Source organism: Achromobacter spanius (genome assembly GCF_002812705.1).
Taxonomy (GTDB): Bacteria; Pseudomonadota; Gammaproteobacteria; order Burkholderiales; family Burkholderiaceae_B; genus Achromobacter; species Achromobacter spanius.
In genome coordinates, this window is record NZ_CP025030.1 from 3932060 (window position 1) to 4047402 (window position 115343).

General features: G+C 65.8%; 98 protein-coding genes and 1 pseudogene (2 of these 99 running past the window's edge). 49 read left to right on the plus strand and 50 right to left on the minus strand.

The window, feature by feature from the left end:
• On the plus strand, window positions 1-81 hold the final stretch of the coding sequence (locus CVS48_RS17780; RefSeq protein WP_100855583.1) for a LysR family transcriptional regulator. Its footprint begins 819 nt before the window's first position; 81 of the gene's 900 nt are visible here — the last part of the coding sequence; its start codon lies off the left edge, out of view; the stop codon is at window positions 79-81.
• A gap of 6 nt (window positions 82-87) precedes the next feature.
• On the opposite strand, the gene CVS48_RS17785 is transcribed toward CVS48_RS17780, so the two are convergent.
• The 6 genes from CVS48_RS17785 to CVS48_RS17810 all read right to left on the minus strand — a co-directional run bounded on the left by CVS48_RS17785 (window position 88) and on the right by CVS48_RS17810 (window position 6910).
• Complete coding sequence (locus tag CVS48_RS17785; RefSeq protein ID WP_100855584.1) at window positions 88-1056, minus strand: hypothetical protein; 969 nt, start codon at window positions 1054-1056, stop codon at window positions 88-90.
• The gene (locus CVS48_RS17790) at window positions 1053-1841 is read right to left on the minus strand and encodes a bestrophin-like domain (protein ID WP_100855585.1); all 789 of its coding nucleotides are present in this window, start codon (window positions 1839-1841) and stop codon (window positions 1053-1055) included. Before CVS48_RS17790 ends, CVS48_RS17785 begins: the two co-directional genes overlap by 4 nt.
• Window positions 1838-3400 (minus strand): GGDEF domain-containing protein, encoded by a 1563-nt coding sequence (locus CVS48_RS17795; RefSeq protein WP_242001241.1) that lies wholly within the window; start codon window positions 3398-3400, stop codon window positions 1838-1840. Before CVS48_RS17795 ends, CVS48_RS17790 begins: the two co-directional genes overlap by 4 nt.
• 220 nt (window positions 3401-3620) lie before the next feature.
• Window positions 3621-4811 carry a hypothetical protein gene (locus tag CVS48_RS17800; RefSeq protein WP_100855587.1) on the minus strand — a complete coding sequence of 397 codons (1191 nt, stop codon included), beginning with the start codon at window positions 4809-4811 and terminating at the stop codon, window positions 3621-3623.
• 145 nt (window positions 4812-4956) lie between these two features.
• Window positions 4957-5910, minus strand: coding sequence for a hypothetical protein (locus CVS48_RS17805; RefSeq protein WP_172616230.1), 954 nt, complete (start codon window positions 5908-5910; stop codon window positions 4957-4959).
• A gap of 109 nt (window positions 5911-6019) precedes the next feature.
• Window positions 6020-6910 carry a LysR family transcriptional regulator gene (locus CVS48_RS17810; RefSeq protein ID WP_100855588.1) on the minus strand — a complete coding sequence of 297 codons (891 nt, stop codon included), beginning with the start codon at window positions 6908-6910 and terminating at the stop codon, window positions 6020-6022.
• Between the two features lie 97 nt (window positions 6911-7007).
• Here CVS48_RS17810 and CVS48_RS17815 point away from each other — a divergent pair, with 97 nt between their 5' ends.
• Together CVS48_RS17815 and CVS48_RS17820 are read left to right on the plus strand one after the other, a co-directional pair.
• Window positions 7008-8339 carry an arylsulfatase gene (locus CVS48_RS17815; protein ID WP_100855589.1) on the plus strand — a complete coding sequence of 444 codons (1332 nt, stop codon included), beginning with the start codon at window positions 7008-7010 and terminating at the stop codon, window positions 8337-8339.
• A 38-nt stretch (window positions 8340-8377) separates the two neighbouring features.
• On the plus strand, window positions 8378-9352 hold the full coding sequence (locus tag CVS48_RS17820) for a Bug family tripartite tricarboxylate transporter substrate binding protein (protein ID WP_100855590.1): 975 nt from the start codon (window positions 8378-8380) through the stop codon (window positions 9350-9352).
• Window positions 9353-9377: 25 nt separating this feature from the next.
• On the opposite strand, the gene CVS48_RS17825 is transcribed toward CVS48_RS17820, so the two are convergent.
• Window positions 9378-10313: a LysR family transcriptional regulator gene (locus CVS48_RS17825; RefSeq protein ID WP_100855591.1), complete on the minus strand. Its 936-nt coding sequence runs from the start codon at window positions 10311-10313 to the stop codon at window positions 9378-9380.
• 154 nt (window positions 10314-10467) lie between these two features.
• Here CVS48_RS17825 and CVS48_RS17830 point away from each other — a divergent pair, with 154 nt between their 5' ends.
• Complete coding sequence (locus CVS48_RS17830) at window positions 10468-10866, plus strand: RidA family protein (RefSeq protein ID WP_100855592.1); 399 nt, start codon at window positions 10468-10470, stop codon at window positions 10864-10866.
• A gap of 48 nt (window positions 10867-10914) precedes the next feature.
• Here CVS48_RS17830 and CVS48_RS17835 read toward each other — a convergent pair whose 3' ends face one another.
• Complete coding sequence (locus CVS48_RS17835; RefSeq protein ID WP_100855593.1) at window positions 10915-11484, minus strand: hypothetical protein; 570 nt, start codon at window positions 11482-11484, stop codon at window positions 10915-10917.
• Window positions 11485-11882: 398 nt separating this feature from the next.
• Here CVS48_RS17835 and CVS48_RS17840 point away from each other — a divergent pair, with 398 nt between their 5' ends.
• Complete coding sequence (locus CVS48_RS17840) at window positions 11883-12716, plus strand: DUF4189 domain-containing protein (protein WP_100855594.1); 834 nt, start codon at window positions 11883-11885, stop codon at window positions 12714-12716.
• 69 nt (window positions 12717-12785) lie between these two features.
• Here CVS48_RS17840 and CVS48_RS17845 read toward each other — a convergent pair whose 3' ends face one another.
• The 3 genes from CVS48_RS17845 to CVS48_RS17855 all read right to left on the minus strand — a co-directional run bounded on the left by CVS48_RS17845 (window position 12786) and on the right by CVS48_RS17855 (window position 15937).
• The gene (locus tag CVS48_RS17845; protein WP_100855595.1) at window positions 12786-13787 is read right to left on the minus strand and encodes a Bug family tripartite tricarboxylate transporter substrate binding protein; all 1002 of its coding nucleotides are present in this window, start codon (window positions 13785-13787) and stop codon (window positions 12786-12788) included.
• A gap of 76 nt (window positions 13788-13863) precedes the next feature.
• The gene (locus CVS48_RS17850; protein ID WP_100855596.1) at window positions 13864-14916 is read right to left on the minus strand and encodes a hydroxyacid dehydrogenase; all 1053 of its coding nucleotides are present in this window, start codon (window positions 14914-14916) and stop codon (window positions 13864-13866) included.
• Between the two features lie 121 nt (window positions 14917-15037).
• Complete coding sequence (locus CVS48_RS17855) at window positions 15038-15937, minus strand: LysR family transcriptional regulator (RefSeq protein WP_100855597.1); 900 nt, start codon at window positions 15935-15937, stop codon at window positions 15038-15040.
• A gap of 152 nt (window positions 15938-16089) precedes the next feature.
• Here CVS48_RS17855 and CVS48_RS17860 point away from each other — a divergent pair, with 152 nt between their 5' ends.
• From CVS48_RS17860 to CVS48_RS17925, 14 genes are all read left to right on the plus strand, one after another.
• The gene (locus CVS48_RS17860) at window positions 16090-17274 is read left to right on the plus strand and encodes an alpha-hydroxy acid oxidase (RefSeq protein ID WP_100855598.1); all 1185 of its coding nucleotides are present in this window, start codon (window positions 16090-16092) and stop codon (window positions 17272-17274) included.
• A gap of 37 nt (window positions 17275-17311) precedes the next feature.
• A complete protein-coding gene (locus CVS48_RS17865) occupies window positions 17312-18232 on the plus strand; it encodes a hypothetical protein (protein WP_242001240.1) in 921 nt (306 codons plus the stop codon).
• Window positions 18233-18281: 49 nt separating this feature from the next.
• Window positions 18282-18959, plus strand: coding sequence for a hypothetical protein (locus CVS48_RS17870; RefSeq protein WP_167401016.1), 678 nt, complete (start codon window positions 18282-18284; stop codon window positions 18957-18959).
• Window positions 18960-19116: 157 nt separating this feature from the next.
• Window positions 19117-20139: a Bug family tripartite tricarboxylate transporter substrate binding protein gene (locus CVS48_RS17875; protein ID WP_100857722.1), complete on the plus strand. Its 1023-nt coding sequence runs from the start codon at window positions 19117-19119 to the stop codon at window positions 20137-20139.
• 105 nt (window positions 20140-20244) lie between these two features.
• The gene (locus CVS48_RS17880) at window positions 20245-21081 is read left to right on the plus strand and encodes a transporter substrate-binding domain-containing protein (protein WP_100857723.1); all 837 of its coding nucleotides are present in this window, start codon (window positions 20245-20247) and stop codon (window positions 21079-21081) included.
• A gap of 30 nt (window positions 21082-21111) precedes the next feature.
• Window positions 21112-21987: a transporter substrate-binding domain-containing protein gene (locus CVS48_RS17885; RefSeq protein WP_197723149.1), complete on the plus strand. Its 876-nt coding sequence runs from the start codon at window positions 21112-21114 to the stop codon at window positions 21985-21987.
• A complete protein-coding gene (locus CVS48_RS17890) occupies window positions 21984-23234 on the plus strand; it encodes an aminotransferase class I/II-fold pyridoxal phosphate-dependent enzyme (RefSeq protein ID WP_100855599.1) in 1251 nt (416 codons plus the stop codon). Before CVS48_RS17885 ends, CVS48_RS17890 begins: the two co-directional genes overlap by 4 nt.
• Window positions 23231-23968, plus strand: coding sequence for an amino acid ABC transporter permease (locus tag CVS48_RS17895; RefSeq protein ID WP_100855600.1), 738 nt, complete (start codon window positions 23231-23233; stop codon window positions 23966-23968). The genes CVS48_RS17890 and CVS48_RS17895 overlap by 4 nt, the downstream gene beginning before the upstream one ends.
• Window positions 23958-24776: an amino acid ABC transporter permease gene (locus CVS48_RS17900; protein WP_100855601.1), complete on the plus strand. Its 819-nt coding sequence runs from the start codon at window positions 23958-23960 to the stop codon at window positions 24774-24776. Before CVS48_RS17895 ends, CVS48_RS17900 begins: the two co-directional genes overlap by 11 nt.
• Window positions 24763-25599, plus strand: a complete 837-nt coding sequence (locus tag CVS48_RS17905; protein ID WP_100855602.1) for an amino acid ABC transporter ATP-binding protein — start codon at window positions 24763-24765, stop codon at window positions 25597-25599. Before CVS48_RS17900 ends, CVS48_RS17905 begins: the two co-directional genes overlap by 14 nt.
• Window positions 25596-26810: a cystathionine beta-lyase gene (metC, locus tag CVS48_RS17910; RefSeq protein ID WP_100855603.1), complete on the plus strand. Its 1215-nt coding sequence runs from the start codon at window positions 25596-25598 to the stop codon at window positions 26808-26810. Before CVS48_RS17905 ends, metC begins: the two co-directional genes overlap by 4 nt.
• Window positions 26811-26931: 121 nt before the next feature.
• The gene (locus tag CVS48_RS17915; protein ID WP_100855604.1) at window positions 26932-27282 is read left to right on the plus strand and encodes a VOC family protein; all 351 of its coding nucleotides are present in this window, start codon (window positions 26932-26934) and stop codon (window positions 27280-27282) included.
• Window positions 27283-27291: 9 nt separating this feature from the next.
• Window positions 27292-28221 (plus strand): CysB family HTH-type transcriptional regulator, encoded by a 930-nt coding sequence (locus tag CVS48_RS17920; RefSeq protein ID WP_100855605.1) that lies wholly within the window; start codon window positions 27292-27294, stop codon window positions 28219-28221.
• 141 nt (window positions 28222-28362) lie between these two features.
• Entirely contained in the window at window positions 28363-30618 is a 2256-nt protein-coding gene (locus CVS48_RS17925; protein ID WP_100855606.1) for a rhodanese-like domain-containing protein, read from the plus strand.
• A 96-nt stretch (window positions 30619-30714) separates the two neighbouring features.
• Here the strand turns inward: CVS48_RS17925 and CVS48_RS17930 are convergent, their stop codons facing one another.
• The 8 genes from CVS48_RS17930 to CVS48_RS17965 form a co-directional block, all read right to left on the minus strand.
• Entirely contained in the window at window positions 30715-31863 is a 1149-nt protein-coding gene (locus CVS48_RS17930) for a GGDEF domain-containing protein (RefSeq protein ID WP_100855607.1), read from the minus strand.
• Window positions 31864-31938: 75 nt separating this feature from the next.
• A complete protein-coding gene (locus tag CVS48_RS17935; RefSeq protein WP_100855608.1) occupies window positions 31939-33387 on the minus strand; it encodes an MltG/YceG/YrrL family protein in 1449 nt (482 codons plus the stop codon).
• Window positions 33388-33485: 98 nt separating this feature from the next.
• Window positions 33486-33986 carry a GlcG/HbpS family heme-binding protein gene (locus CVS48_RS17940; RefSeq protein ID WP_172616229.1) on the minus strand — a complete coding sequence of 167 codons (501 nt, stop codon included), beginning with the start codon at window positions 33984-33986 and terminating at the stop codon, window positions 33486-33488.
• Window positions 33987-34106: 120 nt separating this feature from the next.
• Complete coding sequence (locus CVS48_RS17945) at window positions 34107-34736, minus strand: response regulator transcription factor (RefSeq protein ID WP_100855609.1); 630 nt, start codon at window positions 34734-34736, stop codon at window positions 34107-34109.
• Entirely contained in the window at window positions 34733-36169 is a 1437-nt protein-coding gene (locus CVS48_RS17950; RefSeq protein ID WP_100855610.1) for a sensor histidine kinase, read from the minus strand. The genes CVS48_RS17945 and CVS48_RS17950 overlap by 4 nt, the downstream gene beginning before the upstream one ends.
• Window positions 36170-36226: 57 nt before the next feature.
• The gene (locus CVS48_RS17955; RefSeq protein ID WP_100855611.1) at window positions 36227-37390 is read right to left on the minus strand and encodes an HPP family protein; all 1164 of its coding nucleotides are present in this window, start codon (window positions 37388-37390) and stop codon (window positions 36227-36229) included.
• 93 nt (window positions 37391-37483) lie between these two features.
• Window positions 37484-37930 (minus strand): MarR family winged helix-turn-helix transcriptional regulator, encoded by a 447-nt coding sequence (locus CVS48_RS17960; RefSeq protein WP_100855612.1) that lies wholly within the window; start codon window positions 37928-37930, stop codon window positions 37484-37486.
• A 160-nt stretch (window positions 37931-38090) separates the two neighbouring features.
• Window positions 38091-38984: a LysR family transcriptional regulator gene (locus CVS48_RS17965; RefSeq protein WP_100855613.1), complete on the minus strand. Its 894-nt coding sequence runs from the start codon at window positions 38982-38984 to the stop codon at window positions 38091-38093.
• Between the two features lie 130 nt (window positions 38985-39114).
• On the opposite strand from CVS48_RS17965, the gene argC reads away from it, so the two are divergent.
• Window positions 39115-40047: an N-acetyl-gamma-glutamyl-phosphate reductase gene (argC, locus tag CVS48_RS17970; RefSeq protein ID WP_100857726.1), complete on the plus strand. Its 933-nt coding sequence runs from the start codon at window positions 39115-39117 to the stop codon at window positions 40045-40047.
• 103 nt (window positions 40048-40150) lie between these two features.
• Here argC and CVS48_RS17975 read toward each other — a convergent pair whose 3' ends face one another.
• Together CVS48_RS17975 and CVS48_RS17980 are read right to left on the minus strand one after the other, a co-directional pair.
• A complete protein-coding gene (locus tag CVS48_RS17975) occupies window positions 40151-41044 on the minus strand; it encodes an MBL fold metallo-hydrolase (RefSeq protein WP_100855614.1) in 894 nt (297 codons plus the stop codon).
• A 103-nt stretch (window positions 41045-41147) separates the two neighbouring features.
• Entirely contained in the window at window positions 41148-42053 is a 906-nt protein-coding gene (locus CVS48_RS17980; RefSeq protein WP_242001239.1) for a LysR family transcriptional regulator, read from the minus strand.
• Between the two features lie 126 nt (window positions 42054-42179).
• Between CVS48_RS17980 and CVS48_RS17985 the strand changes: the two are divergent.
• The 4 genes and pseudogenes from CVS48_RS17985 to CVS48_RS18000 form a co-directional block, all read left to right on the plus strand.
• Window positions 42180-43781, plus strand: a pseudogene (locus CVS48_RS17985) (ATP-dependent acyl-CoA ligase); the annotation flags it as partial.
• A gap of 36 nt (window positions 43782-43817) precedes the next feature.
• Complete coding sequence (locus tag CVS48_RS17990) at window positions 43818-45131, plus strand: MFS transporter (protein WP_100855616.1); 1314 nt, start codon at window positions 43818-43820, stop codon at window positions 45129-45131.
• Complete coding sequence (locus tag CVS48_RS17995; RefSeq protein ID WP_100855617.1) at window positions 45128-46300, plus strand: thiolase family protein; 1173 nt, start codon at window positions 45128-45130, stop codon at window positions 46298-46300. The genes CVS48_RS17990 and CVS48_RS17995 overlap by 4 nt, the downstream gene beginning before the upstream one ends.
• Window positions 46297-46713 carry a Zn-ribbon domain-containing OB-fold protein gene (locus CVS48_RS18000; RefSeq protein WP_100855618.1) on the plus strand — a complete coding sequence of 139 codons (417 nt, stop codon included), beginning with the start codon at window positions 46297-46299 and terminating at the stop codon, window positions 46711-46713. Before CVS48_RS17995 ends, CVS48_RS18000 begins: the two co-directional genes overlap by 4 nt.
• A gap of 40 nt (window positions 46714-46753) precedes the next feature.
• Here the strand turns inward: CVS48_RS18000 and CVS48_RS18005 are convergent, their stop codons facing one another.
• Entirely contained in the window at window positions 46754-47575 is an 822-nt protein-coding gene (locus CVS48_RS18005; RefSeq protein ID WP_100855619.1) for a TlpA disulfide reductase family protein, read from the minus strand.
• A gap of 256 nt (window positions 47576-47831) precedes the next feature.
• Here CVS48_RS18005 and CVS48_RS18010 point away from each other — a divergent pair, with 256 nt between their 5' ends.
• The 4 genes from CVS48_RS18010 to CVS48_RS18025 all read left to right on the plus strand — a co-directional run bounded on the left by CVS48_RS18010 (window position 47832) and on the right by CVS48_RS18025 (window position 51792).
• A complete protein-coding gene (locus CVS48_RS18010) occupies window positions 47832-48626 on the plus strand; it encodes an amino acid ABC transporter substrate-binding protein (protein WP_100855620.1) in 795 nt (264 codons plus the stop codon).
• 21 nt (window positions 48627-48647) lie between these two features.
• Entirely contained in the window at window positions 48648-49301 is a 654-nt protein-coding gene (locus CVS48_RS18015) for an amino acid ABC transporter permease (RefSeq protein ID WP_006219374.1), read from the plus strand.
• A gap of 40 nt (window positions 49302-49341) precedes the next feature.
• Window positions 49342-50094 (plus strand): amino acid ABC transporter ATP-binding protein, encoded by a 753-nt coding sequence (locus CVS48_RS18020; protein WP_100857728.1) that lies wholly within the window; start codon window positions 49342-49344, stop codon window positions 50092-50094.
• Between the two features lie 138 nt (window positions 50095-50232).
• Complete coding sequence (locus tag CVS48_RS18025) at window positions 50233-51792, plus strand: ArnT family glycosyltransferase (RefSeq protein ID WP_100855621.1); 1560 nt, start codon at window positions 50233-50235, stop codon at window positions 51790-51792.
• Between the two features lie 152 nt (window positions 51793-51944).
• Here the strand turns inward: CVS48_RS18025 and CVS48_RS18030 are convergent, their stop codons facing one another.
• Entirely contained in the window at window positions 51945-54173 is a 2229-nt protein-coding gene (locus CVS48_RS18030; protein ID WP_100855622.1) for an NADP-dependent isocitrate dehydrogenase, read from the minus strand.
• A 313-nt stretch (window positions 54174-54486) separates the two neighbouring features.
• On the opposite strand from CVS48_RS18030, the gene CVS48_RS29785 reads away from it, so the two are divergent.
• Window positions 54487-54621, plus strand: a complete 135-nt coding sequence (locus CVS48_RS29785; RefSeq protein WP_272868275.1) for a hypothetical protein — start codon at window positions 54487-54489, stop codon at window positions 54619-54621.
• A gap of 96 nt (window positions 54622-54717) precedes the next feature.
• Window positions 54718-56283, plus strand: a complete 1566-nt coding sequence (ilvA, locus tag CVS48_RS18035; RefSeq protein ID WP_100855623.1) for a threonine ammonia-lyase, biosynthetic — start codon at window positions 54718-54720, stop codon at window positions 56281-56283.
• Window positions 56284-56296: 13 nt separating this feature from the next.
• Here ilvA and CVS48_RS18040 read toward each other — a convergent pair whose 3' ends face one another.
• A complete protein-coding gene (locus CVS48_RS18040; protein ID WP_100855624.1) occupies window positions 56297-57229 on the minus strand; it encodes a hypothetical protein in 933 nt (310 codons plus the stop codon).
• Between the two features lie 260 nt (window positions 57230-57489).
• Here CVS48_RS18040 and CVS48_RS18045 point away from each other — a divergent pair, with 260 nt between their 5' ends.
• Together CVS48_RS18045 and CVS48_RS18050 are read left to right on the plus strand one after the other, a co-directional pair.
• A complete protein-coding gene (locus CVS48_RS18045) occupies window positions 57490-58659 on the plus strand; it encodes an acetyltransferase domain-containing protein (RefSeq protein WP_100855625.1) in 1170 nt (389 codons plus the stop codon).
• A gap of 8 nt (window positions 58660-58667) precedes the next feature.
• Window positions 58668-59756, plus strand: a complete 1089-nt coding sequence (locus CVS48_RS18050) for a porin (RefSeq protein ID WP_100855626.1) — start codon at window positions 58668-58670, stop codon at window positions 59754-59756.
• A gap of 11 nt (window positions 59757-59767) precedes the next feature.
• Here the strand turns inward: CVS48_RS18050 and CVS48_RS18055 are convergent, their stop codons facing one another.
• From CVS48_RS18055 to kdgD, 7 genes are all read right to left on the minus strand, one after another.
• Window positions 59768-60508: an amino acid ABC transporter ATP-binding protein gene (locus CVS48_RS18055; protein ID WP_050444906.1), complete on the minus strand. Its 741-nt coding sequence runs from the start codon at window positions 60506-60508 to the stop codon at window positions 59768-59770.
• Window positions 60509-60549: 41 nt separating this feature from the next.
• Window positions 60550-61653, minus strand: a complete 1104-nt coding sequence (locus tag CVS48_RS18060) for an amino acid ABC transporter permease (protein WP_100855627.1) — start codon at window positions 61651-61653, stop codon at window positions 60550-60552.
• Between the two features lies 1 nt (window position 61654).
• Complete coding sequence (locus tag CVS48_RS18065) at window positions 61655-62818, minus strand: amino acid ABC transporter permease (RefSeq protein ID WP_172616250.1); 1164 nt, start codon at window positions 62816-62818, stop codon at window positions 61655-61657.
• Between the two features lie 30 nt (window positions 62819-62848).
• On the minus strand, window positions 62849-64057 hold the full coding sequence (locus tag CVS48_RS18070) for an aminotransferase class I/II-fold pyridoxal phosphate-dependent enzyme (RefSeq protein WP_100855629.1): 1209 nt from the start codon (window positions 64055-64057) through the stop codon (window positions 62849-62851).
• A 106-nt stretch (window positions 64058-64163) separates the two neighbouring features.
• Complete coding sequence (locus tag CVS48_RS18075; protein ID WP_100855630.1) at window positions 64164-65180, minus strand: amino acid ABC transporter substrate-binding protein; 1017 nt, start codon at window positions 65178-65180, stop codon at window positions 64164-64166.
• A gap of 440 nt (window positions 65181-65620) precedes the next feature.
• Window positions 65621-66349: a FadR/GntR family transcriptional regulator gene (locus tag CVS48_RS18080; RefSeq protein ID WP_100855631.1), complete on the minus strand. Its 729-nt coding sequence runs from the start codon at window positions 66347-66349 to the stop codon at window positions 65621-65623.
• Between the two features lie 298 nt (window positions 66350-66647).
• A complete protein-coding gene (gene kdgD, locus CVS48_RS18085; protein ID WP_100855632.1) occupies window positions 66648-67562 on the minus strand; it encodes a 5-dehydro-4-deoxyglucarate dehydratase in 915 nt (304 codons plus the stop codon).
• A 290-nt stretch (window positions 67563-67852) separates the two neighbouring features.
• Here kdgD and CVS48_RS18090 point away from each other — a divergent pair, with 290 nt between their 5' ends.
• The 5 genes from CVS48_RS18090 (at window position 67853) to CVS48_RS18110 (ending at window position 75142) form a co-directional block, all read left to right on the plus strand.
• The gene (locus CVS48_RS18090; RefSeq protein WP_100855633.1) at window positions 67853-68836 is read left to right on the plus strand and encodes a Bug family tripartite tricarboxylate transporter substrate binding protein; all 984 of its coding nucleotides are present in this window, start codon (window positions 67853-67855) and stop codon (window positions 68834-68836) included.
• Between the two features lie 200 nt (window positions 68837-69036).
• Window positions 69037-72492, plus strand: a complete 3456-nt coding sequence (locus CVS48_RS18095; protein ID WP_100855634.1) for a response regulator — start codon at window positions 69037-69039, stop codon at window positions 72490-72492.
• A gap of 36 nt (window positions 72493-72528) precedes the next feature.
• Complete coding sequence (locus CVS48_RS18100; RefSeq protein WP_100855635.1) at window positions 72529-73368, plus strand: CheR family methyltransferase; 840 nt, start codon at window positions 72529-72531, stop codon at window positions 73366-73368.
• Window positions 73365-73994: a chemotaxis protein CheB gene (locus CVS48_RS18105; RefSeq protein ID WP_100855636.1), complete on the plus strand. Its 630-nt coding sequence runs from the start codon at window positions 73365-73367 to the stop codon at window positions 73992-73994. Before CVS48_RS18100 ends, CVS48_RS18105 begins: the two co-directional genes overlap by 4 nt.
• A gap of 20 nt (window positions 73995-74014) precedes the next feature.
• Entirely contained in the window at window positions 74015-75142 is a 1128-nt protein-coding gene (locus tag CVS48_RS18110) for a hybrid sensor histidine kinase/response regulator (RefSeq protein WP_100855637.1), read from the plus strand.
• Window positions 75143-75193: 51 nt separating this feature from the next.
• Here the strand turns inward: CVS48_RS18110 and CVS48_RS18115 are convergent, their stop codons facing one another.
• The 4 genes from CVS48_RS18115 to CVS48_RS18130 all read right to left on the minus strand — a co-directional run bounded on the left by CVS48_RS18115 (window position 75194) and on the right by CVS48_RS18130 (window position 81069).
• Window positions 75194-77596, minus strand: coding sequence for a TonB-dependent receptor (locus CVS48_RS18115; RefSeq protein ID WP_100855638.1), 2403 nt, complete (start codon window positions 77594-77596; stop codon window positions 75194-75196).
• Between the two features lie 156 nt (window positions 77597-77752).
• Window positions 77753-78745, minus strand: coding sequence for a FecR family protein (locus CVS48_RS18120; RefSeq protein ID WP_100855639.1), 993 nt, complete (start codon window positions 78743-78745; stop codon window positions 77753-77755).
• Window positions 78742-79320 carry a sigma-70 family RNA polymerase sigma factor gene (locus CVS48_RS18125; protein ID WP_100855640.1) on the minus strand — a complete coding sequence of 193 codons (579 nt, stop codon included), beginning with the start codon at window positions 79318-79320 and terminating at the stop codon, window positions 78742-78744. The genes CVS48_RS18120 and CVS48_RS18125 overlap by 4 nt, the downstream gene beginning before the upstream one ends.
• 165 nt (window positions 79321-79485) lie before the next feature.
• Window positions 79486-81069, minus strand: coding sequence for an aldehyde dehydrogenase (NADP(+)) (locus CVS48_RS18130; RefSeq protein ID WP_100855641.1), 1584 nt, complete (start codon window positions 81067-81069; stop codon window positions 79486-79488).
• Window positions 81070-81329: 260 nt separating this feature from the next.
• On the opposite strand from CVS48_RS18130, the gene garD reads away from it, so the two are divergent.
• The 5 genes from garD to CVS48_RS18160 all read left to right on the plus strand — a co-directional run bounded on the left by garD (window position 81330) and on the right by CVS48_RS18160 (window position 88213).
• Window positions 81330-82904, plus strand: coding sequence for a galactarate dehydratase (gene garD, locus CVS48_RS18135; RefSeq protein WP_100855642.1), 1575 nt, complete (start codon window positions 81330-81332; stop codon window positions 82902-82904).
• A 112-nt stretch (window positions 82905-83016) separates the two neighbouring features.
• Complete coding sequence (locus CVS48_RS18140) at window positions 83017-84066, plus strand: SMP-30/gluconolactonase/LRE family protein (protein ID WP_100855643.1); 1050 nt, start codon at window positions 83017-83019, stop codon at window positions 84064-84066.
• A gap of 76 nt (window positions 84067-84142) precedes the next feature.
• Window positions 84143-85147 carry a Bug family tripartite tricarboxylate transporter substrate binding protein gene (locus CVS48_RS18145; RefSeq protein WP_100855644.1) on the plus strand — a complete coding sequence of 335 codons (1005 nt, stop codon included), beginning with the start codon at window positions 84143-84145 and terminating at the stop codon, window positions 85145-85147.
• Between the two features lie 902 nt (window positions 85148-86049).
• Window positions 86050-86889: a helix-turn-helix transcriptional regulator gene (locus tag CVS48_RS18155; RefSeq protein WP_242001238.1), complete on the plus strand. Its 840-nt coding sequence runs from the start codon at window positions 86050-86052 to the stop codon at window positions 86887-86889.
• 193 nt (window positions 86890-87082) lie between these two features.
• Complete coding sequence (locus CVS48_RS18160; protein ID WP_100855646.1) at window positions 87083-88213, plus strand: cyclic nucleotide-binding domain-containing protein; 1131 nt, start codon at window positions 87083-87085, stop codon at window positions 88211-88213.
• A 113-nt stretch (window positions 88214-88326) separates the two neighbouring features.
• Here the strand turns inward: CVS48_RS18160 and CVS48_RS18165 are convergent, their stop codons facing one another.
• The 5 genes from CVS48_RS18165 to CVS48_RS18185 are packed head-to-tail and all read right to left on the minus strand — an operon-like array spanning window position 88327 to window position 93224.
• The gene (locus CVS48_RS18165; protein ID WP_419191437.1) at window positions 88327-89958 is read right to left on the minus strand and encodes an MFS transporter; all 1632 of its coding nucleotides are present in this window, start codon (window positions 89956-89958) and stop codon (window positions 88327-88329) included.
• Entirely contained in the window at window positions 89945-90385 is a 441-nt protein-coding gene (locus CVS48_RS18170) for a DoxX family protein (protein ID WP_172616228.1), read from the minus strand. The genes CVS48_RS18165 and CVS48_RS18170 overlap by 14 nt, the downstream gene beginning before the upstream one ends.
• On the minus strand, window positions 90382-92271 hold the full coding sequence (locus CVS48_RS18175; protein ID WP_100855647.1) for an amidohydrolase: 1890 nt from the start codon (window positions 92269-92271) through the stop codon (window positions 90382-90384). Before CVS48_RS18175 ends, CVS48_RS18170 begins: the two co-directional genes overlap by 4 nt.
• Window positions 92264-92557, minus strand: a complete 294-nt coding sequence (locus CVS48_RS18180) for a XapX domain-containing protein (protein WP_100855648.1) — start codon at window positions 92555-92557, stop codon at window positions 92264-92266. The genes CVS48_RS18175 and CVS48_RS18180 overlap by 8 nt, the downstream gene beginning before the upstream one ends.
• Window positions 92558-92570: 13 nt before the next feature.
• The gene (locus tag CVS48_RS18185) at window positions 92571-93224 is read right to left on the minus strand and encodes a hydrolase (RefSeq protein ID WP_100855649.1); all 654 of its coding nucleotides are present in this window, start codon (window positions 93222-93224) and stop codon (window positions 92571-92573) included.
• A gap of 353 nt (window positions 93225-93577) precedes the next feature.
• On the opposite strand from CVS48_RS18185, the gene CVS48_RS18190 reads away from it, so the two are divergent.
• The 7 genes from CVS48_RS18190 to CVS48_RS18220 all read left to right on the plus strand — a co-directional run bounded on the left by CVS48_RS18190 (window position 93578) and on the right by CVS48_RS18220 (window position 104351).
• Entirely contained in the window at window positions 93578-94375 is a 798-nt protein-coding gene (locus tag CVS48_RS18190) for a transglutaminase family protein (protein WP_100855650.1), read from the plus strand.
• Window positions 94376-94467: 92 nt separating this feature from the next.
• Complete coding sequence (locus CVS48_RS18195) at window positions 94468-97872, plus strand: transglutaminase family protein (RefSeq protein ID WP_100855651.1); 3405 nt, start codon at window positions 94468-94470, stop codon at window positions 97870-97872.
• Window positions 97873-97932: 60 nt separating this feature from the next.
• Window positions 97933-100740 carry a circularly permuted type 2 ATP-grasp protein gene (locus tag CVS48_RS18200; protein ID WP_100855652.1) on the plus strand — a complete coding sequence of 936 codons (2808 nt, stop codon included), beginning with the start codon at window positions 97933-97935 and terminating at the stop codon, window positions 100738-100740.
• Between the two features lie 18 nt (window positions 100741-100758).
• A complete protein-coding gene (locus CVS48_RS18205; protein WP_100855653.1) occupies window positions 100759-101715 on the plus strand; it encodes a transglutaminase family protein in 957 nt (318 codons plus the stop codon).
• Complete coding sequence (locus CVS48_RS18210) at window positions 101712-102848, plus strand: zinc-binding metallopeptidase family protein (protein WP_100855654.1); 1137 nt, start codon at window positions 101712-101714, stop codon at window positions 102846-102848. The genes CVS48_RS18205 and CVS48_RS18210 overlap by 4 nt, the downstream gene beginning before the upstream one ends.
• Window positions 102849-103030: 182 nt before the next feature.
• Window positions 103031-104176 (plus strand): Fic family protein, encoded by a 1146-nt coding sequence (locus CVS48_RS18215; RefSeq protein WP_242001237.1) that lies wholly within the window; start codon window positions 103031-103033, stop codon window positions 104174-104176.
• A 7-nt stretch (window positions 104177-104183) separates the two neighbouring features.
• Window positions 104184-104351: a hypothetical protein gene (locus tag CVS48_RS18220; RefSeq protein WP_164741255.1), complete on the plus strand. Its 168-nt coding sequence runs from the start codon at window positions 104184-104186 to the stop codon at window positions 104349-104351.
• 159 nt (window positions 104352-104510) lie between these two features.
• Here CVS48_RS18220 and CVS48_RS18225 read toward each other — a convergent pair whose 3' ends face one another.
• The 10 genes from CVS48_RS18225 to CVS48_RS18270 form a co-directional block, all read right to left on the minus strand.
• Window positions 104511-106010, minus strand: coding sequence for an aldehyde dehydrogenase (locus tag CVS48_RS18225; protein WP_100855657.1), 1500 nt, complete (start codon window positions 106008-106010; stop codon window positions 104511-104513).
• Window positions 106007-107257: a Zn-dependent hydrolase gene (locus CVS48_RS18230; RefSeq protein ID WP_100855658.1), complete on the minus strand. Its 1251-nt coding sequence runs from the start codon at window positions 107255-107257 to the stop codon at window positions 106007-106009. Before CVS48_RS18230 ends, CVS48_RS18225 begins: the two co-directional genes overlap by 4 nt.
• Before the next feature lie 14 nt (window positions 107258-107271).
• The gene (locus CVS48_RS18235) at window positions 107272-109032 is read right to left on the minus strand and encodes a thiamine pyrophosphate-binding protein (RefSeq protein ID WP_100855659.1); all 1761 of its coding nucleotides are present in this window, start codon (window positions 109030-109032) and stop codon (window positions 107272-107274) included.
• Entirely contained in the window at window positions 109029-109958 is a 930-nt protein-coding gene (locus CVS48_RS18240) for an HpcH/HpaI aldolase/citrate lyase family protein (RefSeq protein WP_100855660.1), read from the minus strand. Before CVS48_RS18240 ends, CVS48_RS18235 begins: the two co-directional genes overlap by 4 nt.
• Window positions 109955-111238 carry a TRAP transporter large permease gene (locus CVS48_RS18245; protein ID WP_100855661.1) on the minus strand — a complete coding sequence of 428 codons (1284 nt, stop codon included), beginning with the start codon at window positions 111236-111238 and terminating at the stop codon, window positions 109955-109957. Before CVS48_RS18245 ends, CVS48_RS18240 begins: the two co-directional genes overlap by 4 nt.
• Window positions 111239-111242: 4 nt before the next feature.
• Window positions 111243-111722: a TRAP transporter small permease gene (locus tag CVS48_RS18250; RefSeq protein ID WP_100855662.1), complete on the minus strand. Its 480-nt coding sequence runs from the start codon at window positions 111720-111722 to the stop codon at window positions 111243-111245.
• Window positions 111722-112663: a TRAP transporter substrate-binding protein gene (locus tag CVS48_RS18255; protein ID WP_419191476.1), complete on the minus strand. Its 942-nt coding sequence runs from the start codon at window positions 112661-112663 to the stop codon at window positions 111722-111724. Before CVS48_RS18255 ends, CVS48_RS18250 begins: the two co-directional genes overlap by 1 nt.
• A 123-nt stretch (window positions 112664-112786) precedes the next feature.
• Window positions 112787-113917, minus strand: coding sequence for a lactonase family protein (locus CVS48_RS18260; protein ID WP_100855664.1), 1131 nt, complete (start codon window positions 113915-113917; stop codon window positions 112787-112789).
• Entirely contained in the window at window positions 113914-114783 is an 870-nt protein-coding gene (locus tag CVS48_RS18265) for an ATP-binding cassette domain-containing protein (RefSeq protein ID WP_242001236.1), read from the minus strand. The genes CVS48_RS18260 and CVS48_RS18265 overlap by 4 nt, the downstream gene beginning before the upstream one ends.
• Window positions 114780-115343, minus strand: the 3' portion of a protein-coding gene (locus tag CVS48_RS18270; RefSeq protein WP_100855665.1) for an ABC transporter ATP-binding protein. It continues 447 nt past the right edge of the window; only the last 564 of its 1011 coding nucleotides appear in the window; the start codon falls outside the window, past its right edge; its stop codon occupies window positions 114780-114782. Before CVS48_RS18270 ends, CVS48_RS18265 begins: the two co-directional genes overlap by 4 nt.

Sequence of the window (115343 nt, forward strand, 5' to 3'; positions counted from 1 at the left end):
AAGGACGACGGATCGGAATTTTTGGCCCGCGCGTTGGGCCTGGCGCAAGCCTTGGCATCACGCAGTGCAACGCCCGGCTGAACCCCGTCAGAAGCTGACCGCCAGCCCCACCGAAAACCCCGACACATTGGTGCCGAAGACATACCGGCCCACCAGCCGCGTGCGCGTGATGATGACGTCGTAGGCGCTGGAGTCCAGTTCCAGGCCCGCGCCCACGGACGTCAGGCGGTCAAAGCCCAGCACGCCACGCTGGTCGCCCAGGAATTCCGAATGCGTCAGTTCCAACACATAGCGCAGTGGCCGTTGCAGCAGCACGATCCCCGTGGGCGCCCGGTAGCGCGCCCACAGGTTGGCCGATTGCGCGGTGGCGTTGCCCTGCACGGCGGCCGAGCTGGAGAAGCTTTTCAGGCGGATATCCGAATAGCGCAGCTCCACGTCCACTTCGTAGCCGGGTCGGTAGTGCTCGTAGTCCAGCATCAACGAGCCGCCCAGGCCGTAGGCATTCAAGGACCCGCGGTCCAGGAAGTCGACGTCGGTGCCGGTTTGCCGCCCCACATACCAGCTTGCGGCGCGCAGGTCGCTGGTGACGTTGCCCAGCGCCACGTTGAAGATGGGGCGCAGCTTCAGCTCGTCGGTCAGCTTGAAGTCCCAGCCGATGCCGCCGGTGGCCGACAGGCTGTTCCATTTTGTCGGGATGCTGCGGTTTTCGGCGCCCTGGGTCGCCACGAAGGTAGGGTCGTACCGGCTGCCGGCCAGCACGCCTTCCAGGTAGATGGGCACCGAGTCCGAGATGGTGTCGCCGCCGCCCAACTGCGTCATGAAGAATTCGGTGGACCCCGAGGTGGAACCGCCGCCGCTACCGATGGAAAGCGAACTGGTCGTGATGTCCGGCACGATGGAAAACGACATCAGCGCCAACACCCCGTTCGCGCGCTTTTGCAAATCGTCCTTGCTGAGTCGCAGCGTTTGCGCGCTGGCGTCCGCCCCAACGGCGCACGCCAGCGCGGCGACGACATAGGCCGACACCCAGGCTGTCGCGCGCCGGGCCAGTGTCATTTAAGGGCTCCGGACAGTGTGCCCATCGTTTCCCGCTGCGCCATCAGCAGCGTGTCGCTCTGGTCGATGCGGATGGCGCCGATACGCGGAAACTCGAAGTCGATGATGATGTACAGCGCTGCCGTCATGACCAACGCATAGATGATCTGGTGGAACAGGGTGTCGCGCTGCGCGGTGGCCAGGTTCAGGCCGATCAGGCAGGCGCATACCAGCGCCAGAAAGCACAGGAACACGTAGGTCATGGCCGGGGGGTGCACCTTTTGCGCGACCGTCTGTGCGGTGGACACGTCGAACATATCGTTCACGGCGCCGATGTACGACGCCGCGAACGGCGGCACGGCATTCCTGGCCGCCAGCATCGAGCCCTTCCAGATCTGGTTTTGCAGGGCGGAGGCTTTGGCCGCGATGGCATCGCGATGGTCCAGGTCGGCCACGTGCCGGTAGTAATTGATGCGTTCGTCCACGTACAGCCGGAACTGGTCGCGCAGCGCGGGTTGGTCGGCCGCATTCAGCATATCGATGCGCAGCCAGGCGGTGCCGATGGAATTCACTTCCTGCACCAGCAGGTTGCGCCGCTCGGCCATGCGCTGCGCGGCCCCGGAAAACGTAAAGGCGATCAGCAATCCCAGCAGGGCGAATACCGACGCCTCGATGGCGGCCGAGCCCGCGCGGCCATTTTCGTCCGCCTGATGGCGGTTGCCCAGATAGCGTCCGAATCGGATCGCACCCAGCAACAGCAAAAAGAACGCGGCGGCGCACAGCGCCAGAATCCATGAGTAATTCACGTTGCCACCTTGCCTTCGGGCATGGTTGATAGGACCTGCTTGTTCCAGCGCGTGACGCGGTTGCGTCCGTTTTGTTTGGAGGCGTAGAGCGCCAGATCGGCGCCTTTGACCACGGCCTGCGGCAACGCGGCGTCTTGCGGCCACAGCGCCACCCCGACCGACACCGTGACCTGGCCCACGCCGGGCGGCATGGCGGTTTGCGACACGCCCGCGCGGATACGTTCGGCCGTGGCAAGCGCCGCGTCATCGGAGGCGGCCGGCACGATCACCACGAATTCCTCGCCGCCCACGCGAAAGGGTTGGTCCTGCTGACGCACGCTGCGGCTTAGCGTATCGGCCAGGGCGATCAGCACCTTGTCGCCCACCGGATGCCCATGGGTGTCGTTGATGTGCTTGAAATGGTCCACGTCCAGCGCGATGACGGCGAACGCCGTGTGGGTGGCCACCAGCTCATCCAGCCGCTGTCGCATGGCGCGGCGGTTCATCAGCCCGGTCATCGGGTCCGTCATGGATTCCACATTCAACCGGCCCACCTCGTGGCGGTGCCGCGCCAGCCTGCTTGCCAAGGCCTCGCGCAGTTCGTCGGCTTCCACGTACCAGGTGCGCAGCCCGCTGGCCTGTTGGTCTTGGGGGCCTGCCGCGTCCGCGTTGGCCAAGGCGTGCGTCAGGCGGGCAAGCGGGCGGGCGATGGCGTAGGCCAGGGCGCTGACGAGCAGCAAGGTCAACAGCACGGCGGGGATGGCGAATAGCAATGCCTCGCGCAGCAGCGCGTTCAACGGAGATAGCGCATGGTCCAGCGGACGCTGGACGACAACCGCCCAGTTGCCCTTGCCCAGGGGGGCGTAGCCGGTCAGCATGGTGTGGCCCGCCGCGTCTTGCAGCTGGGCAGAGCCGGGCGTGGCCATCGCCGGCGAGCCGTCCGATATCAGGTCGGGCAGCGCGGCGGACGTGCCGCTGGCGCCGTGCCGGTACAGCGCCTGGCCGTCTCGGTTCACCAGGTAGACGGCGGTGCCGTCGGCATAGGGATGTTCGCCGATCAGCTTGTCTATCTGGCTGCCGCGTTCCAGCACCACCACGGCGGCGAGCGCGCCGTTGGGCAGGGGATTTACCAGCGTCAATGTGGCGGGCGAGCCTTCGGGCTGGCAGCAGGGGCGGACCCATTCGCCGATCCGGCGTTCGGCCACGCGCAATGCAGTCAGGGTAGGAATGGCGCCCAGCCAATGGGGGGCATCAGACGCTCGCGCCGTGATGGCGCCTTCGCGGTCGGCCAGCAGCACGGCGGATACGCCCTCGATTCTTGCCGCCAGGCGCGACAGTTCGGAAGCCAGCTCCGCTTCTGGAAGTGGAGCACCGGAAAATTGTGCCGCGCTGGCATCAAGCTGGCGATGCACCGCCGAGATATACAGCGTGATGACTTCGGAAAGCTTCTGGGCGTAGGCCCGATTGGCTTCCAGCGTATTGCGCACCGCCTGGGCCTTTTGCACCTGGTAGCCCGCGTACAGCGCATTAGCGAACCCGATCGCCACGCTAAGCACGGCCAGCGTGATCAGCACGGCCACCAAGCTCACTTTCCTTTTTGTCGCCATGTCGATGAGCCGTCTTGACCAATAGTCGCAACGCCGGATGGCGCGGGCATGCCTGGACCGGGTGAGCGCATCGTGAATGAATGCGCTTGCCTGTCCAGGCTGGTGTTGAGGCGTGCGGCCAAGCGAGCGCCGCGAAATGAGAATACAGAAGTCTTTTTGTTTTATCCAGACTTTCAGTCGGAACGGCCATGGCTCACGCGGCCGCGGCCCATGGCGTACCGGGCTCGGCGCATTCAGGCAGCGCCATGTCCGAGTGCCCGGGGCATACCCAACGCACCCGTTCGCGCGTTGCATCGATGCAACCGCCTTCTGCATATATGCCTTGCGGATCCCGGATGCACGCCATGCGCGCCAGCACGGCGGCGGTAGCGGTTGGGTCCGCCAAGGTTTGGCGGACGCGATCGCGGACGATGTGTTCGTCCATATAGCGCTTGCCGGTTGCGTCGGTGCGCACGCCATGTCGCCAATGGAATATCTCCACGCATTTTGAGGTCAACGTATACGGTTCGCCGTGTTCCCAAAAATTATTGAACTGGCCGTTGCCCAGGTAGAACACCCATGAGCCCTCATAGCCTTCCACGTCGGAAGACACGGCGTCCGGGTTGCGGAACCACAGCCGGTCACCCGGCACGTAAAAGCGTTGAGGCAGGGGCGCGTCCAGGGAACCGTATTCGTGCAGGAAGGCTTCGTGAAAGCGGCCGGACATGACCGCGCGGGTTTCCCATTGGCGTTGCAGGCGCCGCCCCAGGTCCGGGTTGGCGTGTTGCAGTTCCTGCGCGATGCCCAGCACCGTCACGTACTCCGTCGCGCGATAGCACGAGAACGCATACAACTGTCCCGACGCCTCGGGTTGCGTCGCCTTGCGCAAGCCTTCGATCAGCGAGCGGCCGGGCAGGATGGTGAAGCCGCGCGCTTCGTCGTAAGTCCAGTATTCCTCGGGCCGTTCGGCATGCTCGGTGTCAAAGGCCAGCGCCGTCTTGCGGGCGGCCTGCACGATATAGCGCCGGATGCGCACCGCCGATGCCAGCTCGGCCACATTGGGAAACGTGAACGCCACCGGGCTGGCCAGCATCGCCAGCAGGATTTCGCGGTCCAGGTCGGCGGTGTGGGTCTCGGTTCGCAAGCCGAGCTGTTGCGCAAGCCCGGTGGTGTCATGTTGCGGTAAGAATGCCTGGGCAAACGCGGCCTGCAACCAGGCGTGCGCCCCGGCCGTGGCGCCGGTCAGGCCGCAGCAGATGGCCGCCTGGCGCAGCCCTGCCTGCGCCAGGAACTCGTCCAGCGCTGGCAGTGCTTTGCTTGAATAGTGGGAGTGGGGTGAGTCGGAAGACTCGATGCGTATCCCGCCCCGAGGCGGGGGAACCAAAGTTTGCTCAAAAAGCCGCATGAAAGTCCAAGCCGAAGAGTGGAACAACATCCATGCGGAAATTGTAGGCAGACGGGCTTAATAGCACCTGTACGCAAGCGGTTTGGTCGCGTCCATTTTGCGCCGTCGTGATGCGGACAGGCGGTCGGCCCGTTTTTGTTATTGCTTACTTGGCGACGTAGGCCTTGGCGGCGGCATCAAAGGCATAGGCGGTGACGTCGGCGGCGCCTAGCTGGCGCGTCTTGTTCGGCCCGGAAATCGTGGTGCCGCTGGGTTTGACGGTCACGGTGGGCATGTCTTGCCTGCCGTCCTGGGAAAAGACCAGTTCGCCCTTGCTGGACGTGCACGGCATGACGTCGCCGTCGGCGCAGGCCGCGCTGTTGTCTTCGCCGGTCAGCAAGCCGCCCACATAGGTCCAGACGTGGCCGTCGATGTCGTTCTTCAAGCGTTCGGGGTTGAAGACCAGCAGGGTGTAGCCGTCGCTGGTGATGCCGTTGTCAAAGCTGGTGGTGGGCACGGCCAGCAACAGCTTGCCGGCCGGGGTGCGGTGTTCCAGCGGCTTGCGGCGGGTGTCGACGTCCTCACCGCGCTCGTAGGCGCCGAATTCCCCGATGGTGGGCTCCATGCCGCGGAATTTCCAAGGCTTGTCGGAGGCGGGGTCGGTCAGGACGAAAGTGGCTTCGGCCAGGTTGACCCGCGTGCCGGGTCCGGGCTCTTCTTCGGTTGCAGCTTGGGTGTCGGTTGGACTTCCGGCCGGCTTGGCGTACCGGGGCGCGGTTTCCCACGCGAAGCCGGTGTAATAGTGCGTGCCTTCGGACTCGAAGGCATGGCCGAACCAGTACGTGGCGATGCGGCCATTGTCGACTTCGTATGTCGTCTCGCCCTTGCCGTCGATATCAAAGATGGTGGCCATTACCGTGGGCGCATCGGGCGGCTCGACGGCCGACGCGGCTTGTCGGGAGATCGTGCCGGGCGCGTCGGACGCGGAGGCAGACGCGGCGGCAGTAGTGGCGTCAGAAGCGGCGGCGGCGGGTGGCGTGGCCAGGGTGGCAAACGCTACGGCAAGCAGGCCGGCCAAGGTGGCGCGAAGGGTTGGGGAAGCCTTCTGGGAGGAGGTCATAGAGGTCGCGTTGTTCTGTGGTTTCTGTGCGGTCGCGAGTATAAAGGCGCGTGTGTACCAAGGGGCTTCACAATATTTCATGGGTTACAGGGGCGTTACCAAGGGCCCGCTACGCACCCGCCAACACCGCTTCGCGGAATTCCTTCATCAACGGCGACCAGAGTGTGCCGCGCCGCGAAATCAGCGCGATGTTGCGGCGTAATGGCGGCCCCAACGCCACCGGCAGCGCTATTACGTCCGCGTTGGCGGTCAGCGCGCTTTGGGGCAATACCGCCAGCATGTCGGAGCCGGCCAGTAGCCGCAGCGAGCCTTCGGAAAAATGCTCGACCTCAAGCGCCGCCATCGGCAGGCCCAGGCCCGCTTCCGCGAAGCGTGCGTCCAGCAGCAGGCGGGCCACGGAGGTAGGGCGCGGCAGAATCCAGCGTTGGCCGCTTAGGTCTCGCAGGGCCACGCGCGCCTTCGCGGCCAGCGGATGGCGCCGGCTGGCCGCCACGCACAGCGCATCATCGAACATGATTTCGTGGCGCAGGGTGGCGGGGCCATCGGCATAGACGGGCGTGACGGCAAGGTCGAGCTTGCCGCTTTCCACCTGCGCATTCAGATCGTCGGACAGCCCTTGGGTCAGCTGGATGCGCAACGCGGGGCGGCGGGGCAGCAAGCGGTCCAACACGGGCATCACCACGCTGTCCACCGTGGCGCCGGTGGCGCCGACCCGCAACAGGCCGGCTTCGCCCACCCGCAGTTCCATTGCATGGCGGACCGCGTCTCGGTATTCCGCCCACAGCCGCTTGGCGTGCTGCAAGAACACCATGCCTTCGGAACTGAGCGTCAAGCCGCGTCCGTGGCGCAGCATCAGGGCCAGCCCGGTGTCGGCTTCCAGCCGCCGCAGGGATTTGGACAGCGCGGGCTGGCTCACGCCGCAGGCCGCCGCTGCCCGTTCCAGATGGCCGTGCTCGACGGCCGCCAAGAAATACTCGATGTCACGCAGGGATAGATTCATGAACGACAGGAATTCCGAATAGCACTTTTGGGAATATTACGCTGCGGGCGCGCGCCTAGAATTCGGACATTCCCCATGCTCATAGAGGCCAGCGCAGATGTCGAATCGCCCCAATATCGTCTTGATCGTTGCCGACAACCTGGGTTGGGGCGAACTCGGCTGCTATGGCGGCGGGGCGCTGCGCGGCGCGCCCACGCCCAATATCGACCGGCTTGCCGGCGAAGGCCTGCTGCTGCAGAACTTCAATGTGGAAAGCGACTGCGTGCCGACCCGCTCGGCGCTCATGAGCGGCCGGCATCCGATCCGCACCGGCTGCCTGCAATCGGTGCCGCCGGGCCTGCCGCAAGGGCTGACGCGCGACGAGATCACGCTGGCGCAGCAACTGTCAGGGCAGGGCTATGCCACGGCGCATTACGGCAAATGGCATTTGGGCGATATCCCCGGACGCTATCCGTCCGATCGCGGCTTTGACCATTGGTACGGCATTCCGCGCACCACCGACGAAAGCCAGTTCACGTCGTCGATCGGCTTTGATCCCAGCGTGGCGGACATGCCTTACATCATGGAAGGCCGGGCGGGGCAGCCGTCGAACAACGTGAAGGTGTACGACCTGGATAGCCGGCGCGGCATCGACGCCGAACTGGTGCAGCACGCGCAGACCTTCATGCGCGAACAGGCGCGCGGCGGGCGGCCCTTTTTCTTGTATCTGCCGTTGGTGCACCTGCACTTTCCCACGCTGCCGCACCCGGATTTCGCCGGGCGCACCGGCGCGGGCGACTTCGCGGATTCCATGGTGGAAATGGATCACCGCGTGGGCCAGATCGTGGCCGAAGTTGACGAACTTGGCCTGCGCGACAACACCGTATTCATCTTCTGCAGCGACAACGGCCCGGAATTCCGCAAGCCCTATCGCGGCACGGCAGGCCCCTGGAGCGGCACGTATCACACGGCCATGGAAGGCAGCCTGCGCGTGCCCTTCATCATTCGTTGGCCGGGCAAGGTCAAGCCGGGCCAGGTGTCCAACGAGATCGTCCACGTGACGGATCTGTACACCACGCTGTCACGCATCGGCGGGGCTAGCGTGCCGCAAGACCGGCCGATCGATGGCATCGACCAGACCGATTTCTTTACCGGCGACCGTCCGGATTCGGCGCGCGAGGGTTTTCTGTTCTACATCAAGAACGAACTGCGCGCCCTTAAATGGCGCGACTGGAAGCTGCATTTCTACTGGGAACCCGAGGTGAACGAGGGCAAGGGCAAGCTGGAATCGCCGTACCTCTTCAACTTGAAGCAGGACCCCAAGGAAGAAAGCGATATCTTGATTTTCAATACCTGGGTGCTCGGCCCCATGCTGAAGATGGTGCAAGCCTTCAATCAGTCTTGCGCCGAGCACCCGAACACCACGCCCGGTCGGCCTGACCGGGATTGAACGGCCCGCGCAGACGGCGCCAAGCACAAGGGGAAATCATGAAAACCGTTGTTCGTCGCAGTATTGCGGGGCTGGGCCTGGGCGTTGCGCTTGCCCTGCCTGTTGGGTCCCAGGCCGAGCCGCCGCTGGCCTGGCCAGGCAAGCAAATCAACTGGATCGTGGGCTTCGTGCCCGGCGGTTCCGCCGATGTGCTGACGCGGGTGGCGGCGCAGGACCTGGCGCAACGCACGGGCTTGAACGTGGTGGTCGAGAACAAGCCGGGCGCGTCGGGCGCGATCGCGCTGCAGATGGTGGCGCGCAGCAAGGCCAGCGATGGCTACCTGATCACGGTGCCGGGTCCGCTGATCTATCCGACGCCGCAACCGGCCATCGGCAAGGAACTGGCGCCGGTCATGCTGATGGCGCAGGGGCCGATGGTGATCGTGGGCCCGGCCAAACAGGCCTTGCCGAAGTTGGCGGACGTGCTGGCGGACGCGCGCAAGCATCCGGATACCTGGAGCTATGGCAGCTCCGGCAACGGCACATCGCAACATCTGGCGGGCGAACTGCTGAACCAGGTTGCCGGCACGCGCATTGTGCACGTGCCTTACAAGGGGGGCGGGCAGGCGGTGTCGGACGTGGCGGGCGGCCAGATTCCCTTGGCCATCCTGGGGTCGTCACCTGTGTTGCCGCAGATCAAGGCCGGCACGCTCAAGGCGTATGCGGTCACCACCAAGAAGCGGCTGGATGCCTTGCCCGACGTGCCCACCGTGGCCGAATCCGGCTTTCCCGACTACGACGCCAGCCAGTGGTTTTCAGTGGCGGCTTCGCCCGGTATTGATACCGCCGTGCTTGAACAGTTGAACGCGGCTTTGCAGAAAACCGTGCAGTCGCCCGCGTTTCAAGCAGCGGTTGACAACGCGGGCATGGTCGCGGCGGGCGGTTCGCGTTCCGACCTGCAGCATTTCATTGCGGACGACAGCGCCAAATGGCAGAAGCTGCTGGATAGCGGCGCCATCAAACTGGCGAACTGAAAAAGCGGTGGCTCAGGAGGGGCGCTCAGGTTGAGCGGGTCGGCGGCTGCGCGGCAAGCGGGGCGTACTGCCCCATCAGCGCCACCACCCAATCGATGAACACCCGCAGCTTGGTGCTGACATGCCGGTTCGGGGGAAAGGCGATGGTCAGCGGCATGGGCTCCAGCCGCCAGTCCTGAAACAGCGGCTGTAGTTCGCCCGTGGCCAGGTGCGGCTGGGCCATGTATTCCGGCAGCCACAACACGCCCAGCCCGGCCAGCCCCGCCGCCAGATAGGCGTTGCCGTCATCCACCGCCAGCACGTAGCGCCCATGCACGTGCACGCTTTCGTCGCCGCGCTGCATGGCGTAGGGAAAGGCCTTGCCCAGCCGTTGCCACAGATAACCCACGATGCGGTGATGCGTGTCTTCCAGTTCGCGCGGATGCGCGGGATGGCCGGCACGCGCCAGGTAGCTGGGCGCGGCGTACACGCCCAGTTGCAGGTCGCCCACGCGGCGCGCCATCAAGGACAGGTCGGTCAATTCGCCGCCGCGCACCACGCAGTCCACGTTTTCCGCGATCACATCCACGATGCGGTCGCTTGCGCCCATGTCCAGTTGGATGTCGGGATATTGCGCGTGAAAGGCGGGCAGCGCCGGAATCAGGACCATGCGCGCCAAAGGGCTGGGTACGTCCACCCGCAAGCGGCCCCGTGGCGACGTCGATGCGGCGGACAAGCTGGTTTCGGCGTCGTCCATGTCGGCCAGCAGCTTTAACACCCGCTCGTAGTAGGCCGCGCCGTCGGCGGTGACCTTTACCTGGCGCGTGGTGCGGTTCAACAGCCGGACGCGCAGCCGCGCCTCCAGTTGCTGCACCAGCTGCGTCACGGTGGTCTTGCTCATGTGCAGGGTTTCGGCGGCCTTGGTGAAGCTGCCTGCTTCCACCACGCGGGCAAACGCCTGCATCGCATCGAATCGGTCCATGGGGGCTCCGGCGGGCTTGAAGAGTGTTTGGATTCTACAAACAGTGATGGACAGGCTTGCGCGTTTATCGGCGGGCAGCCCGTCTTTACAGTGGAGTCATCGCTAACGACGGGCCGCTTTTCTTCCTGACGACGGCCCACTGAAGGAGTTATTCATGACGACACGAGACGTTGTTTTTCCCGCCGGCCGCCACGCGCTTTACGAGCGCCACCGCTATTCTCCCGCCATCCGGTCTGACGGATTCCTGTTCGTATCGGGCCAGGTCGGCAGCCGCGAGGATGGGTCGCCCGAACCCGATCTGCAAGCGCAAGTACGGCTGGCCTTCGACAACCTGAACGCCATTCTGAAGGCGGCGGGCTGCACCTTTGACGATGTGGTGGACGCGACGGTTTTCATGGTCGACCCGACATCGAAGTTCGAGCAGATCTGGCAGGTGGTGCCCGAGTATTGGGGCGCCGCGCCGTATCCCTCGCTGACCGCCGTGGGTGTCACGTGGCTGAGCGGCTTTGACTTTGAAATCAAGGTGATCGCGAAGCTGCCCGAGACTGCCTGATGGGTGCACGCCGGGCGCATGCTGGCCCGGCACGCTTTCGCCCCGCGCTTACTTCACCACGTAGTTGTTGGCTTCAGCTTCGCCCGACCATTTGCGCAGGGCGGCAATGAACTCGGGGCACACGTTGCCTTCCACCTTGGTGCTGGTGATGACGCTGTTTTCCATGCGCATCAGCACCATGCATTCATACACGCGCGTACGGTTCTGATAGTGCCCGGTGCTATTGGTCTGAAACACCGGCGTGGCGGCAGAGGTTCTGGTGGCCGGAATCATGCCCACCACTTGCTGGCTGGTGCCGGTGGTGACCCATTCCGAATAAGGCGCGGCCTGGTAGTCCGACCATTCCAGTTCCATCGTGTTGCCCACCGCGCGCTTCTTGGACGGTTCGCCCAAAGCGGCGATGGCGTCGTTGATGGAGCGGCCTTCCATGTTCTTGGCGACGTTCACGCTAGGTGAAAACGACAGCCCCGACTTGAACACATTGCCCAGCGACGGCAGCGCGGAGCTGCCCCCGTCGGGCATCGGGGCGCAGCCCGCCAGGCCGGTCGCGGCGGCGATCAGGGCGGCCGGCAGCAGCAGCGGCTTGCGGCGGTTCGGGGCTTGCAAAGGCAACGTCATGGTGTGAGGTCGATGTTCCGTGGCAGGGGGCATGCGGCATCCGGGGCGCGGCGTGTTTGTTTCTTTTCGTGACAGGCAGGGTTGCCGGGGGATGCGCGGTGCTAGCCACGCAACGCGCGTCCCGACTGGTGATGCGCTTAAGAAAAGTCCGACATTTTTACCGGAAAACGGGGCCAGCATTCTTATCACGGCATGTGAAATTTGTTACTCAATATGCCCAGGCGGGCATAAATGCAGGGGACGGAGCAGGGGGGCTCTTTGCTAAGATCGTCCCCGCTTGTCGTGCAGCGCGGCTGGGCCGAACGGCCAGAAGGTCCCCGGAAAGTCCCGGGAGCGTCCCTCTGCCGCGTCCCAACCCGCACGATCCATTTCCCGCTACATCCATCCAGACCCCGACGATGATGCCTGCTCGCTTTCACCCCCTGATCCGCGCCGCCTTCGCCGCGATTGCCTTGCTGGCCGGCCTGGCCGCCAGCCCCGCCTATGCCGACAAGCAATTCGGCGGCATCGCCACCGACGGCAATCACGACAAGACCTATTGGGCCATGCCCGAGGCATCGCAGAAAGACGCCGAGGCCGCGAGCCTGGCCGAATGCCGCCGCCAGGGCGGCAAGGAATGCAAGAAGCTGGGCTGGTTCTCGGACAGTTGCATGGCGTATGCGCGCAACTCGCGGCAGGACCTGTTTCCGGGCAACAGCGTGGCGCCCGAACTGGCCGCCAAGAAGGCCATGCGCCGCTGCACGGCCGGCAGCCCCGATGGCAAGTGCCGCTTGGTGACCCTGCCGTTCTGCGTCGGCCCCGGCTATAGCGCCGCCGATCTACAGGCGGCCAAGCGCGCCAAGCCGGCCGAGGTGGAAGCCTTGTCCGCCAAGTTGAATGATCGCGAGTATTGGGGCGCCCTGGCCGAAAACGCCGACGGCGGCCTGCTGTATGCCGATGGCTATCCCAAGGAAGACGACGCCATCTCTTCGCTGCTGAAGTGGGAAGACTGCAAGGACTGCCGCAAGGTCCTGACCTACAAGGACACTTGCGTCGGCATGGCCTGGGTGAAGGGCAGCGAAGGCCGGGGCACGCGCTTCACCGCGCAAAACCCCGACCCCGTGGCCGCGCGCGAGGAAGCGCGCTCGGTGTGCACCACCAAGACCGGCGCGCCGGCTTGCGTGGCCATGCTGCGTTGCTCGGGTCGCGCCTACATCGACGGCTATCCCGGCGAAGACGTCAAGCCGAAGTAAGCCGTCGTCAGTTGTAGCGCGCTACGAATCAGGCGCGCCACGCGACAAGCGCGCTGCGATGCTGGCGACTTACTTGTCCAGCCAGGGCGCTTCCTTCCACAGCTTCTGGAATTCGGCCTCGCCATTGGCCAATTCACTAGCGTAGTCGGCGGGCGGCAGGTAACGCAGGGGCACGAACATTTCCTTGGCCTTGGCTTGGAAGGCCGGGTCGTCGACCGTGCGCTTCACGGCATCCACCAGCTTTGCGCGTACCTCGGCGGGCAAGCCCTTGGGCGCGGCCAGGCCGCGCAGCGACGCCAATTCAAAGTCGTAACCCTGTTCCTTGAAGGTGGGCACGTCAGGCAGCGCCGCCGAGCGCGTTTTGCCCATCTGCCCTAGGAAGCGCAGCGGCGTGCCGCCTTTCTGGTATTGCAGCGCTTCGCCCACGTTGATGGCGCCAATGGTGATTTCGCCGCTGGCCAAGGCGCCGCGCACTTCGCCCGCGCCCTTGTACGGAATGTGGCTGAGCTTGGCGCCCGACGCGCGTTCAAAACGCAGCATGGCCAGATGGTCGTCGGAGCCGGTGCCGGTGGTGCCCACGGTCACCTTGCCCGGATTCTTCTTCGCGTAGGCAGACAGGTCCGCCAGCGTCTTCAATTCGTTGTCGTTGCGCACGGTGAACGCGCCCGGATCGTCAATCAGATTGCCCAGCAGGTCATAGCTTTGCCACGTGAAGGCGGACTTGCGCTCGATGGGAATGGTCAACAGATTGGGCGTGTTGATGAAGCCGATGGTGTAGCCGTCGGGTTGCGCGCGGGCCAGTTCCGTGAAGCCGATGGCGCCGCCCGCGCCGGGGCGGTTCAGCACCACGATGCGGGCGTCGTTGCCCAGATACTTCTGCAAGAAAGGCGCCATCATGCGCGCCACCAGATCGGTGCCGCCGCCAGGGCCATACGACACGATCAGGTTGATGGGGTGTTCCGGGTAGCCGGCCGCTTGCGCGCCACCAGCGAACAGCGTGGCGCCGGACAGCAGGGCGATGGACGCGGCCAGCGCGCGCAGGGTGCGGCGCTTGATAGGGGGGTGTTGCATGTTGTCTCCTCGGGGGATGGGTCGGCGGCTTGATGCCGCACTGTGTGTTCGGTTGCCGCGCGGGGGCGGCGCCGTGTTACTGCAATTTCGCGAGTCGGGCTTGCGTGACCGGCCAGACTTCCGGGTTGACGAGTTGCGGCGGCCGTTCACCGCGCAGCATGGCCATCAACTGTTGGGCCGACGACTGCGCCACATTGCGTCGGGCTTCGTGCGTGACGCCCGCCGTATGAAAGGTGGCCACCACGTTGGGCAAGGCCAGCAGCGGCGTGTCGCGCGGGGGCGGTTCCTGTTGCCAGACGTCCAGGCCGGCGCCACGCAGATGGCCGCCGCGCAAGGCGTCGTACAGCGCCGCCTCGTCATGGATGCCGCCACGCGCGGTTGACACAAAAACCGCTTCCGGCTTCATGGCGGCGAACGCGCGCGCGTCGATCATGCCGCGCGTGGAATTGTCCAAGGGGCAGTGCAAGGACACCACGTCGGCTTGCGCCAGCAGGTCGGGCAGCGACACCGGCTCGGCGCCGCGAGCGCGGATGGTGTCGGCGTCCAGCAGCGGGTCATGCGCAATCACGCGCATGCCGAAGCCTTGCGCAATGCGGGCCACGCGCGAACCGATCTGGCCGATGCCCACCAGCCCGATGACGGTGCCGTGGATCTCGTGGCCCATCAGGTCTTCGCGCGTAAAACCCGTGTCGTGGCGCAGGCGTTGATGCGATTCGACCACGCGGCGCTGCACCGCCAACAGCAGCGCATAGGTGTGTTCGGCCACCGACGCGGCGTTGCCGCCTGCCTGGTTCACGACCGCGATGCCGGCGGCCGTGCAGGCGGGTACGTCCACCGTGTCATAGCCCGCGCCCCCCGACGACACGCACACCAGGTCCGGGCACTGGGCAATCAGTTCGGCGTTCACGAACCACTGGCGCGGCAGTTCGTCCTTGGCGGCCGACACATGGTAGGCATGGGCCGTCTTCAGGCCCGCCAGCGTGCGGGCGTCGTCGCCATGCGCAGGCAGCACCGACAAGGCAATGTCGGATTGCGCGCCGATGATCTGGTCGAACACGGGGTTCAGCCACAGGTCCAGGCGGCACAGTCGTTTAGGGAAATTCTGCGAAGCAGTAGCAAGATCCGGCATGTCGCCCAGTCTCCGTATAGGTCTTCAATCTTTGTTTGAAGCGACTCTACTCGGGCTGAAATAGGAGATAAAGCGAATAATTTTCTTATTCAAGGGCGACTTTTTGGAAACAGTGCCCGCGCTAGACCATGCTTGCCGGCGCGTCGAATTCCAGCGTGTCCTGCGCCAGCGCGCGCAGGCTGACCAGCATGGGCCGGGTGTCGTCGCGACGCCATTGAAAGGTGTAGGGCAGGGGCCGCAGGGGCGGCAAGCCCGGCAGCGGATGCAGGTCGCCGCGCTGGATCAGGATGCGCGCCCAGGCGGTGGGCAGGAAACCCAGCCCCAGGCCTTGGCGCAACATGCCCGCAATGGCGCCCCAGCTATTGCAGCACTGCATGCGGCCCGGCGAGATGCCCTGTTCGGTCAACCAGTCGTCCAGCATGCGGATCACGCCGGAGCTTTGGGGTTGGGTAATCAGGGTCAGGCCGGGCAGGTCGGCAGGGGTTAGCGCCGTGGGGTCGGGCACCGCGCGCAGCGAGGCCACCCATTCAAACTCCGCGCTGCCGATCAAATGTGAGGCGATGGACGCCCGCGACGACGGCCCGGCGATCACCGCAAAATCCAGGTCGCCTTCCTCCAGTCCGCGCTCCACCAATTCGCCCACGCCCACATAGGGCTCGACCAGCAGGTTGGGGTGCGCGCGCTGAATCTCTTCGATCAGGCGCGGCATCCACGTGATTGACGTGAGTTCTCCCGCCCCGAAACGGCAGCGGCCAGAGAACGTCAAGTTGCTGCTGGCCTGCTGCATGAACTGGTCGGCGTTGCGCAGCAGGTCCTTGGCGTGTGGCACCAGTTGTTCGCCCAGCGCCGTCAGTGTGGCGCTGCGCGCACTGCGGCTGAACAGGTCGGCGCCGATGGACGCTTCAAGTTCGCCGATGCGCTTGGACAGCGACGACACCGAGATATTCAGCCGGTTGGCGGCAATGGCGAAGTTCTTGCAGGTGGCGGCCCAGTAAAAGGCTTCAAGTTGCTTGAGCGTCATGGCGGTGCAGGAAGAATCGAGAGCGAAGAAAAGTGTAATAAGCAATATCGATAAAGTCACTTTATTCAAAGCGCCCACGCGCCTATAGTCGTCCGCCACTGCCCAAGACAACAGCGCGGCCGCCTGTGCGGACCGATCGCGAGGAGCCACCCATGTTCGACCCCCTGCGCCAGATACTCAGCCTGCATGACTTTGAAGACGTGGCGAAACGACGCCTGCCCAAGCCCATCTACGCCTATGTGTCCGGCGCGGTGGAAGACGGGCAATCCGAACGCGGCAACCGGCAGGCCTTTGCGCAGTACGGCTTTCGGCCCAAGGTGCTGGTGGACGTATCGCAACGCAGCACGCGCACCACGGTATTGGGTCGGGAGTACGCCGCGCCGGTGGGCGTGGCGCCCATGGGAATCTCGGCGCTGTCGAGCTATCGCGGCGACGTCGTGCTGGCGCGCGCCGCCGCCGAGGCGAACGTGCCCTGCATCATGAGCGGGTCGTCGTTGATCCGGCTGGAAGAGGTAATGCAGGCCGCGCCGGGCACCTGGTTTCAGGCCTACCTGCCGGGCGACGACGCGCAGATCGCGGCCTTGATCGACCGCGTGGCGGCAGCCGGCGTGACGACCTTGGTGCTGACGGTGGACACGCCCGTTGCCGCCAACCGCGAGAACAACGTGCGGGCGGGGTTTTCAACGCCGCTGCGGCCCAGCGTGGGCCTGGCCTGGCAAGGGCTGACGCATCCGCGCTGGCTGTTCGGCACGTTCCTGCGCACGCTGTGGCGCCATGGCATGCCGCACTTCGAAAACAACTACGCCACGCGCGGCGCGCCGATTCTGTCGGCCAATGTGCTGCGCGATTTTTCCGACCGCGGCCATCTGAACTGGCGGCACGTGGCCGCCATCCGCCGCCGCTGGCAAGGGCAGATGGTGATCAAGGGCATTCTGCATCCCGACGATGCACGCACCGCGCGCGCGCAGGGCATGGACGGCATCATCGTGTCGAACCACGGCGGGCGGCAACTGGACGGCAGCCTGTCGCCCTTGCAAGCGCTGCCGGCAGTGGCGGACGCGGCCGGTGGCATGGACGTGATGCTGGACAGCGGCGTGCGGCGTGGGTCTGACGTGCTCAAGGCCATGGCGCTGGGTGCGCGCTGCGTGTTCGTGGGGCGTCCGTTCAACTATGCGGCGACGGTGGCCGGGCAGCGCGGCGTGGCGCATGCCATCAACCTGATAGTGGAAGAAGTCAGGCGCAATATGGGCCTGCTGGGCGTGGTGGATGTGGCGCAAGTCAACGCGGACACCTTGGTGCGTGTGCCGTCGGCGGGGGACGGCGCGCAGCAAGGCTAGACAAGACAAGGTCAGGCAAGGGTAGACATGCCCTAGAATGCCGGCACCGCTTTTCACGAAGCACCAATCGCGAACCGCCTTGCCGCATCCGTCCAGCGCCACTTTTTTTTCCAGCCCAAGCAAGCGATATGGCCTATGCCTTGCGCTGGCACTGATCGTTTCGATACCCGCCATCGCCCGCGCGCAGCCCGCTGCGTCCGAGAATGCCTACGCGAAGACGGTCGAGCCCATCGGCGGCGACTTCGCGCTGCAAGGCTATCCGCGTTCCCACCTGCGCACCATCCTGTTTCGCGGCAAGCCCTATCGGCCCTTGAATGCCGTGGAGTTCATCCACGTGCGGGCGCTGGGGCCGACACAAGGCGGCCAGCCGATGCTGGTGGCGGTGTCGAACGACTTCATGGGTGTCGGCACAATACTGATCGCGGTGCAAAACGGCACGCCGCTTGCGCGCGTATTGAGCCCCACCGTCGACATGCACGACCCCGACATGGGCGTGGCACAACCCGGCCGCAAGGACCTGCTGCTGTTCACGGCGGGCTCGCGGGCGCTGGTGACATCGACGGGCCAGGTGCTGTGGTTTGAACATCAGCGCCCGAAGGAAAAACTGCATTCCATTCCCCAGTTGGTATCCGTGTCGCCGGACAACCGGCACGGCGCGCTGTTGCTGGACAACGAGATCCGGCTTGGCCGCTTGGACGATGGCCCCTATGCCACCGTGCCGTTCACCAAAGCCATGCAAACCAAGGCTTTCAGCGTGCTGTGGGATGAAAGCTCGCAGGCCGCCAGAAAGGCGCTGGACGCCGGCAAGCGGATCGACCAGCGCCGTCTGTACCGCAACTTGAAGGCAGAATGGATCAACAAGAATTTTCAGTGGCAAGAAGGCAAGAACGGATGGCAGTTCAATGGTTATGGCCTGAAGTCGGCGGCGTTGCCGGTTGCCACGGCGCAGGAGCGGTAAGGTGAGGTCGACTTTGTTGATGCCGAATTCGTTGATGTCGAATTCATTGATGCCGAATTCATTGATGCCGTCCATCCGGCGCCTGACGACGTTTGGCTTGCTGGCGCTGCTGGCGGGATGCGCGGGCAGTGCCGAGATCTTTGAAGAACATGTCCGCACCGAAGACGCCAAGCCGACGGACGTGGTCCTGACGCTGGACGTTGCGTTCGCGCGCGCACCCGACTTCGAACCCGAAACCAACACCTACAACGGGCCGCCCCGGCGCGTGGAGTATTCCGGCTACCCCAGCCTGGACGTGCCGTTCTATCAAAAGGGCCTGGGCATGGACCTGGGCGTGTTGGGCGATCCGCGCGCCTTGCTCGCGCTGCCGTACCCATCGCCCACCACCCGCACCACCTCGGCAAAATTGAAAATATTCGGTGAGCGCCGCGATGCCCGGCATTACCGCTTTGTGGTGCTGCCGCGCGCAGGTTGGAACAGCTACAACAGTTTCCAGGTGTCGTTCGCCGTCAACGGCCGGCGCGAGGGCATGACGTTTGCCTACAGCACGAAGGCCGTGTGCGAAAGCGCCTTCGACGTGACGACACCCACCTACGGCTTCGGCATGTCGGTGTCGGCGAGCTTCGCGAACGGCAAGACCGGCTGCCTGATGGCCTGCGATGCGCGACCGGGTTACCCGGGATATTGCGCGTTTGGCGCGGATGTTGAGTCGATGCTGGCCAAGTAGCGTGAACGCGGCGTAGCGCACGCCGCCCGTGATTCTCTGCATCGACATCCGTGAGCGCCCGCGCGCGCGGCACGGCTATTTTCACATTGCGTATCGGTATTTGTTGCGCGCCTACGCCGCCCCTATCCTGATTTTTTCAATCACACAGGGGCGGTACATGAGTATTCAACGCAAATCAGCCTGGCGCGCGGGCCTGGGCCTGCTGGCCGGCGTCATCGTGGGCGCGGGCTTGTTCAGCAACTTTGCGGGGTCGGCGCCAGTGCCGGGCGAAGACGCCAACCGCTATCCGAACCGGCCCGTCAAGATCGTGGTGCCGATGGCGGCAGGCGGCAGCGGCGACAAGCTGGCGCGCACCATCGCGCAGAAGCTCAGCGAAAAATGGCACCAAAGCGTGGTGGTCGAAAACCAGCCCGGCGCCAGCAGCAGCATCGGTAACGCGGCGGTCGCGCATGCGCGTGGCGATGGCTACACCTTGCTGCTGGGCGGCGATGCGCTGTCGTTGAACGCGTTGCAGCCAGGCAAGTTGCCCTACGACCCGGTGAAGGACCTGCGAGGGGTAACCAAGGCCGTAGTGAACCCGCAATTGCTTGTCGTGCGCCCCGGGCTGGGGGTGAAGACCTTTGCCGAGTTCGTGGCGTTGGTGAAACAGAAGCCGGGCGAGGTGTCGCTGGCGTTGCCGGGTGGCACGGGCAGCTTGCGGCATCTGGCAGTCGAGCTTTTGAACGAACGCATCGGCGCCAAAACCAATCAGATTCCCTATCCCGGCGGTGGACCCGCCATGCTGGACGTGCTGGGGGGGCACGTGGACGCCATGTTGATCACCTTGGCGGCGGCCACGGAAAACGTGCGCAACGGCAAGCTGGTGGCGCTGGCGGTGACCACGCCGTACCGCTCCAAGGCGCTGCCAGACGTGCCTACCCTGCAAGAGGCGGGCTTGTCCGATTACGTGGTGGAAAGCTGGCAGGGTCTGTCTGTACCGGCCTCGACGCCGCGCGCCATCGTGGACCGCATCAACCATGACGTGGTGGCCGTGCTGCGCGAGCCCGAGACGGCGGCGTTGCTGGAGAACCTGGGCTTCACCATTGCGGCGACCTCGCCCGAAGCGGTGGACCAGACGGTGCGCGATGACATCGCGACCTATCGCCGCGTGATTGCATCGGCCGACGTGAAGCTGAAGTAGGGCGCCGCCGCCCGTCGCATATTGATATCTGAAAGTCTTCTTTGTCTTGCCGGCGTGGCGCCCGCAGCATGGACCTTCGTTCAATTCAATCGACAAGACAACAACATGGCAATCAGCAAGACAACGGGCGCGGCCCGCATGGCAATCACGCTGGCGCTGACTCTGGCGGCCGGCGCGGCCCACGCCGACGCCACGCTGGACAAGATCCGGCAGCGGGGCACGGTGACCATCGGCGTGCTGGCCAATGGCGGCGTGTTCGGATCGCTGGACCCTGCCACGCAGCAACTGGTGGGCTGGAACCCCGAGCTGGCGCGTGAAGTGGCCAAGGGCCTGGGCGTGAAGGCGGAACTGGTGCAAGTGCAGACCGCGACGCGCACGCAGTTTCTGATCTCGGGCAAGGTGGATCTTCTGATCGCGTCCATGGAACTGAATCCGGAACGCGCCGACATCCTGGGCTATGCGCCCACGCCGTTCTTTCGTGTAGGCGGCGCGGCCGCGACCTTGAAGCGCAGCGGCATCAACAAGTGGGAAGACCTGCGCGGCAAGACGGTGTGCGTGTCGCAAGGCAGCAGCTACGCCAAGCCGCTGTCGTCCGACTACGGCGCCGTGGTCAAGGGCTTCAAGAGTTCGTCGGACTCGTTGCTGGCGCTGCGTGGCGGGCAATGCGTGGCGGCGGTGCACGATTCCACCTTGATCCACCCCTTGCTGCGCAACAACCCGGAATGGGCCGATTACCACGCGCCTATCGCCACTGACGTGTTGCCCGCGAACTCCGTGGTCTGGACCCGCAAGGGCGAGACCGACACCATCGCCGCCGTCGACAAGATCGTGCAGGACTGGCACCGCTCGGGCTGGCTGATTGCCACCGAAAAGCGCCTGGGCATCGAACCCGCGCAGCCGCTGTTGCAGGAACTGCACGCCAAGTACAAGCAGGGCAGCTAAGCGCGCCCCAATTCGGATCGGATGGACAAGATGAAGCAATTCAGCAAGAAGACGGGCGCGGCGCTGGCCTGGGCGGTGGCGGCGGCCTTGGCGGCCACGGGCGTCGCGCATGCGGACGCGACCCTGGACAAGATCAAGCAGCGCGGCAGGATCATCGTCGGCGTGGACGGCGCCAGCCCGCCGTTTGGCGTGCTGGACCCGGCCACCGGCAAGGTCGGCGGCTTTCAGACGGAGCTGGGCGCGGACATCGCCAAGCGCTTGGGCGTCAGCCTTGAGACCGTGCCGGTTACCGCTGCCACGCGCGTGCAGTTCTTGCAGGCCGGCAAGGTGGATCTGTTGATTGCCAATATTCAGTGGACCCAGGAGCGCAGCCAGATCCTCAGCTACGCGCCCACCCCCTACAACCTGGTGGGCGGCGCGGCCATGGTGTCGAAAGGCAGTGGCATCAAGCGCTGGGAAGACCTGAAGGGCAAGGTGGCGTGCGTGTCGCAAGGCAGCAACTTCGCCAAGCCCTTGCAGGACACCTACGGCGCGGTGGTCAAGGGCTTGCGCAACATTCCCGAGTCCTTGCTGGCGCTAAAGGGCGGCAGTTGCGACGCGTCGGTGCACATCCAACCCGCGCTGTATGAAACGCTGCATGGACCAAACGGCGCGCAATGGAGCGACTTCGAGCTGGCCACGCCAGATCAGTTGATTCCGTCACCCACGGTGATCTGGACGCGCCGCAATGAGGCCGACACGCGCGCGTTTGTCGACGGCGTCATCCGCGACTGGCTGACGACGGGCCTGCTAGTGCAAGAAGCCGAACGCCATGGCGTGCCGGCCGATTACTTGAAGCAGGTCACCGCCCAGGCGCGGGCCGGCAAGTTCGATAGCGCACCACCCGAAGCCGGGAGCCGGCCATGACAGCGTTGAATCTGTTTCCGGACGTGCTGTCGCGCCGCGCCCGTGGCGCCGAGTTGTCGCCCATTGCCGCTGCCGGTGCGCGGGCGGCGCGCTTGGCGGCCGAGGGCCGTTCCATCCTGGTGCTGACCTCGGGCGAGCCTGACTTCGACACGCCGGCGGCCATCAAGGACGCGGCCCTGGCCGCGCTGGAACGGGGCCACACCAAGTACACGCCCACGGCCGGCACGGCGGCGCTGCGGCAGGCGGTGGCGCGCGGCTTCGGGTCGCGCAGCGGCCTTGCCACGGATGCGTCCAACGTCATCATTTCCAATGGCGGCAAGCAGGTCATCTACCTGGCGCTCAATGCCACGCTGGATGAGGGCGACGAGGTGATCGTGCCCGCGCCGTACTGGCCCACGTTTCCCGACGCGGTGCGTATCAACGGTGGCCAGCCCGTCGTCGTGCAGACTCGGGCGGAAGACGGCTTCAAGCTGACGGCATCGGCCTTGCGTCAGGCGATCACGCCGCGCACCAAGTGGCTGATCCTGAACTCGCCGGGCAACCCCTCGGGCGCGGTCTATTCCGTCGACGAATTGCAGGCGCTGGCGGCGGTGTTGCGTGACGCGCCGCACGTGCTGGTGCTGTGGGACGAGATGTACGAAGAGATCTGGTTCAACCAGAAGCCCACGCCGCTGCTGCGCGTGGCGCCCGAGCTTGCGGGACGCACGCTGGTGGTCAACGGCGTGTCCAAGACCTATGCCATGACAGGGTGGCGCATCGGTTGGGGCATCGGGCCGCAGCCGTTGATTCAGGCGCTGGAGGCCGTGCAATCCCAGGTATCCTCGGGGCCAAATTCTCTGGGGCAAGCGGCGGCGCTGGCGGCGTTGGAGGGCGTGGCGGACGACTTCGTCCACACCGCCAGACTGGCGTATGCACGGCGCGCGCGGCGCGTGGTGGATGGGCTGCGTGGCGTCCCCGGCTTGCAGGCGAATGTACCGCAAGGGGCGTTCTTTGCGTGGGTCGGCGTGGCTGGCTTGATCGGGGCGGTGCGCCCGGATGGTCGGCGCATCGCGCATGACGGCGACGTGGTGGACTGGTTGCTGGAGTCGGAAGGCGTGGCGGTGGTGCGCGGCGCCGCATATGGCCTGTCGCCGTATCTGCGACTGTCGTTTGCCGCATCCGACGCGCACATTGACCAGGCCGTCGACCGCATCGGCAGGGCGGTCGCGGCATTGGCGTTGGCGCCTGCCTGGGAGGCCGCCGCATGACTGCTACGTTATTGCAGGCCTGGGTGGATGCCTTCCGACCCTTGGGCCTGAACTACAGCTTCGTGCAGGATCCGGCCGAGTTGTCGGCGTTTGGTCATGGCCTGCTGGTGACGCTGCAACTGTGCGCATGGACCATCCCGGTCAGCCTGCTGTTCGGCGTGCTGATCGCGGCCGCGCTGACCAGCAACCGGCCGTGGCTGGCCCGGCCATTGCAGGCCTTTGTTGAAGTCACCCGCAACACACCCACGCTGGTGCAGTTGTACTGCGCGTTCCTGGTGCTGAACATGCTGATCACTCAAAAACTGGGTGGCGGCAATCCCATCACACCGTTCGCCTGGGTGGTGATCGTGGTGGCGCTGCACAAGGGCGTGTTTCACGCGGAGGCGTTGCGCGCCGGTATCGAGGCCGTGCCGTCGGTGACGATGGAAGCGGCGCGTTCGTTGGCGTTCTCACGGCGTCAGATCCTGACGCAGGTGCAGTTACCGCTGGCCGTGCGCTTTGCCTTGCCCGCGCTGGTCAACAACCTGGTGGACCTGGTGAAGATGACCGCCATCGCCTCGGCCATTGCGGTGGGCGACGTGACGTATGAATCCATCATGATCTGGTCGCACCGCGACAACGTGTTGGAACTGCTGCTGTTGATCCTGCTGTACTTCGGCTTGCTGACCTGGCTGGTCAGCCTGGCGGGGCGATGGCTGGAAGACCGTTTGAGGATGCCCGGTTATGGCCAATGAGCTTGCCTTGAATGGAAACCCGGCCCGGCCCTCCGGCGGCGTGCTGCCTGCCTTGCTGCGCGACCCCTGGTTCGTACTACTGCTGGCCTTGGTGGCCTTGGGCGTGGCGTGGGCTGCCACGGGCACGACGCCCGCCGCCGTCCTGGCCTTGTGGCACTGGTCTCCGGCCTTGCTGCGCGGGCTGGGCATGAACATCCAGATCAGCGTGCTGGCCATGGCGTTGGGCACGGTGGTGGGCTTGGTGGTGGGCGCGGTGTCGCTGTCGCCCTCGGCCTTGCTGCGTCGCGTGGCGCGCGCCTATGTGCTGTTGTTCCGCAATGCGCCGATTCTGGTGCTGGTGTATTTCACGACCTACGTGTTCCCGTTTGAAGTCAACGTGGCGGGCTGGTACGTGCCGTTTCCGGATTGGATCAAGGTGGTGATCGGTCTGGGGTTGCCCGCCAGCGCCAATGTGGCCGAGATCTTCCGTGGCGCAATTCAATCGATACCCAGCGCCCAATGGGAAGCGGCGCAATCGCTGGCTTTCCGGCGCACGCAGATATTTCGCATGATCGTGCTGCCGCAATGCGTTCGGCGGATGTTGCCGTCCTGGATGAACCTGACGGCCAGCATCACGATGAGCACCTCGTTGGCCTCGCTGGTGGGCGTGCACGATCTGGTGGACACCGCCACCGTGGCCAGCAATACCGTCGCCAGCAGCGACTTCACCATCCTGGTCTATTTCACGCTATTGGCGCTTTTCTTCGCCTATTGCTATCCCATCGCGCGTTGGACGCGGTATCTGGAACGACGCTATGACAACACATGAAATCAATCCCCTGGTCAGCCTGCGCGATGTGCATCTGGCGTTTGGCGACACCGAGGTGCTCAAGGGCATCGACGTCGAGGTCCGGCAGGGCCAGGCGGTGTCCATCATCGGCCCATCCGGGTCGGGCAAGTCGACCATTCTGCGATGCATCACCGGGCTGCTGCGCCCTCAGCGCGGCGCCATCGAGGTGGGCGGCGTGCGCGTTGACGGCTTGAAGACGGAGTCCGACTTCATCGCGCTGAGAAAGCGCGTGGGCTTCGTGTTCCAGCAGTACAACCTGTTCCCGCACCTGACCGTGCTGGAGAACCTGGTGATCTCACCGGTGAAGGTGGGCGGGCAGCCGCGCGCACAGGCCGAGGCGCGCGCGCGCGAGCTGTTGGCCAAGGTCAGGATGGAGCACAAGGAACGCGCCTATCCCGGCGAACTGTCGGGCGGCCAGCAGCAGCGCGTGGCGATTGCGCGCGCCCTGGCCTTGCAGCCTGAACTGATCCTGTTCGACGAGGTGACGTCCGCGCTGGACCCCGAGATGGTCGGCGAGGTGCTGACCGTGATCCGCGACCTGGTGCAGGACGGTCTGACTTGCATGCTGGTCACGCATGAGATGCGCTTTGCCGAAGAGGTGAGCGATACGGTGTACTTCACCGAGGCCGGACGCATCGTCGAGGCCGGCCCGCCATCGCGCATCTTCGACGCGCCACACAGCCCGCGCACCCGCGCGTTCCTGCAACGCTCGTCCGGCGCATCACATGCACGCCGATCGGCGCGCGCGGCCGCGCCGGAGCCGGTTGCGGCGCCGTTCGCCGGCCAGGAGGTGTACGCATGAGCCTCGACCACACGCATGTGCAGACCCGCCTGGTACACGCCGGGTCGCCCGAATTGAAGAACGGCGCCGGCCCGGTGAACGTGCCCGTGGTGCGCACCAGTACCGTACGCTTTGCCGACACCGCCACGCAGGCTGCCCTGAACACCTTGCGCGCCTCGGGCGACCGTGTCGCGACCTATGGCCGGCACGGCCTGGACACGCACCAGGCGCTGGAGGCCGCCGTCACGTCGCTGGAAGGCGGCTATCGGACCGTGTTGGCGCCGTCGGGCCTGGCGGCGATCACGCTGGTGCTGTTGGCCACGCTGGGGCCGGGCGACCACGCGTTGGTGGCCGACAGTGTGTATTCCCCAGTGCGCAAGGTCGACAAGTCCTTGCTGCGGCGCTATGGCATCGAGCTTGAGTACTTTTCACCGGCGCGGGACGCGCTGGAGCGCCTGATCCGGCCGAACACGCGCCTGCTGTACCTGGAGTCGCCCAGTTCCTTGCTGTTTGAAGTGCTGGACTTGCCCGCGCTGGCGGCAACGGCGCGCCGCCACGGTGTATTGGTCGCCGCCGACAACACCTGGAGCGGCGGCCTGTACTACCAGCCCTTGGCGCTGGGCGCGAATATCTCGATCCAGGCTGCAACCAAGTACTTGGCGGGCCATTCGGACGTGATGATGGGCGTGGTCACCGTGGACAGCGCGCCGCTTGCGCAAAAGATCGGCCAGACCTATGACGCGCTAGGCTTGTCGGTGGGCGCGGACGACGCCTATCTGACGCTGCGCGGCCTGCGCACGCTGGACGTGCGCCTGGCGCGCCATCAAGAGAACGCGCTTGCCGTGGCGCGCTACCTGACGTGGCACGAGGAGGTGGCGCGCGTCTTCCATCCCGCGCTGGAGCTAGACCCCGGCCATGCGTTGTGGCGGCGTGATTTCAGTGGCGCAAGCGGCCTGGTGTCGTTCGCCTTCGGCAATCCTGACCCGACGGCGGCATCACGATTCATTGACGCGCTGCGCTACTTTTCGATCGGCGCATCCTGGGGCGGCTACGAGAGCCTGGCGCTAGAGGCCGCGCCTGAACGCCTGGCGGAACACAGTATCTGGCGGCAAGGTCCGGGCCAGCAATCGGTGGTGCGTTTGCATATCGGCCTGGAGCATCCGCAAGACCTGATCGACGACCTTGAACACGCCTTCGCCGTCACACGCGATGCCTTGCGTCGCAGCGCCTGAAGCATATGCAAATAAGCCGCGCGCTTTAGGGTTTCTGGCTATGTAGAAGCAATTACAACCTCTTTGTTTGTTGGGAGACATCAACACTAGAATTTGCCCTGTTCCATGTGGGTGGCAGGACATGACTTTATTGCTTTCGATCGACTCGGTGCAGCTTTCCTTTCTGTCGCGCCAGGCCGACGCGGTGCGTGACTTCTATCAACGCGTCATCGGCCTGGACGAAGTGCCCGGCGCCGATGACAAGCGCCTGCTGTTTGCCTTGGGGGAAGCGACCTTGTCGCTATCGCCCGTGGATGAAGTCAATCGGGGTGTCAAACCCGATTACCTGGCCATCAAGACACCCGCCTATGACGAGATCCTGACGCGCCTGCGCCATGCCGGGCACTATCCGGTCTGTTCCTTGTCCGATGCGTCGCCGCGCGTCATGTACGTCAAGGATCCGTCCGGCAACCAACTGGCCTTTCTGGGCTGAAGGCGCTCGATGAATTTCCAACAACTGCGCTCCGTGCGCGAAGCCGTGCGACAGGATTTCAACCTGACGGACGTCTCAGAAAGCCTGCACACGTCGCAACCCGGTGTCAGCCGCCAGATCCGCGAGCTGGAGGAAGAGGTGGGCGTGGACATCTTCGTGCGCTCCGGCAAGCGCCTGATCGGCCTGACCCCGCCCGGCGAATTGATCCTGCCGCTGGTGGAACAGATACTGCAATGCGCCGACAACATCCGGCATGCGGGCGCCGAGTACGCCGACAGCCGCCAGGGGGTGCTGTCTATCGCGGCCACGCATTCCCAGGCGCGCTACGCCTTGCCGCCCGTCATCAAGGAGTTCCGCCAGCGCTATCCGGACGTGGTGCTGCATCTGCACCAAGGCTCGCCCAAGCAGGTGTCCGAAATGCTGCTCGAGGGCGAGGCCGACATCGGCGTGGCGACCGAAGCCGTGGCGGACTATCCGGGCTTGGTGAACCTGCCTTGCTACCGATGGAGCCACAGCATCATCGTGCCGCGCGGGCATCCGCTGGAGGGCATGCACGACGGCGTCAGCCTGTCGAAACTGTCGCGGTATCCCATCATCACCTACGGCAGGGGCTACACGGGCCGCGCGCATATCGATGAGGCATTCGCTCGGGCCGGCATCACGCCGGACATCGTCATGACCGCCATGGACGCCGACGTCATCAAGACCTATGTCGAGCTTGAACTGGGCGTGGGCATCGTCGCCGCCGTGGCCTGGGACCCCGAGCGCGACACGCGCCTGAGCGCCATTGATGCGCGCCACCTGTTCGAGATCAACCTGACCCGCCTGGCCATCCGCCGAGGTGCGTGGCTGCGCGGCTATGCGTTTCATTTCATAGAGATGTTCGTGCCGACGCTGACGCGCGACGTGGTTGAAACGGAGTTGAAGGGCGCGGGCTGACTGGCCGGCGATAGAAATCGTCTGAGTAGGCGCGCTCATCGCCACCACTGCGCGCATATCCATAGACGCATTTCTACGTTGTCCGGCGTGAGGCGCCCACGTAGCCTGGGTCTTTCTATTCTTAAAAGCCCAGGTCATTCCATGAGTCTCTCTATCCAAGCGGCCCCGCCGGTGATCAGCAAACCCAGCAAACCCAGCCAACACAGCAAACCCAGCCAACACAGCAAGCACAGCGAACGCGCCCAGGCCGTGCGCGCCTTTATCGCCCAGGTTCGAAAGTGGATTCCCGACGCGGCGCACGCCACGCCGCAAGCGCTGACCCAGGTGGCGGCGTTGCTCGAGGCGCTGGGCCTGCGGCGCGACCTGTTTCCCGCCGAGGCGTTCGCCCTGGTGCCGGAACGTCCTGCTTCGCTCTACCGCCTGGCCGAAGATATCGACGGCGGCTATGCGTTGTATTTATCGCTGGGCGGCCCCGGCAAGGCGCAGCCGCCGCATGATCACACCACCTGGGCGATCATCGCGGGCGTTCACGGCACGGAACGCAACGAGGTGTATGCCCGCGCGGCTACCGAAGACCCCTTGCGCGATACGCTGACGCACGTGCGCCGCGTGGATGTGGGGCCGGGCGCGTCCATCGTGCTGGGGCCCGATGATGTGCATACCATTGAACTGGTGGGCGACGAAGCGGGCGCGCATCTGCACTTTTACGGCCTGGCGCTGGATCGCCTGCATGGCCGCGTGGTGTTCGAGAGCATCGCGGGCGGTACCTATCGCACGTTTTCGCCGCCGGCCGCCATCTACCATGCGCGCGTGTCGGCCAGCATCTTGCAGGACGCGCTGCGCGGCGATGAAGAAATTGCCGTGCTGGACGTGCGCGAAGCGGGCCGTTATGCCCGCCGCCATCTGCTGGCTGCCGTGCCCGCGCCGCTATGGCGGCTTGAGCTGTTGGCCGATAGGCTGGTGCCGCGCCGCGACACGCGCATCGTGCTGGTGGATGACGACGAGTCGCTGGCGCACCAGGCGGCCGCCAAGCTGACCCGGCTGGGGTGGACCGATGTGACGGTCCTGGAAGGTGGCACCGACGGATGGGCGCGCGCGGGCCTGGAGGTGTTTTCGGGAACCAACGTGCCCAGCAAGGCGTTTGGTGAAGTCATCGAACACGAAAAGCACACGCCGTGGATCGACGTGGACGAGTTGCATGAGCGCGTTGCGCGCGGTGACGACATTGTGGTGGTGGATAGCCGCACGCCCGAAGAATTCCACCACTTCACGCTGCCGTTCTCGCACAGCCTGCCGGGTGCCGAACTCGTCTATCGCATCCGCGAGCTGGCGCCGGACCCGAACACGTTCGTGGTGGTCAATTGCGCGGGCCGTACGCGCAGCATCGTGGGCGCGCAGACCTTGATCGACGCAGGGATTCCCAACCGGGTGGCGTCGCTGCGTAACGGGACCATGCAATGGCTGCTGTCCGGACGCGAACTGGCCTACGGCCGCAAGGCGGCGTTGCCCGAACCGGGCGATGCGACTTTGAGCGCGGCGCGGCAACAGGCGCGTGATGTGGCGCAGCGCGCCGGTATCGGCTATGTGGACGCGGCGACCTTGCAGGCGTTCGAGGCGGACCAGGGCACGCGCACGCTGTACAAGTTTGATGTGCGCACCCGCGAGGAATATGAAGGCGGCCACCTGGAAGGCTGGCGCTGGGCGCCGGGCGGCCAGTTGGTGCAGGCCACGGACGAGTATCTGGCGACCCGGCGTGCCCGCGTGGTGTTGGCGGATTGGGATGGCGTGCGCGCGCTGACCACTGGGGCCTGGTTGGCGCAGTTGGGGGCCGTGGAGGTCTATCTGTATCAGCCCGCGGCCTTCGCGCCTTTGCAAAGCGGTCCCGAGCCGCGTCGCGTGTTGCGCCATCGGCCGGACGTCGCCCGCGTGCGGCCCTTGGCACTGCGCGCGGCGCTGGACGCGGGCCAGGCCGTCGTGTTCGACGTGGAGTCGCGCGTGGCCTATGAGCGTGGACATGTGCCGCACGCACGCTTCGCGGCGCCTGACCGGCTGACGGAATTCCTGCCGTCCGACGAGGGCCGCAGCGTGGTGCTGACGTCTTCCGACGGGGTGCTGGCCGGTGTTGTGGCCGCTGAACTGGCCTGGCGCGGTGTTCGGCGGGTGCAGGTTCTGTTGGGCGGAACGCGGGCGTGGAAAGAAGCTGGCCTGGATCTGGATACCGGCGCGTCAGGCGTATTGACCAGCGACGACGATCAAAGCATCAGCCCCTATCTGTTTGATGATTTGGCGGCGCGTGATGAAGGATTTCGGGAATACCTGGACTGGGAACTGGGGTTGGTTGCGCAACTGGAGCGCGACGGTGGCGAGCAAATTCGCCTGATCCCGGCGCCGCAATAAAGGCACGAGGTACGCCCCGCCAACCCGGGCGAGGGGGGCAGCGGGGCGTACCCATTCCAGGTCCGCGGCGCTTCTGGTCTGCCTCGCTTGGGGCTGTCAGGCCAATTCCAACCGGTTTCCACCCAGCGATTTTGCGCGGTACAAGGCACGGTCAGCGGCCGCCAGGCTATCGGCCAGCGGCGGCGCGTTGTGTTCAAACCGCGCCAGCCCGATGCTGACCGTGGCGCGGATGGCGCTGCGATCAACCTGTTCCGAATACGTGTCGGCAAAACGTTGCGCGACGGCTTCGCCCAGCGCCTGCGCGCGCCGCGCCTCGTCGCCCGTCAGCAGCGCGGCGAACTCTTCGCCGCCGATACGGGCCAACAGCACGCCCGGCCCGGCCACGTTCTGCGCGATGTCGGCAAACCCCTTGAGCACTTGGTCGCCCGCCTGATGCCCGTGTCGGTCATTGATGGATTTGAAGTGGTCCAGGTCAAACGCCAGCACGGCCACCGGCCCTTGGTTTGCATGGGCGTGTAACAGGCGCGTGCCTTCTTCGAAAAACCAGCGGCGGTTGCCCAGGCGCGTCAGGTAGTCGGTTTGCGATTCGCGCAGCAACTGGCCGTGCGCTTCTTCGCGCACCAGCTTGAGCAGCGCCATGGGCAGCAACACCGAATACAGCACGCCTTCGTACATGGTGATATTGCTGGATGCCAGTTGCACGGCGGGGCCGTACGCGCTGACCAGCCAGGGCAGGATCAAGGCCCGGAAGGCATAGAACAGGGCATGGATGCCGGTGATGGCGACGACGAAGCGCCGGGGCGCCAGCGGCTTCAGTGGCGTGCAGCGCCACATTTCCCAGGCGGTCAGGGCCGCCACGGCGGCAATGGGCGCCGCGCTGACGTAGCTCCACATGATGCCTTGCCAGCGCGTGCCGGCCGCTGTCCACAGCAAGGCCGTCATGGCCAGCAACGCCGCCGAGGTCCAGCGATACTGCTTGCCGTTGAAGGCTGCGACGCCGTGCAGAACCAGCAGGTAGCCGCTAAGGATGATGAAGTTGCTTAGCCCAGGGCCGAGCGCCGCGGGCAGGTGGCCGCGCAACAGCACCACGGTACAGCCGGCGGCGATGGTGGTGAAGCCCACGGCCAGCAGTCCCAGTTCCTTGCCGCGCCGGGTGTTCGTCCGGTATTCCCAATAGAGCATCCCGGCGCTGGCAAGCAGCGTCCCGATGACGAGTAGGTAAAGCGTGTAGAGATCGACGTGCATCCCGGCGGTATCAGCGTGGCGCCGACACGTGTTGCCGACAGCGGGATTTTACGGGGAAAACTGCCCCTTTATCTGTTACAGGCCGGCGTGTTGCGTGGCTGCAAACAGGTCTTCGGTATGCACCATCAGCGCGCGCACCTGATGCAGCAGCGGGTACTGATTCAGCACGCCGGCCCATTGCGGCGTCGTCAGCAATCCTTGCCAAACGGCCTCCAGCGTTTGTGGGTCGGCGGGTTCGCCGCGCGCCAGTTGGCTGGCGTAGGCAACGCTGGCTGGCGCTGACAGCAATTGCATGCGGCACGCGGCGTTCAGCAAGCGTGGCGCGTCGACGGGTTCGTCGGCGGGCGCGTCGCAGCAATAGAGCACGGCGCTTGCCAGGTCGGGGCCTTGTGTGGGCAAGGCGCTTAAGGAAGCGCCGCGCAGCGCGACGGTGCCTTGGTGCGACAGGAACGGGTAGATGACGTCGGCGTCCGCCTGCGCCAGCCGTTGCATGCCGCGCAGCAAACGGGGGAAGTCGGTACTGGCTGCGTCCACCGACGCCTTGGCCTCGACCAGCAGGCACACGTCCCAGGCGGGCTCGGCATCTGGCGGGCCGGCGCGGCGCAGCAGGGCGGCATCCCACTCGCTCTTGGCGCGGTCGGCCGAGCCGGGCAGTTCGGGCGGCACGTGCATCGAGGTCACCACGCGGTAGGTGTCGGGCCCCGGTGTCGTGCCTTGCGACCCTTCTGTAGAGGCAGCTGCAGAGGCTTCTGTATTGAGGCGGCGCGCCAAGGCCTCCAGCGCTTTCGCAGCCTGTGCCTCGACAGCCGCGCCACGCTGTTGCGCGGCTAGGCCTCGCGCCACCGCGCCCGGCGTGCCGGAGCGGGGACCATTGCGGCTCCATAGCGCTTGATATCGCTGCACCAGCGGGTCGCAGGCCAAGGCGTCCAGGCGGGACAGGTGTTCCAGGGCGGAGCCCTCGCGCAGCCGGGCCAGGCTGCGTGCCATGGCGGAATCGCTTGCCGCGTCGGGCAGCGCGTCGATCCGCTCGATGGCCTCGGACAGCGCCGCCCACGCCGATGCCGACGCGGCGGCTTGCAACGCGCCCAAGGCATCGCGCCGCGGGCCGGGCGGCATGCGTTGCAGTTTGGCGGGGTGGGCAACGGCGTTGACGGCCGCCACGACGTCACGCCGGTCGGGCTCGGCGCCCGCCGCCAGCGAGGCGTATTCGCGTACCTGCACGGCTTGGTGGCGCAGGACCATGGCCTGGATGGCGGGGTCGCCCTGGTTCTCACGCATGGCTTCGCCGATCAGATGCGCCAGGGCGTCGATAAACGTCTGCTTGACGGTGGCGGGCGGCGTGTCTGAACGGGCCAGCGCCCGCCGCGCCTGGTCGATGGCCACGGCCAGCGTGCTGGTGCAATGGCGGTTGAGTGCAGCCGGCGCCGCGTCCAGCGCTGCTTCGGGGGTGTCCGGCACGCGAAAGCGGCGGGCGACGATGCGTAGCGTTTCGTCCAGCAGGGCGGGGCGTGGCGGCAGGGGCATGGGGGGTACCGGCTTAGTCAGACTGTGGCGCCGTAAGCCTAGCCTGTTGCGGACGTGGGCGCCAATACCGGCATGCCCACTGGCCCCCCGCAGCGTCCTTACTTGAACATTGCGGCGTTGTCTTGCAGCACCGTGTCGGCGCACTGGGCGTCCAGGTGGCCCCCCGGTGCGCCTGCCACGCCGATGGCGCCGATGACCTTGTCGCCCGCCTTGACCGGCACGCCGCCGCCCAAGAGCAGGAAGCCCGGAATATCGGTCAGGTTGGCGGCGCCCGGATTCTTCTGCGCGTTCTCCATCATGGTCAGCGTGGGCGTCTTGGCGGACACGGCCGTGAATGCCTTGGCGCGGCTGGCCTCGATGGTGTGCGGGCCGGCGTTGTCGGCGCGGGCGAAGGCCTTGAGCAGGCCGGCGCGGTCCACGACCGAGGCGCTGACGTTGTAGCCCTTGGCCTGGCAGGCGGCGACGGTGGCGGTGGCGAGCGTTTGCGCATCGGCCATCGACAGGTTGGTTTCCGTCAGCACGGCGGCGTGGGCGGCGGCGGAGAAAGCCAGCGTGGAGGCCAGCGAAGAAGCGAGGGTGGCAAGGGTAGTACGCGTCATGGTCTGCATCCTTTTTGTGGGTGTCATCAGGAGCAGTCAGTGTGGCCAAAACGCGCGGCGGGCGGTATACGCCCGACTACTCGCGCGCCTCCGTAGCGTTACGGAGGGCCGCGCGCCGGGCTAGTCGAGCAGGCTGGCGTATTGGCGGATCAGTTGCGCCAGCGAGTCGGCTTCCAGCTTGGCGAAAACGTTGGCCCGATACGTTTCAACGGTGCGTGGCGACAAGTCGAATTCGCGCGCGATTTCCTTGTTGCTCATGCCTTGCACGATGCGCGCCAGCACCTCGTGTTCGCGTCCGGACAAGCGCGCCAGCCGGTCGGCGGCGGCCTGGGTCACGGCCAGCTTTTCGCGGCTGGCGATGTGGGTGCGCACCGCGGCCTGCACGGCGTCCAGGAACACGTCGTCATCCACGGGTTTTTGCAGGAATTCCATGGCGCCGCCCTTGAAGGCGCGGCGGCACAGGTCCACGTTGGCATGGCCCGTCAGCATGACGACCGGCAGGTCGGACTGCGCGGCCAAACGGCCAAGCACGTCCAGCCCGCTGATGCCGGGCATGCGGATGTCCAGCACGACGCAGCCAATGGCGCTAGCGCTCAGTTGCCCCAGAAAGGCCTGCGGGTCGTCAAAACCCACGCTGCGCAGGCCCACGCTACGCAGCAGCAGGGCCAGCGCATCGCGCACGGCGTCGTCGTCATCCACCAGGTACACCAGTGGGGATTGGTTGGGCGTGCGCGCGTCCGTGGTGTTCATGCGGGGGTCTCCGAGCGCGGCAGGCTCACGGTGAAACAAGCGCCCGAGGGCTTGAGGTTGCGGGCCGCGATGCTGCCGTCCATGGAACCCGCCAGCGTTTCGCACAAGGCCAGCCCCAGCCCCATGCCTTTCTTGCGGGTGGTGTAGAACGGGGCGAACAGGCGGGGCAGTGCGTCGGCGGCGATGCCGGGGCCGGTGTCGCTGACGGTAAACCGGTATTCGTCGCCGTCGGCGCGGCCTTCCAGTTGGATCAGCCGTGTGCCGTCGGCGCCGGCCAGCGCGTCGGCGGCGTTTTGCACCAGGTTGTGCAGGATCTGTTCCAGCGCCACGCGGTCACCCAGCGGCCGCGCGCCAGGGCTGGCGTTGTTCCAGGTCAGGCGGATGCCTAGCCGGGCCAGCTCGGCCTCGCGCAGAAAAAGCAGCGAGGCCACCAGCGCGTCCGGGTCCAGCGCTTCGCGCCGCGCGGGGGAACGCGGCTGCACCAGCGCACGCATGCGGCTGATGATGTCGGCGGCGCGCTTGGCCTGCTCGGCGCTGGCCAACAGCGCGTGGCGCACGGCGGGGCGTTCGTCCTCGTCATCCAGCAGGCGCTGGGCGGCGCGGGTCTGGGCCAGGATGGCGGTCAGGGGCTGGTTCAGTTCATGCGCGATGCCGGCCGCCATTTCGCCCAGCGTGCCCAGGCGCGCCATGGTGGCCAGGCGGGCCTGTTCCTGCTGCCGGTGCGCCTCGGCGCGCGAGCGCTGCCACGCGGCGGCGGCGGCCACCAGCAGGGCGCTGGCCACGGCCCAGAAGAGCCAGGCTTTCCATGGCCAGAAGCCGGGGGTCAGCGTGCGGGTACTGCGCATCTGGAAGGCCTGGCTGGCCGCGCCCAGCGGCTTTTGCAGGGTCATCGTCAGCCCCCACGCATCGTCTGCCTGCTTGGATAGCAGCGCCAGCGGCGTGCCGTTCAGCATCAGGCTCAGGTTGCCCAGGCCCGGGGGAAAGTCCGCCTCGGGCACCAGTTGGCGGGCATCCAGCAGCAGGCTCCAACTGGAGGGCGCAATCAGCCAGTAGCGGGCGTCGTCCACCGGCAGGGTCACCGGGCGGGCGGCCTCGCGGGCACGCGCCACGGCGGCGGACAATGCCGGCGGCGGGGGCAGGCTGCCGGTCCAGGCGCCATCAGCCAGGTAGCCCAGCCCCAGCAACTGCGGCATGGCCGGGTGCAGGCTGGGATACAAGCGTTCGGGGGTGGGCGGATGCGACAGCGCCGTCAGGGTGGCCAGCACGGCCTCGTGCTGCACCGTCTTCTGGCTCAACATGCGCTGCGCGATGCTGGTGGCTTGGAAGAAGCGGTCGTGGAAGTCCAGGTATTCCTGGCGGGCGATCCAGGCGGCGCCCAGACAGAACAAGACCAGCCAGCAGAGGAGGGCGCGCGTGCGCGATAGGGGATTCACGGGTGAAATTATGCCCTGCGGCCGTTGCGCCCCGGAATCCGTAGGGCTACGGAGGCGTCACGCGGCGCGCGGGGAGGCCAGGCTGGCCGGATCGGCCTGCGAATTGGCCGACACCGTCATCTGGTACAGCGCGGCCACCAGATCCGACTGCGTGATCAGCCCGACCAGGGTGCGCGAGGCGTCCAGAACCGGCACGCAATGCAGGGCGTCAGACATGGGCCGGGCCAGTTCGATGACAGGCAGGTCCGGGGTGGCGAAGGGCACTTCGCTGCGCAGGCAGTCGGAAACGCGCAGGCGCGGCGGCGCGGCGTCATCCGGCGTGACCGCAAGCGGGCGGGCCTTGCGCGCCAGCACGTCGGCCTGCGACACCATGCCGACATAACGGCCGTTCGCGTCAACCACCGCCAAGGCTTGCAGCCGGTGCTTGTCGAACAGGCGGATGGCGTGGTCCAGGGGCTCGTGTTCCTGCACGGTGACGACATCGCGCGACATGACGTCGGCGCACGACACCTCGCCAAAACGGCGCACGCTGGCGCGCAGTTCGGCGGCCAGCACGATGTCTTCCAGGTCTTCCTTGCTGATGTCCAGGAGCTCGCCGCGCTGCGCCAGGGCATCGTCCAGGTCGGCGCGGCTGAAGCCCAGGCGGGTGCTGGGCGCGGCGTCGCGCGTGTGATGGCCCTGTGCCGGGTCGGCATGGCGGCGGGGGTAATTGCGTTTCAGGGCGCCGTTGAATGCCACGGCAATGCACAGCAGGATCAAGGAATTCAGGCCCACCGGCCACAGTGCGAAGCCATAGCCCAGGCTGGCTACGGACGGCCCGCCCAGCACCGCGGTCAAGGCCACCGCTCCGCCGGGGGGATGCAGGCAGCGCAGGCTGAACATGGCGCCGATGGCCAGGGCTGCCGCGACGGCCGCAGCCAAGCCGGGCAGCGGAATCATCTGGGCGCAGAACACGCCGATCAGGGCCGACACCACGTTGCCCGCCACGATGGACCAGGGCTGTGCGAGCGGGCTGGCGGGCGCGGCAAACAGCAGTACGGCCGACGCGCCCATGGGCGCGATGAACCAAGGGCTGGCCGCGCCCAGTGCGTGCCGGCCCACCCATTCCGTGCAGAACAGCCCCAGCAGCGCGCCGAGCACGCCAAGGATTTTTTCACGCCCGTTGGCGCCTACCGGCGCTGGCGCGAACGCGCTCAGCCAGCGCTTGAATGCCACCCCCAAAACGATCTCCTCGCGTGCATGAAATATATCGTGGGGCGACAATTTATCACGCGGCGGCTTACTGCCCGCTTATGTGCTTATGCACCGAAGCGCTCAGGTCGCGTCGTCGCCGATGCGCGCCAGCAAGCGGCCCAACAAGGGACGCATGGCGCGCAATTCTTCCAGGTGCGCGGCGGACAGGCTTTCCAATACCCGATCAGCCTTCGGCGTCAGCACGACTTCAACACGGCGACCGTCTTCGGGATCGGCCTCGCGGCTGACCAGGTCCAGCCGGGCAAGGCGGCTGACGAGCTCGGCGGCCGTATGCGGACGGATCAACAGTCGGTCGGCGATTTCGCCTACGTACAGCCCGCGTCGGTCGGGCGGGGTTTTGCGGGTGCCTTTGATGGCCAGCAGGGTTTGATGCTGCTGCGGGGTCAGCGCCAAGGCGCCCGCCGCGCCTTCACTGAAGGCAGCGAAGGTGCGCAGCGCGTAGCGAAAGTCAGCCAGCAGTTCGTAGTCGGCGGGAGACAGGGGAGTGGGGGACGGAGTCGTTTTCACAGGCGAATTCTAATATGACGACACGTGAATACGTGCCGCGCTTCAGTGTCGTTAGTACGCTCCATTACCGCTTTCGTTACCGCTTTCGTTGCTGCTTTCATTGCTGCTTTCATTGCCACATTCACGGGCCATATTCACGGGCCACATTCACCCGCCACATTCAGGCACCCCGTGTCGCCCCTAATTCCCACAGCACTTCCAGCACGTGCTGGGTGGCGCGTTCGACTTTCTCCGCGCGGTGCGCGATGCCCAGCGGCCGCCACAACGCCGGGCGCAACGGCCGCATGATGATGCGCGGGTCGGCTTGCGGCGCGGTGGCTTCGTGCGGCAGCAGGGTCGCGCCGTAGCCGGCGGCCACCAGGCTTTTGATGGCGTCGTTGTAATTGAGCTGGATGCGGGGGCGCGGGTTCAGCCCGGCGGCGGCGAACCATTCGCCGGTCTGGCGCGAGAGCCGCGTGGTGGTGTCGTTCAGGATCAGTGCACGGTCCGCCAGCCAGGCGGGCGTGACGCGGGCGGGCGCCTGCCAGCTTGCGGGCAGAAAGGCCATGACCGGATCGCGTCGCCACGGCTTGATGACGAGGCCATCGATAGGCGGCTGCGGCAGCGCCACCAGCCCCACGTCCAACGTGCCGGCGTTCAAGCGCTGCAAGGTTTCCTGAGAGGTCAGCACCGCCACCTGCACGTCGATACCGGGGTGATGGCGGCCCAGTGTTTCCAAGGCGCTGGGCAGCAGATGCGCAATGGCGCCGGTGGAGGCGCCCAGGCGCACGCGGCCAGACAGCCCCTGCACCTGCCGTTGCACATCGTCCAGCGCCTGGTCGGCTTCGGCCAGCAGCCGGCGGGCGCGTTCCAGCAGCGTGTCGCCAATGGTGGTGGGCCGGACCTGGCCCCGCTTGCGCGTCAAAAGCGGCGCGCCGACGCGAGCTTCCAGATCGGCCACGTGCAGGCTGACGGTGGGCGGCGCCAGATGCAGCGCGCGGGCGGCCTCGGCGAATGAACCCAGGTCGGCAATGGCGACCAGGGTGCGCAGGCGGTCCAGGCTGATTTCACGCATAGGGTTGACGTTCAGTAAACATGAATTGAACGGTCATGATATTCGACTTTTCTTATCGATGGCCACGGTCGAAGATAGCGGCTACATCAAAGCCTTCAACCCTATCAACCCCTCCCTCAACGGAGCAGCCATGACCCACCCCCTAGTCTTTATCGACGGCGACCAAGGCACCACCGGCCTGCAGATTCATGAACGTCTGAACGGGCGTACCGACCTGCGCCTGCTGACGCTGCCCGAGGCCGAGCGCAAGGATCCGCAACGCCGTGCCGACGCCATCAATGCCAGTGACGTGGCCATCCTGTGCCTGCCCGACGAGCCCGCGCGCCAGGCGGCGGCGTCGGTGGTGAACCCAGCCGTGCGCGTCATCGACGCCAGTTCGGCGCATCGCACCACGCCGGGCTGGGTGTACGGGTTTCCGGAGATGAGCGCGGGGCAGGCCGACTTGATTGCGCGGGCCAAGCGGGTCAGCAACCCCGGCTGCTACCCCACGGGCGCCATCGCCTTGCTGCGCCCCTTGATCCAGGCGGGGCTGGTGCCCGCCGACTACCCGGCCGTGGTGCACGCGGTGTCGGGCTATTCGGGCGGCGGCCGCGCCAGCGTGGATGCCTATGAAGGGGCGGGCGGCGTGCAAGGGCCGGCGTTCCAGTTGTACGGCTTGGGCCTGGCGCACAAGCACACCCCCGAGATCGAAGCACATGCGGGGCTGACGCAGCGCCCGGTGTTCGTGCCGGCCTACGGCGCATTCCGCCAGGGCATCGTACTGACGATTCCGTTGCAGACGCGCTTGCTGCCGGCTGGCGTAAACAGCGAACAATTGCATGCTTGCCTGCAACAGCACTACGTGGACACCACGCATGTGCAGGTGGTGCCGCGCCAGGAAGCCGCCAGCCACACGCATCTGGATCCGCAGGTGCTCAACGGTACCAATGACCTGCGTTTGGCGGTCTACGGCAACGAACAGCACGGCCAAGTGTTGCTGACCGCGGTGTTCGACAACCTGGGCAAGGGCGCGTCCGGCGCGGCCGTGCAGAACCTGGACCTGATGCTGGCCGCGATGGCATAAGGGGATGGCATAAGGTGATGGCATAAGGCAATGGCGCCTCGCTGGAAGCGGGGCGCCATCGCTGTTCAGGGCATCACGCGTTTATCGTCACCCCTGCATTGCCCTACCACTTCATTTCGCCCTTGGCGACCTTGGCGCTCAACTCCAAGGACGCGGCGGCGCCCGCTTGCGGGTACTGCGCCTTCATGGCGGCGATCAGCGCGGCGCTGTCGGCGGCCTTGGCGGTTTGCGTGTCAAAGGCGCGAATGTAGCCCTGCGTGTAGCGGACCGATTCCAGGGTCAACGGTGCACCCGCTGCGTAGTGGCCCGGAATGACCGTCACCGGCTTCAGCGCTTCAATGCGCGCCAAGGTGGCCAGCCAATCCTTGTGCGATTGCGGCGTCTGCGTATCGGCCATCCACACATGCAGGTTGCCGAACACCACGACGCCACCCACCACGGCCTTCAACGACGGAATCCACACAAAGCTGCGGTCCGGCTGCGGGCCGTCCAGGCCGGTGATTTCCAGCGCCTGGCCTTCCAGCGTCAATGTGCTGCCTTTCAGCACCTGCGGAATCACGGCCCGGGACGGCGCATCCGCGCCCAGCTTGGGGCCCCAGAACGCCAGCTTGCCGTCCACCGTTTCCTTGATGTGCTGCACCGTGGGTTCGGTGGCGACGACACGTGCATCCGGGAAGGCGGCCACCACGGTGTCCAGGCCGAAGTAGAAGTCGGGGTCGCCGTGGCTGATGTAGATGGTGGTCAGCGTCTTGCCGCTGTCGCGCACCATTTGCACCACTTTTTCGGCTTGTGATTTACCAAACTGCGCATCGATCAGGATGGCTTCGCGCTGGCCGCTGACCAGCACGGAAGACACTTGGAAGATGGCATCGTTGCCGGGGTTGAAATGGGTCAGTTGCAGATCGGTGCCGGCGGCGTGGGCAACATAGGCGGGGCTGATCAACAAGGTTAGCGCGGCGCCTTGCAGCAGGCGGCGAAAGGTGGGCAAGGAAGACATGGCGGCGGCTCGTGAGTGAAGTAAGAAGGAAGCCAGTCTAGTAGCGCTATTCGCGCCGATCTATCCCTGTCTTTGCCAGAGTCTGTTGCGCATTTCGATCAGATCATGCCGGCGCGGGGTCAGCCAGCGTGGCCTCGACCTGGCGCCGCAGCCACATCGTGCCCGGGTCGCTTTCAAAGCGCGCGTGCCAGTGCACGGTCACGCTTAGCGGTGGTAGTGCGATGGGCAGAGGGCGGATGTCAAAAGCGTTGTCGCGGTTGAACCAGATGGCCGCGCGATAGGGCAGCGTGACCGTCAGGTCGGTGCGGCGGACGATTTCGGCGGCGGCCGAGAAATGCGGCAGCGTCAGGTAGGGTTGCCGGTGCATGCCCGCTTCGCTCAAGACGTCGTTCAGCAAGCGGTGCGCGCTGGCGCGCGAAGCCACCAGAATGTGATCCAGCCGCTTGAACTGGCCGCGCGTCAGCCCCGCCGACAGCACCGGGTGGCCGCGCCGGCCCATGCATGCATAACGTTCGCTGAACAGATCGGCGTGGCACGTGTGGCGGCCCAGCCCGGCCAGGTTGCCGATGGCCAGGTCGATCTCGCCCTCTTTCAGTGCTTGCGGCAACTGTTCCAGAGCAACCTCCAGCACTTCCACCTGCAAGCGCGGCGCCAGCGCATGCACGCGCTCCATCAGCGGCGGCAGGAACACCATTTCGCCGATGTCGGACATCGACAGTCGAAAGCGGCGGGTGCTGGTGGCCGGGGCGAATTGCTGACGCAGGCTGACCGCTTCCGCAAAGCTGTTCATGCCGCGTTCGATGGGGTCGGCCAGCGCAAAGGCCACCGGCGTGGGTTGCATGCCGGTGGTGGTGCGCACGAAGAGCGGGTCGTCAAATTGTGCGCGTAATCGGGCCAGCGCGTAGCTGACGGCGGGCTGCGTCAAGTTCAGCCGCTGCGCTGCGCGGGTGACGCTGCGTTCATGCAGCACGGTCAGGAAAACCCGCATGAGATTCAGGTCGAAGTCCACGCATGCCTCTGATATCAGTCCTATTTATAAGATAAATAATAGCCATAAATTTGACACATAAATAGTTGATTCCTAGACTAATTTCACGAAAGCCGCCGTCCGCAAGGCCGCGGCAGAACAACCGGGGAAAGCGTCGTCATGCATGCGTTGACATTACCGTCGTTGTTGGTGGAACAGGCCGCGCGCCAGGGCGAGCGCTTGTGGGTGCAGGCGCCGGGCGGGTCGTTGCGGTTCTGCGATGCGCCGGCCCACGCAGCAAGCTGGGCCGCGCGGTTGGCGTCGGCGGGCGTGGCGCGGGGCGATCGGGTGGGGCTCATGGCCGGCAACCGCCAGGAATTTCTGTCGATCGTGCTGGGCTGTGGCTGGCTGGGCGCGGTGGTGGTGCCCATCAACACCGCGTCGCGCGGCATGCAACTGCGGCACATGCTGGCCAATAGCGGTTGCGTGTTGCTGGTGGCGGATGCGGCCTCCTGTCCGGCGCTGGCGGGCCTGGCATCCGTGGGCGACGCGGCGCACGATGGCCCCTTGGCCTTGCGCGCGATCTGGCTGCTTGACGACGTTGATGCTTCCCACGCGCTGCCCGCGCCAGCGACCCTGGTGCCGTCGAAACTTCCTCCGCCATTGCCCGCCGCCGATATCCAGCCCGGCGACATGCTGGCCATTCTCTACACCTCGGGCACCTCCGGCCCGTCCAAGGGCGTGTGCTGTCCCCACGCGCAGTTTTATTGGTGGGGCAAGATAGCCGCGCGCAACCTGGAAATTTCGGATGCCGACGTGCTCTACACGAGCTTGCCGCTGTTCCATACCAACGCGCTTAACGCCTGCTTCCAGGCGCTGGTGACCGGGGCGTCCATCATTTGCGACGAGCGCTTTTCGGCAAGCCGCTATTTCGACCGCCTGCAAGCCACGAACGCCACCGTCACCTATCTGCTGGGCGCCATGGTGCCGATGCTGCTGGCGCAAGAGGCCCGGCCGTCCGAACGCGGCCACCGCACCCGCATCGCCTTGGCGCCCGGGGTGCCGGAACGCTTCCATGGCGTGTTCGCCGAACGCACCGGCATGGCGCTGCTGGAAGGCTACGGGTCCACCGAAACCAATTTCGCCCTGGGCGGCACGTTTTCCGAGCAGCGGCCAGGCACGATGGGCCGCGTGGCGCCCGAGTTTGACGCCATCGTTGCCGACGAGCACGACGCGCCGGTGCCCGATGGCGAACCGGGCGAGCTGCTGTTGCGCGCCACGCCGCCGTTTGCCATTGCCACGGGCTATTTCGGCATGGCCGACAAGACGGTTGAGGCCTGGCGCAACCTGTGGTTCCACACGGGCGACCGCGTGGTGCGCGATGCCGACGGCTACTTCCGGTTCCTGGACCGCCTGAAAGACGCCATCCGACGCCGGGGCGAGAACATCTCGTCCTATGAAGTGGAACAGGTGCTGCAAGCGCATCCGGCCGTGGCCACCGTAGCCGTCTACGCGGTGCGTTCCGAACTGGCCGAAGACGAAGTGATGGCCGCGTTGGTCTACAAGGCGGGGCACGCGCCCACGCCCCAAGCCCTGCTTGATTTCTGCCAGCCTCGCATGCCGTATTTCGCCGTGCCGCGCTATGTGCGCGTGCTGGACGATCTGCCGCGCACCGAAAACGGCAAGGTCCGCAAGTTCCGCTTGCGGGAAGAAGGTATCACCGGCGACACCTGGGACCGGGACGCCGCCGGCTATCGCGTGGCGCGCTGAGGCGCCGTTAATCCACTAAAAATTCAAGGGGCGGCAATGACGATGGCATACAAGGGGGCGGCGTTGTCCGCCGAAGACGAAGCAAAAAGAAAGCGCACCCGGCGCGTGGTGACGGCCTCGGTCGCGGGCAACGCCATGGAGTGGTACGACTTTTTCATCTATGGCACGGCGGCCGCGCTGGTGTTTGGCGAGCTGTTTTTTCCCAAGGGCACGGACCCGCTGCTGGGCACCATGGGCGCCTTCGCGGGGTTCGCGGTGGGCTTTCTGGCGCGGCCGCTGGGCGGCGTGATCTTCGGACACATCGGCGACCGCTATGGCCGCAAGCTGGCGCTGGAGTGGACGCTGGGGCTGATGGGCGCGGCCACTTTCCTGATCGGCCTGCTTCCCACTTACGAGCAGATCGGCTTTTGGGCGCCGGTCGCGATGGTGGTGCTGCGCGTCTTGCAGGGCGCGGCGGCGGGCGGTGAATGGGGCGGCGGCGTGCTGCTGATCAGCGAGGCGGTCGACGGCAAGCGGCGCGGCTACTTCTCGTCGTTCAGCCAACTGGGCGTGGCGGGCGGCTTCGTGCTGTCTTCCGGCGTATTCATGCTGGCGCAGCAATTGCCGCAGGACGCTTTCATGAGCTGGGGCTGGCGCCTGCCATTCCTGTTCAGCGTGCTGATCTTTGGCGTGGGGCTGTACATCCGCAAGCACATCCCGGAAAGCGAGGAATTCGTGCAGGCCAAGAAGACGGCCAAGCGCGGCATGCCGGCCGTGGAAGTGTTTCGCCGCTACCCGCGCCAGGTGCTGACCGCGATGGGCTTGCGCGTGGCCGAGAACGGCGGTTCGTACATCTTCCTGGCCTTTGCGCTGGCCTACGGCAAGTTCCTGGGCATCCCCAACGACGTGATGCTGGGCGGCGTGCTGGTGTCCATGTTCATCGAGCTGGGCACGCTGGTGTGGTTTGGCCATTTGTCTGACCGCATCGGGCGGCGCGCGGTGTACCTGATTGGTTCGGTCGGCCTGGTGCTGGTGGCGTTCCCGTTCTTCTGGATGGTGCAGACCAAAGAGCCGCTCTGGATTTTCCTGGCCTTCTTCCTGGGCAACACGGTGTGCCACGCCGCCATGATCGGCACGCAACCCGCGTACTTTGCCGAACTGTTTCCGGCCGAAGTCCGCTATACCGGCCTGGCGCTGGGCCACGAGCTGGCGTCCGTATTCGCGGGCGGCCTGTCGCCCTTGATTGCCATGGCGCTGCTGCGCAAGTATGAATCGGCTACGCCGGTGGCCTGGTTCCTGGTGGGCATGGCGGCGATTACGGTGGTGACCTTGCTGTTGACCCGCAACCCGCCCAGGCAGGACACGGAATGAGCCAGGCCCAGTCTGCCGGCCTCGGGCCCGGCCACGGCCCCGGCATCGTTGCGGTAGGCGAAACCCCCGCGTTGCGCCACCCCGAGCCCACCTGCACGACGGCGGGCTTGATGGCGCAAGCCGTCGGCCAGGCGCTGCGTCAGGGGGGCATTGCGCCCGCGCAGGTAGACGGGCTGGGCGTGGCGTCGTTCACGCTGCGCCCCGACCGCGCCATTGATCTGGCCTGGCGGCTGGGCTTGCGGCTGAACTGGTGCATGCAGGACGAGCTGGGCGGCGCCAGCGCCATCAACCTGTTGCGCCAGGCCTGGCTGGGGCTGGAAGCGGGGCAGGCGCAAACCATCGTGTTGGTGTCGGGTGACCATTTCACGGGCGCGGACTTTGCCGGGCTGGTGCGCGGCTACAACCGCAGTGCGCAGGAATATCTTAGCCCGCTGGGCAGTGCAGGGCCCAACCCGCTGTTTGCCATGTTGACCCAGCGGCAGATGGCGCAAACAGGGCTGCGGCGTGAAGATTACGGCGCCCTGTGTGTGACGCAGCGCGGCTGGGCGGTCGATAACCCCAACGCGGCCTATCGCCAACCGCTGAGCTTGGCGCAATACCTGGAAGCGCCGATGGTGGCGCCGCCGCTTGGCAGGCTGGACTGCGTGCCGGTTGTCAGCGGGGCCAGCGCGCTGGTGCTGCAAGCGCGGCCGACGGGCGTGCATGTGCGGCTGCTGGCCAGCGGCGCGCGCTACAACCACGACCAGCAGGAAGGCGACGGCTTGCAGACCGGCATTGGTGAATTCGCGGAGGGCCTGTGGCGCCAGGCGGCCGTGGGGCCGGAAGACATGGATGTGGTCAGCGTGTACGACGACTATCCGGCGATGGCGCTGGCGCAGTTGTGCGACCTGGGCTTTGCGGGCACGGACGACATGCCGGGCTTCATCGCCCGCCGCATCGCCACGCGCGACCTGCCCGTGAACACGGCGGGCGGCCAATTGTCGGCGGGCCAGGCGGGTACGGCGGGCGGCATGCACGGGTTGGTCGAGGTGGCGCGGCAACTGTTGGGCCAGGCACAGGGGCGGCAGTTGCAGGGTGCTCGGCACGGCGTCGTCACGGGATACGGCATGGTGCAACTGCGCTACGGCATGTGCGCCAACGCGGCGGTGCTGCGCCGGGAGGAATCATGAGTCTGCATGTGGATCAATGCCGCGCCTGCGGCCACCGCGTTTATCCCGCCCGCCTGTGGTGCCCGGCTTGCGGACACGATGAGGCGCAGCCGGTAGGGGTGGAGGAAGGCGAATTGCTGGCCTGGACGGTGATGCCGGACAAGGGCAGGGCGCCGCAGCCCGGTTCCAGATCTGACTCCCCTGATCCCCCTGGCTCGCTTGATTCCGCTAATCCCCCCGGCCCCTCTGACCCCGGGCCGGTCATCATCGCGACGGTACGCGCAGTGCCCGTCGGGCCGATGCTGGTGGTGCGGCTGCTAGCGCCGCCTTCGCATATCGGCCAGCGCTTGCGTCTGTTCGAGCGCCAGGTGTCGGGCCGCGCGCTGCCGTGGGCGGAGCCGCTGCCGGACCAGACCCGTCAAGCCGAACCTTGAAGCCTGCGCTTTGAAGCCGAACCCGAACCGCCCAGCCGCTTCACTGCGCCGCGCGGATCGATTCCAGCCGTTGCGCCAATGACGCGGTGGACAATTCGCCCACGCGCATGTCCACCAAGCGGCCCTGGGCGTCCAGGAACAAGGTGGCGGGCAGGCCGCGATTGCTGAATTTGCGCGACGCCTCGCCCGCCGGGTCGATCAGTACGTTCCGCAAGCCGGGCGCGTGCTGGTTCAGGAATTGCGTCACGTCGCCCGGCGCTTCCGCCTGGTTCAGGAAGACGAAGTTGACGTCGGGATTGGCGGCCTGCGCGGCGGCAAACGCCGGCATTTCGCGGCGGCACGGCGGGCACCAGCTTGCCCACAGATTGATCACGGTGGGCTTGCCCTGAAAGGCGGATAGCGCGGCGGGGGCGCCGTCCACGTCCTGTACCGCCAAGGCAGCCAGTTCGGGCTGCGGCTGCGGCGTGGACGCCAGCCAGCGTCCGCCGCCCAGCCAGGCGGCGCTGGCCAGTGCCAAGGCGCCTAGCAAGGCCACGCGAGGGGCGCGGTGCCGGATCACGACGGCAATCGCATAGACCCAGGCAGCGGCCAGCCCGGCCAGGCCGCTCCAGCCGCCGTCGCGCAGGTCCAGCATCTTGATCGGGTCGGGCAGGTAGTGGTCGCGGTACTGCCAGACGAAGGCGACGCGCGCGGCCAGCAAGCCGATGATCAGCGCCCGCCACAACACGGTGCTCAGGCGGGCCGCGTCCTCGCGCTGCCGATTCAACAGGCGCGCCGCCAACACGCCGACCAGGGCGGCGGCGATCAAAATCGCCAATTCAGTGGGAAATACCAGCGGGCCGATACGGATGGCAGGATTCATTGTCCGCCCTCGGCGGTGGCCGTAGACATCCATGCTTGCGCCCGCTTGATGAGGGTTCCCGCGCGGTCCTTGATATTGAATTCCATGTTCGCTTCCCGGATGAAGCCGGCAAGCCTAGCATGGCGCGCGGCCAGGGTCGGGCCGCTTTCCGGCACGGTCCTGTAGTAACGCTAAAATGGCGGCTCGCGGCTGGCTATCCAGCCCTTTTTGCATTGTTTTCTGCATTCCCCTTCTTCTGCCTCGCGCATCCATCACCATGAAAAAACTGACTGCTGTTTTCCTCGTGTCCGCGACCACGTTGCTGACCGCCTGCGGCCCCAGCGACGACGCTAAGCCGACCGCTGGCGCCCAGGCGCCGGCCGCCGCCAGGAAGGTGGTGGTGGGCCTGGATGACAACTTCCCGCCCATGGGCTTTCGCGACGCCAGCAACCAGATCGTCGGTTTCGACATCGACATGGCCAAGGAAGCCAGCAAGCGCCTGGGCATGGAAGTGGAATTCAAGCCCATCGACTGGAGCGCCAAGGAAGCCGAACTCAACGGCAAGCGCGTCGACGTCCTCTGGAACGGCCTGACCATCACTGAAGAGCGCAAGAAGAACATCAGCTTCACCGCGCCCTACATGGCCAACCACCAGATCATCATCGTGGGCACCGCCTCGCCCGTGAAGGTCAAGAACGACCTGGCCGGCAAGACCATCGGCGCCCAGGACGGCAGCAGCGCCACCGACGCCATCGCCCGTGACCCCGTGGCCGCCCAGATCAAGGAAGTGAAGAAGTTCGGCGACAACGTCACCGCACTGATGGACCTGGCCGCCGGCCGCCTGGACGCGATTGTGGTGGACGAAGTGGTGGGCCGCTACCTGATCAGCAAGCGCGCCGGCGAATACCGCGTGCTGGAAGAGAACTTCGGCACCGAAGACTACGGCGTGGGCGTGCGCAAGGACGACACCGAATTGCTGGGCCAGTTGGACAAGACGCTGGATTCCATGAAGCAGGACGGCACCGCCGGGCGCATCGCCACCCAGTGGTTCGGCGCCAACATCATCAAGTAAGCGGCGCGCGAACTTTCTTCAATGGACTACGTACTCTCTCTGTTGGGGCCGATGGCGGAAGGCGCGAAAGTGACCTTGACGCTGTTCTTCATCACGCTGGCCCTGGCGGTGCCCCTGGGCCTGGTGCTGGCGCTGGCGCGCATTTCGAAGTGGCCGCTGCTCAGCAACCTGGTCAACGGCTATATCTGGCTGATGCGCGGCACGCCGCTCATGCTGCAGATGCTGTTCATCTACTTCGCGCTGCCGTTCGTGCCGGTGGTGGGCGTGCGGCTGCCGGACTTTCCGGCGGCCGTGGTGGCCTTCGCGCTGAACTACGCGGCGTATTTCGCCGAGATCTTCCGTGCGGGCATCCAGTCGGTGGACCGTGGCCAGTACGAAGGCAGCAAGGTGCTGGGCATGACCTATCTGCAAACGCTGCGCCGCATCGTCCTGCCGCAGATGGTGCAGCGGGTGCTGCCGCCGATGAGCAACGAAACCATCACGCTGGTCAAGGACACCTCGCTGATCTACGTGCTGGCGCTGAACGACATCCTGCGCACCGCGCGCGGCATCGTCCAGCGTGATTTCACCACCACGCCGTTCCTGGTGGCCGCGGCCTTTTATCTGCTCATGACGCTTGTCCTGACGTGGTTCTTCCAGCACATGGAAAAGCGCTATGCCAAATATGACCAATAACCCGCCGACAGCCGCCGTCGCGCCGACGGGCCGACCCGTCATGATCCAGGCCAGCGCCATCAGCAAGTCGTTCGGCGCGAACCGCGTGCTGGACAAGGTGTCGCTGACGCTCGAACAGGGCGAAGTGGTGGCGGTGATTGGCCCGTCCGGCTCGGGCAAGAGCACGTTCCTGCGTTGCCTGAACCACCTTGAAACCATCGATGAAGGCAGTATCGAAGTCGAAGGTGAAATGATGGCGCGCGCCGGTGACGACGGCCGCAGCCACTACGCCAGCGATGGCGACGTGCGCCGCATCTGCCGCAAGATGGGCATGGTGTTTCAGTCGTTCAACCTGTTCCCGCACATGACGGTGCTGCAAAACATCATTGAAGCGCCGATCACCGTCAAGGGCATGTCCAAGGCGCAGGTCATCCCCAAGGCGGAAGAACTGCTGCGCAAGGTTGGCCTGCTGAACAAGCGCGACAACTATCCCACGCGCCTGTCGGGCGGCCAGAAACAGCGCGTGGCGATTGCCCGCGCGTTGGCGATGGAGCCCGACATCATGCTGTTCGACGAACCCACGTCCGCGCTGGACCCGGAGCTGACCGGCGAAGTGCTGCGCACCATGAAGCAGTTGGCCGACGAACGCATGACCATGCTGGTCGTCACGCACGAAATGGGTTTTGCGCGCGAAGTGGCGCATCGCGTCATCTTCATGGACGAAGGCCGCATTGTCGAGGAAGCCCCGTCGGCGGACTTCTTCCGCGCGCCGCAACAGGCGCGCACCCGGGAATTCCTGGCGCACATGCTTTAAGGCCGCTGGGGTAATAGGGCAATACGGCAATAGGGCAAAAGAGGGCCATGCCGGCGCGCAATTTCATGAGAAATTGACGCGCCGGTTTCCATAATGGCGGGGACGACGTTGTTTTAATTCCTCTCCGCCTGACATTCCATGCCCCTTCGGTTTCCGTTTTTTGAGCGCCGCGCCTACCCCGGCTGGCTGATATTGCTGTGCCTGGCCGTATGGCTGGCGGCCCTGGCCTGGGCGCGCTGGCTGACCCTGCCAGACGAAGGGCGCTACGCCGGGGTGGCCTGGGAAATGCTGCGCAGCCATTCGCACATGGTGCCGCTGTTGGACGGCATGCCGTACTTTCACAAGCCTCCACTGTATTACTGGCTGGCGCAGATCAGCTATGCGCTCTTTGGCGTGCATGAATTCAGCGCGCGCCTGCCGTCGTTGCTGGGCGCGTGGAGCGCGGGTGCGGGCGTATACGCCTTCGTGTCGCGCTACCGCAATGTGGCGCAGGCGCGCTGGTCGGTCGTGATCTTGGGGCTGACGCCCTTGTTCTTTGGCGCCGCACAGTTCGCCAACATGGACATGCTGGTGGCCAGCATGATCACGCTATGCATCCTGGCTGCCGCCGACACCGCCTTGCGGCGCGGCGAAGGGCGGCCATTTCGCGCCATGTCGATCGCAACCGGTGTCTTGGCCGCGCTGGCCGTGTTGGCGAAGGGGCTGATCGGTCTAGCCTTGCCCGGCGCCATTGTGTTGGCCTGGTTGCTGCTGCGGCGCGACTGGCGCGGCATGCGGGCTTTGCTGTGGGTGCCGGCCTTGCTGGCGTTCGCCGTGGTTGCCGTGCCTTGGTTTGCGTTGATGCAGATGAAGTTTCCCGGCTTCTACCATTACTTCTTCGTCTACCAGCACTTCGAACGCTTCGCGCAAAGCGGCTTCAACAACGCGCAGCCGATCTGGTTCTATGTGCCGATCGTGCTGGGCCTGGCCTTGCCGTGGTCCCTCTGGGGCGTGGCGATTTTTACCCGCGCGTTCTGGCGCGAGGCCGATCCGCAGGGGCTGCGCCGCTTGATGGCGATCTGGATTGCGGTGGTGATGGTGTTCTTTTCCATCCCGCAATCGAAGCTGATCGGTTATGTGCTGCCGGTGTTTCCGCCGCTGGCTTTCCTGATCAGTGAGCGTATCGCGCCCGCCTGGGCCGCGGGCAAGCGGCGGGGCGCAAGCATTGCCATCGTGGTGGCAGCCGTCATCTGCCTTGGGGCAATCATCGCGGCGTCATTCAACCCGCGTGGCAGCGCCGGCCCAACCATGAAAAGCCTGCGTGGCGACATGCGGCCGCAAGACACGCAGGTCGCGCTGCATGCCTTGCCCTTCGATCTGGGTTTCTACACGCAGGCGTCCGCGCCTGCCTGGATCGTCGACAACTGGAACGACCCCGAGGTTCCCACGCGCGACAACTGGCGCAAGGAACTGTACGACGCGGCCAAGTTCGACCCCGCCGCCGGTAAACGGGTATTGATCCAGAACGAAGATTTGACCGCGCGGCTTTGCGCATCGGCCGACGGTACGCGCTTCTGGATCTGGGGCCGCGACGATGACGCCGGGCGGTACCCCGCGATCAATGGCGTGGCGCCGCGCTTGCCGGGCGCCACGCGCGCGGTGTGGCGGCTGGATGTTGATACCGCTTTCCGTCAACGGATGTGCGGCGGTGTGCGTTAAGCGGCAGTGCTCGATTATCGGCACGGATAGGCGGCACCGATTGCCGACACCGACTGTCGACACCGCCTATCAGCAATAGAAAAAGCCGGCAGCCCTTCAAAGGCTGCCGGCTTTTTTTTGTGCTGGCGGCAAACGCCGCCAAGCGGTGACGCTTAGCCGATCGAGGCCAGCACCTGGTTCAGCGTGGCGCTGGGGCGCATGGCCTGGCTGGCCAGTGCTTCGTTCGGCTGGTAGTAGCCGCCGATATCCACCGGCTTGCCTTGCGCGGCCTTCAGTTCTTCGACGATCTTGGCTTCGTTTTCAGCAAACGCGCCCGCCGCGCCGGCAAACTGCGCGGCCAGGGCGCGGTCGTCGGTTTGCGCGGCCACGGCCTGGGCCCAGTACATGGCCAGGTAGAAGTGGCTGCCACGGTTGTCCAGGCCGCCGACCTTGCGGTCCGGCGACTTGTTTTCGTCCAGGAACTTGGCGGTTGCCTGATCCAGCGTCTTGGCCAGGATCTGGGCGGTCGGATTCTTGTACGCACGGCCCAGGTGGTCCAGGGATTCGGCCAGCGCCATGAATTCGCCCAGCGAATCCCAGCGCAGGAAGCCTTCTTCCAGGAACTGCTGCACGTGCTTGGGGGCCGAGCCGCCCGCGCCCGTTTCGAACAGGCCGCCACCGGCAACCAGCGGAACGATCGACAGCATCTTGGCGCTGGTGCCCAGCTCCATGATGGGGAACAGGTCGGTCAGGTAGTCGCGCAGCACGTTGCCGGTCACCGAGATGGTGTCCAGGCCTTCGCGGATACGCTTGACCGAGAACTTGGTCGCTTCAACCGGATCCATGATGCGCAGGTCCAGGCCGCTGGTGTCGTGGTCGTTCAGGTACTGCTTGACCTTGGCGATGACCTGGGCGTCGTGGGCGCGCTTTTCGTCCAGCCAGAAGACGGCGGGCGTCTTGCTGGCGCGGGCGCGGGTAACGGCCAACTTGACCCAATCCTGGATGGCGGCGTCCTTGGTCTGGCACATGCGCCAGAGGTCGCCCGCTTCCACGGCTTGTTCCAGCAGAACCTTGCCCGACGCGTCGGTAACGCGCACGGTGCCCGATGCCGGGACGACGAAGGTCTTGTTGTGCGAACCGTATTCTTCGGCGGCTTGCGCCATCAGGCCGACGTTGGGCACGCTGCCCATCGTGACCGGATTGAAGGCGCCGTTCTTCTTGCAGTCGTCGATGACGGCCTGGTAGACGCCGGCGTAGCTGCGGTCAGGAATGACGGCCTTGGTGTCTTGCAGATTGCCTTCGGCGTTCCACATCTTGCCCGAGTCGCGGATCATGGCGGGCATGGACGCATCGACGATGACGTCGCTGGGCACATGCAGGTTGGTGATGCCCTTGTCGGAATTCACCATCGCCAGTTGCGGCAGGGTCTTGTAGGCGGCGTCGATGTCGGCCGTGATCGCGGCTTGCTGGTCGGCCGGCAACGATTGGATCTTGGCGTACAGGTCGCCAATACCGTTGTTGGGGTCGAAACCGGCTTGCTTGAGCACGGCGGCGTGCTTGGCCAGCACGTCCTTGTAGAACACGGACACGACGTGGCCGAAGATGACCGGGTCGGACACCTTCATCATCGTGGCCTTCAGGTGCACCGAGAACAGCACGCCGGTGGTCTTGGCGTCGTCGATCTGGGCTTGCAGGAAGGACTTCAGCTTGGCGGTCGACAGCACGGCGGCGTCGATGATCTCGCCGGCCTTGACCGGGGTCTTTTCCTTCAGGATCGTCTTCGTGCCGTCAGCGGCGGTCAGTTCGATCTTGACGTCCCCGGCGTCGGCGATCAGCGCCGACTTCTCGGTGCCGTAGAAATCGCCATCGGACATGTGGGCCACGTGCGACTTCGAATCAGCCGACCAGGCGCCCATCTTGTGCGGGTGCTTGCGGGCGTAGTTCTTCACCGACAGCGGCGCGCGGCGGTCGGAGTTGCCTTCGCGCAGGACCGGGTTCACGGCGCTGCCCTTGACCTTGTCGTAGCGGGACTTGACGTCGCGCTCGGTGTCGTTGGCGGGGGCGTCCGGGTAGTCGGGCAGCTTGTAGCCTTGCTCTTGCAGTTCCTTGATGGCCGCCTTCAGTTGGGGCATCGAGGCGCTGATGTTCGGCAGCTTGATGATGTTGGCTTCGGGCTTGACCGCCAGCGCGCCCAGTTCAGCCAGGGCGTCGGACAGCTTCTGGCCGTCTTCCAGGTAGTCGGGGAAGAGGGCGATGATGCGGCCGGCCAGGGAGATGTCGCGCGTCTCGACCGTGATGCCCGCGGGCTTGGCGAATGCCTGGACGATGGGCAGCAACGAACGGGTTGCAAGCGCCGGCGCTTCATCGGTGAGGGTATAGATAATCTTCGGAGTAAGAGACATGATCCTTGAATCTGTTCGGCGCATAGCGCTTTCGGCGCAAACCCGAACATGCTAAGCGGCGTACGCCGGTAGATGTTGTCGAGAGTGGGTTCGTATGGGCAGATGCGGGGCAGGCTCCGGATCTACTCAACTTGGCAGCGCCCGTCCTTTATTTGATGCCCGGTTGCCCGGTCATCCTGGAAGGTACGGCTGCCACGAAGGCGGTATTGTAATACCGCGACACGCTTGACGCGCAGGGAAATCACCGATAAAGCCTGCGTTATGGACTCGATATCGCAGCAATACGGCTTCGATATGGCTTTGAGAAACCGAATTGGCCAACAATTCCGCAGCCCGGCGGCCGCGCGATTTGACAAATTTCCACGACGCGCGCAAGCTTCCCGCCATGAATTTCGTCGCCGTCCGCATTGCGCTGATTATTACCATCATTCCGAAAATGGTGGGTTAGCGCGCGACCGCAACAGTCACAGCCACCCGCCCCACGAGGCGGGTTTTTTGTGGCCGCCTCTGCCGGGCAAGTCTTCCCAAAGCAGAGAAACCCCCCATGCAAACCGCTACGACAGACACCGCATTCCAGCACGGCAACGCCTCGCCCATGGCGTACCTGCGTCAGATCCTTAGCGCCCGGATCTACGACATTGCCCGTGAAACCGAACTGGATCTGGCTCGCGGCTTGTCGGCGCGGTTGAACAACACCGTCTACCTGAAGCGCGAAGACAACCAGCCCGTGTTCTCCTTCAAGGTGCGCGGCGCCTACAACAAGATGCGCAATACGCCGCAGGCCGCGCTGGACCGGGGCGTGATCACCGCGTCGGCCGGCAACCACGCGCAAGGCGTGGCCATTTCCGCTGCCCGCCTGGGCGTGCGCGCCATCATCGTGGTGCCGCAGACCGCGCCGCAAGTGAAGGTGGACGCGGTGCGCGCCCACGGCGGTCCGACCGTCACCGTGGTGCAGGCGGGCGATTCCTACAGCGATGCCTATGCGCATGCGCAGACGCTGGCGCAGCAGCAGGACCTGACCTTCGTGCCCGCGTTTGACGATCCCTACGTCATTGCGGGCCAGGGCACCGTGGGCATGGAGATCCTGCGCCAGCATGCCGGGCCGCTGCATGCGGTGTTCGTGCCGATAGGCGGCGGCAGCCTGGCGGCCGGCGTGTCGGCCTATGTGAAAGCGGTGGACCCGGGGGTGAAGGTGATTGGCGTGCAGACCGTGGATTCCTGCGCGATGGCGCAGTCCATCAAGGCGGGCCAACGGGTCAGCCTGGCCGAAGTGGGGCTGTTTTCGGACGGCACGGCGGTCAAGCTGGTGGGCGAGGAAACCTTCCGCCTGTGCCGCGAGTATCTGGACGAGATCATCCTGGTGGACACCGACGCTGTGTGCGCGGCCATCAAGGACGTGTTCCTGGATACGCGCAGCGTGCTGGAACCGGCGGGCGCGCTGGCGGTGGCGGGTCTGAAGCAGTACGTCGAACGTGAAAACGCGCAGGGCTTGTCGATGGTGGCCATCACGTCGGGCGCCAACATGAATTTCGACCGCCTGCGTTTCGTGGCCGACCGCGCCGAAGTGGGCGAGGCGCGCGAAGCGGTGTTCGCCGTGACCGTACCCGAGGAACGCGGCAGCTTTCGCCGCTTCTGCCGCGTGATCGGTCAGCGCAGCGTGACGGAATTCAACTACCGCATTGCAGACGCGCACACCGCGCACATCTTCGTCAGCATGCAGATTGCCCGGCGCGGCGATGCCGGCGAGATCATGGCGGCGCTGCAAGAGCAGGGGTTTTCGGTCAGCGACCTGACGCACAACGAAGTGTCCAAACAGCACATCCGCTACATGGTGGGCGGGCGTTCACCGTTGGCGGGCGGCGAACGGCTGTTCCGCTTCGAATTCCCGGAACGCCCCGGCGCGCTGATGAAGTTTTTGTCGGAGATGGCGCCCAACTGGAACATCAGCCTGTTCCACTACCGCAACCAGGGCGCGGACTTCAGTTCGGCGCTGGTGGGCATCCAGGCGCCCTTGGCGGATAGCGCGGCCTTGGATGCGTTCCTGCTGCAACTGGGCTACGCGCATTTTGAGGAAACCGACAACGAGGCGTATCGCCAGTTTCTGATTTGAGCAGGCAGCGGGCTCAGCCCCGCTTGCAATTCGCCTTGGACGGCAAGGCCACGCCGGGCTTGAGCTGCAAGGTGGCGCGGCCCGGGGTCTGCGTCAGTTGCAGCGTGGCGGCGCGCCAGGCGGGCACGTCGTCAAAGAGCACATCGCGCTTGGCCGACGACGGGTACAGCGGATCGGGCCGGTTGAATTCAATGGCGGGTAAGGCCAGGCACGTGTCCTTGATGTCCAGGCGCGCCAGTTCCCGTCCGTCGCTCAAGCGCACCGCGCGAAACGCCAGCGGCGCGTCCACGAATTTGACCACTTCCGGCACGATCCGCATGTCACCTTGCGCATCCTTGACGCGCGTGGCGGGTTGAACCACCACCACGTCGCGGCTGGGCGGAATGGCCAGGTAGGCCACGTCGCCATCCACGTCCAACAGCTTGCCCGCGCCCAGGTTTTGCGCCTTGAGCGGCGTGTGGCGGATCATGACCGTTTCGGACCAGGTGGTTTCCACGCGCGTCCAACCGGGTAGCCGCGCGTCTTCAAAGCGGGTGCCGCTGGGTTTGTCGCGGTCGGCTTGGTTGGACAGCATCAGCCGGTTCACGCGCAACGCGCCGTTGACCACTTGCAAATGGGCCAGCGCGGGGTCGGCGCTGGAGCTGGTGAAGTAGGCCAGCACGGCGTCGGTTTCCAGCGCACGCGCGTTGGCCGCGCAGAAGAAGGCGCGGGCGGCCATGTTGCGGCCGTCGGGGTAGAGCAGTTTGCCTACGTCCTTGCCGCAGAGCTTGTTGCCCTGGAACGAAATGGTGGTGCCCCGGGTGTTCTGGCGCTGACCGGTGTTCCAGTCCTGGCGGCCGCTGGTGGTGACTTCGACGACGAGGCCGTGGTTGTCGTAGATCACGGAGGCGCCCGCGGGCGCGGCTAGCAAGCTGAGAAAAAACGCCATGATGCGGCTTCTCGTCATTCGGCGGACTCCCTGGGATGGCGTGCATGGTGAGGCGTTACCGGGGTGAATATATACCGCCTTGGATCGCGCCCAGGGCTGTCCGCCTTGCCGGTCATCCGGGTTGCGGAGCTTCGGAATGCGCATTCGCTGATCGTGGGTGCGCGTCGTCCCTGTCTTGGTTCCCCATGTTTCAGTTGAAATTAAGAATGTTATTACATTACACTTGCGGCCCATTTCTCCTTTCCGAATAGCCGGATCGCCCGGCCGCAGCCGTATCCATGCCTTCCCAGCCTCTTGCTTCACCCGCCGCCACCCCGCGCCTGCGTTCCATCGACGCCTTGCGCGGCCTGGTCATCGTCATCATGTTGCTTGACCATGTGCGCGAAACCTTCTTTCTGCATCATCAGGTCAGTGACCCGATGGACGCGGCGGCCACCGATCCGTTCTTGTTTTTCTCGCGCTTGCTGGCGCACCTGTGCGCGCCGGTGTTCGTCTTGCTGACGGGCGTGTCCGCCTGGTTGTACGGCGCCAAGGCCGGCAACCGGGGCGCCACGGCCGCGTTCCTGGCCAAGCGTGGCCTGTTCCTGGTGCTGCTGGAAGTGCTGGTAGTCAACTTCGCCTGGACGTTCCAGTTCCCGCCGTCGGTCGTCTACCTGCAAGTGATCTGGGTGATCGGCCTGAGCATGCTGGCCCTGGCCGCGCTGCTGTGGTTGCCGCGCACGGCCTTGGTGGCGGTGGGCGTGGTGCTGGTGGCGGGCCACAACGCCCTGGACGGCGTGCACTTCGCGGTGGGCGAGTTCATGCATGTGCCTTGGGCCGTGCTGCATGACCGGGGTTGGATCAATGTGGGCGAGGCCTTGCGCCTGCGCACCTCGTATCCCTTGTTGCCCTGGATCGGCGTGATTGCGCTGGGCTACGCGGTAGGGCCGTGGTTCCAGTCCAAGGTGCCGGCGGCGGCCAGGCAGCGCTGGCTGTTCACGGCCGGTATCGCGGCCTTGATCGGCTTCGTGGTGCTGCGGGCGGTCAACGGCTATGGCCAAGCCCAGCAATGGGCCGTGCAGGCCGACCTGTTGCACACCGTGATGAGCTTCGTGAACATCACCAAGTACCCGCCGTCGTTGATGTTTTTGCTGCTGACGCTGGGCTTGGGCCTGTGCCTGCTGGTGCTGATTGAACGCGCGCAGTCGGCGGCATGGGTGGGCGTGCTGTGCGTGTTTGGCGCGGCGCCAATGTTCTTTTACCTGCTGCATCTGTACGTGCTGAAGGCCCTGTATCTGGCGGGCGAGGGCGTCTGGGGCTTGAACCAGGGCAAGTTCTTCGGCGTGGACAGCATGGCCAGCGTGTGGCTGATTTCGGTACTGCTGGCCGTGGCGCTGTATTGGCCGGTGCGCTGGTTCGGCCGCTTGAAAGCGGCGCGCCGCGATATCGCCTGGCTCAAGTACCTGTGAAGGCGGCGATGCGTTTACGTGATGTGGCCGTGGGCGCGGCGACCTTGTTGGCGCCTTGCGTGGCTGACGCGCAGCAAAGTCCCGTCACCCTGTATGGCGTGGTCGACCTGAGCCTGGCGGGCTTTTCGACGCAGGATCGCGGCACGGCCTTGAACATGCAGTCGGGCGTGCAGTCGGGCTCGCGCTGGGGCTTGCGCGGCAGCGAGCCGCTGGGCAATGGCATGCGCGCCAACTTTCAACTGGAAAGTGGCGTCGTGGCCAACAACGGCAAGTCGGCCCAAGGCGGCCGCCTGTTCGGGCGCGCCGCCTGGGTAGGCGTGTCGGGGGATTGGGGCGATCTTCGGCTGGGCCGCCAGACCTCGGTGTCGTCGGCAACGCTGGCGGACTATGACGCCTTTCTGGCGTCCTACCTGATCATGGGCGCGCAGACGGCGCTGCTGCCCTACAACGCCAACCGCGCCGACAACACCGTGGCGTTCTGGAGCCCGTCGGTGGGCGGCTGGCGCGCGGGCGCCGATATCAGCCTGGACTACGACGGCGGCGGCGGCTTCAAGACCACGTCGACCAACAAGCTCTACAGCGCGGCGCTGGTCTATGAACAGCCCAGCTACGCCGTCACCGCCACGGTCGAAGGCGCGCGCTGGGCCGACGGCACGGTGCAGTCCGCCGCCATGGCGCAGGCCGGTGGCACGCGCCAACCCATTGCGTACACGCTGGCGGGCCGCGCCACTCTGGGCGCCTTCACGCTGTATGCGGCCGGGTCCATCATGCGCAATGGCTCGACGATTCCCGCTGTGCAATCGCCAGGGCAGCGCGTGTACTTTCCCGGCAGCACCGTGCATGGCGTGATGGCGGGGGCGGCCTGGCGCACGGGCGCCAGCACCGTCATGGCATCGTGGCAAGGCAGCTTGCCGGGCGGCGGCGCACTGGCCCGCGACGGCGCCACCCACACGCAGCAGATCTACTCGGTGGGGTATGTGCATGACCTGTCCAAGCGCACCAACCTGTACGCCGTGCTTGGCTACATGCACGGCGCGTGGTCGGACCCGTCATGGCATGAAACGCAGTACACGGTGGGCATGCGGCATCGGTATTGACGCGGCGCGGCTTAGTGCAGGATCTGGCTCAGGAACAGTTTCGTCCGTTCGTTTTGCGGGTTGTCGAAGAATGCGTCGGGGTCGTTCTGTTCGATGATCTCTCCGCGGTCCATGAAGATCACGCGATTGGCGACTTTGCGCGCGAAGCCCATTTCGTGGGTCACGCAGATCATCGTCATGCCGCTTTCCTGGGCCAGCGTCACCATCACGTCCAGCACTTCCTTGACCATTTCCGGGTCCAGCGCGGACGTGGGCTCGTCAAACAGCATGACCTTCGGGTTCATGCACAAAGACCGTGCAATCGCCACGCGCTGCTGCTGGCCGCCCGACAACTGGCCGGGAAATTTCCTGGCCTGATCGGGAATGCGCACGCGTTCCAGGTACTTCATCGCCGTGGCTTCGGCTTGCGCGCGTGGCTGTTTCAGTACCCACATGGGTCCCAGCGTCAGGTTTTCCAGCACGGTCAGGTGCGGGAACAGGTTGAAGTGCTGGAACACCATGCCGACTTCGCGGCGGATGGTCTCGATGTGCTTGAGGTCGTTGGTCAACTCGGTGCCGTCGACGATGATCTGCCCTTGCTGGTGTTCTTCCAGGCGGTTGATGCAGCGGATCATCGTGGACTTGCCCGAGCCGGACGGGCCGCACACCACGATGCGCTCGCCGGGCGCCACGTCCAGGTTGATGTTGCGCAGCACGTGGAACTGTCCGTACCACTTGTTCACGCCGTGCAATCGAATAATGGAATCCGACATGCTGGGTCTCCGTAAGGTTTACCGGGTGGGTCGCGGCGCAATCAGCGCGCGTGCCCGGTGGCCAGGCGCTTTTCTAGCGCCTGGCTGTATTTGGACATGGAATAGCAAAAGACGAAGTAGATCAGCGAGATGAAGAGATAGGCCTCCACCCCGAAACCCCGCCATGCCGCGTCGGACAAGGCCGCCTTGGCGGCCAGCGTCAAGTCGAAGATGCCGATGATGACGACCAGTGACGTGTCCTTGAACAGGCTGATGAAAATGCCGACCAAGGGCGGAATCACAATCTTCAGCGCTTGCGGCAGGATGATCTTGCGCATCTGTTGCCAGTAGTTCAGGCCCAGCGAATCCGCGCCTTCATACTGGCCTTTCGGAATCGCCTGCAAGCCGCCGCGCACCGTTTCGGCAATGTAGGCCGCGGCGAACAGGATGATGGCGATCTGCGCGCGCAACAGCTTGTCGATGGTGAAGCCTTCGGGCAGGAACAAGGGCAGCATCACCGACGACATGAACAACAGGCTGATCAGCGGCACGCCACGGATCAGCTCGATGTACACGACGCACAGCGCCTTGATGGCGGGCATTTTCGAACGCCGGCCCAGCGCCAGCATCACGCCGATGGGGAAGGCGAAGGCAATGCCGAAGGTGGCCAATATCAAGGTCAGCGGCAGGCCGCCCCAGCGCGAGTTCTCGACATAAGTCAGGCCGAACACGCCGCCCCACATCAAGAGCGCCACGGCCGTCAGGCCGCCCGTCCAGATCAGCGCCAGCTTGCCGTTCCAGAAGCGTCGCATGCCGCTGCACGCGATCACGCCGACGAGGATCAGCGTGGCGATCAGCGGACGCCATTGTTCGTCGAAAGGATAGGTGCCGAACAGGATCAGCCGGTGCTTCTCCACGATGAACGCCCAGCAGGCACTGCCGACCGACGCGCGGCATTCCATGGCATCGGTCGCGGTGAAGTTGGCTTTCAGGAAAGCCCATTCCACCAGCGCCGGCACCGACATCAAGAGAAACCACGCCAGCAGTACCGTGATCAGAATGTTCAGCGGCGACGAGAACAGGCGGGACCGTACCCAGGCCCACGCGCCCACCTGGGTGCTGGGCGGGGGCAGGGCTTCGGTGAAGGAGTGCGTAGTGCTGCTCATCTCAACGCTCCACCAGCGCGATGCGCTTGTTGTACCAATTCATGAATATTGAAATCGACAGGCTGACCGTCAGGTATGCGCCCATGATGATGAGGATGCCCTCGATGGCCTGGCCGGTCTGGTTCAGCGTGGTGTTCACCACCGAGACGATGTCCGGATAGCCGATGGCCACCGCCAGCGAACTGTTCTTGAGCAGGTTCAGGTACTGGCTGGTCATGGGCGGGATGATGACGCGCAAGGCTTGCGGCAGCACAACCAGGCGCAGCACTTTCGCGCGCGGCAGGCCCAGCGAACCGGCGGCTTCCCACTGGCCGTTGTTGACCGCCTGAATGCCCGAGCGCACCACTTCCGCGATGAACGCCGAGGTGTAGACGGTCAGGCCCAGGAACAGGGCGACAAACTCCGGCGACAGCGTCAGCCCGCCGACAAAGTTGAAGCCCTTCAAGGCGGGCATGTCCAGCGTCAACGATGCGCCGCCGGCCAGCCAGCCCACGAACGGCAAGCCGATCAACAGGCCGACGGCCGCGCGGCCCAGCGGAAACACGCGGCCCGTGGCTTCCTGGCGCTTCGTGCCCCAGTGGCCCAGGAACAGGATGGCGACGATGGCCAGCGCCAGTCCGCCCAACACCCAGTCCAGTGACGCGCCTTCCAGCCCGGGCACTTTCAGGCCTCGGTTGGAAATAAACACGCCCGGCACGGGGTTGTGCGCCTGGCGCGGGCCGGGCATGTTTTCGGTGATCAGCGCATACCAGAAGAACAGTTGCAACAAGAGCGGAACGTTGCGCATCACCTCGACGTACACCGAGGTGATTTTCTTGACGAGCCAGTTCTTCGACAAGCGGCCCACGCCGATGAAGACGCCCAGGATGGTCGCCGCGACCAAGGCCAACAGGCCCACGCGCAGCGTGTTCAGCACGCCCACGAAAATGGCGCGGCCATAGGTGTCGGCGGGGCCGTAGGCGATCACGGATTCGCCAATGGCAAAGCCCGCCTCGCGGTTCAGAAAGCCGAAGCCCGTGGCGATGTTGCGCATCGACAGGTTGTGCAGCGTGTTGTGCACCAGGAACCAGACGCCCGCCCCGACCAGCGTCAGGGCCAGCACCTGGTAGACCAGCGCGCGCGTGGCCGGGTCGTTCCAGGAGACCCGGTGCGCAGGCCGCGGCACCGGGGATTGCGCGGTGTTCTTGGCCACGACTTAGCCCGCCATCAAGACTTTGACGGCCGCTTCCAGACGGTCCATGCCTTGTTCGATGACTTCGGTGGACGTCGCGAACGAGAAACGCACGTAGGGCGACAAGCCGTACGAACCGCCGTCAATGACCGCCACGCCGGCTTCGCGCAGGAAGAACAGGCTGACGTCCAGGTCGGTCTTCAGTTCGCCGGCCGGGCCGGTGCGGCCGATCAGGCCCTGCACGTTGGCGTACACGTAGAAGGCGCCGTCGGGCATCGCGCACGAAATGCCGGGAATGGCGTTCAGGCGGCGCACGATCAGGTCGCGGCGCGCTTGAAAGATGTCGACCATCTGGGTGACGCTGGATTGGTCGCCTTCCAGGGCAGCTTGCGCGGCCACTTGCGAGATGGCGCTGGGGCAGGACGTGCTTTGCGACATGACCGTGCTCATCGCCTTGATCAGGTCGGCCGGCCCCGCGCCATAGCCGACGCGCCAGCCCGTCATGGCGTAGGACTTGGACATGCCGTTGACGATCAGCGTGCGTTCGATCAAGCGCGGCTCCACCTGCACGGGCGAGGCATGTGCCTGGCCGTTGTAGCAAAAGGGCGCATAGATTTCGTCGCTAAGAATCCAGACCTGCGGATGGCGGAGCAGCACGTCCGTCAGGGCGTGCAATTCAGCGGCGCTGTACACGGCGCCGCTGGGATTGCTGGGGGAATTCAGGATCAACCAGCGCGTGCGCGGGGTGATGGCGGCTTCCAGCGTGGCGGCATCCAGCTTGAAACCTTGGGATTCCGGGCCGGTCACGACCACGGGCTTGCCTTCGTTCAACAGCACCATGTCCGGGTACGAGACCCAGTACGGCGCGCAGACGATGACTTCATCGCCGGGTTCCAGGCTGGCCGTCAGGGCAGCGCCGATGATCTGCTTGGCGCCCGCGCCCACGGTGATCTGGTCCATGCCATAGGTCACGCCCAAACTCAGTTCCAGGCTGTTGGCGATGGCGCGGCGCAGGCCGACGGTGCCGTTCGGGCTGGTGTAGCGGATGTCGCCGCTGGCGATGGCGTCCTGGCCGGCGCGCGCGATGTGGGCGGGCGTGGGCATGTCGGGTTCACCGAGCGTGAAGTCGGCGATCTCGCGGCCCTGGCGGCGCAATTCGTCGACGACGATCTTGGCGGCCATGCTGGGCGAGGGTTTGATCTGTTTCAGGCGGGCGTTGACGATGCTGTTCATGGTTGCAACGTAAAAGAGGCAAACGGGGCCGTGCGGTGGCCGGGCTTGCGGGTAAAGAGAAAAGCGGCTTCGCGTGGAAGGCGAAGCCGCGCACGGGTGCGGGCGCTTAGCGCACCGGCCAGCCGTACATCAGGCCGCCCTGGGTCCACTGCTTGTTCAGGCCGCGTTCCAGCTTCAGCGGGCTGTCCTTGCCCATGGCGCGGTCATAGCTTTCGCCGTAGTTGCCCACCTGCTTGATGATGTTGTAGGCCCACTTGTCGTCCAGCCCCAGGTTCTTGCCCATGCCCGGCGTCACGCCCAGGATGCGTTGCACGTTGGGGTTGGTGCTCTTCAACATCTCATCGACGTTCTTGGACGTGATGCCGTATTCCTCGGCTTCCAGCATCGCGTTCAGCGACCAGCGCACCACGTTGAACCATTGTTCGTCACCTTGGCGGACCATCGGGCCCAAGGGTTCCTTGGACAGGTTTTCCGTCAGGATTTCCCAGTCTTCCGGCTTGGCCAGGCGCGTGCGCATGTTGGCGGCGGTGTTGGACTTGTCGTTGGTGTAGGCGTCGCAACGCCCCGTTTCCAGCAGGCGGAAGTTCTCGTCGTAGTTCTCGACCAGCACCGGCTTGAACGTCAGCCCGCGGCTGCGGAAGTAGTCGGCCAGGTTCAGTTCGGTGGTGGTGCCGGGCTGCACGCAGATCGTCGCGCCGTCCAGTTCCTTGACGCTTTTCACGTTCATGGATTTCTTGACGATCAGGCCTTGCGCGTCATAGAAGTTCACGCCCACGCCGATCAGGCCCAGCGTGGTGTCGCGGGTCAGCGTCTGCGTGGTGTTGCGCGACAGCATGTCGATTTCGCCGGACTGCAAGGCGGTGAACTTGGCTTGCGCGGTCAACACATTGCCCTTGACCTTGGAGGCGTCGCCGAACATGGCGGCAGCCACGGCGCGGCACATGTCCACGTCCAGGCCCGTCCATTCGCCCTTGCTGTCCAACACCGAGAAGCCGGGAATGCCGGCAAAGCCGCACTGCAAGAAACCCTTTTTCTTGACGGCATCGAACGTCACGCCGGCTTGCGCGCCAGAGGCGGCGCACAGCAAAGTCGCCGCAACGGCGGTGGTCAGAAACTTACGCATGGAGAATGCTCCTGGGGAGGGGCTCGAAAACGCTTGGGATAAGCGGGGGGAAAGCGGAACCGTCCGTACAGGCGCAGTCGATCGCCGGCCGGGGCCGGGCGGTGGCGCGCGAGAGCGGAGAGGAAAGGGAACGGGCCCGGAACGGGCGCGGTGTGACCGGACTACGCGGTCAGGGGGTATGCCGATGGATACGCGTCGTGTAGCGCTGGAACGTCGTGCGTAGAGAAAGGATCGGACTCATCGGCGGTACTTGTACAACGTGGGTCATAACGAGGGTCATGCTTGGCGGGGCGGGCAGGGCCGGCAACCGGCGTCGCTCACGACCGCTAAGTCATAGGACGTATGATGGCAGTGGTCATACAAGCTAGCAAGTAAGGGGATTCCCGTAATTGCCGTGCCGGCGGTGACATTGCCGGCACGGTTTCGCCTGCCAATACGGCTTACCGCGCGGGGGCCTGCGACAGCAGTTTGCGGTAGCGCGCGATGCTGTCGCCCAGGTGGCGAGCCATGGCGGCGCGAGCGGCGCCGGGGTCGCGGCGCATGATGGCGGTCAGGATGGCTTCGTGCTCGCGCACGTTGCGGGTTTCGTAGGTTTCCAATTCTTCGGGCGTCTTGCCGCCGTGCTTGATGTTCAAGTCCAGCATGACGTCGCGCACGGCGGCGCGCAGCAGCGCCGGAAAGTGCGGGTTGTTGGACGCCTTGGCAATGGACAGGTGGAATTCGTAGTCGGCCTTGACGGCGGCTTCCATGTCGCGCGTGGCGCGGTTGAAGGCGTCGAACGCTTCGACGATGCCGCTCAGGTCGGACGCGCTGCGGCGCTCGGCCGCCAGCCCACAGGCCTCGACTTCAAGCCCCGCGCGCAGCTCCATGATGTGCAGCGCCCAACGCGGATCGGTGGCGGGTTCGATCACGAAGTCGATGGGCTTTTCGCGGTCTTCGGTAACGAACACGCCGATGCCGGGCTTGCTGACCAGCCGGCCGCTCAGGCGCATCGACGCGACCGCTTCGCGGATGACCGTGCGGCTGACGTTGAATTCGTCGCACAGCGCGTGTTCCGACGGCAGCTTGTCGCCGGCGCGATAGGTACGGGCATCCAGGCGCTTGTTCAGTTCCTCGATGACCACGTCTGTCAGGCGCGAACGCTGGCGGGGCCGGGCGGGAGTTTCCATCGTCTCTCTTATAGGGGTGGGGCAGTTGCCGCGGGCCATGAGCCCGCGTCCGGAGCCGCAAGTGTACGCTTTCGGACACCGCGGCCGGGCGTCCAACGGGGCGACAAAGCGCGGTTCCGGCGGTGATGCAACGATGGTGCCCCTGCCGGAACAGCATGCTGTATGACAACATACAGGTGAGGCAAACGGCAATTCGGGTTTGCGCCCAATGGGTCAGCAAAACCCGGAAGCAAAAAAACGCCCTCGGAGATCCGAGGGCGTTCTTGTCAGCCAGCGGCTGGTTTCTTGATATAGACGCTTACTGCGGGCCGAGCTTCTTGATCAGGGCGTTGAGCATTTCCAATTCTTCGCCGGTCAGGTCGGTCAGCGGCGCGCGCACGGGGCCGGCGTCGTGGCCGACAAGTTTCGCGCCCGCCTTGACGATGCTGACGGCGTAGCCGGCCTTGCGGTTGCGGATTTCCAGGTAGGGCAGGAAGAAATCGTCCAGCAAGCGGTTGGTGGTGTCGGAGTCACCGGCGGCGATGGCGCGGTAGAACTCCATGGCGGTCTTGGGCACGAAGTTGAAGACGGCCGAGGAATACACCGGCACGCCCAGAGCGCGGTAGGCGGCGGCATAGACTTCGGCGGTGGGCAGGCCACCCAGGTACGAGAAGCGGTCGCCCATTTTGCGTCGGATGCGGACCATGGCTTCGATGTCGCCAATGCCGTCCTTGAAGCCGACCAGGTTGGGGCAGCGTTCGGCCAGTTGGGCCAGGCTGTCGGCCGACAGGCGCGACTGCGCACGGTTGTAGACGATGACGCCGATCTTGACCGACTTGCAGACCTGTTCAACGTAGGCGGCGATGCCGTCCTGCGACGCTTCGGTCAGGTAGTGGGGCAGCAGCAGGATGCCCTTGGCGCCCTGGCGCTCGGCTTCTTGTGCGTAGGCGATGGCGGTGCGGGTGGGGCCGCCCGCGCCGGCCAGGATGGGCACCTTGCCGGCGCAGGTTTGCACGGCGGTGCGGACGACGTCTGAATATTCCTGGGGCGCCAAGGAAAAGAACTCGCCCGTACCGCCGGCGGCGAACAGCGCGGTGGCGCCATACGGGGCCAGCCATTCCAGGCGTGCGGCGTAGGTCTTGGGGTTGAAGTCGCCGTTCTGGTCAAAGTCAGTCACGGGGAAGGAGAGCAAGCCTTCCGATACGATTTCCTTGAGTTCCTGGGGAGTCGTCATGCCGTCATCCAATAAAAAAGTAAGTAAGAAAAAGCGATCTGGTAGACGGTGGGGCCGTCTACCGGGAAGAGATGTCGGTCATCGTACAACATGAATTTGCGTCAGGCAATAGGTCTTGAGTGACTAGGCATTGTCGGTGGTGAATCGCAACATCCAAGCCCTGGAAAATCCGGAATTTCCCTAGATTGAAAAGCCGGTATTCATCGCAGTATTCTCCGTTTCCGATAAGTTGTACGACAACGTACAAGAAAAAAACGACCATACCCTCACGTCCCATCAGGAGACAAACTTTGAAGGCATTTCCCTTGTTCCGCCGCACCTTGGCCGCGCTGGCCTTGACCACCCTGGGCGCCGCCGCCCACGCCGCGGACGATTGGCCGGCCGCCAAGCCGATCACCCTGGTGGTGCCGTTCGCGGCGGGTGGCACGTCCGACATTCTGGGTCGGATGATTGCGCAGGAACTGGGCGCCAGCCTGAGCCAGACCGTGCTGGTGGAAAACAAGGGTGGGGCGGGCGGCGTGTTGGGCGCCGACGCGGTGGCGCGCGCCAAGCCGGACGGCTACACGCTGCTGCTGGGCACCATTGCCACGCACGCGATCAACCCGTCGCTGTTACCCGGCATCAACTACAACGCCGCCCGCGACTTTGCGCCGGTGATCTTGCTGGGCAGCATCTCGAACGTGCTGCTGGTGGGCGCGAACCAGCCCTACAAGACCGTGCAGGACGTGGTGGCGGCGGCCAAGGCCAACCCGGACACCATCGCTTTTGGGTCGGCGGGCCAGGGCACGTCGCAGCATTTGTCGGGTGAAGTGTTCAAGCAATTGACCGGCGCGCATCTCACGCACGTGGCGTATCGGGGCAGCGCACCGGCCATCCAGGACCTGATCGGCGGCCAGATTCCAAGCTCTTTTGAAACCGCGCTGGTGGCCTTGCCTTACGTGAAAAGCGGCAAGGTGCGGGCGCTGGCCGTCACGTCGGCCAAGCGCACCGAGGTCATGCCCGATGTGCCGACCATGCAGGAAGCGGGCGTGGCCGGTTTTGACGTCAGCAGTTGGCAGGCCATCTACGCGCCCGCCAATACGCCGCCGGCGGTGGTTGACCGCCTGAACAAGACGATTGCGGCCATCATCGCCAAGCCCGAGGTGAACGCGAAGATGAAGGGCCTGGGCCTGGCGTATACGCCGAACACGCCCGCCGAGTTCACCGCGTTCCAAACGGGCGAACAGGCGAAGTGGGCGAAGATCATCGCCGACGGCAAGTTGCGGCCGCAGTAAGGGGTAGGTCAATCCCGGGGCAAACATGGTAGCCAAACCCCCGGGGCCAAACCGGAAGGCCAAGCGGCGGGCGGGGTAGCGGGGCGTCCGGGTGGCAAGGCAGGGTGGCGGGAAAAATTCCGGTAGGATTTCACCTTTACCGAATTCCCACCCGGAATTCCCGCCGCGAATTCCCACCCCCCCAGCCCCCACCCGCCACCATGCCGAAATCGTCGTCGCAGCCCGCCAACCGCTATGCCTTTCCCCGGACTTTGTTGCTCGGATTCTTGACGGCGGCGCTTGCCACGCTGGTGATTGCTTTCGTCAACGTGCGTTCGGCCGACGGCCGGTCCGACGCGGTCATGGCGATGGACCGCAATACCGAGACCTTGCGCCAGCTAAGCCTGTTCAATTCAGCGGTCAAGGATGCCGAGATTGGCCAGCGTGGTTTTCTGCTGACGGGCGACGTCTCTTATCTGGAACCGTACCTGCGTTCGCTGCCCTTGATTCAGCAGCGGCTGGCGGTGATCCGAACCGCCACCGACCACGACTCGGCGCAACGACGCATCGTCAACGACATCGAAGGCATCACCCGGCAGAAACTGGTTGAGCTACAGAGCACCATCGATATGCGCAAGGCGGGCGACACGGAAGGCGCGCTGGCCGTGGTCCGCACCGACACCGGCAAAGAGGCGATGGACCGCCTGCGCGAATTGGTGGGTGATCTGTATACGCGGCAGATGGAAGAACTGGCGGCCGGCAAGAACGCCTGGTCCGACGCCACCATCACGTCGGCCTATTACTCGTGGGGCGGTTCGCTGCTGTTGCTGGCGCTGATCGGCATCTCGGCCGGCATGACCGTGCGCGAATACCAAGCCAAGGCGCGCCAGTCCTGGGTTACGACCGGCTTGTCGGGCCTTAGCGTGCGTTTGCAGGGCGACCAGCGCCTGGACGACATCGGCAAGCACACGCTGGATTACCTGGCTGAATACCTGAATGCGGACGTGGGCGCGGGTTATGTGGTTGAGCGCGGCACGGGGGAATTGGAGTTGTTCGGCGGCTTTGCCTTGCCGCCGGAACGGCTGGCGCGCAAGTTCCTGCCCGCCGAAGGGCTGACGGGCCAGGCAGTCACGTCGCGCCGCCTGCTGCATGTGCGCAACGTCCCGGCCGGGCACCTGGAAGTGGCGTCCGCCGTGGGGCGCTCCAATCCGGCTGAACTGATGTTGGCGCCCGCCATCCACAACAACCGCGTCTATGCCGTGATTGAGCTGGGCTTTAACCACCCGGTGGGCGACATGGAGCGCAGCCTGCTGGAAGGCGCGTCGGAAATGCTGGCGTCGGCGATCCGCGCGGGCCAGGACCGTACGCGCCTGGAGGCGCTGCTGGAAGAAACCCAGCGCCAGGCCGAAGAACTACAGACGCAGCAGGAAGAACTGCGCGTCAGCAATGAAGAGCTTGAGCAGCAAAGCCGCATCCTGCAGGAATCGCAGGCGCGCATGGAGCTGCAACAGACCGAGCTTGAGCAGACCAATACCAACCTGGAAGCACAGGCCGAACAGTTGCTGCGGGTGCAGGACGCGTTGACCGACAAGGCGCGCCAACTGACGCAGGCCAGTCAATTCAAGAGCGAGTTCCTGGCCAACATGAGCCACGAACTGCGCACGCCCCTGAATTCCACGCTGATCCTGGCCAAGCTGCTGTCGGACAACAAGCCGGGCAACCTCAGCACCGAGCAGGTCAAGTACGCGCAGACCATTTACGCGGCCGGCAGCGACCTGCTGACGCTGATCAACGACATCCTGGATCTGGCCAAGATCGAAGCCGGACAGGCCACCATGGATGTCGAGCAGGTGCCTATTGCGCCGACCTTGCAGCGCCTGCTGGAACCGTTGCGGCCGATGGCGCTTGAAAAAGGGCTGGCGCTGGAACTGGACATCGAGCAAGCGGTGCCCGCCACCATGCATACCGACCCCAAGCGCCTGGGCCAGGTGCTGAAGAACCTGTTGTCCAACGCGCTGAAGTTCACCGAGCGCGGCACGGTCACGATGCGGGTGTCGCGGGTGTCCGGTCCGGGACACGAGCGGCTGGCGTTCGCGGTGCACGACACCGGCATCGGCGTTCCGGCCGAGCAGCAGGATTTGATTTTCGAGGCCTTCCGGCAGGCCGACGGCAGCACCCATCGCAAGTACGGCGGCACGGGGCTGGGGCTGTCGATTTCGCGCGATCTGGCCGAACTGCTGGGCGGCAAGCTGACGGTGACCAGCACGCCGGGGCAGGGCAGCGTCTTTACCTTGGAAGTGCCGGTGCGCCTGGAAAACCAGCAGCCGGCCGCCGGTGCGCGCGGCGCGGCGGCGTCGTTCCGGCCGCCGGCCTTTTGGGAGGCGCCCGCGCAACGCGCGCCCGGGGCCCCAGCGAGGGCCGTGGCCGCCAGGGGGCCCGCTACCGAAGCGCCCGCTGCCGATGCACCCGCCAGCGACGGCCCGGAGCCGGATCGCAGCATCCTGGTCATTGAAGACGACGAGCGCTTTGCCGGCATTCTTTCCGACCTGGCGCGCGAAATGGGCTTTGGCTGCCTGCTGGCGCACACCGCGACGGACGGCCTGGACCTGGCGGTGCGCAAGCGGCCCAATGCCATCGTGCTGGATGTGAACCTGCCCGACTTCTCCGGCCTGGGTGTGCTGGACCAACTGAAGCGCAACCCGCAGACCCGGCATATTCCCGTGCACGTGGTGTCGGTAGCCGACTATGCGCAGGAAGCCATGGGCCGAGGCGCGGTGGGCTACGCGCTCAAGCCGGTCAAGCGCGAAGAACTGGTGGAAGCCTTGCGGCGCCTGGAAGCCAAGTTCACGCAGCATGTGCGTCGCGTGCTGGTGGTGGAAGACGACGACCGCCAACGCGAAAGCGTGCGCCAGTTGCTGGCGCGCAATGACGTGGAAATCGTGCCCGCCGCCACGGCGGAGGCCGCACTGGAATTGCTGCGCGAGAACACCTTTGATTGCGTAGTGATGGACTTGAACCTGCCCGACATGAGTGGCTACGAGTTACTTGAACAGATGGCCGAGCAGGACAGCGTGTCGTTCCCGCCCGTCATCGTCTACACGGGCCGAGCCTTGTCGCGCGACGAAGAGCAGCACCTGCGCCGCTTCTCGAAGTCCATCATCATCAAGGACGCGCGTTCGCCCGAGCGCTTGCTGGACGAGGTGACCTTGTTCCTGCATCAGGTGGAAGCCGAACTGCCGCCCGAGCACCGCCAGATGCTGGAACTGGCGCGCAGCCGCGATTCGGCGCTGGAAGGCCGCACGGTGCTGGTGGTGGAGGACGACGTGCGCAACGTGTTTGCGCTATCCAGCATCCTGGAACCCACCGGCCTGCGGGTGGAAATTGCGCGCAATGGCCGCGAGGCGCTGGATGCGCTGGAACGCGCCGGCACGGACGGCGTGCCCGCGATCGACCTGGTGCTGATGGACATCATGATGCCCGAGATGGACGGCTACACCGCGATGCGGCACATCCGTAACCGGCCGGAGTGGCGACGCCTGCCGATCATTGCGCTGACCGCCAAGGCCATGAAGGACGACCAGGAAAAATGCCTGGCCGCCGGGGCCAATGATTACATCGCCAAGCCGCTGGACGTTGAACGGCTGCTGTCCCTGGTGCGCGTCTGGATGCGCAGCTGACGCTGCCGCCCGCGCCGATTTCCGCTGAACACCCCCATGCCCGCATCCGCCAAAGCCCGTGTTGATGATATCGAGCAGCGCCTGCTGCTTGATGCCATCTATCACCATTACCACTATGACTTTCGGCAATACGCGCAGGCCTCGCTAAAGCGGCGTCTGCAAAGCGCGCTGACGCAGTTCGGCTGCAAGACCCTGTCGCAACTGCAAGACCGCGTGCTGCACGAGCCGTCGGTATTTACCGCGCTGCTGCAATTCCTGACCGTGCAGGTCAGCGACATGTTTCGCGATCCCGCGTATTTCCTGGCCTTGCGCACGGAAGTCATTCCCATCTTGCGCACCTATCCGTCCATCAAGGTGTGGGTGGCGGGGTGCAGCGCGGGCGAAGAGGTCTATTCGCTTGCCATCCTGCTGGCCGAAGAAGGCTTGCTGGACCGCGCCTTGATCTACGCCACCGACATCAACCCGCACGCGCTACGCGCCGCCGAGCAGGGCGTGTTCGACATGGACCGGGTGGCGGCCTTCAGCAGCAACCACGCGCGGTCCGGCGGCCGCACGTCCTTGTCGGACCACTACACGGCGCGGTACGGGCGGGTGGTGTTCGACAAGCGCTTGCGCGAACACATGGTGTTTTCGGATCACAGCCTGGCCACCGACAGCGTGTTTGCCGAAGTGCACCTGATTTCGTGCCGCAATGTGCTGATCTATTTTGAACGCGACCTGCAAAGCCGCGCGCTGGGGCTGTTTCACGACGCGCTGGTGCATCGGGGCTTTCTGGGCCTGGGCTCGCGCGAGTCGCTGCGATTTTCGGCGCAGGCCGATAATTTCGACGATTTTGTGCTGGAAGAGCGCATTTACCGCAAGAAGGCGGGGCTATGAGCGCGAAGGCTCCACCATCACCCGCCGCGCCACGCACTCCGCCGCCTTCAGGCCCGTGGGACGCCATCGTCATCGGCGGGTCGTCGGGCGCCATCGACGCCTTGAACGCGCTGGTGCCGGCCTTGCCCGCGCGGCTGTGCGCGGCAGTGATCGTGGTGCTGCATCTGCCACGTGACCGCCGCAGCCTGCTGGTGGATATTTTTCGCGAACGCTGCGCCTTGCCCGTGCTGGAGGCGGAAGATCAGCTCTGGATACAGCCCGGTCATCTGTACTTCGCGCCGCCGGACTACCACTTGCTGGTGGACCAGGGGCCGAGGTTGGCCTTGTCGGTGGGCGCGCCCGTGTATTTTTCGCGGCCATCGATTGACGTTTTGTTTGAATCCGCCGCCGACAGCTATGGCGACCGGTTGATGGGCATCTTGCTATCCGGCGCGAACGAGGACGGCGCGCAAGGCCTGGTGGCGATTCAAGCCGCCGGGGGCCGCACCGTGGTGCAAGCGCCGTCGTCCGCCGCCATGCCCACCATGCCGAATGCGGCTTTGGCGCGCCTTGCCGTGGACGATGTCCTGACGCCCGATGCAATCGCCGCCATGCTGTCCCAACTGCCAACGCAGCCTGTGCTGTAACCCAACACTGCCTTGACACCATGTTCCTGACATCCGCCAAACCACAAGAAGAACGAATCAAATGCCTGCTGGTCGACGACGTGCCCGAAAACCTGGTGGCGCTGGAAGCGCTGCTGGATAGCAGCCGGGTCCAGGTGCTGAAGGCGCAGTCCGGCCCGGAAGCGCTTGAGCTGCTGCTGGAAAATGGCGACGTCGCCCTGGCCCTGCTGGACGTGCAAATGCCCGACATGAACGGCTTTGAACTGGCCGAACTGATCCGGGGCAGCGAGCGCACTCGCCACATTCCGCTGATCTTCATCACGGCCGGCTCGCGCGAGCAGAACTGGCAATTCCGTGGCTACGAAAGCGGCGCCGTGGACTTTCTGTACAAGCCCATCGACCCGCACATGCTGCGCATGAAGGCCAACGTGTTCTTTGAGCTGCACGAGCGCAAGCGCGCGCTGGCGCAGCAGTTGGAAGAGCGCACCGAAGCCTTGCGCATCAACGAGATGTTCATGGCGGTGCTCAGCCATGACCTGCGCACGCCCTTGCAGTCCATCGTCATGGGCGCGTCCCTGTTGCAGCGGCAGAACGACCCGACGCGCGTGGCGGGCCTGGCCCAGCGCATGCTGCAAAGCAGTGAGCGCATGGCGCGGCTGATTGAAGACCTGCTGGACGTGACGCGCATCCGCCAGACGGGCGGCCTGACGCTGGCGTCGGCCCAGCAGCGCATGGATACGCTGGTGCGCCGCACGGTGGATGAAGCGCAGACGGGCTTTCCCGACCGCCAGATCGACTGCGATTGCGTGGGCGATATGGCGGGCGTGTGGGACGGCGAGCGCCTGTGCCAAGTGTTTGCCAACCTGATCGGCAATGCTTTGCATCACGGAGAGCGTGATGTGCCCGTGCATGTAGAGGCCGATGGCGCGGCGGCGGACCGGGTGACGGTCACCGTCAGCAATGGCGGCACGATCGCCCCGGCCTTGCTGCCGCACCTGTTCAACCCCTTTCGCAGCGGCGAGCGCCGGGCCGACAGCCATAACGGGCTGGGCCTGGGGCTGTTCATCGCGCAGCAGATCGTGCTGAGCCACGGCGGGCGTATCAACGTGGAATCCCGCGACGGCATCACGCGCTTTCGCGTCGAGCTGCCGCGCGGGGTTGCCGCGTAGGGGCTGCCATGTCGGTCTGCCGGCGGCCCGGCGGGCCGCCGAGCCCTACGATCAGAACTCCGCCGACACCGACAGCAGCACCGTCCGGGGCGCGCCGACGGTCAAGCCTTCGCGCGCGGCGGACTGCCAGTAGTTCTTGTTGAACACGTTTTCCACCGTGGCGCGCACCACCATCGGCGTGCCGTTGGCGTTGAACGCATAGCGCGCGCCCAGGTCGAAGCGCGTCCACCCCGGGATCGTCTGCGTGTTGCCCACGTCCACATACTGCTGGGTGGTGCGCAGCATGCGCGCGGTCAGGGTCAGGCCGTGCAGGAAGGGCGTGTCCCATTCCGCCGCCGCGTTGAATTGAAAGCGCGGCACGGCGGGCGCGTGGTTGCCGTCGTTGGCGCCGCCTTCCGTGCGTGTCAGGCGCGCATCGGTGTAGGCCACGCCGCCCAGCAGGCGCACACCGGGCGCGGCGTCGCCTTGCACCAACCATTCCAGGCCGCGATTGCGCTGCTGGCCGTTGGACACGTAGCGCAGCGACGCCGGATCCAGATAGCTGCTGGGCTTTTCGATCTGGAACGCGCTGAGCGTGGTGGAGAAGTCGCCAAAATCGTATTTGCCGCCCACTTCGATCTGCTTGGCGATTTCCGGGGCGAACATTTCGCCCGCGTTGACGGCGCCCTCGGGCGCGGTGGCGCCCTGGCTCAGCCCTTCGATGTAGTTGCCGTACAGCGACAGGCGCTGCGTGGGGCGCACCGTCAAGGCGAACGCGGGCGTGACGGCCGACTTCTTGTATTCGGACGAAGTACGGCCCGTGGCCGCATCGAAGTTGGTCGATTCGATGCGCTGATGCCGGAAGCCCGCAATGATCTGGACGCGGTCATCGGCAAACGACAGCTTGTCCGCCAGCGCCACGCTGTATAAGCGCGACTCGCTGGTGCGAGGCAGGTCGCCCGGCCGCGCGATGTTCGGCTTGGGCAGGTCGGCCGGGTCGTACAGGTTTGAAAAGATGGTGCTGGAACGGATACGCGCCGACGAATAGTCGATGTCCAGCGCGCTGGCGCTGATCGAGGGTTCGTGCTTGACCGGGCCCGTGTTGAAGCGGCCACGCAGGCCGACTTCGCCCGTCTTGCTCAGCAGCGATTCATTCAGGCGGGCGGGCACGGCGCCGATGTCGCCATTGGTGTCCAGCATCAGCCAACTGGTTTGCAGGCTTTCAAAGTCGTGCTTGCGCGCGCCGATTGCGCCATACACCGTCCAATCCGGCGTCAGGTCGTATTCGGCGCGCAGCGCGCCCGACCATTCCTTGGTTTTCCAGTAGGTCCACGACGGGAAGAAATTGCGACGCGCGTCCGGCGCGGAACCGATGTCCACGCCCGGGGCCGGCGCGAACAGCAGACCGCTGCGTGCGTCGGTGTTGCGGTTTTGATAATTGATGTCGCCCTCCACGCGGAAGCGTTCGCCTTGGTAGTCCAGGCCCAGCGCGACGGCGCCCAGGCTTTCCTTGGCGCCGTCCTGGGGCAGGTCGCCGCCGCTGCCGGCCACGTTCAGGCGCACGCCCCATTCCTGGCTGTCGCCATAGCGGCGCGCCAGGTCGGCGTGGACGCCGAACTGCGAGTCGCCGATGTAGTTCACGGTGTAGCGGTTAAGCGGTTCGACCCCGGCGCGCTTGGGCACCAGGTTGATCGCCCCGCCCACCGAGCCGTAAGGGGCCATGCCGTTGAGCAGCGCGTTGGGGCCACGCAGTACTTCCACGCGCTCGACACCGATCAGCGAACTGGCGTTGCGCGGCGACACGCCGTACAGGCCGTTGAACGACACGTCGTAGTTGAATAGCGTGAAGCCGCGGATGTTGAATTCGTCGCGCCCCGCGCCGCGTGAATAGGTGTTGCGCACCGACGGGTCATTGACCAGCACGTCGCCGATGTTCTGCGCCTGTTGGTCTTCGATCAGCTTGGCGGTGTATTGCGTGGCGCTGAAGGGCGTGTCCATGTCGCTCATATTGCCCAGCAGCCCGACCCGGCCGCCCGTGGCCACCTGGCCGCCCGCGTAGGCGGGGGGCAGGCCGCTACCCAGTGCGCTGCCGGTGACGGTCACGGGTGCCAGCGTGGCGGTGCCCGCGTCGGGGATGGCGGACAGGCGGAACTGGTTGGGCGCCTCGCGCGTGGCGCGCAGGCCGGTGCCGGCCAGGGCCTGGCTCAGGGCGTCGGCGCGGGAATAGCGTCCGCGCACGCCGCTGCTTTGGCGGCCGGCAAGCAGTTGCGGCGGGGCGGCCAGCAAGATGCCGGTTTCATTGGCCAGGCGGGTCAGCACCTGGCCCACGGGGGCGGCGGGTATGTCGAACGTCAGCAGTTCGCTGGCCTGGCCGGCGCCCGCGGCCGCAGGCTGGGCATGCAGGGCCGGCGCCCAGATCGCCGACAGGGCGAGGGCCAGCGCCAGCGTGGGGGCGGGGGAAAAACGAGGGGACATGACGGAACCTGTGCGCGCTTGCGAAAAAGGAAAAGGAAGTTGGCAATGTCCTGCGTTGCAGGAACTCTCACTTTCCTAAATCGAACCTGCCTTCAAAACCCGGAACCGCCGCGCGGGTTTTTTTGGGTTTCTCTTGGATTTTTTTGGATTTCTTATCTAGGCACGCGGTTCAAGGCTGATCCACCAGGGCAAGGTGCGCTGCAGGCGGATGGGCAGCACCGAGGCCAGCATGTCCAGCGCGCGGTCCACGTCGTTCAGCGGATAGCTGCCAAACACCGGCAGATCCCGCAATTGCGGCGACAGGCCCAGGTGCCCGGCATGGTAGCGGCGTAGCGCGGCCACGACTTCCGACAGGGGCGTGCCGTCGGCTAGCAGCAGGCCTTGGCGCCAGCTTTCGCGCGCGGGGTCGGCCGGCATCAGGGGCTGCAAGGTGTCGCGGGTGAAGCGCGCCTGCCGTCCCGCCGAGACGACTTCGCTGGCGCCCGAGCGCAAGGCGGTCACGCGGACCGCGCCGTCATACACGGCGACCAGCGTGTCCGCGTCGGCCTCGCTGACTGAAAAGCGCGTGCCCAGGGCTTGCAAAGAGCCTTGTCCGGTGTCCACGAAAAAGGGGCGCAGCGGGTCCTTGCCGGTATCCACCAGGATTTCGCCCGCCACCAGTTGCAGCCGGCGCTGGGTGCCGCTGTACGCCACATTGAAAGCGCTGAGCGCGTTGATCCAGACGCGGGTGCCGTCGGCCAGCGTGACTTGCCGCGTTTCGCCCACGCCGGCGCGGTAGTCCGTGCCCCAGAGCGTGGCCAGCGTGGATAAGGGCGTCTGGCGCCATGCGGTCCAGCCCAAGCACGACAGGCCGAAGGCCGCGCCCAGCCCTAGCAGCACCTGGCGCCGACGGCGCGGCGCGGCGCTGATCGATTGGTGAAACGCCGACACGGCGGCGTTGCGGTCGGGGCTGGTCTGCAAGGGGGTGAAGCGGCGGTCGATGCGTTCCACGTAGCTCCAGGCCTGCCGCTGCTCGGCGCCCCGGTCCAGCCATTGCCGCCATTGCTGCCGCTCGGCCGAAGACGCCTGACCGGTGCGCAGCAAGGCGTACCACTCGGCGGCTTCTTCCATCACGTCGTGCGTGGGTTCGGACGCGGCCAGGGTGCTCATGGCGTGGCGGGGGAGGGGGTGGCCGTGTCGTCGGCCAGGCGGTCGCGCAGGCCGTCTGTCGTGTCGTCGCTCAAGCCAGCGGCCAGCCTGGCTTCCAGCTTCATGCAGCACAGCATGGCGCGCGCCACGTACTTGCGCACCATGCGGGCGGATACGTTCAGCGTGTCAGCAACTTCCTGGTCGGTCATTTCGCAGGCGACCGCCATGACGAAAGCGTGCGCGACCTTGGGCGGCAGCTCGCGCAGCATGGTGTCGATTTCGCCCAGCGCTTCAAGCACGATGGCCTGGTCCTCGGCGGACGACACGGTGGGTTCGGGCTGCTTGGCCAGCGTGTCCAGCCAGGCTTGTTCCAGGCTGCGGCGGCGCCACAGGTCCACGCACATGCCGTTGGCCATCTTGCGCAAATAGCTGCGCGCCTGCTGCGGAGTGTCGAAGTGGCAGGGGCGGGTGAGCAGCCGCACGAAAGCATCGTGCGCCAGGTCGGCCGCGTCGGCCGCGTTGCCCAGGCGCCAGTTCACCCAGGCCAGCAACCAATGGTGATGGTTGCCGTACAGGTGTTCAAAGTCCTGGGACAAAGGGGGTGCAGCGCTCAAGATCCCGCCCGCTCGTGATAAGTGTCCGCATCGATGACAGCTATTAATGCTAATGCGAACACTTATCAATTATTTAACGAGCGCAGATTATGGCTTGGCGCGCCCGGGCTTGGCAACCCGGGATAAAACCAGTGTGGCGCGGGGGCGTCAGGCCGGCGTCATCACCCCATCCACCATGCGCGTGAGCGACAGCGGGTTGGCGCGCTTGACGCCATCGGGCAGCAGCGCGTCGGGCAGGTCCTGGTAGCAGACCGGGCGCAGGAAGCGGCGAATCGCGGTGGCGCCGACCGACGTGGACGCCGGGTTCGACGTGGCCGGGAAGGGGCCGCCGTGCACCATGGCGTGGCTGACTTCCACGCCGGTCGGGTAGCCATTGGCCAGGATGCGGCCGGCCTTGCGCTCCAGCACGGGCAGCAGTGCTTGGGCTTGCGCCACGTCGGCTTCGTCCACGAAGAGGGTGGCCGTCAACTGGCCTTCCAGGTGTTCGGCCACGGCCGTCATCTGGGCCACGTCGCGGCAGGCCACCACCAGCGAGGCGGGGCCGAACACTTCGGCTTCCAGTTCGTGCGACGCCAGGAAGCGGTCGGCCTGCGTGCCGAACACGACCGCGCCCGCGGCGTTGGCTTCCGGCTTGGATGCTTCGCCCCGGCCCAGCGTGGCCACGCTGGCGTGCTTGGCCAGCGCGTCGGCGCCGTCCTGGTAGGCGGCAAAGATGCCGGGGGTCAGCATGGTGGCCGCGCCCTTGGCCTTGACGGCTTCGGCGGCGGCTTGACGGAAGCGGTCCAGCGCCGGGCCTTCCACGCCGATGACCAGGCCGGGATTGGTGCAGAACTGGCCCACGCCCATGGCCAGCGAATCGACAAACCCACGGGCGATGGCTTCGGCGCGCGCGTCCAGGGCGGCCGGCATCAGGAACACCGGGTTGATGCTGGACATTTCGGCGTAGACGGGAATCGGCACCGGGCGGGCATTGGCGGCGGCGACCAGCGCCAGGCCACCCCGGCGCGAGCCCGTGAAGCCGACGGCGGCAATGGCCGGATCCGACACCAGGGCGGTGCCGATTTCGCTGCCCGCGCCAAACAGCAACGAGAACGTGCCTTCAGGCAAACCGTGCTTGGCGACGGCGGCCTGGATCACCCGGCCCACCATTTCAGAGGCGCCCGGGTGCGCGTTGTGCGCCTTGACGATGACGGGGCAACCGGCGGCCAGCGCCGACGCGGTGTCGCCGCCCGCCACCGAGAAAGCCAGCGGGAAGTTGCTGGCGCCGAACACCGCGACAGGGCCCAGCGGCACGTTGGCCAGGCGCAGGTCGGCGCGCGGCAGCGGTTGGCGTTCGGGTTGCGCGGGGTCGATGGTGGCGTCCAGGAAGTAGCCGTCGCGCACCACGCGGGCGAACAGGCGCAACTGGCCCACGGTACGGCCGCGTTCACCTTGCAGGCGCGCTACCGGCAGGCCGGTTTCCAGGTGGGTGCGTTCAATTAGCGCGTCACCCAGCGCCAGGATGCCCTCGGCGATGCTTTCCAGGAACTGCGCACGGGTTTCCAGCGGCGCGGCGCGATAGGGGTCAAAGGCGGCGCGGGCCAGCTCGGCGGCGCGCGCGACGTCGTCCGCCGAGCCTGCGGGGAAGGCGGGCTCCAGGCGTTCGCCGGTGGCGGGGTTGATGGCGTGTTGCGCCGCGCCCGAGCCCAGGACGGCGCTATTGCCGATCAGCATTTGGCCGGTCAGGGTCATGATGAATTCTCCGAAAAAAAGACAGCCCCTGGTCGGGGGCGTAGGTGCACGGTAGATGCCGCGTTGAATGTAAGTCATCGTACAACACGAAACACCCAGATTTCAAGGTGATTGCTCTATGTATGTACTTGTAGACAAGGGGAAACCCCAAATTTATTTATCCCCTGTTTCGCGGATATTCTCGTGGTTGTACGATAACGTATCGGATGCGCGGATTCGCGTGCATCGCTGCGTATCTCCCCAAGGCAAAAGGATTTTTCATGCAGGTTGCGGCAGACCAAACGCCGGTGCTTATCAAGATTCACCCGCAAGACAATGTGGCGATCGTGGCCAATGAAGGGGGGCTGCCCGCCGGCACGGTGTTGCCCGATGGCCTGCAATTGGTGGACGCCGTGCCGCAAGGGCACAAGGTGGCCTTGCAAGATCTGGCCGAAGGCGACCCCGTGGTGCGCTACAACGTGGTGGTCGGCTTTGCCGCCAAGGATCTGCCGCGCGGAAGCTGGATCAACGAGCGCGTCACCACCATGCCCACCGCACGCACCTTGGAAGACCTGCCCGTGGGCACGCGCATCACGCCGCTGCCGCCGCTGGAAGGCTACACGTTCGAGGGCTACCGCAACGCCGACGGCACCGTGGGTACGCGCAATATCCTGGCCATCAGCACCACGGTGCAATGCGTGCAGGGCGTGGTCGAACACGCCGTGGCGCGCATCCGCCAGGAACTGTTGCCGCGCTATCCCAACGTGGACGACGTGGTCGGCATCGAACACACCTATGGCTGCGGCGTGGCCATTGATGCCCCCGGCGCGGCGATTCCCATCCGCACCTTGCACAACATCGCCCGCAACCCGAACTTTGGCGGCACGTCCATGGTGGTCAGCCTGGGTTGCGAAAAGCTGCAACCGGAACGGCTGCTGGCGCCGGGCGCCATTCCGATCCGCGCGGGCGAGGGCATGGGCGCAGACGGCGAAGGCGTGGACACCATCGTGCTGCAAGACGAAGAAAACGTGGGCTTTCAGTCGATGATCGACCTGATCATGCGCACGGCCGAACGCCATCTGCAAAAGCTGAATGCGCGCCGCCGCGAAACCTGCCCGGTGTCCGACCTGACGGTAGGGGTGCAATGCGGCGGCAGCGACGCCTTTTCCGGCGTGACGGCCAACCCCGCCGTGGGCTTCGCCACCGACCTGCTGGTGCGTGCCGGCGGCACCGTGATGTTCTCCGAGAACACCGAAGTGCGCGACGGCATCGATCAGTTGACGGCGCGCGCCGCCACGCCGGAAGTGGCCGACGCGCTGATCCGCGAAATGGCCTGGTACGACGATTACCTGCAACGCGGCATGGCCGACCGCAGCGCCAACACCAGCCCCGGCAATAAGAAGGGTGGCTTGTCGAACATCGTGGAAAAGGCGATGGGGTCCATCGTGAAGTCGGGCTCGTCACCGATTCATGGCGTGCTGTCGCCCGGCAACCGCCTCACGCAAAAGGGCTTGATCTTTGCCGCCACGCCCGCCAGTGATTTCATCTGCGGCACGTTGCAACTGGCGGCCGGCATGAACCTGCATATCTTTACCACCGGCCGGGGCACGCCCTACGGTCTGGCGCAGGTGCCGGTCATCAAGGTGGCCACGCGCGACAGCCTGGCGCGCCGCTGGCATGACCTGATGGACGTGAACGCGGGCCGCATCGCCACCGGCCAGGCATCTATTGAAGACGTGGGTTGGGAGCTGTTTCGCCTGATGCTGGACGTGGCCAGCGGCCGCCAGCAGACCTGTGCGGAAAAGCTCAAGCTGCACAACGCCCTGGCGCTGTTCAACCCCGGGCCCGTGACTTAAGGGCCGGAGGGCGCGCGGCCTACCAAAGGCCCCAGCCCACTGAGGGCCGCCGCCTGCCGCTCAACCGCTAGCCCGCATTGCCATCGCACTACACCGACAAGAGGAGACACCGATGGAGCATGCCCCCTTGGCCCAGCCCGGCCGCCGCCGACTGCTGGGCGCCGCATTGGCGCTGGGACCGGCCGCGCTGGCACAGGCGCAGTCGTTCAGCTTTACGCCGCAGCAGCGCTACCCGGATTCGTCCGTGCGCATCCTGGATCCGGAGTTTTCCAAATACCGCATCTACAGCAGCACCGTCGAGCAACTGGCCACGGGTTTCCGTTGGCTGGAAGGGCCGGTTTGGGTGGGCGACGGCCGCTATCTGCTGGTGTCCGACATTCCCAACGATCGCATCCTGCGCTGGGACGAAACCACCGGTGAAATCAGCGAGTTCCGCAAGCCCGCCAACTTCAGCAACGGCCTGGCGCGCGACCGCCAGGGCCGGCTGCTGACCTGCGAGCACCTGACGCGGCGCGTCACGCGCACGGAGTACGACGGTTCCATCACGGTGCTGGCCGACCGCTATGACGGCAAGCGCTTCAATTCGCCCAACGACATCGTCTGCCAGCGCAACGGCGCCATCTGGTTCACCGATCCGCCGTTTGGCATCGGCGGGCATTGGGAAGGCGACAAGGCCAAGCCGGAACTGCCGCATGGCGTTTACCGCATCGACCCGTCGGACGGCCGCGTGACGCAGGCGCTGGGCGATTTGGCCGGGGCCAACGGCCTGTGCTTTTCGCCGGACGAAAAGATTCTTTATGTCGTGGAGTCGCGCCATCAGCCCAACCGCGTGGTGTGGGCCTACGACGTGGGCGCGGACGGCGCGCTGTCGGGCAAGCGCCTGCATATCGACGCGCAAGGCCCCGGCGCCATCGACGGCATCAAGTGTGATGAAGACGGCAACCTGTGGTGCGGCTGGGGCAGCAATGGCTCGGCCGGCGCCAAGCCCGAAGAGCTGGACGGCGTGATGGTGTTCAACCCGGCGGGCAAGCCCATCGGCCACATCCGCCTGCCCGAACGTTGCGCCAACCTGTGCTTTGGCGGCGCCAAGCGCAACCGCCTGTTCATGGCCAGCAGCCATTCGCTATACGCGCTGTACGTGGAAACGCGTGGCGCCGTGTGACGTTGCAAGTGGCAAGGCGTTGCAGGGCGCCGCGCCGGTTTTATCTCAAAACAACATCAACCCGTGTGGAGACAGCATGAACGTAAGCAAGAGACATTTCCTGGGCGGCGCCGCGGCGCTATGCCTGTCGCCCTTGGTGCCCGCCTGGGCGCAGCAAGCAGGGGCCGGCGCAAGCGGCGGCGCGGCGAACTGGCCGACGCGGCCCGTGCGCATCGTTGTGCCGTATCCGCCCGGGGGTTCGTCGGACATCATCGCGCGCATCCTGGCCCCGCGCCTGTCTGATGTGCTCAAGCAGACCGTGGTGGTCGAGAACAAACCCGGCGCCAACGGCAACCTGGGCGCGGGGCTGGTCGTGCAGCAGGCGGCCGAGGGCCATACCGTGCTGCTGTGCGATGTGGGTGCCTTGGCGATCAGCCCGTCCGTTTACACCAAGCTGTCGTTCGACCCGTCCAAGGACCTGCGCGCCGTCGGCATGCTGGCCTATTCGCCTCACGTGCTGGCCGTGCACCCCGACGTGCCGGCCAAGACCTTGCAGGACCTGGTGGCGCTGTCGAAAAAAGAACGGCTGAATTTTGCCGTGACGGCAATCGGCAGCGCGCCGCACCTGGCGGCGGTGGCGGTGCAGCAGGCCACGGGCGCGCAATGGGAATACGTGCCGTACAAGGGCGGCTCGCAGGCGGTGACCGACACGATCGGCGGGCAGACCCAGATCATCATGAACGGGCTGCTGGCCACCTTGCCGCACATCAAGTCCGGCAAGCTGCGCGCGGTGGCGATTTCGAAGGGCGAGCGCATGAAGCTGGTGCCGGACATCCCGACCATTTCTGAACAAGGCGTGAAGGGCTTTGAGTCGGGCACGTGGCAGGGCGTGATGGCGCCGGCGACCATGACCGACCCGGTGGCCCAACGCCTGGCGATGCTGATGGCGCAGATCGTCACCCAGCCGGACGTGACGGCGCAATTGAACGAGCAGGGCGCCGAAATCGTGACGCGCAACCCGGCCGAACTGGCGCAATTCTTCGCCAGCGAACGCGCGCGCTGGGCCAAGGTGGTGGAAAGCACGAACATCAAGCTGGACTGACCGGCGCCAGGGCGCGCGTGTTGCGAGGCAGGGACGATGGGCGCACACTCGTGCCTGGTTCGTCTTGCCTTGGAGCCGCGATGAACGCCCTGGTTTTTGCTGTCCGCCATGGGTTGGTCAGCCCATTCGGGTTGGGCAGCCCCCTCGGATTGGCCAGATTCTTTGGGTTGGTCATGCCCATCGGGCTGGCCGTTTCCGCAGCGCTGTTCGCAGGGACGGCGTTGGCGCGGGACGGCGTGCCAGGCAGCGTGCCGCAGCCTCCCGCGTCCGCGCGCACCTTGCCGGATACCTGTCTGGGAACCTCTTGCTCCAGGAAGGTGGATCCCGGGCGAACCGGGCAGCCATGCCTGGGCACATCCTGCGGCGGGGCGCGTTACCCCGAGCCGGCATCGGGCGCGAATACAAACCGTGCTCCGCCTCCGTGGAGCGGCCCGGCGCAACCGAGGTTGCCGCCGCTGCCACAGCGTGGGCAGCCCTCGGGACCCTTGACGCCGGGGCCTGCGTTGCCGCGCTAGGGGCAGGGAAATGCCGGAAATGCCGGACTGAAATGTGCCGGTCACAGGCATGCAACATGCATGAAACGCAAGCCGGCTGCAATGCGGTGCACGGCATTGAAAAAATGCGTGACGAAGCTTGTTGCAGGGCAACATAGCCTGCTATCTTCCCAGCCGTAACGTTGTCTATCACTCGTGTTCACCGCTCATCGTTATCGCTTGTAGTTGCCGCCTATACATTCCGCTTGTCTTTACCGCTGCCATCGCGACCTAGGGGAATCCATCAACATGCCTGCCCGCCCACGCCTAGCGCCAGTGCCCGCCCCGGATTCCGAGACAGCGGTCTTGTCCGCACCACCGCCTGCTGCACCGACCGACGCGCTTGGGTGTGCCGCCAGCAAGCTCATCTTGAATCAGCATTTTGAAGGCGGCGGCCTGACGTTCTATCGCAAAAGCACCGCCAACAATCATTTCGGCCACGTCGCTACGCCCGCGTCCGACCGAGGCTATCTGGTTGGCGTGGCAATGCAGGGCGGACACCGCCGCCGCATCCTGCAAGGCAACCATGCATCGACCCACGATTTCGACACCGGGTCGGTGTATATCCGCGACTTCAACGAAGACTATCGCGCCGACCTGCACGGCGGTTTCGACTTCGTGTTGATCGAGCTGTCGCGCGCTTTCATTGAACGAATCAACGACGAAAACGGCGGTCCGCGCGTCAGCAGCCTGCTGCCGCGCGCGGGGCAGGGCGACCCCGTACTGGCACATATGTCTCATGTGCTGGCCAGCGTGTTGGCGCAGCCGGCGCAGCAGGGCGGTCTGTTCGTCGAGCACCTGAGCCTGGCGCTGGGCGCGCACCTGCTGTCGCACTACGGCACGGGCGCCACCAGCGGCTGGACGGAATCCGGCGGCGGCCGCGTGCTATCGCGCAAGCTGGAAGCCCGGGCCAAGGACATGCTGCTGTCGTCGCTGCGTGCCGACACGTCCATTGCGGACATTGCCGAGGCCTGCAACCTGTCGCGCAGCTATTTCATCAAGGCGTTCCGGCAGACGGTGGGCACCACGCCGCACCGTTGGCTGCTGGAGCAGCGCGTGCAAAAGGCGCAAGACCTGCTGCGCATGCCGGGCCGCTCCATTACCGACATCGCGCTGTTGTGCGGCTTTGCCGACCAGGCACATCTGACGCGTGTGTTCACCAGCGTGGTGGGTGCATCGCCCGGGGCCTGGCGCAAGGTCAACGCCTAGGGCGTACGGCCGGAGCAGGCCCGGGGGTAAGTCGGGCTTCAAGTCGGCGTTCACGTCGGGGTTTTCGCCCCGGTGTACGATCACTGCTCTTTCAGACAAAGCAGCACCCAAGTACGCAAGACCGTCCGGCAGCCCGAAGCTAGCCTAGCGCTGTACCTTGCCGCTTTCTTCGGATGCCCCGGAAGTGAATCCCATGAATCGCCCGCCCGTCGACGCCGCTTGCCATCCGCCTGAATTGCCGGCCTTGCATGCGCAAGCGTTTCCCATGCTGAGCCCTGACCAGATCCGCCTGGCCGCGCCCTACGGCGAGGAAGTGCGGGCGTCGGCCGGCACCATCCTGCTGCAAAGCGGCAGCGAAGAGGCCGCGTTTTACATCGTGCTGGACGGGTACGTTGAAGTGCTGGAAAGCGACCCCGACGGCACCCAGCACAGCTTGTTGATGCATCGCGACGGTGAATTCACCGGCAGCCTGGACCTGTTTACCGACCGCCCCAACGCGGTCACCGCACGCGCCGATTCCGATAGCCGCCTGCTGTGCCTGTCGCGCGCGGGGCTGGCTCAGTTGCTGCTTGCCGAGCCTATGTTGGCAGACATTGTGCTGCGCGCCTTCATGCTGCGCCGCATTGGCTATTTGCGTCGCCGGCCCGTTGGCGGCGCCATTTCGCGTGGCGGCGCCATGGCTGATGGCGGCGCTGCCCCGAGGTCGGGGGCGGCGGCGGGGCAGGTCGACCCGGTGCTGGACCTGGCCGTGATCGGCGGCGGGCCGGCGGGACTGGCGGCGGCGGCCTATGCCGCATCCGAAGGCTTGCACACCCTGCTGGTGGGCGGCTCTTTATGCGGCGCCGAGGCGCCAGGGACGCAGGCCTTGCCCGGCTTTCCCGGCACCATCACCGGCTTGTGCAATGGCGGCCTGCTGCGCCGCGCCGAAACGCAAAGCCGTCGCTTCGGTTCGCATGTGATGCCCGTGCGCGTGGCCACGGCATTCGACAGCACTTCGTACCCGTATCGCGTGTGGCTTGATGACGGCCAGATCATCGAGGCGCGCAGCTTGATCGTGGCGACCGGGCTGGTGGAAGACGGCTCCGGCGAGGGCAATACCGCCTGGTTGGACGGCTGCCTGGACACCGATGAGCTGGGCTGCATCCTGACGGGCCGGGCGGCAGCCGGGTCCATGCAGGCGCGTGCGTATGAAAGCTCGCAGCCCGGCGTGTTCGCGGTGGGTGCCGTGCGCGCCGGATCCGTCAAGCACGTGCTGGCCAGCATTGCCGAGGGCGCGGCGGCGGTGCGCGTCGTGCACCGCTTCCTGGACGCCTCGGCGCACTAGTCTGCTTCCCAACTACGTTGCAGCCCAACTACGTTGCAGCCCAACTACGCTGCTTCCCAACTAGCCTGCTGCCCCACAGGCTAGTCCGCTGTCCTTCTCGTCCGCTAGCCCTGCTAGTCCGGCCCACTGTCCCGCTTGGCCTGGCGTGAATCCAGCGCCAGGAAATGGTGCACCACGGGCTTGTCCGGCCCGATATGAAAGCGCTGCGCTTCGCCTTGCAGGTCGGCATCGGCTTGCGACACGCGCTGGTGCTGGCGCAGATGCTCGGCCCAGGACTCCACCAAGAACCATTCCTGCACGCGCTCGGGCTGGCCCGTGTGTTCGGCCACGCCCCAGGCATAGGCCCCGTCACGCCGACGCTCTTGGGCCACCGCCTGAAGCGCCTGCAAGAACGCGGGGCGGTCCTCGACGCGAATGCGGTATTCGATCTGCACCATGACCGGGCCACGATCATGTTCGACGGGCGTGTCCAGCAGCGGCTCGGGCCAGTGGTTGGACGGATCCAGATTCGCCTCGCCCTGCGGCAGGCGCAGGCGATGCAGGACCAGGCCCGCGACCAGCAAGCCGGCGGCGCCAGCCAGCAAAGTGGCGGGTACGCCGATTTCCTGCGCCAGCAAGCCCCAGCCCAGGCTGCCGGCCGCCATCGCGCCGTTGAACACCATCAGGTAGATCGCCAAGCCACGGCCACGCACCCAGTTCGGCAGAATGGCCTGCGCCACGCCGTTGAAGGTGGTCAACGCCACAATCCAGCCCATGCCCAAGAGCAGCAACAGCAATACGGCGGCCCATTGTGGCGGCGCGAAGGACAGCGCCGCCATCACCACGGCAGCGGCCACGGCGGCGGCCAGCACCAGGCCGTCGGCGTTCAGGCGCTGGCGTAGCTTGGGAAGGACCACCGCGCCCAGAATTGCGCCTACGCCCACGGCGCCCAGCAACACGCCATAAAAGCCCGCGCCGCCACCCAGCATGCGGCGCGCCACCAGCGGCAGCAAGGCCCAGACCGAACTGGCGAAGATGAAGAACACCGCCGCGCGCAACAGCACCACATGCAGCTCGCGGCTGGCGCGGGCGTAGCGCACGCCGGCACGGAAGGCGCCGAAGAACTGCTCGGACAAGCCATCGTCCACTTTCTTGGGCCGCTTCCACCAGATCAACGCCGCAATCACGAACACATAGCTCAGCACGTCCGCGCCATAGGCGGCGGCCGCACCAAACGCGGCCAGCAGCAGCCCGCCCACGGCCGGCCCCAAGGCGCGCGCGATATTCACGCCCAACGAATTCAGGCCCACGGCGGTTTTCAGTTCGGCCTTGGGCACGAGTTCAGGCACGATGGCCTGCCAGGTCGGCCCCATCAGCGCCGTGCCCACGCCGCCCAGGAAGGTCAGCGCGATCAGCGTTTCGACGGTCAGCGTGTTGGTCTTGGCCATGACCAGCAAGGTCAAGCTGACGCAGCCCAGCAGCACCTGGATCGCGATCAGGAAACGCCGCCGGTCCAGGATGTCGGACAGCACGCCCGCCGGAATGGCCAACAGGAATACCGGCAAGGTGGCCGCCGTTTGCATCATGGCCACGGCGGCCGGGTTGCTGGACAGGTCGGTCACAAGCCAGGCACTGGCCACGTCTCGCATGAAGCTGCCGATATTGCCCAGGATGGTGGCGCCCCACAGCACGGCGAACAGCGTGTGCTTCAAGGGCGCCATGCCGCCCACGGCGGCGGGCGGGGTGATGCGTTCAGGTCCGGCCATGCAGGCGCTCCGTCAAGTCATGCCAGGCGACCAGGACGAACGCCCCGGCCAGCCCCAAGTGTTCATAGAACGCGTTCATTGCCATGAAGCGCGCGTCGGCGGGGGCTTCCCAATAGCGGTTGGCCATCAAGGCCGCCACGGCGGTGAAGAGCGCCAACGCCAGCGCGCCCAGCCAGCGCAGGCGGCCGGACAGTATCAGCGCGCTGGCGCCGAGTTCCAGCGCAATGACGGCGCCAGCCATGAGCGCGGTGGGATGCAGGCCGAAATGCGCCATCTCGGCCTGCGCACCCGCAAAATCCAGCAGCTTGACCAGCCCGCCCTGGATATACGCGCCGCATAGCGCCAGCAGGGCCAGCCAGCGTACCGTCTTGGAGAGCAGCGGACGTCGCGACGCAGGCGGGTGCGCCACGGAAGCTTGCACGCTCATACCGCCCAGCACGCGCAGCCCAGCGCGCCCCAGAAGCCCTTCAGGTCGGACACGGGCAGCTTGCTGGCCCAGGCGCCTGCGTGCTGGTGTCCGTGTACGTTGCAGTCGTTCAGGCAGGCGCAGGCGGCGGCCGCTTCGCGCAGCGTGGTCTGCAAGGGCTTGCCTTCGCTATCGCCCCAGGCGCCATAGCCGCCGAACAAGCGCGTTGGCGACCAGTCCGGCATGGCGGGCGGCGGGGCGGCTTCATCATGGGCCGAGAATTCGCCCGCGCCCCAGACCACCTTGCCGCCCACCACGGTCAGCAGGCTGCTGGTGTCGGCGATGTCGGATTCCGGGCACGCAAAGAAATCGCGATCGGGCACGACCAGGTCAGCCAGTTGGCCGACCGCGATGCGGCCTTTCTTGCCCTGTTCGTTCGAGAACCACGTGACGTTTTCCGTCCACATGCGCAGGGCGGCATCGCGGTCCAGGCAATTGCGTTGCGGCGTCAGGCGCAGGCCGCCGACCGTCTTGCCGGTGATCAGCCACGACAGCGATACCCAGGGGTTGTAGGACGCCACGCGCGTGGCGTCGGTGCCGGCCGACACGTTGACGCCTTTCTCCAGCATGCGCTTGACCGGCGGGGTGGCTTCGGCCGCGCCCGCGCCATAGCGTTCGACGAAGTATTCGCCCTGATACGCCATGCGGTGCTGCACGGCCACGCCGCCGCCCAGCGCGGCGATGCGGTCGATGGATTTTTCGGAAATGGTTTCGGCGTGGTCGAAGAACCAGTTCAGGCCGGCCAGCGGCACGTCCTGGTTGACGCGTTCAAACACGTCCAGCGCGCGGCTGATGGTTTCGTCATAGGTAGCGTGCATGCGCCACGGCCAACGGTTCTGCGCCAGGATGCGCACCACTTCTTCCAGTTCGCCTTCCATCTCGGGTCCCATCTCGGGACGCGGCTGGCGGAAGTCTTCGAAGTCGGCGGCCGAGAACACCAGCATTTCACCCGCGCCGTTGTGGCGGAAATAGTCGGTTCCTTGCTTGTATTGCGACGTGGCGGTCCAGTTCAGGAAGTCTTCCTTTTCCTGCTTGGGCTTTTGCGTGAACAGGTTGTAGGCCAGGCGGATGGTCAGCTGATTGGCATCCGCCAATTGCTGGATCACCTGATAGTCCTCGGGGTAGTTCTGGAAACCGCCGCCCGCGTCGATGGCGCCGGTGACGCCCAGGCGGTTCAGTTCGCGCATGAAGTGGCGCGTGGAATTCACCTGGTATTCCAGCGGCAGCTTGGGACCCTTGGCCAGGGTGGCGTACAGGATCGACGCATTCGGCTTGGCCAGCAGCAGGCCCGTGGGGTTGCCAGCCGAGTCACGCACGATTTCGCCGCCGGGCGGGGCGGGCGTGGTCTTGTCGTAACCCACGGCGCGCAAGGCGGCGGCGTTGAGCAGGGCGCGGTCGTACAGGTGCAGGATGAACACGGGCGTATCGGGCGCCACGGCGTTCAGTTCCTCGATGGTGGGCAGGCGTTTTTCTGCGAACTGGTGTTCGGTGAATCCGCCCACCACGCGCACCCACTGCGGGGCGGGGGTGATGGCGACCTGGCGGCGCAGCATGGCCATGGCGTCGGCCAGGCTGCGCACGCCGTCCCAGCGCAGTTCCATGTTGTAGTTCAGCCCGCCACGGATGATGTGCAGGTGGTTGTCGATCAGGCCGGGCAGCACGCCACGGCCGTTCAAGGCAATCACCTTGGTGGCGGGGCCGGCCAGCGGCAGGATGTCGGCGGCGGCGCCCACGCGGGTGAAGCGGCCGTCATGGATGGCCACGGCGTCGGCCATGGGCTTGGCCGGGTCCAGCGTGGTGAAGCGCCCTTGGTGCAGGATCAGGTCGGGGGCTTGGGTGTCAACCATGGCGCTTGTCTCCACAGGCTTCGGCGCGTGTTTCAGGGGGGGAAGTCTTGGGGCAGCTAGGCAGTTCACCGAACATATGCGGCTTGACCTGCTCGTGCAACCACGATGTGCGCGTGGCCGGCTCGGCCATCAAGCGCTTGACCAGCGGGGGAATCTGCTCCCCCGCCAGGATGCCCAGCAGGCCTACCAGGGCAATCACCGGGGGCGCGGGCGAGCGTACGTTGAACAGCGCATAGATCACGCCGACCAGCAGGCCAAGCGCCAGCGATACCAGGTAGACCTTCATGGGCGGGCTCCTATCAGGCTTCGTGGGCGTTGAACATGGACTTGGCGTAGATGATGCCCAGGCCATAGGCGCCGCCGAACTGCTTGGCGATGCCGGTGGTCATCTCATAGCTGTCGGTGCGTGCCCAGTCACGCTGCATTTCCAGCAGGTACTGCAAGGCGGTGATCGGCTGGCCGCCGGCTTGCACGATGCGTTCGACAGCGCGGTTATGGGCTTCCAGCGACACGTCGCCGCAAGCGTCGGTAATGACGTAAACCTCAAAGCCCTGGTCCAGCGCCGACAGGGCCGGGCCGACGATGCACACGCTGGTCCACAGGCCGGCCAGCACAATGCGCTTCTTGCCGATGGCGTTGACCTGCTTGATGACGGCTTCGTCTTCCCAGGTGTTCATGGACGTGCGGTCCAGCAGCGCCTGGCCCGGGAACGGGGCGGTGACTTCGGTGAACATCGGACCGGAAAAGCTCTTTTCGGCAACCGTGGTCAGGATGGTGGACGCGCCGAAGCCCGCGGCGGCGTGAGCAACCAGGCCGGCGTTGTTGCGCAGCGTGATGGCATCGATGGAGTGCGTGGCGAACGCCATCTGCGACTGGAAGTCGATCATGATGAGCGTGTGGTCCTTGGGGGACAGCAGCTTGGCGCCGGGCTTGGCGTAGGCGGTGATGGACATGGTGAGGCTCCTTGGGATGCCGTTGGCGAAAATCCGAAAAATCCGAAAAATTTGGATCACGCCCGCACTGTGCCTGTCCCCGCTATCGGTGTATTGAACGATTGTCAGCCGCTTTGAAGAATGGGATGGTGGCTGCCGGGCAAGGGGCAGGCCGGCAGGTTGACGAGCGATGGGCCACAAGAGGGCATATCCAGGCGCATCCGACGCACCGCGTTGGTGCGTCGCCGGGGCGTGAGGTCGGCTGGCGACATCGCGTCGCAATGCCGTAACCCGGCGCGGGCAAGCTGGCTGCCTGGCACGCATGTTGCTTGTGTTTTCAGATGGCGTTGCCGAATCGATGTGTGGAGACTTTCATGAAGCATCTCATCAAGCACGTGACCCGCTACCGCTATCCCGCACCGGTCAACTACAGCATCCAGACCCTGCGGCTGACGCCCCGGCGCGACGACCATCAGCATGCGCTGCGCTGGCAGATCCAGACGCCGGGCGAGATCCAGCCGCAGGTGGACGCCTACGGCAACGTGACGCATACCTTGACGCTGCACCGCACCCATAGCGAAATCGAGATCCATGCGGTGGGCCAGGTAGACATCCACCCGCTTGCGCAAGGCCACGTGGGCGATGAAGACGAACGCCTGCCGGTGTACATCTACGGCGTGCCCACGGCCTTGACGCAGTGCGACGATACCGTCCGCGATTTTTGCCGCCGCGTGGTGCCCCGGGGGCTGCATACGCCGCAAGACGTGCTGACCCTGGCGGGGGCGATCCGCGAACGTGTCGTCTACCAACCCGGCTTGGCCAGCGCGCCCATGACGGCGCCCGAAACGCTCGCGGCCCGGCGCGGCGGCAGCCACGACCAAACCCATCTGCTGCTGGCCTGCGTGCGCGCGTTTGGCACACCAGGCCGCTTTGTCAGCGGGTATTGGCACGAGGCGGGCGACGACGCGGCCAGCCATGGCTGGGCCGACGTCTGGCTGGCCGGGCACGGCTGGGTCAGCGTGGACGTCAGCCATGCCACCTTCGCGTCCGACGGCCATTGCCGTCTGGCCGTGGCGCGCGACTACGAGTCGGCCTCGCCCGTGCGCTGGCTGCATGGGGTGGCGGCCACGCTGTCGATGAATGTATCGGTCCAAGTACAGACCAGCCATTGACGAATGGCGTACCCTGCACGGATGGCGTGACATTCCCAAGCATCGCGTGACCCCCCAAGAATTTCGGCAGTGCAGTCGACCCGGAGAAGGCTTTGACTATCCACGTAGCGCTCAAGCACGTCACGCAATACAACTATGACCGCCTGGTCAGCCTGTCGGCGCAGGTGCTGCGGCTACGGCCCGCGCCGCACAGCCGCACGCCGATCCTGTCGTACTCGCTGACGGTGGAACCGGCCGAGCACTTCCTGAACTGGCAGCAGGACCCGTTCGCCAACTATCTGGCGCGCCTGAATTTCCCGGGCAAGACGCGCGAATTCAAGATCACTGTAGACCTGGTCGCCGAGATGGCGGTCTACAACCCGTTCGATTTCTTCCTGGAACCCGACGCCGAGGAATTCCCCTTCACCTATGACGAGGTGTTGGCCCGCGAGCTGGCGCCGTACCGCGTCTGCGACGAAGCCACGCCGCTGTTCGCGGAATTCCTGTCGCGGGTGGACGTGCGCGAGCAGCGCACGGTGGACTTTCTGGTGGCCTTGAACCAGCAGGTACACAAGGAAATCAGCTACCTGATCCGCATGGAGCCCGGCGTGCAGACGCCGGAAGAAACGCTGGCGCGCTGCGCCGGGTCATGCCGCGATTCCGGCTGGCTGCTGGTGCAGGCCTTGCGCCACCTGGGGCTGGCGGCACGCTTTGTGTCGGGTTACCTGATCCAGCTCAAGCCTGACGTGCGCGCGCTGGACGGCCCCAGCGGCGCGCAAACCGACTTTACCGATCTGCATGCCTGGTGCGAGGTCTATCTGCCCGGCGCTGGCTGGATTGGCCTGGACCCTACGTCCGGCCTGTTGGCGGGCGAAGGCCATATTCCGCTGGCGGCCACGCCCGAGCCGGGCAGCGCGGCGCCGGTGACGGGCGCGGTGGACAAGGCCGAGGTGGAATTCGCGCACACCATGTCGGTCACGCGCGTGTTTGAATCGCCGCGCGTCACCAAGCCATACACCGACGAGCAATGGCACGACATCCTGGACCTGGGCGACAAGATCGACGACCACCTGGACCACATGGACGTGCGCCTGACGATGGGCGGTGAACCCACGTTCGTGTCGGTTTCCGACCGCGACGGCGCCGAATGGAATACCGCCGCGCTTGGCCCCACCAAGCGCGGCTTTGCCTTGGAACTGCTGAACCGCCTGCGCACCCGCTACGGCGGCAACGGCTTTGTGCATGCCGGGCAGGGCAAGTGGTATCCGGGCGAGCAATTGCCGCGCTGGGCCTTGTCGATCTTCTGGCGCGCCGACGGCGAGCCCTGCTGGGGCGACCCGGCGCTGTTCGCCGACGAGCGTCAGCGCAGCAGCTACACCGTGGCGGACGCGCAGCGTTTCATCACGCGCCTCACCGAGCGCCTGGAAGTGGATGCGCGCCACATCGTGCCGGGCTACGAAGACGTTTTCTACTACCTGTGGCGCGAACGCCGCTTGCCCGCCAACGTAGACCCCTTTGATTCGCGGCTGGACGACGAAATGGAGCGCGCGCGCCTGCGCCGCGTGTTCGAACAGAAGCTGGACAGCGTGGTCGGTTACGCCTTGCCTATCCAGCCGGGCGAGGGCGGGCCGTGGGTGTCCGGCCCCTGGTTCCTGCGCGATGAGCGCATGTATCTGTTCCCCGGCGATTCGCCGATGGGCCTGCGCTTGCCGCTGGACTCGCTGCCCTGGGCGGCCGAGGCCGACGCGCCCGTGGTGGCGGATCGGGATCCGTTCGACGCGCGGCGTTCATTGCCTGGGCCGGCCCAGTTGCTGGCGCAAAACCCGCGCGCCACGGCGGGGGTGGGCTCGGGACCCGCGTCGGGATCGGGCACAGGGCCGGGGGTAGGACCAGGGACAGGATCGGGGGTAGGACCGGGGGTAGGTCCAAAGGCAGGACCCGGGGCAGGCCCAAACGCGGACGCCGCCCGAGCTCCCGCCAAGTTTGAATCGGCCTCGTGGCTGGCGCGCACCGCCATGTGCGTGGAGCCGCGCAATGGCCTGCTTTTTGTCTTCATGCCGCCGCTGCCGCGCCTGGAAGACTATCTGGCGCTGGTGGCGCAGGTGGAAGCCACCGCGCGTGAGCTGAAGGTGAAGATCGTGATGGAAGGCTATCCGCCGCCGCGCGACCCGCGCCTGAAGGTGTTGCAGGTGACGCCCGACCCCGGCGTCATCGAAGTCAACATCCACCCGGCCAGCAACTGGGCCGACCTGGTGGACCACACCGAATTCCTGTACGAGGCCGCATTCGAGACACGGCTGTCCACCGAAAAGTTCATGGCCGACGGGCGCCATACCGGCACGGGCGGCGGCAACCACTTCGTGCTGGGCGGCGCCACGCCGGCCGACAGCCCGTTCCTGCGCCGCCCCGACGTGCTGGCCAGCCTGTTGGCGTACTGGGTGAATCATCCGTCCTTGTCGTACCTGTTCTCGGGCTTGTTCATCGGCCCCACCAGCCAGGCGCCGCGTATCGACGAAGCGCGCAACGACCAGGTGTATGAGCTTGAACTGGCGTTTCAGGAAATCCATCGACGCTGCGCGGAGCAGGGCGCCCAGGTGCCGCCCTGGATGATCGACCGGGCGCTGCGCAACATCTTGGTGGACGTCACGGGCAATACGCACCGCTCGGAATTCTGCATCGACAAGCTGTATTCCCCCGACAGCGCCACCGGCCGCCTGGGTCTGCTGGAACTCCGCGCCTTTGAAATGCCGCCGCACGCGCGCATGAGCCTGGCGCAGCAACTGCTGTTGCGCGGTTTGATTGCCCATTTCTGGAAGACGCCGTACACCGCGCGCCTGACGCGCTGGGGCACCGAACTGCATGATCGTTTCCTGCTACCGACCTTCGTGAAGATGGACTTCGAGGACGTGCTGGCTGACCTGAACGAAGCCGGCTACGCCTTTGACACCGCCTGGTTCGCCCCGCATTTTGAGTTCCGCTTTCCGCTGTTCGGCGACGTGGCCGCGCGCGGCATCCACCTGGAACTGCGCGGCGCGCTGGAACCCTGGCACGTGATGGGCGAGGAAGGCTCGTCGGCGGGCACGGTGCGCTACGTGGATTCGTCGTTGGAGCGGGTGGAAATCCGGGTATCGGGGTTGAACGACAACCGCTATGTTGTGACGGTCAATGGTCGCGCGCTGCCTTTGCAACCGACGGGGCGCGTGGGCGAATACGTGGCGGGCGTGCGCTACAAGGCATGGGCGCCGCCTTCAGCGCTGCATCCCACCATTCCGGTGCACGTACCGCTGACGGTGGATATTGTGGACACCTGGAACCAGCGTTCCCTGGGGGGGTGCCGATACCATGTGGCGCATCCGGGCGGGCTGAACCCGGAAACGTTCCCGATCAACGCCTACGAGGCCGAGAGCCGGCGCCTGGCCCGCTTTGAGAAAATAGGGCACACGCCGGGGCGCATGGACGTGGCGCCTGCCCAGGTCAGCCGCGAATTTCCGTTCTCGTTGGATTTAAGGCACGATTGACCCCTTCTGGATGTTTAACCCCGGCGTACCGTTCGCCCCTACCGGTCGCCCCTATCCGCCATGCCGCAATTTCTTTTTCAGACCGATCCGTCGCAGGATGTCGCATCCCTGGCGGTTCATGCGGCGCTGCCCGCACGGCCGGGCCACTATGACGAACTGCGCGCACCGGCAGAGGCGTCGGGTGCCGTTGCGTCGGGCGCCGTCGCGTCGGGCGCCGCTGCGTCGGGCGCCACCCGCCTGCGCGAACCCTGGCCCCGTTTCTTTGAGCTTTTAGGCACCAGCGGCTTTGCCGACCTGGACAGGCGCGTGGACGTGGTGGCCCGGCAGATCCGCGAAAACGGCATCACCTATAACATCTACGCCGACGCCACCGGGTCGGCGCGGCCCTGGTCGCTGGACCTGCTGCCCTTTGTCATCAACGACGCCGACTGGTCGGCAATCGAGCAAGGGCTGTGCCAGCGCGCCACCTTGCTGAACCGCGTGCTGGGCGACGTCTACGGGCCGCAAACCCTGCTGGCCGACAAGCTGATTCCGCCCGCGCTGGTGTTCGGCCATCCCGGTTACCTGCGCCCCTTGCGCGGCTATCAGCCGCCGGGGGGCACCTATCTGCACATTGCCGCTTTTGACCTGGCGCGCGCTACTGACGGCGGCTGGTGGGTGGTGTCGCAACGCACGCAGGCGCCGTCCGGGCTGGGCTACCTGCTGGAAAACCGCCTGACCATTTCCGGCATGTTCCCCGAGGCCTTCAAGGAACTGCGGGTGCAGCACCTGGCGACCAGCTATCGCCGGTTGATGGACATGCTGTACAAGCTCAGCCCGGGCGGGGCGTTGTCGCAAGCCTTGCCGCATACGCCACCGCGCATCGTGCTGCTGACGCCCGGCCCCTACAACGAAACCTATTTCGAACAGACCTATCTGGCGCGCTACCTGGGGATCACGCTGGTGGAAGGCGGCGACCTGGTCGTGCGCGACCAGATGCTGTACCTGAAAACGCTGCACGGCCTGGAGCGCGTGCATGCCGTGTTGCGCCGGCTGGATGACGACTTCTGCGACCCGCTTGAACTGCGTTCGGACTCCACGCTGGGCGTGCCCGGCCTGCTGCAAGTCATGCGCGCGGGCAATGTACTGGTGGCGAATTCGCTGGGCACGAGCTTTCTGGAATCGCCCGCCATCAACGGCTTCTTGCCCGCCATCAGCCGCCACCTGTTCGACGCCGACCTGCTGCTGCCGTCGCTGCCGTCGTGGTGGTGCGGCGAGGCCGCCGCGCGCGAAGAGGTGCTGGCCAATCTGCCTGGCACGGTGGTCAAGTCTACTTATCCGAGCAATATGCGGGGCGGCTTCGAACCCGTGATCGGGGGCGCCGTGCCCCCGTCCGAACATGCCGCGCTGCAAGCCCGCATCGCCGACAACCCCGACGCCTACACCATCCAGCAATACCTGCCGCTGTCGCAAGCGCCTAGTTGGTCCGCCGGCCGCATCGTGCCGCGCGCGGCCATGCTGCGCGTGTTCGTCATCGCGGACGGCGAGGGCGGTTGGAACGTGCTGCCGGGCGGGCTGACGCGTATCGCCAGCCGCGAACAGCAGATCGTGTCCATGCAACGCGGCGGCAGCAGCATGGATACCTGGGTTACCACGCGGGGGGCGGTGGATACGTTTTCGATGCTGCCCGTGCAATTGCAGCCCGAAGACATCGTGGCGGCAAGCCGCCCCGTGTCCAGCCGCGCCGCCGAAAACCTGTTCTGGATGGGCCGCTACACCGAACGCACCGAGAACGACGTGCGCCTGGCCACGGTGGCGCTCACGTGGTTGAACAGCGACGAAGACAACGCCGGCGAACTCTTTGCCGCGGTCGATGCCCTGTGCCAGCGCAGCGGCCTGATGCCGGCCGCGCCGACCTTGTCGGTACGCATGTTTGAAGCCACGCTGGTGGCCGAGCTGGCGGGCGGCCCGGCGCAAGGCGGCGTGGCGCGAAACCTGGGCGCGCTGGCGTTCGCCGCCGGCCAGATCCGCGACCGCTTGTCGCCCGAGCACTGGCGGCTGGTCGTCACGGCGCATGAAGGTTTCATGCGCATGGCGTCTGGCGGCAAGGGTGGCGAGCCCGGGGTGCCGGAAGCTTTGTTGGAATCGTCGGCGGGGTCTCTGCCAGGATCTGAGTCGGGGTCTCAGCCGGGATCTCAGCCGGACCCGCTGCCGATGTCCGCCCCGGATGTGCTGCGTGGTTTGAAGAGCCTGGCCATGCAGCTTTCGGCCATCACCGGCTCGCAAACCGACCGCATGACGCGCGACGACGGCTGGCGCCTCTTGACGATCGGCCGGCAGATTGAACGCCTGTCCGCCATGGCCGGTTTGCTGGGCGCCTTGTTCCGCCGTAACGCGGTGCTGGGCGACAGCGGTTTCAACATGCTGCTGGACCTGTTCGACAGCAAGATCACCTACCGCGCCTATTACCCGGGCCGCCAGGAAGTACCGGCGCTGCTGAACCTGCTGGTGCAAGAGCCGGCAAACCCACGATCGCTGGCCTGTGTGCTGAACGTGCTGCGCAAAGAGGTGGCGCGCCTGCCCGACACCGTGGCCGGCCCAGCCGCGGACCTGGTCCGCCTGTTGCCGGAAAACGGCGTGGGTGCGTCACTGGCGGACTTGTGCCGGCAAAGCCAGAACCAGACTCAGAGCCAGGGCATGGGCCAGAGCCAGAGCCAGACCCAGACCCAACAAAGCCAAACCCAAACCCAAACCCAAACCCAAGGCCAATACGCCGACGTGCTGGCGCTGTCCGCGCAACTCGAGGATGCCGCCAGTGCGCTGTCCAACGCCATCAGCCTGCGCTATTTCAGCCACGCAGCCGGTCATGACCAAACGCTTTCCGCGTAATTCACCGGCCCCGCACCCATGAATTTCCCGACTTCCGACCTTGCTGTGCCCGCCGCCTTGGGGGTGACCCTGGGCGTGGACCACGAAACCGCCTACCGCTACGCGGCGCCCGTGGAGCTGGCGCATCACCTGGGCTATTTGCGGCCCTTGCACGACGCCTGCCAGGTGGTCGACGCTTACACGCTAAGCGTCACGCCCACGCCGCCCAGCATCACCGAGACCGTGGACGGCTTTGGCAACACGCGCTGCCTCTTCGCCCTGTACGCGCCGCATGACGCGCTGACCGTGCGCGCCACCAGCCGCGTGACGGTGTACCCGCGCTTTGGCGCGCTGGACCCCTCGGCCGGCTTGCCGTGGGAAGACGCGGCACGGCGCTTGCGGTATGACCCCGCCTTGCCCTACGCGCCGGAAGTGGAATTCAGCTTTCCTTCCACCTATGTGCCCTTGCACGCGGAGCTTCGGGCATACGCCTTGCTGTCGTTCACCCCGGGGCGGCCCGTGGCCGAAGCCGCGCTGGACTTGATGCACCGCATCCATGCGGATTTCAGTTACCAGCCGGCGCATACGCAGGTGTCCACGCCCATCCTTGATGTCTTTCACGAGCGCGTCGGGGTGTGCCAGGATTTTGCGCATCTGATGATCGGCTGTCTGCGCGCCATCGGCTTACCGGCGCGCTATGTCAGCGGGTATCTGATGTCGCAACCGCCACCCGGCCAGCCGCGCCTGATCGGGGCCGATGCCTCGCATGCGTGGGTGTCGGTGCATTGCGCGGGGCTGGACGTCAATGGCGGCTGGATCGACCTGGACCCCACCAACGACGTGGTGCCCGGCACGGCGCATGTGGTGTTGGCCTATGGCCGCGATTACGCCGACGTGACGCCCCTGCGCGGTGTCATCCGGGGCGGCGGCCATGAATTGGATGTGCGCGTGACCGTCGCGCCCATAGACGAATTTCCGACTGGACTGGATGCATGACCTATTTCTTCGACGCGATCCACCGCCAACTGCGCGCCCCCAAACGCCAGCGCGTGCGGCATGCGCGCGCGAAGGCCTTTCAATGCGTTTGCGGCCAGCCCATTTTTTTCAGCAACACGGAATGCCTGAACTGCCATCGCCAACTGGGCTTTGACCCCAAGCGCGGGCACGTGGTGGCGCTGGACGTGGAACCGGCCAGCGGCGTCCTGCGCGAATCGGGCAAGGTACGTGGCAGGACTTACAAACGCTGTGCCAATTTCTCCATGCCGGCCTTGTGCAACTGGCTGCTGCCCGCCCAATCGGCCGACACGCTGTGCCTGTCCTGTAGCTTGAACCACACCATTCCCGACCTGTCGGTGCCGGAAAACGGCCCGCTATGGTGCAAGGTGGAAGCGGCAAAGCGCCAGATGATTGCGCAGGTGCTGATGCTGGGCCTGCCGCTGCGGCGCTCGGAAACGCCCGATGACGGTGGCCTGGCGTTCGACCTGCTGGCGCCCGAGGCCGACGGCGCGCCCTTGCTGACGGGGCACGCGCACGGGCTGATCACCATCAACATCAAGGAAGCCGACGACGCCTACCGCGTAAAGGTGCGCGAAGACATGCGCGAGCCGTACCGCACGCTACTCGGCCATTTCCGCCACGAGATCGGCCATTACTACTGGGACCAGCGCATTGCCGGCGGCCCCTGGCTGGAACCGTTTCGCCAGGTGTTCGGCGACGAACAGGCCGACTACGCCCAGGCGCTGCAACGCAACTACGAACAAGGCCCCCCGGCCGACTGGGCGCTGCACTACATCAGCACCTACGCGTCCTGCCACCCCTGGGAAGACTGGGCCGAAACCTGGGCCCACTACCTGCACATGATGGACACGCTGGACACCGCCATCAGCTTCGGCATCACGCGCACGGCGGTCGAGCAGTCCTACGACCCCTTTACCAAGGACGCGCTGTACGACCCGGACGACCCGGAAGGACAGGCGTTCCTGGACCTGGTCAACGCCTGGGTCGCCTTGACCGGCGTGCTGAACGAACTGGCCCGCAGCATGGGGCAACGGGATTTCTATCCGTTCGTGCTGCCGGCGCAGGTGATCGGGAAGTTGCAGTTTGTGCATCGGGTGGTGAAGGGGGCGTAGCGCGCTGAAACAGCGGGAGAATGAACCGGCAAAATAACCGGCAAGAAATTTCGTACAATCACCGAATTAATTAAATATATTGCTTATTTATCAATGTGATATATGCAATATTAATCGGCAAAATAACCGGCAAAAAAACCGGAAAATGCTCGGACCAAATGTACGATTCTCCGCATCAATTCTTGCCCCTCCAGCCCGCCGAAGCCGCATCCGCGCGGCTGCTGGAACGCGCTCGCGCGATCGTTCACCAATCGGTAGAACTCGGGGCACAGGCGCATCCCGCCACGCGCGACGCCTTGCGCGATCTGCTGCGCAGCATGAATTCCTACTACAGCAACCGGATCGAAGGCCAAAGCACCACGCCACGCAACATCGAAGCCGCCTTGCATCAGGAATTTTCAGACCGGCCCGAGGTGGCGCAATTGCAGCGCATTGCGGTGGCGCATATCCAGGCCGAAAAGGCCATGTCTCGTCTGGCCGATACCCAAGGCGCGCTGGGCGCTGACTTTGCGACCGCCGCGCATGGCGCCTTGTACAGCCATCTGGACGCCCGCGACCGAACTACCCAAGACGGCTACGTGGTGCAGCCGGCCGCGTTGCGCACCATCGATGTCACGGTAGGCCGCCATCATCCTCCCGCGTGGCAATCATTGCCGCGCTTCATGGAGGCCTACACCCAGCACTATGACCGCCCCAGGCCCGCCGACGCGCAGTTGATCGCCATTGCCTGCGCGCACCATCGCATGGCGTGGATGCATCCGTTTGCCGATGGCAATGGCCGCGCGTCGCGCTTACAGACCCATGCCGCGATGCTGCCGATCACGCAGGGGCTTTGGTCGGTCAATCGTGGCCTGGCGCGCGGCGTGAACGACTACTACGGCTATCTGGCGTGCGCGGACGCGCCGCGCCAAGGCGACCTGGATGGCCGGGGCAACCTGAGCGAGAAGGGCCTGGTCCAGTGGGTTGAGTATTTTCTGGGCGTGTGTGAAGACCAGGTGGCCTACATGACGCGCACGCTGGCCCTGGATTCGATGAAGGCAAAAATCCACGCCGCCGTGCAGGTGGAAGCCGCGCACGGCCGCTTGCGGGCAGAGGCGGCCTTACCCATCTACTTTTTGTTTGCCGCGGGCCCCGTCAGCCGAGGCGAATTCATTCAGATGACGGGGCTGGGCGAACGCACCGGGCGATCGTTGTTGGCGGCGGCATTGAAAAGTGGATTGGTGGCATCCGATACCCCGCGCGGCCCCGTGCGCTTTGCCTTCCCCCTGGATGCATTGCCTGTGCTGCTGCCATCGCTGTACGGAGGGGTGGACGATGTTCAGGGATGAAGGGTGGATGATTGGCATAGAAGAAGCCAAGCTCAACGTGCTCCGCGACGCCGCCGACAAGGGATGGGCTGACATCGCCGCAGGGCGCTTTACCGATGTCACAGACGATCAACTCGAAAGTTTCATCGAACAGCTTGGGGCGCAGGCTGCCGCCAGGGTAAACATGAGGAAGTAATGTGGGTCTATCGGCTGTCCAATCGGCCGAGTGCTGCACGATGTGATGGACCTGGCGCAGCACCTGGATTCTCGAAGATCGTGGTCTTAGCTTGCCCTTGGGCAGAATCACCCACCAGCTTGGCGGCGATTCTGCCCAAGGGCCTGGGCCATGACGCGATCACACGGTCAAGCTGATCCAGGTCGTCTTCAAGTCCGAGTATTTCTCCAGCGCGTGCAATGACTTGTCGCGACCGGAGCCCGATTGCTTCACGCCGCCGAACGGCACCGTGATGTCGCCATCGGCATAGCAATTCACCCACACCAGCCCTGCGCGCAAGCGGCGCGACAAGCGATGCGCGCGTGACAGGTTGGCCGTCCACAGGCCGGCGCCCAGGCCGTACACCGAATCGTTGGCCAACTGGATGGCTTCGTCTTCGGTGCTGAAGCGCTGGGCGGCCAGTACCGGTCCGAAGATTTCTTCGCGTACCAGGGCGGAATCCTGGTGGGCGCAATCGAAGATGGTGGGTTCGATGTAGTAGCCGCCCGACGCGCTGCGGGCTTGCTTGCCGCCGATGCGCAAGGTGGCGCCTTCGGATTGGCCGGCGGCGATGCGGGCCAGCACGCCTTGCATCTGGCGTTCGTCCACCATGGCGCCCATGGCGGTGGCGGGGTCCAACGGGTCGCCGGGTTGCAGCGTGGCGGCGCAGGCGGCCACTTTTTCCATGAAGGCGTCGTAGATGCCGTCCTGCACGTACAGGCGCGAGCCCGCGATGCAGACTTCGCCCTGGTTCGAGAAGATGGCCAGCGCGGCGGCTTGCGCGGCGCGGTCCAGGTCGGGGCAGTCGTCAAACACGATGTGGGGCGACTTGCCGCCGCATTCCAGCCACACGCGCTTCAGGTTGGATTCGCCGGAATAGGTCATGAAGCGCTTGCCCGTGGCGGTTGAACCCGTGAAGGCCACGCAGTCCACATCCGGGTGACGGCCCAGCGCCTGGCCCGCCACCGCGCCCAGGCCGGGCACCACGCTGAAGACGCCCGGGGGGATGCCGGCTTCTTCGGCCAGCGCCGCCAGCCGGATGGCCGACAGCGACGCCTGCTCGGCCGGTTTCAAGATGACGCTGTTGCCCGAGGCCAGGGCGGGCGCCACTTTCCAGGCCGCCATCATCAGCGGGTAGTTCCACGGCACTACCGCCGCCACCACCCCCAGCGCTTCGCGGGTGATGGTAGCCAGCGCGTCGGGGCCGGTGGGGGCGATTTCGTCGTAGATCTTGTCGATGGCTTCGGCGTACCAGGCGTAGCAGCGGGCCGTTTCCGGTACGTCAAAGGCCAGCGCGTCGCGGATGGGCTTGCCCATGTCCAGCGTTTCCAGCAGGGCGAGTTCTTCGGTGTGCTGGTCGATCAGGGCGGCCAGGCGCAGCAGGCGTTCCTTGCGTTGGCGCGGCGCCAGTTGGCTCCATACGCCGGCTTCGAAGGCGCGGCGGGCGGCGGCCACGGCGCGGTCCACATCGGCCTGGCCGCAGGCGGCCACGTCGGCCAGCTTGCGGCCGTCGATGGGGCTGGATGCCGCGAACGTGGCGCCGTCGGCGGCGTCGCAGTAGGCGCCGTCGATATAGGCCTTGCCGTTGAAGTTCAAGGCGGCGGCGCGGCCTTGCCAATAAGCGTGATCGTGTTGGCTCATGCTGGGTCTCCGGTGTGGTTGGCGCGGGCGACCATGGCGTCCAGCAGCACGTTGCAGCCGGCTTCCAGGTCAGCGGGTTTGGCGTCTTCGATTTCGTTGTGGCTCACGCCGTCCTTGCAGGGCACGAAGATCATGGCGGTGGGCGTGACGCTGGCCATGTAGACGGCGTCGTGGCCGGCGCCGGTGACGATGTCCATGGCGGCCAGGCCGCGCCGCGTGGCGCCGTCGCGCACCTTGGCGACCAGGTCCGGGTCGAACGGGGTGGGCGGGAAATACTGCACCTGCTTCACGTCCACGGTGACGCCGTGGCGTTCGGCCACGTCGGTGCAGGCGGCCAGCCAGCGCGCGTCCATCTGCGTCAGCGTGGCTTCATCTTCATGACGCAGGTCCACCGTGAAACGGACCTGGCCGGGGATGACGTTGCGCGAACCGGGGTGCGCGTGGATTTCGCCGACCGTGCCGCGTCCGTGCGGCTGGTTGTCGTTGGCGATGCCGATCACCGCCTGCAACAGGAAGGTGGCGGCGTAGAGCGCGTCGCGGCGGATGGGCATGGGCGTGGGGCCGGCATGCATTTCCATGCCGGTGATGACCACGTCGTACCAGCGCACGCCCAAGGAACCCGTCACCACGCCAACCACTTTTTCTTCGTGCTCAAGAATCGGGCCTTGCTCGATGTGCGCCTCGAAGTACGCACCCACCGGGCGTCCGCCGACCGCATCCGGGCCGGCGTAGCCGATGGCGGCCAGCTCGTCGGCCACCGACTTGCCGTCGTGGTCGCGCGCGTTCAGCGCGACTTCCAGCGGGAACTTGCCGGCGAATACGCCCGAGCCCATCATCACCGGCAGAAAGCGCGAGCCTTCTTCGTTCGTCCAGATGGCCACTTCCAGCGGCGCTTCGGTGACGACGCCATGGTCGTTCAGGCTGCGCATGACTTCCAGCCCCGCCAGCACCCCGTAGCAGCCGTCGAACTTGCCGCCGGTGGGCTGGGTGTCGATGTGGCTGCCCGTCATGACGGGCGGCAGGTCGTTATTGCGGCCCGCGCGGCGGGCAAAGATATTGCCCACCTGGTCCACACGCAGCGTCATGCCGGCGTCGCGCATCCAGCCGGTGACCAGATCGCGGCCCTGGCCGTCCAGCGCGGTCAGCGCCAGCCGGCAGTTGCCGCCCTTGGGCGTGGCGCCGATCTGCGCCAGGTCCATCAGCGACTGCCACAGCCGCTGTCCGTTGATTGAAATCGTGCTTGTCATGGAGTCAGGTCCTGTCAGTGGCCGGCGCTGTTGGTGCCGGTGCTGCTATTGCCAGTGCTGTTGGTGCCGATGCTTCGGGCAAGGCGGGCCTGCGCGGCTTCGCGGATGCCCATCAGCGTTTCGCCCGGCGCGATGCCGTTGGCGTCGTAGCGGATTTCCAGCAGCGCGGGCAGGTTGTGTTGCCGCGCAAACGCCAGCGCGCGTTCAAACGCCGGGCCGAAGTCGGCGGTGTTCTCCACGGCTTCGCCATGTCCGCCGTAACCACGGATGATCTGCGTGAAGTCGGGGTTTTCAAAGCCCAACGCAATGGTGCGCGCCGGGAATTCGCGTTCCTGGTGGGCGCGGATGGTGCCCCAGATGCCGTTGTTGAACACCAGCACCACCACGCCCAGTTTGTACTGCAAGGCCACGCCCAGTTCCTGCATGTTCATCTGAAAGCAGCCGTCGCCCGCGTAGCAGACCACGTCGCGCTGGCGGTCTTCGAGCTTGGCGGAAATGGCGGCGGGCAGGCCGTAGCCCATCGAGCCCACCGTGGGCGTCAGGCTGGTGCCCGGCCCGGCATAGCGGCGGTAGCGGTGCGGATACAGCGCGTAGTTGCCCGCGCCCACGGTCACGCAGGCCTCGGCGGGCAGATGCGCGTCCACATAGGCGGCGGCCGCGTCCAGGCTCATCGCGCCGGGCGAGGGCAGCGGCGTCAGGCTCTCTGTCAGTTGCTGATGCGCGATACGCACGGCCTCGCCACGCGGTGTGGCATGTCCGGGCGCCAGGTCAGCCACGCTGGCGGCAAAGCTGGCCACGTCGGCCACCATGGCCTGCGTGGGCGAAAACACGCGGCCCAGTTCGGCGGCGTCGGGGTAAACGTGTATCAGCTTCTGGCGCGGCAGCGGGCTTTCAATGACGGTATAGCCTTCGGTGGTGGCTTCGCCCAGGCGCGTGCCCACGGCCAGCACCAGGTCGGCGTCCTTCAAGCGCTGGCGCAGTTCGGGCGTCATGGCCCAGCCGACGTGGCCGGCGGCGTTGGGGTGGCGCTGGTCAAAACATTCCAGACGGCGCCACGCGGTGCCCACGGGCAACTCGAAGCGCTCGGCAAAGCCGGCGATCTGGTCGATGGCGGTCTGGTGCCAGCCGTTGCCGCCCAGCAGCAGGAATGGGCGTTCGGCGGCGTTCAGCAAGTCGACCATGCGCGTCAGATCGGCCGCGCCGGGGTGGCTGTGCACGCGCGGGTAGCGCGGCAGGTCCGCCACGCGGGCGGTGCCCCACAGCGTGTCTTCCGGCAAGGCCAGCACCACCGGGCCGGGCCGGCCGCTGGTGGCTACCGCGAAGGCGCGCGAGATGAATTCGGGGATGCGGTCGGTGCGGTCGATCTGCGCCACCCACTTGGCCATTTGCCCGAACATGCGGCGGTAGTCGATTTCCTGGAAGGCTTCGCGTTCCATGAAGTCGTTGCCGACCTGGCCCACGAACAGGATCATCGGCGTGGAGTCCTGGTAGGCGGTGTGCACGCCGATGCTGGCGTTGGTGGCGCCCGGGCCGCGCGTCACAAAGCAGATGCCGGGTTCGCCCGTCAGCTTGCCATAGGCCTCGGCCATGTAGGCCGCGCCGCTTTCCTGGCGGCACACAATGGGTTCGATGGCGTCGGTGTGTTCGTTCAGCGCATCGATGCAGGGCAGGTAGCTTTCACCGGGAATCATGAACACGCGGCGCGCGCCATGGATGCGCAACTGCTGCATCAGGATCTGGCCACCGTTGCGTTCGGGAAGTGCGGATGACGTCATGCAAGGTCTCCTGGTTGTGGGACGGCCTGCGCGCGGCGCTCGGCGGCCCATCGTTCGAATTGGTCGTGGCGCGCCAACAGGCGGCGCGCGGTGTTGTAGGTGGGCGGGTCGATGCGTTCGGCGTCATGCTGGCCGGCGCGTTGGGCCTCGAAGCGGGCCACGCGGTTGCGCGCGGTGTCCACCTCGGGCGCGCTGGGCGTGAACACCTGGTGGATCAGCGGCACTTGCTCGGCCACCGTCGCGCATTTGGATTTCAGGCCCAGGCGGCGCGCCCAGCGCAAGTCCGCTTCCAGCGCGGGCAGGTCGCGGTAGTTGAACGGGCAGTCGATCGGCACGCAGCCGGCGGCGGTGCAGTCCACCAGGAAGCGGGCGCGCACGGCGTGCAGTTCGATGCCGTCTTTGCCGCGTTCGGCGCCCAGGCTGGCGGTCAGGTCCTCGGCGGCCAGCAGGCAGCCCGACACGCGTGGGCTGGCGGTCAGGATGTCGTAGGCACGTACCAGCCCCAGCGCGGATTCCAGCGTCGGCACGATTTCCGTGCTGCCGGCCGGCAGGCCCAGTTCGGACTCCAGCGCGCCGATGGCCTGGTCCAGCGCGATGATCTGCGCGGCGCTTTCGGCGTGCGGCAGGAACACCGCGTCCGGCGCGCCGGGCATCACGCCGCGCAGGTCGGCCAGGCCGTCGTCTTCCAGCTTGTTGATGCGTACGGCGGCCACCACGCCCTGGGCGCGGCAGGTGGCGAACAGCGCGGCGATGCGCGGCCGGGCGGCGGGCCGCTCGACGGGCGCGGTGAACTCTTCCAGGTCGGCCACCAGGGCGTCCGTGCCGCTGGCCAGGCCCGCGGCCTGCGCGGCCGCGTCCATGCCGGGAACAAACATCCAGCTGCGGCGCAGCGCGGGGGGACGGCGAAGCGTTGAAGTTTGGGTCATTGCACGTGCCTCGGCAGGAACAGCACCAGTTCAGGAACAAAGGTCAGCAGCAACATCACGGCGGTCATGGCCAGCATCATCCAGGACAGCGGGCGCAGGGTCTGCATCATGTTGATGCCGCCAATCTTGCAGGCGGCCATCAGGTCCACCCCGACCGGCGGCGTGTTGGCGCCGATGGCCATGTTGATGGACAGCAGGATGCCGAAATGCACCGGGTCGATGTTGTAGTGTGCCAGCACCGGCATCACCACGGGCGCCACGATGATGATGACGGGAATGGCCTCCATGAAGGTGCCCAGCAGCAGCAACACCACGGTCAGCACCAGCAGCACGGCGGTCTTGCTGTCGGTCCATTCCACCAGCAGCGTGGACAGCGCCTGCGGCACCTGTTCGGCCACCAGCACCCAGGCGAACAGGCCCGACGCGCCAATCAGCAGCAAGATGGACGCGCTGCTTTCACCCGTGGACTTCAGGTTGCTCCACAGCGACTTCAGGCTTAGCGTGCGATACCAGAAAAAGCCGATCAGCAAGGCGTAGACGATGGCGCTGGAGGCGGCTTCGGTGGCGGTGAAGATGCCGAAGCGGATGCCGCCGATGATCAGCACGGGCACCATCAGCGCGGGCAGCGCGTCGATGGTGGCGGCGCGCAGTTCGCCCCAGGAAAACGGCTGGCCGCCGGCCCAGTTGTGCTTGCGCGACTGCCAGATGGCCACGCCGATCAAGGAGAAACCCAGCAGGATGCCGGGGATGATGCCGGCCACGAACAGCTTGCCCACCGACGTATCGGTAATGGTGCCGTAGACGATCAGCACGATGCTGGGCGGGATGATGGTGGACGTGGCGCCCGCGCTGCCCACCAGGGCGCACGAAAAGCCCTTGTCGTAGCCGCTGCGGGCCATGGCGGGCAACAGCAGGCTGCCGATGGCGACCACGTCGGCCACGCCCGAGCCGGACAGCGCGCCGAACATCAGGCAGGCCAGCACGGCCACCACCGCCAGGCCGCCCTTGATGTCGCCCACGATGGCGGCGCACAAACGCACGATGCGCTGCGTCAGGCCGGCGCCGTTCATCAGTTGCGCGGCCAGGATGAACAGCGGAATGGCCAGCAGCGTGAAGCTGTCCAGCCCCACCACGTACTGCTGCGCGGCCACCATCATGGGCGCGGCGTCGTACACGGCCAGGTAGGCCAGGCACGACAGCACCAGGCCGAATGCAATGGGCATGTCGATCAACACCGTGATCGTGAACACGCCCATCAGGAAGAGAGCACCCGAAGACATCTTGTTATTCCTTTGCCATGGCGGGGGTGGGCGCAAGCAGTTGCGCCAGATGAACCACGATGGTGATCGCGCACGCAAACGGCAAGGCCAGGTACACCGTGCCGGCGGACACATCCAGCGCGGGCAGGATCTGGTCGCCCGTCAGTTCGGCCAACTGCCAGCCCGCGTAGCCCAGCGCGGCCAGGCCCACGATGATCAGCACCTGGTTGACGCGTTCAACCACGTTCAGCACGCGCGGGCTGCGCACCATGAAGGGCAGCAGGCCAGCCATGAGATGAGAGCGGTCATGGCTGCACGCCACGCCGCCGATGAAGGCGGACCACACCAGAACCAGGCGCGGCAATTCCTCGGCCCAATGCGGCGTGGTGTGCGTGACAAAGCGCGAGAACACCACGTAAGAGATCAGGATCGCCAGCAAGGCCACCGCCACGGCGGCGAAGGCCTTGCTGATGCCCGACAGAATGGCGGACAGTCGGTTGAGCATTACTTGGCCTCGCGGTACTTCTGCACAAGCGCCATCAGCTCAGGGCCGTAGGTGACCGAGTAGGTCTTCCACACGGGTTGCACGGCGGCGGCAAAGGCGGCCTTGTCGACCTCGTTGACCTGCATGCCTTTCTCTTTCAGTTGCGCCACGAATTGCTGGTCGCCGTCGGTGATCATCTTGCGCTGGGCGTCGCGCCACTTGTCGGCGGCGGCCTGCACCACCTTCTTGTCGTCGGCCGAGATGCGGTTCCAGACCGGCTTGGAGATGATCAGGCTGGCCGGACCCCACACGTGGCCCGTCAGCGACAGGTATTTCTGCACTTCGAAGAACGACGAGGTGTAGATGATGGACAGCGGGTTCTCTTGCGCGTCAAACACCTTTTGCTGCAAGGCCGAGTACAGCTCGCCAAAGGCTAGCGGGGCAGGGTTGGCGCCCAGGGCGGTGAAGGTGTCCAGCCGCATCTTGTCGGGCGTGACGCGGGTTTTCAGGCCGGCCAGGTCGGCGGGCTTGGCGATGGGGCCGCGGTTGTTGGTCACGTGGCGGAAGCCGTTTTCCCACCACGAAATGATGGTCAGGTTTTTCTTGTCGGCCAGCTTGGCCAGCGCGGCGCCCAGCTCGCCGTCAAAGGCCTTGTAGGCCTGCTGCGACGACGACCACGAGTAGGGCAGTTCCACCACGCCAAACTTCGGTTCGATGGGTTGCAACGAGCCCGAGCCGATGATGGCCGCGCCCTGGCTGCCGATCTGCAAGCCTTCCAGCATGGTCTTTTCGTTGCCCAACTGGCCGCTGGGGAACAGCACGAAGTTGACGCGGCCGTCGGTCTTTTCCTTGACCTCGGCGGCAAAGCCTTCGGCGGCCTTGTTCCAGCTATGGCTGGGGGCCAGCACGTGGCCCAGCTTGATGTCCAGGGCATGGGCCGACAGCGGCGCAAAGCCGGCCATGGCGACAAGGGCGCCGCCGATCAGGGCGCGAAACGTTTGGGGAGCGTGGGTCATGGGGTAACTCCAGATGCGAAAAGAGAAGGTGGGGTGGTGGGTTCAACACGCGGCGGGGTGCGGCCCCGCTCAGTAGGATTGCCCCCGCATGGATGCGGGGTGGCCGGGCAGGGGGATACCCATGCCGGTGTCGGTCAGGCCGTTGTCTCCCACGGCCAGCACCTGCAACGTTGCATCAAGGAAATTGCCGACGTACAGATAGCGGCTGTCGGGGCTGAAGGCGATGCCTTCGGGTAGCGCGCCCACCTCGATGGCGCCCACGCGCGTGACGCGCAAGCCCTCGATGCGCAGCAGCACGATCTGGCCGCGCGGGTGGTGAAACCATTCCGACGAGGGGTTGTTCGAGCCTTGCACGATGGCCACGGCGGCGTGGCGGCCATCGGGGCTGATGGCGATGCCCTCGGGGCCGTCTTCCACCATCAGGCGGTCGATCACGCGGGGCGGCGCGCTTTTAAGATCCACCACGCTAATGGAATCCGCATGGCCGTCGGAGGCCGTTGGGCTGCCCATGTCCACCACCAAGGCCAGCGCGCCGTCGGGCGACACCACCAGGTTGAAGGGCACGAGCCCCGTCGTCAGGTCTTCGGACGGGTCATGCGTGACGCGCGGCACGGGGCCGCTGTCGTCGATGTGCAGCACGGCCAACCGGTGCGTGTCTGTCTTGACGGCGAAGGCGCGGCGGCCATCGGCCGAGAACGAGACGGCGACAACGGGCGTGCCCAGGTCGATTTCAGCGACGACAGCCACGCGGTTATCGCGGATCGTCAGCACCGATACCGACCGACCCGCCTTGTTCGCCACCAGCGCCATCGTGCCTGCGCGGTTGATCGACAGGCCCGACGGTTGCAGGCCCACTTGTAGCGTTTGCACGATGGCCGGCGGCGTGGCGGCCAGGTCCACCACATATAGATCGCGGCCCGGCGTGGGCTGCCACCCCTGGCCGTCGGCGCGTTCAGGCCAGGCCATGGAATCGGCGATCAGCGCCAGCCGCTGGTCCGGCGTCACGGCCAGATTGACGGGCGGGCCGAACAGGGAATTGGGCAGGGGCAGCGTCGCCACATGCACCGGCGCGGCCGGGTTGGCGGCGGCGTCGAAAATGCTGAGCGTGTCGCGGCCGGGCGCCAGGAAGCGGATCTGGCCGTCGTCCCAGGTGACTTTTTCGTCGTTGCCGACCAGCAGGTAGTGCGGCGCGGCGCTCATGCGGCCAACTCCTGCGCGTCGGGCACGGCCAGCGTGGCGCCGATCAGTTGCCGGGTGTAGGGATGCTGGGGCGCAAAGTACACCTGATCGGCCGTGCCGCGTTCGACGATGCGGCCGCCTTGCAGCACCACGATGTCATCGGCAATGTGCTGCACCACCGCCAGGTTATGGCTGATGAACAGATAGCCCAGGCCACGGTCGCGCTGCAATTGCATCAGCAGGTTCAGGATCTGCGCCTGCACCGATACGTCCAGCGCGGATGTGGGTTCGTCGCATATCAGCAGTTGCGGTTCCAGCATCAGGGCGCGCGCAATGGCTACGCGCTGGCGTTGGCCGCCGGACAGTTCGCGCGGATACCGCGCGGCAAAGGCGGGCACCAGGCCCACGGCGTCCATCATGCGGCGCACCGACGCCGCCTGCGACGCCGCATTGCCGATGCCGTGCACGCGTAGCGGCGCGGTCAGGATTTCATTGATGGTGCGGCGCGGGTTCAGCGATGAATACGGGTCCTGGAACACCATCTGGATGCGGCGGGCGCGGGCGCGCGCCGGCATGGCGGCCAGCGGCTGGCCGTCCAGCAGCGCCTGGCCCTGGGTGGGCGCCAACAGGCCCAGCATGAGCTTGGCGATGGTGGACTTGCCGCTGCCGGATTCCCCCACCAGGCCGATCGTCTGGCCGGCGGGCACGTGCAGGTCGATGTCATGCAGGATGCGGGGCGCGGGGCGGCGCGAGAACAGGCTGGCGCGGCCGTATTGGAAGGACAGCGCGTTCAGGCGGATGCTGGCGGGCGAGGGCGCGGGGTGCGCGGCCGCAACCGCCTTGGAATTCTTGCTGGGATGCATGTTGGCGTTCAGCTTGTCGTTCATGCCGAGACTCCCGCAATCTTCGTCGCCAGCAACGCGCCAGGCTTCACGCACAGGCAACGGTGGCTGCCTTGCACGCGTGACACCAGCGGCTGGGCGCAACGGGCTTCGGCCACCGGGCAACGTTCACGAAAGGCGCAGCCCCGTATGGCCACATCCAGCGACGGCACGGCGCCCGCAATGGTGGGCAGGTCGGTGCGCGGGGCGGTGCGGCCCGGCTGGGGTATGCAGTTCAGCAACATGGCGGTGTAGGGATGGCTGGGGCGGGTCAGCACCTCTTGTACGGTGCCGCCTTCCACGATGTCGCCGGCGTACATGACGATGACGTGGTCGGCAATGCGTGCCACCAGGCCCATGTCGTGCGAGATAAACACCATGCCTAAACCGAACTCGGCCTGGATGTCGCGTAAGAGGTCCAGCAGTTCGGCCTGCACGGTGACGTCCAGCGCGGTGGTGGGTTCATCCGCAATCAGCAGTTCGGGGCCGCACATCAGCGCCATGGCGATCATCACGCGCTGGCGCAACCCGCCCGAGAGCTCAAACGGATACTGGCGCATGCGTTC

What these genes read in the sequence shown, in the direction of transcription:
- CVS48_RS17785 (WP_100855584.1), bottom strand. Translation starts at nt 1,056, where the DNA reads ATGACACTGGCCCGGCGCGCGACAGCCTGGGTGTCGGCCTATGTCGTC.
- CVS48_RS17800 (WP_100855587.1), bottom strand. Translation starts at nt 4,811, where the DNA reads ATGCGGCTTTTTGAGCAAACTTTGGTTCCCCCGCCTCGGGGCGGGATA.
- CVS48_RS17805 (WP_172616230.1), bottom strand. Translation starts at nt 5,910, where the DNA reads ATGACCTCCTCCCAGAAGGCTTCCCCAACCCTTCGCGCCACCTTGGCC.
- CVS48_RS17810 (WP_100855588.1), bottom strand. Translation starts at nt 6,910, where the DNA reads ATGAATCTATCCCTGCGTGACATCGAGTATTTCTTGGCGGCCGTCGAG.
- CVS48_RS17815 (WP_100855589.1), top strand. Translation starts at nt 7,008, where the DNA reads ATGTCGAATCGCCCCAATATCGTCTTGATCGTTGCCGACAACCTGGGT.
- CVS48_RS17820 (WP_100855590.1), top strand. Translation starts at nt 8,378, where the DNA reads ATGAAAACCGTTGTTCGTCGCAGTATTGCGGGGCTGGGCCTGGGCGTT.
- CVS48_RS17825 (WP_100855591.1), bottom strand. Translation starts at nt 10,313, where the DNA reads ATGGACCGATTCGATGCGATGCAGGCGTTTGCCCGCGTGGTGGAAGCA.
- CVS48_RS17830 (WP_100855592.1), top strand. Translation starts at nt 10,468, where the DNA reads ATGACGACACGAGACGTTGTTTTTCCCGCCGGCCGCCACGCGCTTTAC.
- CVS48_RS17835 (WP_100855593.1), bottom strand. Translation starts at nt 11,484, where the DNA reads ATGACGTTGCCTTTGCAAGCCCCGAACCGCCGCAAGCCGCTGCTGCTG.
- CVS48_RS17840 (WP_100855594.1), top strand. Translation starts at nt 11,883, where the DNA reads ATGATGCCTGCTCGCTTTCACCCCCTGATCCGCGCCGCCTTCGCCGCG.
- CVS48_RS17845 (WP_100855595.1), bottom strand. Translation starts at nt 13,787, where the DNA reads ATGCAACACCCCCCTATCAAGCGCCGCACCCTGCGCGCGCTGGCCGCG.
- CVS48_RS17850 (WP_100855596.1), bottom strand. Translation starts at nt 14,916, where the DNA reads ATGCCGGATCTTGCTACTGCTTCGCAGAATTTCCCTAAACGACTGTGC.
- CVS48_RS17855 (WP_100855597.1), bottom strand. Translation starts at nt 15,937, where the DNA reads ATGACGCTCAAGCAACTTGAAGCCTTTTACTGGGCCGCCACCTGCAAG.
- CVS48_RS17860 (WP_100855598.1), top strand. Translation starts at nt 16,090, where the DNA reads ATGTTCGACCCCCTGCGCCAGATACTCAGCCTGCATGACTTTGAAGAC.
- CVS48_RS17865 (WP_242001240.1), top strand. Translation starts at nt 17,312, where the DNA reads ATGCCGGCACCGCTTTTCACGAAGCACCAATCGCGAACCGCCTTGCCG.
- CVS48_RS17870 (WP_167401016.1), top strand. Translation starts at nt 18,282, where the DNA reads ATGCCGAATTCATTGATGCCGTCCATCCGGCGCCTGACGACGTTTGGC.
- CVS48_RS17875 (WP_100857722.1), top strand. Translation starts at nt 19,117, where the DNA reads ATGAGTATTCAACGCAAATCAGCCTGGCGCGCGGGCCTGGGCCTGCTG.
- CVS48_RS17880 (WP_100857723.1), top strand. Translation starts at nt 20,245, where the DNA reads ATGGCAATCAGCAAGACAACGGGCGCGGCCCGCATGGCAATCACGCTG.
- CVS48_RS17885 (WP_197723149.1), top strand. Translation starts at nt 21,112, where the DNA reads ATGAAGCAATTCAGCAAGAAGACGGGCGCGGCGCTGGCCTGGGCGGTG.
- CVS48_RS17890 (WP_100855599.1), top strand. Translation starts at nt 21,984, where the DNA reads ATGACAGCGTTGAATCTGTTTCCGGACGTGCTGTCGCGCCGCGCCCGT.
- CVS48_RS17895 (WP_100855600.1), top strand. Translation starts at nt 23,231, where the DNA reads ATGACTGCTACGTTATTGCAGGCCTGGGTGGATGCCTTCCGACCCTTG.
- CVS48_RS17900 (WP_100855601.1), top strand. Translation starts at nt 23,958, where the DNA reads ATGGCCAATGAGCTTGCCTTGAATGGAAACCCGGCCCGGCCCTCCGGC.
- CVS48_RS17905 (WP_100855602.1), top strand. Translation starts at nt 24,763, where the DNA reads ATGACAACACATGAAATCAATCCCCTGGTCAGCCTGCGCGATGTGCAT.
- metC (WP_100855603.1), top strand. Translation starts at nt 25,596, where the DNA reads ATGAGCCTCGACCACACGCATGTGCAGACCCGCCTGGTACACGCCGGG.
- CVS48_RS17915 (WP_100855604.1), top strand. Translation starts at nt 26,932, where the DNA reads ATGACTTTATTGCTTTCGATCGACTCGGTGCAGCTTTCCTTTCTGTCG.
- CVS48_RS17920 (WP_100855605.1), top strand. Translation starts at nt 27,292, where the DNA reads ATGAATTTCCAACAACTGCGCTCCGTGCGCGAAGCCGTGCGACAGGAT.
- CVS48_RS17925 (WP_100855606.1), top strand. Translation starts at nt 28,363, where the DNA reads ATGAGTCTCTCTATCCAAGCGGCCCCGCCGGTGATCAGCAAACCCAGC.
- CVS48_RS17930 (WP_100855607.1), bottom strand. Translation starts at nt 31,863, where the DNA reads ATGCACGTCGATCTCTACACGCTTTACCTACTCGTCATCGGGACGCTG.
- CVS48_RS17935 (WP_100855608.1), bottom strand. Translation starts at nt 33,387, where the DNA reads ATGCCCCTGCCGCCACGCCCCGCCCTGCTGGACGAAACGCTACGCATC.
- CVS48_RS17940 (WP_172616229.1), bottom strand. Translation starts at nt 33,986, where the DNA reads ATGACGCGTACTACCCTTGCCACCCTCGCTTCTTCGCTGGCCTCCACG.
- CVS48_RS17945 (WP_100855609.1), bottom strand. Translation starts at nt 34,736, where the DNA reads ATGAACACCACGGACGCGCGCACGCCCAACCAATCCCCACTGGTGTAC.
- CVS48_RS17965 (WP_100855613.1), bottom strand. Translation starts at nt 38,984, where the DNA reads ATGCGTGAAATCAGCCTGGACCGCCTGCGCACCCTGGTCGCCATTGCC.
- argC (WP_100857726.1), top strand. Translation starts at nt 39,115, where the DNA reads ATGACCCACCCCCTAGTCTTTATCGACGGCGACCAAGGCACCACCGGC.
- CVS48_RS17975 (WP_100855614.1), bottom strand. Translation starts at nt 41,044, where the DNA reads ATGTCTTCCTTGCCCACCTTTCGCCGCCTGCTGCAAGGCGCCGCGCTA.
- CVS48_RS17990 (WP_100855616.1), top strand. Translation starts at nt 43,818, where the DNA reads ATGACGATGGCATACAAGGGGGCGGCGTTGTCCGCCGAAGACGAAGCA.
- CVS48_RS17995 (WP_100855617.1), top strand. Translation starts at nt 45,128, where the DNA reads ATGAGCCAGGCCCAGTCTGCCGGCCTCGGGCCCGGCCACGGCCCCGGC.
- CVS48_RS18000 (WP_100855618.1), top strand. Translation starts at nt 46,297, where the DNA reads ATGAGTCTGCATGTGGATCAATGCCGCGCCTGCGGCCACCGCGTTTAT.
- CVS48_RS18005 (WP_100855619.1), bottom strand. Translation starts at nt 47,575, where the DNA reads ATGAATCCTGCCATCCGTATCGGCCCGCTGGTATTTCCCACTGAATTG.
- CVS48_RS18010 (WP_100855620.1), top strand. Translation starts at nt 47,832, where the DNA reads ATGAAAAAACTGACTGCTGTTTTCCTCGTGTCCGCGACCACGTTGCTG.
- CVS48_RS18015 (WP_006219374.1), top strand. Translation starts at nt 48,648, where the DNA reads ATGGACTACGTACTCTCTCTGTTGGGGCCGATGGCGGAAGGCGCGAAA.
- CVS48_RS18020 (WP_100857728.1), top strand. Translation starts at nt 49,342, where the DNA reads ATGATCCAGGCCAGCGCCATCAGCAAGTCGTTCGGCGCGAACCGCGTG.
- CVS48_RS18025 (WP_100855621.1), top strand. Translation starts at nt 50,233, where the DNA reads ATGCCCCTTCGGTTTCCGTTTTTTGAGCGCCGCGCCTACCCCGGCTGG.
- CVS48_RS18030 (WP_100855622.1), bottom strand. Translation starts at nt 54,173, where the DNA reads ATGTCTCTTACTCCGAAGATTATCTATACCCTCACCGATGAAGCGCCG.
- ilvA (WP_100855623.1), top strand. Translation starts at nt 54,718, where the DNA reads ATGCAAACCGCTACGACAGACACCGCATTCCAGCACGGCAACGCCTCG.
- CVS48_RS18040 (WP_100855624.1), bottom strand. Translation starts at nt 57,229, where the DNA reads ATGACGAGAAGCCGCATCATGGCGTTTTTTCTCAGCTTGCTAGCCGCG.
- CVS48_RS18045 (WP_100855625.1), top strand. Translation starts at nt 57,490, where the DNA reads ATGCCTTCCCAGCCTCTTGCTTCACCCGCCGCCACCCCGCGCCTGCGT.
- CVS48_RS18050 (WP_100855626.1), top strand. Translation starts at nt 58,668, where the DNA reads ATGCGTTTACGTGATGTGGCCGTGGGCGCGGCGACCTTGTTGGCGCCT.
- CVS48_RS18055 (WP_050444906.1), bottom strand. Translation starts at nt 60,508, where the DNA reads ATGTCGGATTCCATTATTCGATTGCACGGCGTGAACAAGTGGTACGGA.
- CVS48_RS18060 (WP_100855627.1), bottom strand. Translation starts at nt 61,653, where the DNA reads ATGAGCAGCACTACGCACTCCTTCACCGAAGCCCTGCCCCCGCCCAGC.
- CVS48_RS18070 (WP_100855629.1), bottom strand. Translation starts at nt 64,057, where the DNA reads ATGAACAGCATCGTCAACGCCCGCCTGAAACAGATCAAACCCTCGCCC.
- CVS48_RS18075 (WP_100855630.1), bottom strand. Translation starts at nt 65,180, where the DNA reads ATGCGTAAGTTTCTGACCACCGCCGTTGCGGCGACTTTGCTGTGCGCC.
- CVS48_RS18080 (WP_100855631.1), bottom strand. Translation starts at nt 66,349, where the DNA reads ATGGAAACTCCCGCCCGGCCCCGCCAGCGTTCGCGCCTGACAGACGTG.
- kdgD (WP_100855632.1), bottom strand. Translation starts at nt 67,562, where the DNA reads ATGACGACTCCCCAGGAACTCAAGGAAATCGTATCGGAAGGCTTGCTC.
- CVS48_RS18095 (WP_100855634.1), top strand. Translation starts at nt 69,037, where the DNA reads ATGCCGAAATCGTCGTCGCAGCCCGCCAACCGCTATGCCTTTCCCCGG.
- CVS48_RS18100 (WP_100855635.1), top strand. Translation starts at nt 72,529, where the DNA reads ATGCCCGCATCCGCCAAAGCCCGTGTTGATGATATCGAGCAGCGCCTG.
- CVS48_RS18105 (WP_100855636.1), top strand. Translation starts at nt 73,365, where the DNA reads ATGAGCGCGAAGGCTCCACCATCACCCGCCGCGCCACGCACTCCGCCG.
- CVS48_RS18110 (WP_100855637.1), top strand. Translation starts at nt 74,015, where the DNA reads ATGTTCCTGACATCCGCCAAACCACAAGAAGAACGAATCAAATGCCTG.
- CVS48_RS18115 (WP_100855638.1), bottom strand. Translation starts at nt 77,596, where the DNA reads ATGTCCCCTCGTTTTTCCCCCGCCCCCACGCTGGCGCTGGCCCTCGCC.
- CVS48_RS18120 (WP_100855639.1), bottom strand. Translation starts at nt 78,745, where the DNA reads ATGAGCACCCTGGCCGCGTCCGAACCCACGCACGACGTGATGGAAGAA.
- CVS48_RS18130 (WP_100855641.1), bottom strand. Translation starts at nt 81,069, where the DNA reads ATGACCCTGACCGGCCAAATGCTGATCGGCAATAGCGCCGTCCTGGGC.
- garD (WP_100855642.1), top strand. Translation starts at nt 81,330, where the DNA reads ATGCAGGTTGCGGCAGACCAAACGCCGGTGCTTATCAAGATTCACCCG.
- CVS48_RS18140 (WP_100855643.1), top strand. Translation starts at nt 83,017, where the DNA reads ATGGAGCATGCCCCCTTGGCCCAGCCCGGCCGCCGCCGACTGCTGGGC.
- CVS48_RS18145 (WP_100855644.1), top strand. Translation starts at nt 84,143, where the DNA reads ATGAACGTAAGCAAGAGACATTTCCTGGGCGGCGCCGCGGCGCTATGC.
- CVS48_RS18160 (WP_100855646.1), top strand. Translation starts at nt 87,083, where the DNA reads ATGAATCGCCCGCCCGTCGACGCCGCTTGCCATCCGCCTGAATTGCCG.
- CVS48_RS18165 (WP_419191437.1), bottom strand. Translation starts at nt 89,958, where the DNA reads ATGGCCGGACCTGAACGCATCACCCCGCCCGCCGCCGTGGGCGGCATG.
- CVS48_RS18170 (WP_172616228.1), bottom strand. Translation starts at nt 90,385, where the DNA reads ATGAGCGTGCAAGCTTCCGTGGCGCACCCGCCTGCGTCGCGACGTCCG.
- CVS48_RS18175 (WP_100855647.1), bottom strand. Translation starts at nt 92,271, where the DNA reads ATGGTTGACACCCAAGCCCCCGACCTGATCCTGCACCAAGGGCGCTTC.
- CVS48_RS18180 (WP_100855648.1), bottom strand. Translation starts at nt 92,557, where the DNA reads ATGAAGGTCTACCTGGTATCGCTGGCGCTTGGCCTGCTGGTCGGCGTG.
- CVS48_RS18185 (WP_100855649.1), bottom strand. Translation starts at nt 93,224, where the DNA reads ATGTCCATCACCGCCTACGCCAAGCCCGGCGCCAAGCTGCTGTCCCCC.
- CVS48_RS18190 (WP_100855650.1), top strand. Translation starts at nt 93,578, where the DNA reads ATGAAGCATCTCATCAAGCACGTGACCCGCTACCGCTATCCCGCACCG.
- CVS48_RS18200 (WP_100855652.1), top strand. Translation starts at nt 97,933, where the DNA reads ATGCCGCAATTTCTTTTTCAGACCGATCCGTCGCAGGATGTCGCATCC.
- CVS48_RS18205 (WP_100855653.1), top strand. Translation starts at nt 100,759, where the DNA reads ATGAATTTCCCGACTTCCGACCTTGCTGTGCCCGCCGCCTTGGGGGTG.
- CVS48_RS18210 (WP_100855654.1), top strand. Translation starts at nt 101,712, where the DNA reads ATGACCTATTTCTTCGACGCGATCCACCGCCAACTGCGCGCCCCCAAA.
- CVS48_RS18220 (WP_164741255.1), top strand. Translation starts at nt 104,184, where the DNA reads ATGATTGGCATAGAAGAAGCCAAGCTCAACGTGCTCCGCGACGCCGCC.
- CVS48_RS18225 (WP_100855657.1), bottom strand. Translation starts at nt 106,010, where the DNA reads ATGAGCCAACACGATCACGCTTATTGGCAAGGCCGCGCCGCCGCCTTG.
- CVS48_RS18230 (WP_100855658.1), bottom strand. Translation starts at nt 107,257, where the DNA reads ATGACAAGCACGATTTCAATCAACGGACAGCGGCTGTGGCAGTCGCTG.
- CVS48_RS18235 (WP_100855659.1), bottom strand. Translation starts at nt 109,032, where the DNA reads ATGACGTCATCCGCACTTCCCGAACGCAACGGTGGCCAGATCCTGATG.
- CVS48_RS18240 (WP_100855660.1), bottom strand. Translation starts at nt 109,958, where the DNA reads ATGACCCAAACTTCAACGCTTCGCCGTCCCCCCGCGCTGCGCCGCAGC.
- CVS48_RS18245 (WP_100855661.1), bottom strand. Translation starts at nt 111,238, where the DNA reads ATGTCTTCGGGTGCTCTCTTCCTGATGGGCGTGTTCACGATCACGGTG.
- CVS48_RS18250 (WP_100855662.1), bottom strand. Translation starts at nt 111,722, where the DNA reads ATGCTCAACCGACTGTCCGCCATTCTGTCGGGCATCAGCAAGGCCTTC.
- CVS48_RS18255 (WP_419191476.1), bottom strand. Translation starts at nt 112,663, where the DNA reads ATGGCCGGCTTTGCGCCGCTGTCGGCCCATGCCCTGGACATCAAGCTG.
- CVS48_RS18260 (WP_100855664.1), bottom strand. Translation starts at nt 113,917, where the DNA reads ATGAGCGCCGCGCCGCACTACCTGCTGGTCGGCAACGACGAAAAAGTC.
- CVS48_RS18265 (WP_242001236.1), bottom strand. Translation starts at nt 114,783, where the DNA reads ATGAACGACAAGCTGAACGCCAACATGCATCCCAGCAAGAATTCCAAG.